The 115,343-nt window shown below is 31.2% G+C and carries 110 protein-coding genes, 19 tRNA genes, 3 rRNA genes, 1 pseudogene and 1 riboswitch (1 of these 134 cut by a window edge); of the genes and pseudogenes, 24 read left to right on the forward strand and 109 right to left on the reverse strand.

From position 1 onward, the window contains the following. Nucleotides 1-27: 27 nt before the first annotated feature. Nucleotides 28-1,338, forward strand: a complete 1,311-nt coding sequence (locus tag P8F83_RS14445) for a putative DNA modification/repair radical SAM protein (RefSeq protein WP_326511690.1) — start codon at nucleotides 28-30, stop codon at nucleotides 1,336-1,338. 11 nt (nucleotides 1,339-1,349) lie between these two features. Then, the gene (locus P8F83_RS14450; RefSeq protein WP_326511691.1) at nucleotides 1,350-2,093 is read left to right on the forward strand and encodes a TIGR03915 family putative DNA repair protein; all 744 of its coding nucleotides are present in this window, start codon (nucleotides 1,350-1,352) and stop codon (nucleotides 2,091-2,093) included. A gap of 18 nt (nucleotides 2,094-2,111) precedes the next feature. Here P8F83_RS14450 and P8F83_RS14455 read toward each other — a convergent pair whose 3' ends face one another. The 3 genes from P8F83_RS14455 to P8F83_RS14465 are packed head-to-tail and all read right to left on the reverse strand — an operon-like array spanning nucleotide 2,112 to nucleotide 4,912. After that, on the reverse strand, nucleotides 2,112-3,155 hold the full coding sequence (locus P8F83_RS14455; RefSeq protein WP_326511692.1) for a CotS family spore coat protein: 1,044 nt from the start codon (nucleotides 3,153-3,155) through the stop codon (nucleotides 2,112-2,114). A 12-nt stretch (nucleotides 3,156-3,167) separates the two neighbouring features. Further along, on the reverse strand, nucleotides 3,168-3,896 hold the full coding sequence (locus P8F83_RS14460) for a hypothetical protein (RefSeq protein WP_326511693.1): 729 nt from the start codon (nucleotides 3,894-3,896) through the stop codon (nucleotides 3,168-3,170). Beyond that, nucleotides 3,893-4,912, reverse strand: a complete 1,020-nt coding sequence (locus P8F83_RS14465; RefSeq protein WP_326511694.1) for a CotS family spore coat protein — start codon at nucleotides 4,910-4,912, stop codon at nucleotides 3,893-3,895. Before P8F83_RS14465 ends, P8F83_RS14460 begins: the two co-directional genes overlap by 4 nt. Before the next feature lie 122 nt (nucleotides 4,913-5,034). Between P8F83_RS14465 and P8F83_RS14470 the strand changes: the two genes are divergently transcribed. Next, entirely contained in the window at nucleotides 5,035-6,168 is a 1,134-nt protein-coding gene (locus P8F83_RS14470) for a glycosyltransferase family 4 protein (protein ID WP_326511695.1), read from the forward strand. Between the two features lie 51 nt (nucleotides 6,169-6,219). On the opposite strand, the gene P8F83_RS14475 is transcribed toward P8F83_RS14470, so the two are convergent. Next, nucleotides 6,220-7,326 (reverse strand): ABC transporter substrate-binding protein, encoded by a 1,107-nt coding sequence (locus P8F83_RS14475; RefSeq protein ID WP_326511696.1) that lies wholly within the window; start codon nucleotides 7,324-7,326, stop codon nucleotides 6,220-6,222. 165 nt (nucleotides 7,327-7,491) lie between these two features. On the opposite strand from P8F83_RS14475, the gene P8F83_RS14480 reads away from it, so the two are divergent. Beyond that, nucleotides 7,492-8,382, forward strand: coding sequence for a LysR family transcriptional regulator (locus P8F83_RS14480; protein ID WP_326511697.1), 891 nt, complete (start codon nucleotides 7,492-7,494; stop codon nucleotides 8,380-8,382). Nucleotides 8,383-8,397: 15 nt separating this feature from the next. Here P8F83_RS14480 and P8F83_RS14485 read toward each other — a convergent pair whose 3' ends face one another. The 4 genes from P8F83_RS14485 to P8F83_RS14500 form a co-directional block, all read right to left on the reverse strand. Then, nucleotides 8,398-9,363 carry a polyprenyl synthetase family protein gene (locus P8F83_RS14485; RefSeq protein WP_326511698.1) on the reverse strand — a complete coding sequence of 322 codons (966 nt, stop codon included), beginning with the start codon at nucleotides 9,361-9,363 and terminating at the stop codon, nucleotides 8,398-8,400. A 16-nt stretch (nucleotides 9,364-9,379) separates the two neighbouring features. Next, nucleotides 9,380-9,901 (reverse strand): Gx transporter family protein, encoded by a 522-nt coding sequence (locus P8F83_RS14490; RefSeq protein WP_326511699.1) that lies wholly within the window; start codon nucleotides 9,899-9,901, stop codon nucleotides 9,380-9,382. Between the two features lie 12 nt (nucleotides 9,902-9,913). Further along, nucleotides 9,914-10,297, reverse strand: a complete 384-nt coding sequence (locus P8F83_RS14495) for a NusG domain II-containing protein (RefSeq protein WP_326511700.1) — start codon at nucleotides 10,295-10,297, stop codon at nucleotides 9,914-9,916. Between the two features lie 107 nt (nucleotides 10,298-10,404). Next, nucleotides 10,405-12,288 carry an FAD-dependent oxidoreductase gene (locus tag P8F83_RS14500; RefSeq protein ID WP_326511701.1) on the reverse strand — a complete coding sequence of 628 codons (1,884 nt, stop codon included), beginning with the start codon at nucleotides 12,286-12,288 and terminating at the stop codon, nucleotides 10,405-10,407. Between the two features lie 358 nt (nucleotides 12,289-12,646). On the opposite strand from P8F83_RS14500, the gene P8F83_RS14505 reads away from it, so the two are divergent. Beyond that, nucleotides 12,647-13,111 (forward strand): FMN-binding protein, encoded by a 465-nt coding sequence (locus P8F83_RS14505; protein ID WP_326511702.1) that lies wholly within the window; start codon nucleotides 12,647-12,649, stop codon nucleotides 13,109-13,111. Nucleotides 13,112-13,162: 51 nt separating this feature from the next. Here P8F83_RS14505 and P8F83_RS14510 read toward each other — a convergent pair whose 3' ends face one another. Further along, nucleotides 13,163-14,035: a CsxC family protein gene (locus P8F83_RS14510; protein WP_326511703.1), complete on the reverse strand. Its 873-nt coding sequence runs from the start codon at nucleotides 14,033-14,035 to the stop codon at nucleotides 13,163-13,165. 183 nt (nucleotides 14,036-14,218) lie between these two features. On the opposite strand from P8F83_RS14510, the gene P8F83_RS14515 reads away from it, so the two are divergent. Together P8F83_RS14515 and P8F83_RS14520 are read left to right on the forward strand one after the other, a co-directional pair. Further along, the gene (locus P8F83_RS14515; RefSeq protein ID WP_073022547.1) at nucleotides 14,219-14,692 is read left to right on the forward strand and encodes a hypothetical protein; all 474 of its coding nucleotides are present in this window, start codon (nucleotides 14,219-14,221) and stop codon (nucleotides 14,690-14,692) included. 9 nt (nucleotides 14,693-14,701) lie between these two features. Then, the gene (locus P8F83_RS14520; protein WP_326511704.1) at nucleotides 14,702-15,799 is read left to right on the forward strand and encodes a glycosyltransferase; all 1,098 of its coding nucleotides are present in this window, start codon (nucleotides 14,702-14,704) and stop codon (nucleotides 15,797-15,799) included. Nucleotides 15,800-15,826: 27 nt separating this feature from the next. Here the strand turns inward: P8F83_RS14520 and P8F83_RS14525 are convergent, their stop codons facing one another. From P8F83_RS14525 to tsaD, 6 genes are all read right to left on the reverse strand, one after another. Beyond that, nucleotides 15,827-16,108, reverse strand: coding sequence for a DUF503 domain-containing protein (locus P8F83_RS14525; protein ID WP_326511705.1), 282 nt, complete (start codon nucleotides 16,106-16,108; stop codon nucleotides 15,827-15,829). A gap of 16 nt (nucleotides 16,109-16,124) precedes the next feature. Beyond that, nucleotides 16,125-16,736 carry a GNAT family N-acetyltransferase gene (locus tag P8F83_RS14530; RefSeq protein ID WP_326511706.1) on the reverse strand — a complete coding sequence of 204 codons (612 nt, stop codon included), beginning with the start codon at nucleotides 16,734-16,736 and terminating at the stop codon, nucleotides 16,125-16,127. Nucleotides 16,737-16,878: 142 nt separating this feature from the next. Next, nucleotides 16,879-17,778 carry an N-acetylglucosamine kinase gene (locus P8F83_RS14535; RefSeq protein ID WP_326511707.1) on the reverse strand — a complete coding sequence of 300 codons (900 nt, stop codon included), beginning with the start codon at nucleotides 17,776-17,778 and terminating at the stop codon, nucleotides 16,879-16,881. Between the two features lie 213 nt (nucleotides 17,779-17,991). Continuing rightward, nucleotides 17,992-19,185: a S1C family serine protease gene (locus tag P8F83_RS14540; protein WP_326511708.1), complete on the reverse strand. Its 1,194-nt coding sequence runs from the start codon at nucleotides 19,183-19,185 to the stop codon at nucleotides 17,992-17,994. Between the two features lie 243 nt (nucleotides 19,186-19,428). Then, the gene (locus tag P8F83_RS14545; protein ID WP_326511709.1) at nucleotides 19,429-20,439 is read right to left on the reverse strand and encodes an alpha/beta fold hydrolase; all 1,011 of its coding nucleotides are present in this window, start codon (nucleotides 20,437-20,439) and stop codon (nucleotides 19,429-19,431) included. A gap of 7 nt (nucleotides 20,440-20,446) precedes the next feature. After that, nucleotides 20,447-21,466 carry a tRNA (adenosine(37)-N6)-threonylcarbamoyltransferase complex transferase subunit TsaD gene (gene tsaD, locus P8F83_RS14550; RefSeq protein WP_315112251.1) on the reverse strand — a complete coding sequence of 340 codons (1,020 nt, stop codon included), beginning with the start codon at nucleotides 21,464-21,466 and terminating at the stop codon, nucleotides 20,447-20,449. Between the two features lie 105 nt (nucleotides 21,467-21,571). Here tsaD and P8F83_RS14555 point away from each other — a divergent pair, with 105 nt between their 5' ends. Both P8F83_RS14555 and P8F83_RS14560 read left to right on the forward strand, forming a co-directional pair. Beyond that, nucleotides 21,572-22,201 (forward strand): RusA family crossover junction endodeoxyribonuclease, encoded by a 630-nt coding sequence (locus P8F83_RS14555; RefSeq protein WP_326511710.1) that lies wholly within the window; start codon nucleotides 21,572-21,574, stop codon nucleotides 22,199-22,201. Between the two features lie 9 nt (nucleotides 22,202-22,210). Further along, complete coding sequence (locus P8F83_RS14560; RefSeq protein ID WP_326511711.1) at nucleotides 22,211-22,798, forward strand: GDSL-type esterase/lipase family protein; 588 nt, start codon at nucleotides 22,211-22,213, stop codon at nucleotides 22,796-22,798. Nucleotides 22,799-22,806: 8 nt separating this feature from the next. On the opposite strand, the gene P8F83_RS14565 is transcribed toward P8F83_RS14560, so the two are convergent. Then, nucleotides 22,807-23,787: an NAD(P)/FAD-dependent oxidoreductase gene (locus tag P8F83_RS14565; RefSeq protein WP_326511712.1), complete on the reverse strand. Its 981-nt coding sequence runs from the start codon at nucleotides 23,785-23,787 to the stop codon at nucleotides 22,807-22,809. 128 nt (nucleotides 23,788-23,915) lie between these two features. Here P8F83_RS14565 and P8F83_RS14570 point away from each other — a divergent pair, with 128 nt between their 5' ends. After that, nucleotides 23,916-24,023: a CPC_1213 family protein gene (locus P8F83_RS14570; RefSeq protein ID WP_021800426.1), complete on the forward strand. Its 108-nt coding sequence runs from the start codon at nucleotides 23,916-23,918 to the stop codon at nucleotides 24,021-24,023. A 33-nt stretch (nucleotides 24,024-24,056) separates the two neighbouring features. Here the strand turns inward: P8F83_RS14570 and P8F83_RS14575 are convergent, their stop codons facing one another. Together P8F83_RS14575 and P8F83_RS14580 are read right to left on the reverse strand one after the other, a co-directional pair. Further along, nucleotides 24,057-24,779, reverse strand: a complete 723-nt coding sequence (locus P8F83_RS14575) for a LytR/AlgR family response regulator transcription factor (protein WP_073022556.1) — start codon at nucleotides 24,777-24,779, stop codon at nucleotides 24,057-24,059. Between the two features lie 11 nt (nucleotides 24,780-24,790). Further along, a complete protein-coding gene (locus tag P8F83_RS14580) occupies nucleotides 24,791-25,384 on the reverse strand; it encodes a histidine kinase (RefSeq protein WP_326511713.1) in 594 nt (197 codons plus the stop codon). A 257-nt stretch (nucleotides 25,385-25,641) separates the two neighbouring features. Between P8F83_RS14580 and P8F83_RS14585 the strand changes: the two genes are divergently transcribed. Further along, nucleotides 25,642-27,513 carry an LTA synthase family protein gene (locus P8F83_RS14585; RefSeq protein WP_326511714.1) on the forward strand — a complete coding sequence of 624 codons (1,872 nt, stop codon included), beginning with the start codon at nucleotides 25,642-25,644 and terminating at the stop codon, nucleotides 27,511-27,513. Between the two features lie 39 nt (nucleotides 27,514-27,552). On the opposite strand, the gene P8F83_RS14590 is transcribed toward P8F83_RS14585, so the two are convergent. From P8F83_RS14590 to rph, 28 genes are all read right to left on the reverse strand, one after another. Next, nucleotides 27,553-29,034: a hypothetical protein gene (locus P8F83_RS14590; RefSeq protein ID WP_326511715.1), complete on the reverse strand. Its 1,482-nt coding sequence runs from the start codon at nucleotides 29,032-29,034 to the stop codon at nucleotides 27,553-27,555. 14 nt (nucleotides 29,035-29,048) lie between these two features. After that, a complete protein-coding gene (locus P8F83_RS14595; protein WP_326514850.1) occupies nucleotides 29,049-30,446 on the reverse strand; it encodes a sensor histidine kinase in 1,398 nt (465 codons plus the stop codon). A gap of 5 nt (nucleotides 30,447-30,451) precedes the next feature. Next, the gene (locus tag P8F83_RS14600) at nucleotides 30,452-31,132 is read right to left on the reverse strand and encodes a response regulator transcription factor (RefSeq protein ID WP_326511716.1); all 681 of its coding nucleotides are present in this window, start codon (nucleotides 31,130-31,132) and stop codon (nucleotides 30,452-30,454) included. Between the two features lie 239 nt (nucleotides 31,133-31,371). Next, nucleotides 31,372-31,446, reverse strand: a tRNA-Asn gene (locus tag P8F83_RS14605). A gap of 5 nt (nucleotides 31,447-31,451) precedes the next feature. Next, nucleotides 31,452-31,568 (reverse strand): 5S ribosomal RNA (rrf, locus tag P8F83_RS14610). A gap of 74 nt (nucleotides 31,569-31,642) precedes the next feature. Beyond that, nucleotides 31,643-34,546, reverse strand: a 23S ribosomal RNA gene (locus P8F83_RS14615). Between the two features lie 119 nt (nucleotides 34,547-34,665). Continuing rightward, nucleotides 34,666-34,742: transfer RNA gene (locus tag P8F83_RS14620), tRNA-Ile, on the reverse strand. Between the two features lie 6 nt (nucleotides 34,743-34,748). Continuing rightward, a tRNA-Ala gene (locus P8F83_RS14625) sits at nucleotides 34,749-34,824 on the reverse strand. Between the two features lie 137 nt (nucleotides 34,825-34,961). After that, nucleotides 34,962-36,482: ribosomal RNA gene (locus P8F83_RS14630) — 16S ribosomal RNA — on the reverse strand. Together the 16S, 23S and 5S rRNA genes with 3 tRNA genes alongside form the textbook arrangement of a ribosomal RNA operon. Before the next feature lie 1,021 nt (nucleotides 36,483-37,503). Further along, nucleotides 37,504-37,580 (reverse strand) — tRNA-Arg (locus P8F83_RS14635). Nucleotides 37,581-37,658: 78 nt separating this feature from the next. Further along, a tRNA-Gly gene (locus P8F83_RS14640) sits at nucleotides 37,659-37,732 on the reverse strand. A gap of 5 nt (nucleotides 37,733-37,737) precedes the next feature. After that, nucleotides 37,738-37,812, reverse strand: a tRNA-Gly gene (locus P8F83_RS14645). A 3-nt stretch (nucleotides 37,813-37,815) separates the two neighbouring features. Next, a tRNA-Leu gene (locus P8F83_RS14650) sits at nucleotides 37,816-37,899 on the reverse strand. A 20-nt stretch (nucleotides 37,900-37,919) separates the two neighbouring features. Beyond that, nucleotides 37,920-37,995, reverse strand: a tRNA-Lys gene (locus P8F83_RS14655). 2 nt (nucleotides 37,996-37,997) lie between these two features. Continuing rightward, nucleotides 37,998-38,072 (reverse strand) — tRNA-Gln (locus P8F83_RS14660). 3 nt (nucleotides 38,073-38,075) lie between these two features. After that, nucleotides 38,076-38,151 (reverse strand) — tRNA-His (locus P8F83_RS14665). 4 nt (nucleotides 38,152-38,155) lie between these two features. After that, nucleotides 38,156-38,232, reverse strand: a tRNA-Arg gene (locus P8F83_RS14670). 38 nt (nucleotides 38,233-38,270) lie between these two features. After that, nucleotides 38,271-38,344: transfer RNA gene (locus P8F83_RS14675), tRNA-Gly, on the reverse strand. A 16-nt stretch (nucleotides 38,345-38,360) separates the two neighbouring features. Then, nucleotides 38,361-38,436 (reverse strand) — tRNA-Pro (locus P8F83_RS14680). Nucleotides 38,437-38,440: 4 nt separating this feature from the next. Continuing rightward, nucleotides 38,441-38,517 (reverse strand) — tRNA-Arg (locus P8F83_RS14685). 38 nt (nucleotides 38,518-38,555) lie between these two features. After that, a tRNA-Gly gene (locus P8F83_RS14690) sits at nucleotides 38,556-38,629 on the reverse strand. A 16-nt stretch (nucleotides 38,630-38,645) separates the two neighbouring features. Next, nucleotides 38,646-38,721, reverse strand: a tRNA-Pro gene (locus P8F83_RS14695). Nucleotides 38,722-38,725: 4 nt separating this feature from the next. Next, nucleotides 38,726-38,802, reverse strand: a tRNA-Arg gene (locus P8F83_RS14700). Nucleotides 38,803-38,840: 38 nt separating this feature from the next. Further along, a tRNA-Gly gene (locus tag P8F83_RS14705) sits at nucleotides 38,841-38,914 on the reverse strand. A 14-nt stretch (nucleotides 38,915-38,928) separates the two neighbouring features. Next, nucleotides 38,929-39,004 (reverse strand) — tRNA-Pro (locus P8F83_RS14710). A 120-nt stretch (nucleotides 39,005-39,124) separates the two neighbouring features. Then, entirely contained in the window at nucleotides 39,125-39,604 is a 480-nt protein-coding gene (locus P8F83_RS14715; protein ID WP_315114266.1) for a metallophosphoesterase, read from the reverse strand. Next, on the reverse strand, nucleotides 39,604-40,230 hold the full coding sequence (locus tag P8F83_RS14720; RefSeq protein ID WP_326511717.1) for an XTP/dITP diphosphatase: 627 nt from the start codon (nucleotides 40,228-40,230) through the stop codon (nucleotides 39,604-39,606). The genes P8F83_RS14715 and P8F83_RS14720 overlap by 1 nt, the downstream gene beginning before the upstream one ends. 4 nt (nucleotides 40,231-40,234) lie before the next feature. Continuing rightward, nucleotides 40,235-40,984, reverse strand: coding sequence for a ribonuclease PH (gene rph / locus P8F83_RS14725; protein WP_315114264.1), 750 nt, complete (start codon nucleotides 40,982-40,984; stop codon nucleotides 40,235-40,237). A gap of 121 nt (nucleotides 40,985-41,105) precedes the next feature. Between rph and P8F83_RS14730 the strand changes: the two genes are divergently transcribed. Continuing rightward, nucleotides 41,106-42,500, forward strand: a complete 1,395-nt coding sequence (locus P8F83_RS14730; protein WP_326511718.1) for a hypothetical protein — start codon at nucleotides 41,106-41,108, stop codon at nucleotides 42,498-42,500. Between the two features lie 46 nt (nucleotides 42,501-42,546). On the opposite strand, the gene P8F83_RS14735 is transcribed toward P8F83_RS14730, so the two are convergent. Then, a complete protein-coding gene (locus P8F83_RS14735; protein WP_326511719.1) occupies nucleotides 42,547-44,055 on the reverse strand; it encodes an ABC transporter substrate-binding protein in 1,509 nt (502 codons plus the stop codon). A 121-nt stretch (nucleotides 44,056-44,176) separates the two neighbouring features. Between P8F83_RS14735 and P8F83_RS14740 the strand changes: the two genes are divergently transcribed. Both P8F83_RS14740 and P8F83_RS14745 read left to right on the forward strand, forming a co-directional pair. Beyond that, entirely contained in the window at nucleotides 44,177-45,199 is a 1,023-nt protein-coding gene (locus P8F83_RS14740; RefSeq protein ID WP_326511720.1) for an IS6 family transposase, read from the forward strand. 287 nt (nucleotides 45,200-45,486) lie between these two features. Next, nucleotides 45,487-45,714, forward strand: a complete 228-nt coding sequence (locus P8F83_RS14745) for a hypothetical protein (protein ID WP_021800414.1) — start codon at nucleotides 45,487-45,489, stop codon at nucleotides 45,712-45,714. A 63-nt stretch (nucleotides 45,715-45,777) separates the two neighbouring features. Here P8F83_RS14745 and P8F83_RS14750 read toward each other — a convergent pair whose 3' ends face one another. The 13 genes from P8F83_RS14750 to P8F83_RS14810 form a co-directional block, all read right to left on the reverse strand. Next, a complete protein-coding gene (locus P8F83_RS14750) occupies nucleotides 45,778-46,053 on the reverse strand; it encodes a hypothetical protein (protein ID WP_326511721.1) in 276 nt (91 codons plus the stop codon). Next, nucleotides 46,050-48,038 (reverse strand): NAD-dependent DNA ligase LigA, encoded by a 1,989-nt coding sequence (ligA, locus tag P8F83_RS14755; RefSeq protein ID WP_326511722.1) that lies wholly within the window; start codon nucleotides 48,036-48,038, stop codon nucleotides 46,050-46,052. Before ligA ends, P8F83_RS14750 begins: the two co-directional genes overlap by 4 nt. A gap of 28 nt (nucleotides 48,039-48,066) precedes the next feature. Further along, complete coding sequence (gene pcrA, locus P8F83_RS14760; protein ID WP_326511723.1) at nucleotides 48,067-50,349, reverse strand: DNA helicase PcrA; 2,283 nt, start codon at nucleotides 50,347-50,349, stop codon at nucleotides 48,067-48,069. Nucleotides 50,350-50,504: 155 nt separating this feature from the next. Further along, nucleotides 50,505-50,810: a YerC/YecD family TrpR-related protein gene (locus P8F83_RS14765; protein WP_021800410.1), complete on the reverse strand. Its 306-nt coding sequence runs from the start codon at nucleotides 50,808-50,810 to the stop codon at nucleotides 50,505-50,507. Between the two features lie 311 nt (nucleotides 50,811-51,121). Continuing rightward, nucleotides 51,122-51,841, reverse strand: a complete 720-nt coding sequence (locus tag P8F83_RS14770; protein ID WP_326511724.1) for a pseudouridine synthase — start codon at nucleotides 51,839-51,841, stop codon at nucleotides 51,122-51,124. A 242-nt stretch (nucleotides 51,842-52,083) separates the two neighbouring features. After that, the gene (locus tag P8F83_RS14775; protein WP_326511725.1) at nucleotides 52,084-52,419 is read right to left on the reverse strand and encodes a YnfA family protein; all 336 of its coding nucleotides are present in this window, start codon (nucleotides 52,417-52,419) and stop codon (nucleotides 52,084-52,086) included. A 54-nt stretch (nucleotides 52,420-52,473) separates the two neighbouring features. Further along, nucleotides 52,474-52,656, reverse strand: a complete 183-nt coding sequence (locus P8F83_RS14780; RefSeq protein WP_073022653.1) for a hypothetical protein — start codon at nucleotides 52,654-52,656, stop codon at nucleotides 52,474-52,476. Between the two features lie 227 nt (nucleotides 52,657-52,883). Then, entirely contained in the window at nucleotides 52,884-53,570 is a 687-nt protein-coding gene (locus tag P8F83_RS14785; protein WP_326511726.1) for a lytic transglycosylase domain-containing protein, read from the reverse strand. Between the two features lie 40 nt (nucleotides 53,571-53,610). Next, nucleotides 53,611-55,617 (reverse strand): triple tyrosine motif-containing protein, encoded by a 2,007-nt coding sequence (locus P8F83_RS14790; protein ID WP_326511727.1) that lies wholly within the window; start codon nucleotides 55,615-55,617, stop codon nucleotides 53,611-53,613. Between the two features lie 125 nt (nucleotides 55,618-55,742). Continuing rightward, complete coding sequence (locus P8F83_RS14795; protein WP_326511728.1) at nucleotides 55,743-56,912, reverse strand: CapA family protein; 1,170 nt, start codon at nucleotides 56,910-56,912, stop codon at nucleotides 55,743-55,745. Nucleotides 56,913-56,964: 52 nt separating this feature from the next. Then, nucleotides 56,965-57,414, reverse strand: a complete 450-nt coding sequence (locus tag P8F83_RS14800; RefSeq protein ID WP_326511729.1) for a YaiI/YqxD family protein — start codon at nucleotides 57,412-57,414, stop codon at nucleotides 56,965-56,967. A 2-nt stretch (nucleotides 57,415-57,416) separates the two neighbouring features. Next, a complete protein-coding gene (locus tag P8F83_RS14805; RefSeq protein WP_021800403.1) occupies nucleotides 57,417-58,769 on the reverse strand; it encodes a glucose-6-phosphate isomerase in 1,353 nt (450 codons plus the stop codon). 104 nt (nucleotides 58,770-58,873) lie between these two features. Next, the gene (locus P8F83_RS14810) at nucleotides 58,874-59,284 is read right to left on the reverse strand and encodes a bacteriohemerythrin (protein WP_181601484.1); all 411 of its coding nucleotides are present in this window, start codon (nucleotides 59,282-59,284) and stop codon (nucleotides 58,874-58,876) included. 518 nt (nucleotides 59,285-59,802) lie between these two features. Here P8F83_RS14810 and P8F83_RS14815 point away from each other — a divergent pair. Beyond that, complete coding sequence (locus tag P8F83_RS14815) at nucleotides 59,803-60,747, forward strand: fused DSP-PTPase phosphatase/NAD kinase-like protein (protein ID WP_326511730.1); 945 nt, start codon at nucleotides 59,803-59,805, stop codon at nucleotides 60,745-60,747. A 445-nt stretch (nucleotides 60,748-61,192) separates the two neighbouring features. On the opposite strand, the gene P8F83_RS14820 is transcribed toward P8F83_RS14815, so the two are convergent. The 21 genes from P8F83_RS14820 to P8F83_RS14920 all read right to left on the reverse strand — a co-directional run bounded on the left by P8F83_RS14820 (nucleotide 61,193) and on the right by P8F83_RS14920 (nucleotide 77,480). Next, nucleotides 61,193-62,227: a GH25 family lysozyme gene (locus P8F83_RS14820; RefSeq protein WP_326511731.1), complete on the reverse strand. Its 1,035-nt coding sequence runs from the start codon at nucleotides 62,225-62,227 to the stop codon at nucleotides 61,193-61,195. A 34-nt stretch (nucleotides 62,228-62,261) separates the two neighbouring features. Beyond that, entirely contained in the window at nucleotides 62,262-62,444 is a 183-nt protein-coding gene (locus tag P8F83_RS14825; RefSeq protein WP_021800399.1) for a hypothetical protein, read from the reverse strand. A gap of 20 nt (nucleotides 62,445-62,464) precedes the next feature. After that, a complete protein-coding gene (locus tag P8F83_RS14830; RefSeq protein ID WP_021800398.1) occupies nucleotides 62,465-62,668 on the reverse strand; it encodes a BhlA/UviB family holin-like peptide in 204 nt (67 codons plus the stop codon). A 163-nt stretch (nucleotides 62,669-62,831) separates the two neighbouring features. After that, complete coding sequence (locus P8F83_RS14835; protein WP_326511732.1) at nucleotides 62,832-63,143, reverse strand: hypothetical protein; 312 nt, start codon at nucleotides 63,141-63,143, stop codon at nucleotides 62,832-62,834. Between the two features lies 1 nt (nucleotide 63,144). Next, nucleotides 63,145-65,268, reverse strand: coding sequence for a hypothetical protein (locus P8F83_RS14840; protein WP_326511733.1), 2,124 nt, complete (start codon nucleotides 65,266-65,268; stop codon nucleotides 63,145-63,147). Nucleotides 65,269-65,280: 12 nt separating this feature from the next. Next, nucleotides 65,281-65,892 carry a YmfQ family protein gene (locus P8F83_RS14845; RefSeq protein WP_326511734.1) on the reverse strand — a complete coding sequence of 204 codons (612 nt, stop codon included), beginning with the start codon at nucleotides 65,890-65,892 and terminating at the stop codon, nucleotides 65,281-65,283. Nucleotides 65,893-65,895: 3 nt separating this feature from the next. After that, complete coding sequence (locus P8F83_RS14850) at nucleotides 65,896-67,500, reverse strand: hypothetical protein (protein ID WP_326511735.1); 1,605 nt, start codon at nucleotides 67,498-67,500, stop codon at nucleotides 65,896-65,898. Between the two features lies 1 nt (nucleotide 67,501). Further along, complete coding sequence (locus P8F83_RS14855; protein WP_326511736.1) at nucleotides 67,502-68,560, reverse strand: baseplate J/gp47 family protein; 1,059 nt, start codon at nucleotides 68,558-68,560, stop codon at nucleotides 67,502-67,504. Beyond that, on the reverse strand, nucleotides 68,550-68,993 hold the full coding sequence (locus P8F83_RS14860; protein WP_326511737.1) for a DUF2634 domain-containing protein: 444 nt from the start codon (nucleotides 68,991-68,993) through the stop codon (nucleotides 68,550-68,552). Before P8F83_RS14860 ends, P8F83_RS14855 begins: the two co-directional genes overlap by 11 nt. Before the next feature lies 1 nt (nucleotide 68,994). Further along, nucleotides 68,995-69,243 carry a hypothetical protein gene (locus P8F83_RS14865; RefSeq protein ID WP_326511738.1) on the reverse strand — a complete coding sequence of 83 codons (249 nt, stop codon included), beginning with the start codon at nucleotides 69,241-69,243 and terminating at the stop codon, nucleotides 68,995-68,997. Nucleotide 69,244: 1 nt separating this feature from the next. Next, complete coding sequence (locus P8F83_RS14870) at nucleotides 69,245-70,255, reverse strand: XkdQ/YqbQ family protein (RefSeq protein ID WP_326511739.1); 1,011 nt, start codon at nucleotides 70,253-70,255, stop codon at nucleotides 69,245-69,247. After that, nucleotides 70,252-70,857: a LysM peptidoglycan-binding domain-containing protein gene (locus tag P8F83_RS14875; RefSeq protein WP_326511740.1), complete on the reverse strand. Its 606-nt coding sequence runs from the start codon at nucleotides 70,855-70,857 to the stop codon at nucleotides 70,252-70,254. The genes P8F83_RS14870 and P8F83_RS14875 overlap by 4 nt, the downstream gene beginning before the upstream one ends. 14 nt (nucleotides 70,858-70,871) lie before the next feature. Next, nucleotides 70,872-73,202, reverse strand: coding sequence for a hypothetical protein (locus tag P8F83_RS14880; RefSeq protein ID WP_326511741.1), 2,331 nt, complete (start codon nucleotides 73,200-73,202; stop codon nucleotides 70,872-70,874). 12 nt (nucleotides 73,203-73,214) lie between these two features. Next, a complete protein-coding gene (locus P8F83_RS14885) occupies nucleotides 73,215-73,349 on the reverse strand; it encodes a hypothetical protein (RefSeq protein ID WP_278335155.1) in 135 nt (44 codons plus the stop codon). 38 nt (nucleotides 73,350-73,387) lie between these two features. Beyond that, complete coding sequence (locus P8F83_RS14890) at nucleotides 73,388-73,771, reverse strand: phage tail assembly chaperone (protein ID WP_021800386.1); 384 nt, start codon at nucleotides 73,769-73,771, stop codon at nucleotides 73,388-73,390. Between the two features lie 61 nt (nucleotides 73,772-73,832). Continuing rightward, nucleotides 73,833-74,276, reverse strand: a complete 444-nt coding sequence (locus P8F83_RS14895) for a phage tail tube protein (RefSeq protein ID WP_073022634.1) — start codon at nucleotides 74,274-74,276, stop codon at nucleotides 73,833-73,835. Between the two features lie 14 nt (nucleotides 74,277-74,290). Continuing rightward, nucleotides 74,291-75,346, reverse strand: coding sequence for a phage tail sheath C-terminal domain-containing protein (locus tag P8F83_RS14900; RefSeq protein WP_326511742.1), 1,056 nt, complete (start codon nucleotides 75,344-75,346; stop codon nucleotides 74,291-74,293). A gap of 4 nt (nucleotides 75,347-75,350) precedes the next feature. Further along, entirely contained in the window at nucleotides 75,351-75,827 is a 477-nt protein-coding gene (locus tag P8F83_RS14905) for a phage tail terminator family protein (RefSeq protein ID WP_326511743.1), read from the reverse strand. Beyond that, complete coding sequence (locus P8F83_RS14910; protein WP_326511744.1) at nucleotides 75,824-76,165, reverse strand: phage head closure protein; 342 nt, start codon at nucleotides 76,163-76,165, stop codon at nucleotides 75,824-75,826. The genes P8F83_RS14905 and P8F83_RS14910 overlap by 4 nt, the downstream gene beginning before the upstream one ends. 9 nt (nucleotides 76,166-76,174) lie before the next feature. After that, nucleotides 76,175-76,459: a head-tail connector protein gene (locus P8F83_RS14915; RefSeq protein ID WP_021800381.1), complete on the reverse strand. Its 285-nt coding sequence runs from the start codon at nucleotides 76,457-76,459 to the stop codon at nucleotides 76,175-76,177. Nucleotides 76,460-76,958: 499 nt separating this feature from the next. After that, a complete protein-coding gene (locus P8F83_RS14920) occupies nucleotides 76,959-77,480 on the reverse strand; it encodes a hypothetical protein (RefSeq protein WP_326511745.1) in 522 nt (173 codons plus the stop codon). 211 nt (nucleotides 77,481-77,691) lie between these two features. On the opposite strand from P8F83_RS14920, the gene P8F83_RS14925 reads away from it, so the two are divergent. The 3 genes from P8F83_RS14925 (at nucleotide 77,692) to P8F83_RS14935 (ending at nucleotide 79,048) form a co-directional block, all read left to right on the forward strand. Beyond that, complete coding sequence (locus tag P8F83_RS14925) at nucleotides 77,692-78,123, forward strand: helix-turn-helix domain-containing protein (RefSeq protein WP_243186691.1); 432 nt, start codon at nucleotides 77,692-77,694, stop codon at nucleotides 78,121-78,123. Nucleotides 78,124-78,138: 15 nt separating this feature from the next. After that, on the forward strand, nucleotides 78,139-78,576 hold the full coding sequence (locus P8F83_RS14930; protein WP_021800378.1) for an ImmA/IrrE family metallo-endopeptidase: 438 nt from the start codon (nucleotides 78,139-78,141) through the stop codon (nucleotides 78,574-78,576). A gap of 148 nt (nucleotides 78,577-78,724) precedes the next feature. After that, nucleotides 78,725-79,048, forward strand: coding sequence for a hypothetical protein (locus P8F83_RS14935; RefSeq protein ID WP_326511746.1), 324 nt, complete (start codon nucleotides 78,725-78,727; stop codon nucleotides 79,046-79,048). A gap of 131 nt (nucleotides 79,049-79,179) precedes the next feature. On the opposite strand, the gene P8F83_RS14940 is transcribed toward P8F83_RS14935, so the two are convergent. The 6 genes from P8F83_RS14940 to P8F83_RS14965 form a co-directional block, all read right to left on the reverse strand. Then, on the reverse strand, nucleotides 79,180-79,950 hold the full coding sequence (locus P8F83_RS14940) for an alpha/beta hydrolase (protein ID WP_326511747.1): 771 nt from the start codon (nucleotides 79,948-79,950) through the stop codon (nucleotides 79,180-79,182). A 139-nt stretch (nucleotides 79,951-80,089) separates the two neighbouring features. Further along, nucleotides 80,090-80,524 carry a hypothetical protein gene (locus P8F83_RS14945; protein WP_326511748.1) on the reverse strand — a complete coding sequence of 145 codons (435 nt, stop codon included), beginning with the start codon at nucleotides 80,522-80,524 and terminating at the stop codon, nucleotides 80,090-80,092. A gap of 442 nt (nucleotides 80,525-80,966) precedes the next feature. Beyond that, nucleotides 80,967-81,098, reverse strand: a complete 132-nt coding sequence (locus tag P8F83_RS14950) for a hypothetical protein (protein WP_326511749.1) — start codon at nucleotides 81,096-81,098, stop codon at nucleotides 80,967-80,969. A gap of 118 nt (nucleotides 81,099-81,216) precedes the next feature. Then, nucleotides 81,217-81,447 (reverse strand): type II toxin-antitoxin system MqsA family antitoxin, encoded by a 231-nt coding sequence (locus P8F83_RS14955; protein ID WP_238907544.1) that lies wholly within the window; start codon nucleotides 81,445-81,447, stop codon nucleotides 81,217-81,219. Then, the gene (locus P8F83_RS14960; RefSeq protein WP_238907546.1) at nucleotides 81,447-81,764 is read right to left on the reverse strand and encodes a DUF4258 domain-containing protein; all 318 of its coding nucleotides are present in this window, start codon (nucleotides 81,762-81,764) and stop codon (nucleotides 81,447-81,449) included. The genes P8F83_RS14955 and P8F83_RS14960 overlap by 1 nt, the downstream gene beginning before the upstream one ends. 177 nt (nucleotides 81,765-81,941) lie before the next feature. Next, complete coding sequence (locus P8F83_RS14965) at nucleotides 81,942-82,595, reverse strand: hypothetical protein (protein WP_326511750.1); 654 nt, start codon at nucleotides 82,593-82,595, stop codon at nucleotides 81,942-81,944. 304 nt (nucleotides 82,596-82,899) lie between these two features. On the opposite strand from P8F83_RS14965, the gene P8F83_RS14970 reads away from it, so the two are divergent. Further along, nucleotides 82,900-84,924, forward strand: a complete 2,025-nt coding sequence (locus tag P8F83_RS14970) for a GmrSD restriction endonuclease domain-containing protein (RefSeq protein ID WP_326511751.1) — start codon at nucleotides 82,900-82,902, stop codon at nucleotides 84,922-84,924. A 50-nt stretch (nucleotides 84,925-84,974) separates the two neighbouring features. Here the strand turns inward: P8F83_RS14970 and guaA are convergent, their stop codons facing one another. From guaA to groES, 13 genes are all read right to left on the reverse strand, one after another. After that, nucleotides 84,975-86,516 (reverse strand): glutamine-hydrolyzing GMP synthase, encoded by a 1,542-nt coding sequence (gene guaA / locus P8F83_RS14975; RefSeq protein ID WP_326511752.1) that lies wholly within the window; start codon nucleotides 86,514-86,516, stop codon nucleotides 84,975-84,977. Between the two features lie 21 nt (nucleotides 86,517-86,537). Further along, a complete protein-coding gene (guaB, locus tag P8F83_RS14980) occupies nucleotides 86,538-87,995 on the reverse strand; it encodes an IMP dehydrogenase (protein WP_326511753.1) in 1,458 nt (485 codons plus the stop codon). Nucleotides 87,996-88,158: 163 nt separating this feature from the next. Further along, nucleotides 88,159-88,256, reverse strand: a riboswitch (purine riboswitch). A 123-nt stretch (nucleotides 88,257-88,379) separates the two neighbouring features. Further along, entirely contained in the window at nucleotides 88,380-90,098 is a 1,719-nt protein-coding gene (locus tag P8F83_RS14985) for a pilus assembly PilX N-terminal domain-containing protein (protein WP_326511754.1), read from the reverse strand. Between the two features lie 18 nt (nucleotides 90,099-90,116). Further along, nucleotides 90,117-90,674, reverse strand: a complete 558-nt coding sequence (locus P8F83_RS14990) for a type II secretion system protein (RefSeq protein ID WP_326511755.1) — start codon at nucleotides 90,672-90,674, stop codon at nucleotides 90,117-90,119. Nucleotides 90,675-90,685: 11 nt separating this feature from the next. Then, on the reverse strand, nucleotides 90,686-91,210 hold the full coding sequence (locus P8F83_RS14995) for a type II secretion system protein (protein ID WP_326511756.1): 525 nt from the start codon (nucleotides 91,208-91,210) through the stop codon (nucleotides 90,686-90,688). Nucleotides 91,211-91,235: 25 nt separating this feature from the next. Then, nucleotides 91,236-91,886 (reverse strand): type IV pilus inner membrane component PilO, encoded by a 651-nt coding sequence (locus P8F83_RS15000; protein WP_326511757.1) that lies wholly within the window; start codon nucleotides 91,884-91,886, stop codon nucleotides 91,236-91,238. Continuing rightward, nucleotides 91,886-93,430 carry a pilus assembly protein PilM gene (gene pilM / locus P8F83_RS15005; protein ID WP_326511758.1) on the reverse strand — a complete coding sequence of 515 codons (1,545 nt, stop codon included), beginning with the start codon at nucleotides 93,428-93,430 and terminating at the stop codon, nucleotides 91,886-91,888. The genes P8F83_RS15000 and pilM overlap by 1 nt, the downstream gene beginning before the upstream one ends. A gap of 16 nt (nucleotides 93,431-93,446) precedes the next feature. Continuing rightward, entirely contained in the window at nucleotides 93,447-94,211 is a 765-nt protein-coding gene (locus tag P8F83_RS15010) for a prepilin peptidase (RefSeq protein ID WP_326511759.1), read from the reverse strand. 70 nt (nucleotides 94,212-94,281) lie between these two features. Beyond that, complete coding sequence (locus P8F83_RS15015; protein ID WP_326511760.1) at nucleotides 94,282-94,674, reverse strand: type II secretion system protein; 393 nt, start codon at nucleotides 94,672-94,674, stop codon at nucleotides 94,282-94,284. A gap of 31 nt (nucleotides 94,675-94,705) precedes the next feature. Continuing rightward, nucleotides 94,706-95,923, reverse strand: coding sequence for a type II secretion system F family protein (locus tag P8F83_RS15020; RefSeq protein WP_326511761.1), 1,218 nt, complete (start codon nucleotides 95,921-95,923; stop codon nucleotides 94,706-94,708). Nucleotides 95,924-95,940: 17 nt separating this feature from the next. Next, nucleotides 95,941-97,623, reverse strand: a complete 1,683-nt coding sequence (locus P8F83_RS15025; RefSeq protein ID WP_326511762.1) for a GspE/PulE family protein — start codon at nucleotides 97,621-97,623, stop codon at nucleotides 95,941-95,943. Between the two features lie 278 nt (nucleotides 97,624-97,901). Continuing rightward, nucleotides 97,902-99,527, reverse strand: coding sequence for a chaperonin GroEL (groL, locus tag P8F83_RS15030; protein WP_286904898.1), 1,626 nt, complete (start codon nucleotides 99,525-99,527; stop codon nucleotides 97,902-97,904). Nucleotides 99,528-99,543: 16 nt separating this feature from the next. After that, on the reverse strand, nucleotides 99,544-99,828 hold the full coding sequence (gene groES, locus P8F83_RS15035; protein WP_021800347.1) for a co-chaperone GroES: 285 nt from the start codon (nucleotides 99,826-99,828) through the stop codon (nucleotides 99,544-99,546). A 321-nt stretch (nucleotides 99,829-100,149) separates the two neighbouring features. Here groES and P8F83_RS15040 point away from each other — a divergent pair, with 321 nt between their 5' ends. Then, nucleotides 100,150-100,818, forward strand: coding sequence for a TIGR01906 family membrane protein (locus P8F83_RS15040; protein ID WP_326511763.1), 669 nt, complete (start codon nucleotides 100,150-100,152; stop codon nucleotides 100,816-100,818). A 51-nt stretch (nucleotides 100,819-100,869) separates the two neighbouring features. On the opposite strand, the gene msrB is transcribed toward P8F83_RS15040, so the two are convergent. The 4 genes from msrB to P8F83_RS15060 form a co-directional block, all read right to left on the reverse strand. Continuing rightward, a complete protein-coding gene (gene msrB, locus P8F83_RS15045) occupies nucleotides 100,870-101,316 on the reverse strand; it encodes a peptide-methionine (R)-S-oxide reductase MsrB (RefSeq protein ID WP_326511764.1) in 447 nt (148 codons plus the stop codon). After that, nucleotides 101,300-102,616: an O-antigen ligase family protein gene (locus tag P8F83_RS15050; protein ID WP_326511765.1), complete on the reverse strand. Its 1,317-nt coding sequence runs from the start codon at nucleotides 102,614-102,616 to the stop codon at nucleotides 101,300-101,302. Before P8F83_RS15050 ends, msrB begins: the two co-directional genes overlap by 17 nt. Before the next feature lie 11 nt (nucleotides 102,617-102,627). Next, the gene (locus tag P8F83_RS15055; protein WP_326511766.1) at nucleotides 102,628-103,326 is read right to left on the reverse strand and encodes a TVP38/TMEM64 family protein; all 699 of its coding nucleotides are present in this window, start codon (nucleotides 103,324-103,326) and stop codon (nucleotides 102,628-102,630) included. 125 nt (nucleotides 103,327-103,451) lie between these two features. Continuing rightward, nucleotides 103,452-104,942, reverse strand: a complete 1,491-nt coding sequence (locus P8F83_RS15060; protein WP_326511767.1) for a 4Fe-4S dicluster domain-containing protein — start codon at nucleotides 104,940-104,942, stop codon at nucleotides 103,452-103,454. Between the two features lie 255 nt (nucleotides 104,943-105,197). On the opposite strand from P8F83_RS15060, the gene P8F83_RS15065 reads away from it, so the two are divergent. Then, entirely contained in the window at nucleotides 105,198-105,491 is a 294-nt protein-coding gene (locus tag P8F83_RS15065) for an HNH endonuclease (protein WP_326511768.1), read from the forward strand. A gap of 64 nt (nucleotides 105,492-105,555) precedes the next feature. Here the strand turns inward: P8F83_RS15065 and P8F83_RS15070 are convergent, their stop codons facing one another. After that, nucleotides 105,556-106,455, reverse strand: coding sequence for a DNA-3-methyladenine glycosylase family protein (locus P8F83_RS15070; RefSeq protein WP_326511769.1), 900 nt, complete (start codon nucleotides 106,453-106,455; stop codon nucleotides 105,556-105,558). 235 nt (nucleotides 106,456-106,690) lie between these two features. Here P8F83_RS15070 and P8F83_RS15075 point away from each other — a divergent pair, with 235 nt between their 5' ends. Together P8F83_RS15075 and P8F83_RS15080 are read left to right on the forward strand one after the other, a co-directional pair. Continuing rightward, entirely contained in the window at nucleotides 106,691-107,737 is a 1,047-nt protein-coding gene (locus P8F83_RS15075; protein WP_326511770.1) for a bifunctional transcriptional activator/DNA repair enzyme AdaA, read from the forward strand. Nucleotides 107,738-108,175: 438 nt separating this feature from the next. Beyond that, nucleotides 108,176-109,374 (forward strand): annotated as a pseudogene (locus P8F83_RS15080) (IS3 family transposase). A 212-nt stretch (nucleotides 109,375-109,586) separates the two neighbouring features. Here P8F83_RS15080 and gltA read toward each other — a convergent pair. The 3 genes from gltA to P8F83_RS15095 form a co-directional block, all read right to left on the reverse strand. Continuing rightward, nucleotides 109,587-110,972 (reverse strand): NADPH-dependent glutamate synthase, encoded by a 1,386-nt coding sequence (gene gltA / locus P8F83_RS15085; RefSeq protein WP_326511771.1) that lies wholly within the window; start codon nucleotides 110,970-110,972, stop codon nucleotides 109,587-109,589. Continuing rightward, on the reverse strand, nucleotides 110,972-111,862 hold the full coding sequence (locus tag P8F83_RS15090) for a sulfide/dihydroorotate dehydrogenase-like FAD/NAD-binding protein (protein ID WP_326511772.1): 891 nt from the start codon (nucleotides 111,860-111,862) through the stop codon (nucleotides 110,972-110,974). Before P8F83_RS15090 ends, gltA begins: the two co-directional genes overlap by 1 nt. A gap of 171 nt (nucleotides 111,863-112,033) precedes the next feature. Then, nucleotides 112,034-113,200, reverse strand: a complete 1,167-nt coding sequence (locus P8F83_RS15095) for an iron-containing alcohol dehydrogenase (protein WP_315113451.1) — start codon at nucleotides 113,198-113,200, stop codon at nucleotides 112,034-112,036. A 201-nt stretch (nucleotides 113,201-113,401) separates the two neighbouring features. Between P8F83_RS15095 and ilvA the strand changes: the two genes are divergently transcribed. Then, complete coding sequence (gene ilvA, locus P8F83_RS15100; RefSeq protein WP_326511773.1) at nucleotides 113,402-114,601, forward strand: threonine ammonia-lyase; 1,200 nt, start codon at nucleotides 113,402-113,404, stop codon at nucleotides 114,599-114,601. 85 nt (nucleotides 114,602-114,686) lie between these two features. Here the strand turns inward: ilvA and P8F83_RS15105 are convergent, their stop codons facing one another. Next, a protein-coding gene (locus P8F83_RS15105; RefSeq protein WP_326511774.1) for a neutral/alkaline non-lysosomal ceramidase N-terminal domain-containing protein crosses the window boundary here: on the reverse strand, nucleotides 114,687-115,343 show its 3' portion. It continues 624 nt past the right edge of the window; 657 of the gene's 1,281 nt are visible here — the last part of the coding sequence; its start codon lies beyond the right edge, outside the window — the gene reads right to left on this strand; its stop codon occupies nucleotides 114,687-114,689.

Below are 115,343 nucleotides of genomic sequence, written 5' to 3' on the forward strand. Positions count from 1 at the left end.
TTAGCTTAATTTTTAGGAGTGATTTTTATGGATTTAATTAACAAACTTCGTATTTTATCTGATAGTGCTAAATATGATGTTTCATGTTCATCATCTGGATCTAGTAGGTCTAGTAAGAAAAATTATTTAGGAGATACCTCGAGTAGCGGAATTTGCCATAGCTTTACCCCTGATGGACGTTGTATATCCTTATTAAAAATCCTGTTAACTAATTATTGTGTCTATGATTGTGCTTATTGTCAAAATAGAATCTCTAATGACTGTGAAAGAGCAGCTTTTACTCCTGAAGAAATATGTGATTTAACTATTAATTTTTATAAAAGAAATTACATAGAGGGTTTATTTTTAAGTTCAGGAATTTTAAAAAGTCCTAATTATACAATGGAACTGCTATTAAAAACTTTAAAATTATTACGTCAAGTTCATAAGTTTAATGGTTATATACATGTTAAGGCTATTCCCGGCTGTGATGAAGTATTAATTAAAGAATTAGGCAAATATGCAGATAGAATGAGCGTTAATATAGAACTTCCATCAGCTTCTTCATTAAGGCTTTTAGCTCCTCAAAAATCAAAAATCGACATACTTTCTCCTATGAAAACAATAGCTAAAGAAATAAATGAATTTAATTATAATAAACGAGTTTTTTCTCATTCTCCCACCTTTGTCCCTGGCGGTCAAAGCACCCAATTAATAGTGGGAGCAACTAACGAACATGATAAGGATATTCTTACTTTAAGCGAAAATTTATATAAAAACTATAAATTGAAGAGGGTCTATTATTCAGCTTACATACCAATTGTAAAAAACAATAAACTTCTCCCTTCAATATCAGTACCTCCGCTAATTAGAGAGCACAGACTATATCAAAGTGATTGGTTACTCCGTTATTATGGTTTTACAGCCTCTGAGCTGCTTAACGAAAAAAATCCTAGTCTTAATTTAAAACTTGATCCAAAAAGTTTTTGGGCGCTAAATAACATTGATTTATTTCCTATAGAAGTTAATAAAGCCCCCTATGAAACTTTACTTAGAATTCCTGGTATAGGACTAAAATCAGCTAAAAGAATAGTGATTTCTAGAAGAGTTCACTCGTTATCCTATGAAGATTTAAAGAGCCTAGGAGTTGTACTAAAACGAGCACAATATTTTATATTATGTAAGGGTAAGTACTTAGGTGACACCTATTTTGACCCTCTTCTAATCGAAAATAAACTAATTGATAAAAAAATTAAAGTTTATAATAATTCAGAAGACTATACTCAACTAAGTTTTTTCTCTCAATTATCATTAAATAAACCAGAAGATAGAATTACCAGTATAAGTGGTAATCTATAGATAGGAGTTTTATGATTGTACTAATACATGACGGAAGTTTTAATGGTTTTTTAACTTGCATATATGAATGTTACTATTCATACAAAAATACTTCTTTAATATTTTCTAAACATTCATTTGAAGAAAATTTATTATACGAAAAAAAATATATAGCTACAGATAATGTAAAAGCAAATAAGGTATATACCTCTCTACTAAAAAATACTGGAGAAGAGGTTGTAGAGAATATTTACTATGCTTATTTATCCGATACCAAAGACTGTTTCTCATTAGCTTTTAAATATATAAAACTAGCTTTTAAATTAGGTTCTTTAATTGACCATCACATTTATGATAGTAGGGTTAAAAACATATTAGCTCTTAGAAATAAGGTTTTGAAGGAAACTCATATGTTTGAAGGCTTTGTTAGATTTTCTTTGATTAACGACCAAATGTTATATTCATCTATTGAACCTGATCACAATATTTTAGAATTATTAAGTTATCATTTTACCAAAAGGTTTTGTAATGAAAATTTTATAATACATGATATTAAAAGAGAATTAGCTTTAGTTTATAGTTCACTACAAAATGACTATGAAATCATCTCTATGTCAATAAATTATTATGATGCATTAAAAAATTATAAAGAAGATATAACACAATTGTGGAAGACTTATTATAACTCAACCACAATATCATCTAGACAAAACTTGAGGCTTCAAAGTAACAAAATGCCTAAACGTTATTGGAAACATCTTTTAGAAACAAAATAAAACCAGGTAATTCTGGTTTTATTTTGTAATCTTTTTTTCTTCATATATTTTCAGAAAATCTTTTCTATCTGGTTCATCTGCTAATTTATTTTGAAACTTTGATAAAAAGGATTCATAACTCCAATTCTTTTTCTTATTGTAGTAATTGTATACCAAATTATAATAATCATTTGGAAAAATCATTATTGCATATAACACTTCTAACTCATCCTTTTCTATCTTCCATACTGAATCATAGGCATTTATTATTTCTATACTTTTATCAAAATCATATCCATAATTTTTTATAGATTTCATCAAAAAATTACATATGTCATGAACTCTAATATCTACTAAAGAATATTCAAAATCTATAAAATAAGCTCTATCTTCTGACAGTATAATGTTATGATGTGCCAAATCATTATGACATAACACCGTCTTACTTTCATCTCTACATAAATTTTCATAATTTGACTTTTCTATTCTCTTTATCGATTCATTTATATTCTCTATTTGTTCATCTATACTCTCTAGCAGAAGATTATCGAAAGTATTCTTATATCCATATTTACCTACTCTTTGTTTTATATCGAGTAAATTTTCTTTAGCTTCATTAAATTTATTAGGAAACTTCCCTAAGTTACTTTTCAAAATTTCTAAGTTGCTGCCTTCAAGATACTTTAATATTCCTAGAGAAGATTTATGATATTGCGCTAAAGCTTTTGAGGCTATTACTACATCTAAAGGATTTGAACAACAGCATTCCCGTCCCTCAATCAATTCCATAACACAATATATACCATCTTTCCATCTTACATAATAATTTCCATCCCCAGCTTTAACAAAGGTTAATATATCTGAATAACCATCCTTAATATAATCTAAAGCTGAAGTTATAAATTTCATGTCTTCTGTATTTTCTATTTTCTTTAATATTTTTTTGCCTTTATCAGTAATCAAAATATATACACTTCGTAAAGGTATTAAATCCTCAACCTTTAAATCAAATAATTCAAATAAATCAGTGTCTAAATCATAATCACAAAGGTATTTTTCATCCGAATATCTAAGTTTGTTCATAAAATCACCCTTCTATAATAATGTAATACTATTATCAAATTCATAAGCCTTCATAAATTTATAATAGAAGGTTTCTTCGTTCCATTGTTTCTTCCCTTCTTTATATTTTTGCAGAGTTTTTAACGTCTCTAGCGGAAAAGAAATATAGCCATTTAAATATTTTTTAGAATTATCATCTAAACCTTCTTGAGTCAATATAAATTCTATAGCTTCATTATAGTTAATAATCTTTATCCTTCTTTTAATTTTCAATAAAAACTTTCCATAATCACTTTCTACAAAATTATAGGCTATCCCCTTTAGATCATATATAATAATCCCCTTATTATAATTTAAATTTTTATCATCGCAATAGCCTAATGTAATCTCTTTATTATCCATAGCTCTCCTAAATATAGACAAATAGTCTGATTTCTCTATTTGAGTCACAGCTAAATTAGATAAATTCAAAATATTTTCAACTTTTTCTTCAATTTTTCCCGGGAAATATCCGACTTCTAAATACCTGTTCACTCTTTTTTGAAGAACCTTAATTTGTTCATAATCTTCTCCAATCGTACTTTGGATAGACGGTATAAAATTGCTAGGATATTCTCTCAAGATTTTGTGAATTTTATTAATAAGATTTAGTTGAAAGTATACCTCGCCCTCATTAAGTTGTTTGGCTATTACTTTTTCTTTATTCTTTAAAACGGTAATTCCTCTGTTTTTCAAGTACTCTTCTATGGTCAAAAATTTCATATATTTTCTCCACCATTCTCTAATTGCTTTATATCTTCAACAAATTCCTCTCTTTCTTCACAATCTTCTAGATATTTTTCTAGTTTATTCAGAAAAAAGTCCTCTTCCCAAGGTTGTTGTTCCCAATAATACTGTATTCCTAACTGCCAGTATTGTTGAGGAAATTTTATAAAAGAAGATATAATTTTGCTATCACCTTTTTCTAAAGAATTAATACTCGAATAGCTAGCTAATATTTCTTTCACTTTATTTTTACTCCACTTTCCATTTTTCATAGATCTTATAATTAATGACGAGAGGTCGTGTAGGTTAGTATCTAGAATTGAGTAATCGAAATCAATAACATATAATTCCTCATCATATGCCCTAAGAACATTATGATGGGCATAGTCATGATGGCAAAAGCCCCTTTTAATAACTTCTTTATTCATCCTATTTATATAATTAGAACACTTTAAACCATCTATAGTTTTTTCTATTATTGTTAGCTGATTCTGCATAGTTTCTAGATATAGCTTATCAAAATCGCTTTTGTATGCTTTTTGGTAGATACGATTCCTGAAATCTAATATTTCTTTTCCTCTTACATTAAAATTTTCTATCCATTTAAACCAGTATATTCTTGGTTTCATATCTTGATCTATTGTGAAACCTTGGCTACATAAATGAAGTTCTGCAAGTTTTTTAGTTACCTCTAATAATTCATGAATATTATCGTAATTACTTTCGCGTGATGGTATCCATGGAGATAAATAACAGTACTTATTATCATACTCTATATAATCCATCCCCAATTTAGTCTTAAGTATAGGAGGAATGTTCTTAAAACCTTTTTTTTGAAGATGTAATATAGCAGATAAAATAAATTTAAAGTGAGAATAACTATAATTAATTGTTTTTAAGCAATATTCATTATCATCACCTTTTACAATATATATATTTTTTTTCTTAACGATATCCTTTACCTCTATATCGTATTTTTCTTTTAAAAAATCTTTTAGATTACTTAGTCCCATTAAGTTCCTCCTCTGATTAATCCTCATTTATTATATGAGAATAATTATTCATGTGTGAATTATTCACCATTGGAAAAATATATCATATTTATATATTATAAACATTGTACTGGGGGAGTAGTATGAAGATTTGCGTAGATGCTAGAGGGTTAAACTGGTATAAAGGAACTGGTATAGGCACCTATACTTATAATTTATTAGTAAATATGATCAACTTAAATAGAGAAGATTTTTACCATATATTTTGGTCTGGTGGAGACTACGATTCTTTTCATAATGATAAAACAAAAATATTAATGGCTTCTAAAAAACATCAAAGATTTTTTGAATCTTACTATATACCCTCATTTGTAAAAAAAGAGCTTATAGATATTTATCATATTCCTCAAAACGGAATTGGATTAGAAGAGAATATAGATTGCAAAAAAGTCGTTACTATTCATGATCTTATACCTTATATATTACCCGAAACTGTAGGTAAAGGTTATTTAAAAAAATTCTTAACAACAATGCCTAAAATAATGGATAACTCTCATGGTATATTAACAGTTTCAAATTACTCTAAAAAGGATATTTTAAGATTTTTTCCTGAAATTGATGAGGATGATGTTTTTGTTACTCCTCTAGCTGCTAATGAAAATTACAGACCTTTAAATAAGGATTTTTGCAAAAAACATGTTAAAGAGAAGTATGGTATAAATACTCCTTTTTTCTTATATTTAGGAGGATTTAGTTCAAGAAAAAATGTCAAAGGACTAATTTTAGCGTTTGAAAAAGCTTTTAGAAACTTTTCTAAAGAAAGAAGCCTATTGATTATTGGTTCATTGAGAGAAGAAGGTGAAAAATTAAAACAATTAGTTGAGGAAAAATCTTTACAAAAAAATATTGTATTTGGTGGTTTTTGTGAAAACTCTGATCTTCCTGTATTATATAATGCGTGTGAAGCTTTTGTTTATCCATCCCTTTATGAAGGGTTTGGACTTCCCCCACTAGAGGCAATGAGTTGTGCAACTCCTGTTATAACTTCAAATATAACATCAATCCCTGAAGTAGTAGGTGATAGTGGTTTATTGATAAATCCACTTGATATATTGGATATATCAAATGCCTTAGTCAAAATATCTGAAGATTCAAACCTTAGTGAAGATTTAAGTGTAAAAGGTCTTGAAAGAAGTAAATATTATTCTTGGGAGAATACAGCCAAAGAAACTCTAAAAGCTTACAATAAAATTAATGAAAAATACTTGTTTGAATAAAAAGATATCTCAAAATACTTTAAATAGTTATTTTGAGATATCTTTCTACTTCTACTTTCTAACATCTAATATATCATCTATTCTTTCATAATCTATTGTATCTGGAACTCTATTAACAATATTAGTCATTATGGATAACACTTTTTGATTATTAATTTCTTCAAACTCCTTATCTACAACTATATTATTATAAAAAGCTCTTGAACTTGGGAAAAATCCTTCATTATTTAAAGTATCCACACTAATAAGATTTTGATTTTCTATTAAGAATCTTAAAAATCTATTAGCAACCTCCTGCCTTTCATACTCACTCTTCAACGCAACAATATTATCTCCATCAAAGGAAACAGCTCTATTACCTCCGACTACAACAGCTGGAATCATTATTGCTTTTAAGGAGTTTTTTAAGTTATCATTAATAATATTTTTATAATTATTTTTATCAGCGATATAACCTAGCGGAGTTTCTTTCCCCATTAAATTATCATCTTTAATTATATTGGTTATTTCTTCCGCTTGATTTATATTACCACCTTGATAAATAATAATCTTTTCTATCTCCTCAATAGTAGTTAAATCATATGAAAATAAACTAATTTCATTGTTAGATTTGCTATCTATATCCTTATATAAATCTATTAATTCATTCCAACTTCTTATATCTTCTGATTTATATCCATATTGCTTAAATATATCTTCTCTAATAATTAAAAATTGAGGATTACTCTGTATTGGTATACCTAAGTAATGTTCACCTTTTTTCAACTCATTTAATCTCCATGAGTTAAAATTCTTACTGTAACTATCTATTATGTTATCTTGATAGCTTATATGTTCTAAAGAATCATCATTTATACTTCTCAATGTTTTAGAATCTAACATTATAAGATTTATTTCATTTTCAACATTTGATGCTTTATTTAAATACTCTATTATTTCGTCTTTATTCTGTTTGGTAACATTAATTTTACTCTTCTTATTTGCACTCATAAACGTTTCTGCTGAGTCTTTTAAGTAAACATAATTTTCTTCGTTAGTTACAATTTCAATACTCCCAACTAACTCCTTATTATTAATAATTTTAGACACTTTATACATAGATAAAACAAGTAGGGTAATCATAATTAATAGTATTATATTTTTCTTTAAATTTCTCATAAATAAACTCCTTAAAGCGAACCTACTATAAACTTATCACAAATATCTTAATATATCAAACCTGTCCATTTTCAATTGAAAATGATTATTCTTTTGCAATATGTAGAATTATATTTTATAATTATTAATGGATTTATATAGAAAATAAGGAGGGTAAAATGTATAATGCACATTGATAACTTAAAATATTTTTATGATATTGCAACCACTAAAAATATATCATTTGTAGCAAAAAAATCTCATATATCACAATCAGCATTGTCACAACAACTTATCAAGCTTGAAGATAAACTTGATACCAAACTTTTAGAAAGAAGTAATAAAGGAGTCAATTTAACTCCTGAAGGTGAAATAGCACTAAAATATACCAAAACAATCCTAACAAGCTATAGTAGAATGTTAGAAGAACTAAATGCTTATAAAAATAATAAAAAGACAGTAAATATCTATTCTCTTTCCTACGTAAAAAACTTTATTCTACCGAGTTTTATAGGAGACTTCAAAAAAAATTTCAAAAATTATAAAATAAATCTATCTTCTATAGAAACACCATTTAATGAGGAGTCCCTAAACTCAAGTTCATTCGACATAATAATTAGTAGTGAAAAGTTTCTAAGAGAAGATATAGTATGCCAAAAGCTTTTTGATGATGAATTTGTTGCCATAGCATCCCCTAAGTTTAATATTAAAGACGAGTATTCTATAGAAGAAATTCTTACTCTTCCTATAATAATAGTTAACAATAATACAAATATATCAAAATACGTTGAAGATAAACTATCTTCTTTTAACTCAAATAGTGATTCATTAAATGTTCTTTTTACTACTGACTCACCACTCACCGCTTTAAATTCATTGCTTGTTAATGAAGCCATATCTTTTGCTCCCAAAACAGTTGCACAATTATATAATAAAGATCATAATCTTAAAGAGGTGAAAATAAGCAACTTTACACTTTCTTATTCCATGTACCTATTGGTAAACAGATCATTTTACGTGGATGAAAAAATATTTATTGATACTCTCAAGAAAAAAATAAAAGGGTTCTTAAAATAAGAGCCCTTTTCTCATCTAATAATTTCTCATAAGTAATCCTTTAATAACTCCTATTAATATATCTTTGTACTCATTATCAGGCAACTTATTTATTCTCTTAAATGCTTTATTAGTATATTTTAGTGCTACTTCCTTTGCTTTTTCTACACCTTTATTTTCTTTAACCAATTTAATTATTTCATACACATCTTTGTCATCAAATGTTTCTTTTTTCATATACGGTTCTATTTTTTTCTTATCATTTCTAAATGCTATTATAAATGGCAAGGTAAATATACCTTGTTTTATATCATTCATAGCAGATTTTTTAATACTTTCATCAGTTCCTGTATAGTCTAAAATATCATCTATTATTTGAAAAGCCATTCCGATATTATGACCTATATTCCAAAACTCTCTACAAAGTTTTTCAGAACAATTACTTTCTGCAGCTCCTATATACATAGAAAGTGAAAATAATTCTGCTGTTTTTCCAGATATTCTAGATAAATAATTTTTAACTGATAAATTTTCACTAAATTTAGAATTAAGTTGCTCTATTTCTCCAAGACATATTCTAGACATAGCCTTAGAATCTATCTTTATACTTTGTAAAGATCCTTCTGATGCTAATAATCTAAAGCAAGCACAGAATAAATAATCTCCAATATAAACCGCGTAATCTTTACCGTATTTTGACTGGATGGTTTCAGTACCTCTTCTGACCTTTGCATCATCTATAATATCGTCATGAACTAAGGTAGCCATATGTAACATTTCTACTACAGATGCTAATGCTCTGACCTTTCCTTCATTACTTTCTCCCCATTTAGAGCTTATTATAACAAAAGCAGGTCTTAGCATTTTCCCACCTGATTCTATAAGTTCAATGATAGATTTTTCTATAAACTTATCTTTACATTTTGCATTTTTCTTCATGAGTTTTACTACTTCTTCTAACTCATTTTTAATATATATATTACTATCCCACATTTTATCCATATAATCGCCTCAACTTTTAAGATATTTTACCAAAATACGGAAGTTTAGACATGTGCTTTAAGGCATAGTTCGCGGTCAGTCCAATAAAAAATCCAGTAAGAATTCCTACTAAAGATAATACTGGTAAATATAGCATAACCCCTATATTCTTAACTATCCAAGACGCTATTAAAAGTTGCCCAACATTGTGAAAAACAGCACCAGCGCAACTTACCCCTATAATGCTTACTTTGTCTGCTCCAATTTTTTTTACTATTATCATTATTAAAAAACTTAGCAAGGCTCCAGAAAATGAATACATAAAAGAGGATAGGTTTCCTCCAAACATTGTTGCTAAAGCTAGCCTTAATATAATAATATAAAATACATCGCTTTTTTTATCTAATGTATACAATGCAATTACTGTTATTAAATTTGCTAATCCAAGTTTAGCTCCTGGAGTTGCAAAAGGAACCGGAATCATATTTTCAAATATATGTAATACTAATGCTTGAGCAACCAATAATGACATATATACTAGTTTGGTTGTTTTTCTCATATAAATTCACCTCTAATATGAAAGAATCACTCCATCATCTGAAGTATCTCCTTTAATTTCTACCATTAATCTATGAGGTAAGCATACTAATTGTTCTCCTACCTTACCTATGTATCCTGGTCTTATACATATTTTATCTGGGCAATCCGCCTCAATAATAGCAATCGTATCATCTTTAACTGAAACTACATTAATTCCCGATTCAGTTTTTATTTCTATTATTTCTTCCCCTTTGTGGGCTGATAAAGGTATATTTTTATAAACCTTTCCATTTACAGTAATTTGAGCATATTTACTATTGTAATCTTTATTCAAAACCACACCAAAAATTACCGCTGGAATAAAAGATAACACTACAAGTAGAATAATAATTACTATATCCCACTTTTTAATCATATCATTCTTCTCCAATCTCTAATCTTTTTCTTAAACTGTATAAATAATCATAAGGTAGAGTGAATTCACTCTACCTTATTAAGTTTACCATATTAATATAATTTAATTTATTTTTGTCCTTGTTTATATACTGGTACTTTTTTACCCAACCAGTAATTTCCTACCTTTTTTGTTATCCATGGCATAACATAGTAGTCTAAACCAAATGTTCTACCAGCTCCTTGCATTAAAGCAATCGCAGAGAATATATACCATAATATACTCCATTCACCCATAGCTGAGAATATAAAGTTAAAGCCCATGAATATTGATGCTGCTGAAGCTAAGAAAGTAAATAATCCTGCTAATAAGCATAAACCGATACCTAACTCTAGTAAAACAACCATTCTTTGGAACCATACTGCTACATCAGCATTTGGAATCATTATTTTCATAATAGCTTCATAAAATTTTGGCATATGTTCTAATATTGGAACCGGAAGAGCTTTTGCAGCATCAGTTGTTGCTTCAGATGCTCCAGAATTAGCCGCAGCTTGAACCCATTCAAATGGCATCTTAACATTTCCAGCTTTAATCCAAGAATCACTTGCTAAACCATTAGAGAACATATCAAAAAATCCTCTTATTCCCTTATCATCCCAAGTTCCTTCACCAACAAGTTTCTTAAGACCTTCTAGTAGCCAAATAACACCCACATATAATCTTAATGGAACAAGCCATAATCTATTACCTTTTGAAGCTAAATGTCCTCTCATTATGTTTCTCTTATCTTCAATTGAGAAGAATTCATGATTTAAATAATGATAACATGCATTTATTCCATTTACTCCCCATAAATAATATAAATTAACCATATGCTTCATAAATAAAGCAAGGAATCCAGATAATTTTATTCCCGCTAAGTTAGCAACTCCATATTTTCCTCCAATAGAAACCATAAATCCATGATAATTTGACTTAAATTTAGTCATTTCTTTATTTTCTATTGTTGCAACTATATTGCTAACAGCTGTATTGGCTGTTTGTTCTGCAGCTTCAACAATTTGAGGAGTTCCTTTTCCTGGTTCTTCTTCAAAATAAGTTAAATCACCGACAACAAATACATCTTTTTTACCTACGGCTTGCATGTATTCATTTGTTTGTAATCTTCCTGCTCTTGCAGTTTCTAATCCATATTCTTTAACTTCTGCATTAGCTTGTATACCACAAGTCCAAATTAAAGTATTAGTTTCTATTTCTGTACCGTCTTTTAGAACTATTTTATCTTCAGTAACTTCTACTATTGGGGAATTTTTAAGTACTTCTACCCCTTTTCTAATCATATAGCTTTCAGCTTTGTCAGCTTGTTGTCTATCTAACATATTAAGAATTGTTCCCATAGCTTCAACAACTAATAATCTAACTTCACTTTCATCTACATTGTACTCTTTAGCTAACTTTGTTTTCCATTCAATAAGTTCCCCAGCCATTTCTATTCCAGTGAAACCTGAACCTGCTACAGCAAAAGTTAACATCTTCTTTCTAGCTTTAGCATTTCTTTCTTTAGATGCTTTTTCAAACATCTTTTGAATATGTTCTCTTATTTCTAATGCATCTTCAAAAGACCACAAAGTAAATCCATTTTCTTTAACCCCTGGTACTCCAAAAAATGCTGGTTCTGAACCTGTACCTACTATTAAATAATCATATTCATAGCTACCGTGAGTTGTTTTTACAACTTTTTTATCAGTATCTACTTCTTCGATATAGTCAGTAACTAAATTAACTTTTGTTCTAGCAAAAATCTTAGTTAAATCTACTTGAACTGACTCCTTATGAACTCTTCCACCAGCTACTTCATGTAATTCAGTCATTAATGTGTGGAAGGTGTTCTTGTCGATTAATGTAATCTCAACATCATCGTTCTTTTTGTATTTCTTTGCTAATTTTTTAGCAGAATGAACTCCACCATAACCTGCTCCAAGAACAAGTATCTTTTTCTTATTAGACATTTTACCACCTCTTTAATTTATTCTTACATTTTTGTTTAGAAAACATACTTAAATACAAATCCATATTCATTTTATCCTTTTTTTTTCGCTATGTCTATAGATAAAGAGTGTCATTTTCTTATTTGGGTTAATAGTTTATCAATCCCGTTTTCTTTTTAACAACCTGCTTTTCAAGGTTTCTTAAACATTTTCACTATATAAAAATCATATAAGTTTTTTTAATATAACATAAGTAACTTTAATTATATTTCTTCTAAAAAGCGTGTATAATTAAAATTGTTGATGGAAATAATATCTTTCTTGTCAACTTTTTCACAATATTATAATATAAATTATATTTTTAAGGGGGATTCTCTCAATGAAAAAGAAAACTTTACTAAGCGTTATCGCTGCTGCTACTTTAGCTGTAACTGTATTTGCAGGTTGCGGAAAGAAAGAAGATACTGCTACTAAAATTAAAGATGGTACTTACAAAGCTGAAGCTTCTGCTTTTGACGATAAAGGATACAAGCCTTTTGTTGAAGTTGAATACAAAGATGGAAAAATAGCTTCTGCTAAATTCGATTATACAAACGAAAAAGATGGTACTTTAAAATCTGCTAATGCTGATTATAACAAAGCTATGGCTGCTAAATCTGGTACTTCTCCAGATAAATATACAGTTGAATTAGCTAAAGCTTTAGTAGAAAAACAAGATGTTGAGAAAGTTGATACAGTAACTGGTGCAACTCACTCAAGTGAAAACTTTAAAACATTAGTTAAAGCAGCTGTTGATAATGCTACTGCTGGAAAAACTGACACTGCAAAAGTTGAAATAAAATAATTATAATCAAAAAGACTTTAGAAATTCTAAAGTCTTTTTTTGTTAAAAATATTATTTATCTAGATAAACTAATTGTTCTTGGTATAATTCTATCTTTAAATAAGCTACCATTCTTTCTACTATCTTATGATGTTTTTTGAACTTAAACTCTTGAGTTTGACAAACATTTTCACATTTATCATCTTTTCCATGTTTCTTGCATTTTTCTTTTCCGTATTCTTCAAATTCATCATATTCTGCAAATTCATTGTAGTTATCATAACCGTAATCTTTTCCACCAACCTCTTCACTATCTATAGCTTGGTCTGCATCAAATATTCTAGCTTCTGCTAATCTACAGAATGGTTTTTCAATATAAATTATCTTATCAGCAAAATCCCATTCACATTTGGAATTACCCATTTCAAATCCACCACAAGAACAATCTATTGATTTATTGCATTTAGTGAAGTAGTTAATTTCTTTTCCATTTTCTCTACATTCTATTACTGGTTTTTGGATATAGTCGATTTCTGTAGCTGTACTAAATGGAACTTTTACTGTAGCGTGTTTTATTGCTCCAACCATAATTTGTCCGTTACAACCTGGTTTTCCAGCAACTGCATACTCTATATTTTTTTCTATATATCCAGTTAAAAATAGCTTTCCATATCCTTTATCAGGGTTTACAGGATCTACTTTACCACAATTAACCATAAGTTTGCATTGAGTTATATATACTTCTTTCTTTACCCTCTTTATTTCATATAAATCGTCACATAATTCTATACAAGATTGTAAATCGATTTGTACATCTCTAACTGATAATAAAACAGGAAGCCTAGTATAAGTTACTCTACATCTAGGGTTTATTGATGCATTAGTGCTTGAGCTTAAATTTACTTCTTCTGAGTATATTTTACTTGAACAGTATTTTTTAGACATTTGTTATTCCTCCTCTTGTCCATCGAGTTATCTTCTGTAATAATAGTATATTCTCTACTTCACATGTTGTTACACCTTTCGACAGTTTTGTGTTATTTATATTAAAATATATTTTTCTTCCTCAAATTAACATATAACACCTTTATTACATATAATAATTAAAAATGAATTATGGAGGTTTATATGGATACAGAAGAAATTCTACTTAATGGATTCTTAACTGAAGAAGAATTACAAAACATTTCTTTAAGACGTGGTTATTTAATGGAAGATAAAGATTATTTATTTCTATCTGACAAATCATATCCCTTAAAGAAATTAATAAGCATAGATTTATCCCTAAAAATTGTTTCATTTAAAAGTTTATTAACAGCAGACAGCAAGATAAATTATTTTGAGGGAGTAAAAGAATTTAAGATAGCTTATGCGGATGATAATGATGATGAAATTAATCTTACAAAAAAAGCCCCTTTTAATGGTAGCTTTATTACTCCACTTAGAGAATCATTAAAAAATGTTCAAGTTCATTTAATACATGGATACTTCTATGTAGCTGACACAAATATTATTGACTACTATATAAGCTACTTCTTAAAATATGGTGTTAAACCCAACTCTCAAACCTCTAGATACGATACTGATTCAGAATTTTATTAGGAGGTTTTTATGAAAATTCTATTTGATGGTTTTGGAATTACTCATCATGTAGGAAATTCCTTAGGATCCTACACTAATGAGATTATTTCATTAATCAATAACACCGAAGATGAAATAGATTTTAATGTACTTCTTTATAATATAGATAAGCCAACTTCCGATTTATCGTTTAAGAATGTAACTCCACTTTACCTTAATATAGATAGGAGTATATATCCTTCCCCTAATATAAATAATGTTATAAATAGATACGAAATAGATCTTTATCACGATCCTAATAATGGATTTCTTGCACCTGAAGAGCCTATAAATAACTATATAGTTTCTCTGAATACTTTATTACCGTATCTGGAGCCTACTCTTGTAGATGATAAGTTCAAAAGAAGTTTTTATAAGAGAGTTCCATACGCTTTAGAAATTTGTAAATATTTATTAGTCCCAACTAAAGCTTTTAAGGAAGATGTTTTAAGAACCTTTCCTAAAATGAAGGATAAAATAATATGCTCTTATCCAAAAGTAAACGAGATATTTTCTCCTAAAGATACATTAGAATCATCTAAGTTTATTTTAAATAATTATAATATTAATTCTCCATTTCTACTTTATGTTGGTGATATTTCAAAAAGAAAATCTATTGAGAAACTTATTTATATCTTAAAAAATCTAGCATCTACGCCTCTGAAGCTTGTTTTAATTGGAGATTATAAGAAAAAAAAATACGCCTATTACAGACATATTTTAGAACTAGCATCATCACTTTCTTTAGAAGATAAGATTATATTCTTAGGTAAAATACCTCAGCATAATTTACCTTACTTCTACTCTAATGCACTATGTACAATTGATTTTTCTATATATAACTCCTACCCACTATCATCAGTGGAGGCTGTGCACTGTAAATCTGTAGTTATAGTAAATGATACGCCTTCTAATAAAGAAATCTTAAAAAAATCTGCTTTCTTTATAGATTCAGCTAACTTAAATATAGCTGTAGATATGATTAAAACCTTATACTCTAGAAAAAATATAAAGGGAAAATTAACTGGAAACTTATCTGCTCCAGTTACTGGAGATTTAAAAGAACTATTTAACTTGTATGAAAAATAATAATAGGTGGATAAATTTATCCACCTATTATAATATTTCTATTAACACATCAATAACTTCACCCTCGGTATTATCATAAATAAAATTAATCACTTCATTTATAATTTCATTTGATTTATTTGTGCTATTACTTACACAACATAATCCTATAGTTAACTTTTTATGTTCATCCATACTTTCTATCTCAGCTACAGAAACATTAAACTTATTTTTTATTTTAGCCAATATACTTCTAGAAACCATACGTTTTTCTTTTAAACTATTAGCCCAAGATATTCTGATAACTATCTCAGCAGTACCTATAATCAATCTAAACACCTCTAAGTTATATTCTTTCTAATATTATTTCCCAATCTTCGTTAATTATAGACATCAATATTACATCATCATAAATTCCTTCAATTCTATTAAAATAATAATTCTTTCTTAAACCTTCTTCAATAAATCCTACATTCTTAGCAACCTTTAAAGAAGGAAGATTTTTATAATTTATATTTACCTCTAATTTATGAAGATTGATATAAGTAAAGCAAAAATATACAAACCATTTTAGTATATGCCTCATTATTCCTTTATTCGTATATTCTTCATTAAGAATATACCCTATCTCTCCCCTTGAATCTTGAGAGTCTATAGAAAATAATCCTATTAGGCCTATTACCTTATTACTATTTTTATCTATTACCACCCAATCTATTCGTTCTCGTTTATCATACTCTTCTAAAAGCTCTTCTATAAATACTCTAGCATACTTCTCATTTATACTACTAGGTGATCTATAAAATATAGGCTCTTTTCTATTTTTATAAATTTCTATAATATCTTTTCCATCCTTTTTGTCTGGTTTTCTTAAAATATATTCATCTAATTCTAATTCAACAAAGTCATTAAATATTTTTTCCAAGTAATTTAGTCTCATATAAGCAACTAATTCCATAGAAATTCTCCTAAATATTATTTATATAATATTTATACTTTTAAAATTACTTGTTATGAATACTTTTAAATAAAAAAGCTTCTCAAAACTATGAGAAACTTTTTTTAAAGTTTGAATCCTTCTATTTTTATTACCCAGTGTATTAAGACGAGAAATTTTTTAAATACATATAATAGGCTCCTTTAGCTGGTGATGTGTCCTCGTCTATAAAAGCATCTACTTTTATATTTTCTAATAAATATCTTTCAAATTCTTGCCTTACTATTTTAGATTTCTTTAAAACACCACCCACTATACCTATCTTGCATCTTTCAAAATTCAACTTATTGAATATTCTCTCAGTAGTTTGTGCAATAGCTTTTCCTTCATCTCTTAAAATTTTAATAGAAATATCATCCCCCATTTCACCTAACTTAGCCACAATAGGGGTTATAGATGCAATTTCATCCTTTGTCTTTGAGTATACAAACTCTATTATCTCATTAACCTCTTTTTTATTTAAAAATTTTAATATCTCAGTAGAAAGATCACTAAGTTCAAAACCATAATCATACTCGTATATCATGTTCTTTAAGGCCTCTATAGCAATTTTATATCCACTACCTTCGTCACCTAAAAGGTTGCCCCATCCTCCACATCTAGCTTCTTGTCCATTTTTTATTCCAAATGCTATTGAGCCAGTACCAGCTATGGTTAAAATTCCATCTTCGCCCCTTAATAAAGCTTTAAGAGCCAATTGACTATCATTCATTATTACTGCTGATATATTAAATTTTTTCTTTATAGCTTCATAAACTATCTTTGAATTATCCCCTGATTCTGATCCAGCTAGTCCTAGATATACGCCCTTTAGTCCTTCTAATCCTAACTTGTCTATCAATTCTTTTAAACCCGATAGAATATTATCTAAACCTTCTTCTTTACCATTTAAAAGATTACCGAAACCTCTTAATGCTCTATCCATAATCTCTCCATTTAAATCAAAGGCAACGATTTCAGTTTTAGTTCCACCACCATCTACTCCAATAACATAATTAACCATACAAACCTCCACATATAATAATTAATTCTAATAAGATACATTATAATTATGTACATTCTATAATCTAGTATATATGTGTATAACTTCATTCGCAAGGTCTCATTCTTACAATTTTAGTTCATACATTTAAAATCTCTTAATTTCATAAATTACATATTTTACAAGATCAAAAAAGGCACTAAATATCTACTGAGCTATTTAGTACCTTTTATCTTATGCTGACATTGTAATTTCTAGTGTAACTTCTTTTCCATCTCTATTAACAACTATTTTAACTTTATCCCCTTCATTTAGCTTATTCTTTTCTGACGAAAGTTCAGCTGAAGTTTTAATATTCTTTCCATTAAACCCCACTATAACATCTCCAGCTTTGATTCCTGCTTTTTCTGCTGGTGAATATTCTACTACACTTGCAACATATATACCTTCAACTAATTTATACTGTTTTGCTGCTGTACTATCTAAATCTCTTATACTTACTCCTAATGTTAAAGATTGTTTGCTTAATGCTCCTATTTTATCCTTTACTGAGTTTATAGGAATTGAAAATCCTATTCCTTCTACACCTGCTTCACTAATCTTAGCTGAATTAATTCCTATAACTTCTCCATTAGCATTTATTAAAGGTCCTCCACTATTACCTGGGTTTATTGCAGCATCTGTTTGAATATATACTGATGTGCTACCATCTTGATTTTGAAGACTTCTGCTGGCTGCACTTACTATACCTTTAGTAACTGTTCCAACAAACTCTTTACCTAATGGATTTCCAATAGCGATAACTTCTTGACCTGCTTGAAGTAAATCTGAATCTCCCAAAGTTGCTACCCCTGGCACCTCAACTTTTTCTACAAGCCTTATCATAGCTAAATCTGCATTAGCATCATAGTTTACTATTTTAGCTTTATACTCTTTTCCATTATTAAAGGTTACATTTACTTCCGTAGCACCTTGAACAACATGGTAATTAGTTAATATATCACCATCTTCATTTATTATAAATCCTGATCCCACCCCCTCTTGTGGTTGATTAAAGAATCCATTACTTACAGAACTTTTAGTTGAAACACTTACTACTGCTGGAGCAACTTTATTAACTACATCTGTTACGCTTAGTGAAGTTGTATTACTTGTGAAACTAGGAGTTGTGTATGAAATATTCTTCGTTTCACTTGTTCCCTTTAATGTTCCATTCTCAAGAGCTGTTTTAATAATATAATAGGTCGAAGGAATAGATATTGATAAAGTTAAGGCCATCGTAACTAAACCTACTAATAAATATTTGCCTATTCCATTGCCTTTTTCCTTTTTATTTTTTCCTTTTTTATTTTTCCCATCACCAATCATTACAAAATTAGGTGAATATATTTCTCCATTCTCAGAATCTCCATTTCTAAAATCACTCATGAAAAGAAACCTCCTTATAATCAATTATTTTAAGTATTATATCCATATTTAAAATATAAAATAATACTGTGTCATCTTAATGACAAATATAAAGTAATATTTTTTCACATATTTTAGCCATATTTAAAAACTACAACATTAATTTTAAATGACTGGACAATAGGTTGACCGGTCAACCTGTTGTCCAGTCATTTAATATAAAAAACTACCTTAGAATAATCTTTATATTCTAAGGTAGTTTCGTTATCTTTTTACTCTTCCTTTTTCAACTGCATACTTGATTGCCTCAACAACTTTATTTTTGTCTTCAACTGGTATCATCTGCCCATTTGATTCTGTAACTAACTGATTTATGTATCTTGAGGTTGATAAAGTTAAAAGACTTTTATCAAGTTCAACATTTTTATTTCTTGATATTATAGCCAAAGGAGAATTCTCAATCAATCCTTCTTTTTGAGAATTACTTTTCTTCTCCAATATGTTACTTGCTTCATTATGCATAGCACTAGGATATTTACTTCTTATTCTGTTTGATATGAATTCATTTTTTAATTCTGTTTGTCCTTCAGAAAATAAGTTTTCTGGAATCTCTAAAATTCCAAGCTTGTACTTAATATAAGTTAAACCAAAATAAGATTGAGTAGTTTCTAATTTACTATTCTTTTTTATTTTAATGTAATTAGATATGTATTCTTCATTATCTAAATTACTTTCCACTATAGGATCTATCAAAACCATAGAATTTACAAGATCACCATAGGTATTAGCGAAGTTGGTCATAATTAATGAACCATACCCGGCCCCTACTAAAACATACGGTCCCGATATGCCAGCCTTATTTAATAATAACCTTAAATCCTCAGCTTGTCTTTGCGGATCTAATCCCTCTCCACCATCACTAAACCCATATCCCGTTCTATTATATGTAAATACCCTAACACCTAAACTATCCGCTACTTCTCTAGTAATAGTATTCCATTCGTTTGAATCTACGCCTAAATCTCCATCAAATATTACTGTCATATCTCCAGAACCAATACTATTATAATAAACTCTGTTATCATTTATTCGAGTATATTTAGTTCTTGGTTTATATTTTTCATTATAAACCTTAGTCACTGCAAACTGAAACACTAACCCCATTAATAAAATAGTTATAAGACTGTATATCAGAAACTTCATTATAGCTGATATAGGAATTTTTTTTCTAATTCTTAATCTTTTTATACCATTTGAGTGCGGAATTAAATTCATAACTTCTCTATTTCTCCCCTAATTTTAAATTTGGTTTTGCATTTAAATCCATTGTGCTAACATTTCCAAGCTCCCATTGATAGTACGCAGCGCTTCCTATCATTGCTGCATTATCTGTACATAATTCTAGTGATGGAAATAATATTTTTATTCCCTTTTCATTACCCTTATTAATCAAGTTTTCTCGTAGTCCACTATTAGAAGCAACTCCACCTGCTATAGCTATCCTGTCTATTCCTCTTTTTTCACACGTTACCATAGCATTATCTGTTAACACTTCTACAACAGCTTTTTGAAAGGATGCAGCTACATCTGCAGCATTCACTTCTTCATTCAGCATAGACTTCTTATTTAGATAATTTAATACTGCTGACTTTAATCCTGAGAAAGAAAAATCTAAGGTGTCATCATGAAATCTAGCTCTTGGGAATGATATGCTATTAGGGTCCCCTTCCTTTGAAAGCTTATCTATCTTAGGGCCCCCTGGATAACCAAGTCCTATTGCTCTTGCCACTTTATCATAAGCTTCTCCAGCTGCATCATCCCTAGTTTCACCTATTATTTCATACTCACCATAATCTTTAACATATACTATAAAAGTGTGTCCTCCTGAAACAACTAAAGATACAAATGGAGGTTTTAAATCCTTATGTTCAATAAAGTTTGCACATATATGTCCTTCTATATGATTAACCCCTATTAATGGCAAGTCTAAGGAGTATGCAAGCCCTTTCGCATATTGAAGCCCTACAAGCAGCGCCCCTACTAGCCCAGGTCCATAGGTAACACCTATAGCATCTAAATCACTAAGCTTCATATTTGCTTTTTCTAATGCCTCTTCTACTACAGCATTTATAACTTCTATATGTTTTCTTGAAGCTACTTCTGGAACAACTCCACCAAATTTTTCATGTATTTCAATCTGAGATGATATAACATTAGATAAAACTTCTCTTCCATTTATAACAATTGCTGCTGAAGTTTCATCGCATGAACTCTCAATAGCTAAAATTACTTTTCTATCCATAAATATTACCCTCTTCTATCTTAAATCTTCAATTTGTATTATACTTTATAGTAGTTGCATTATCAATTTAAAGAATCTTACAATTTTATAACAAGGAGTAAACACATGAAAAAATCTTATGCGAAAGTTATAGTTGCCGGCTCTCCTATCTCAAAATCTAATTTTAAACTTTTCAATGAATCAGGAAGAGCTATCCTACCTTATAACTCTGGAAAATATCACGATAGATACGCTTTATATGAAGAGGAAATTTCATACTGTGCTAGACTTCAGAATCCAGGTATAGTAATTGATGAAGCTCTTATAGCTGTTCTTAAGGTCTATTATAAAAGTGAAAAAAGGCATCCAGATACAAATAATATTACTAAAAGTATATTTGATGGGATCGAGAAAAGCGGCTTAATTGTAAATGATGCTCAAATAAGAAAAATATATATTGAAGAATTTTATGATAAAGAAAACCCTAGATTTGAATTAGAGTTATTTGGAGAAAGTCAATATGAGATTAGTTATACAATAACTCCTAAAGAGATAGAGTCTGAAAAGATAACTTATTCACCTCCTCCAAACAGCAAACTAAAAAAACAAAAACCTGCATTAAAAAATATTATTGATACTCCTGACGCTAAAGGAAAATGTTCTATATGTAATAAAGTACTCATAGCCAATGATTATAAAAAAGCTGACGGTGGTAAAACTTTAATATGTACCAAATGCTTTAATAAATTATTTTAGAGGTGATTTATGGATATTGTTTTTATAGGAGATAGTCTTACTTTTGGATATGGAGTATCTAGAGAAAACTCATGGGTTAATTTATTAGTGAAAAACTATACTTTTACTTACCTTAACAAAGGGGTAAATGGTGATACAACTATAGGAATGTTGTCTAGGTTTTTTAATGATGTTGTTAATATAAAACCTAAATACTGTTTTATTCTTGGAGGTACTAATGATTTATTATCTGGTAAAAATATAACCTCGGTTTATGAAAACATCCTTTTAATGATTAAAGATTGTATAGAGAATAGAATAATACCCATAATACTATCCCCTCCTTATATATCAGAAAAGGAAGCAACCTCAAGATGGAGTTCCTACCCAGACTATTCAGAAATAAATGAAAACTTATTAACTCTAAACAATAAGCTGAATTTTTATTTCCAAAAGGAAAATCTTCTCTTCGTGGATTTATTTAATACTACAAATACAGCATTTCTTAATAATGAGGATATATACATAGATGGAATTCATTTTAATAATTCAGGTCATAATTTAATTTATACAACTGTAAATCAAACTTTTAGAAATATAGCTAAAAAGTCTAATTAGTAGACCTTTTAGCTATAGATACTTGTATATTCCCTTATATACTTCTCAGCAGCTTCTCCTGCTATATACCCTGTTTCTATTGACCTTTTTACTAAAGACTTTGTATTAATAAGTGTTCCACAAACAAATACTCCCTTTTGTGATGTCATAAGATCCTCATTAATTAATGGAGTAAGAGAGTCCTCTTCAATCTTTATTCTAGCCTTTTTTAATAAATCAATTTCTGATCTCCAAGCCACTGAAAGAACTAATCCATCACAATCTATTTCTGAATATTCATTAGTTTCCTTATTTAATATTTTTACCTTACTAACTCTCTCTTTTCCCATAACTTCTTTTATTACTGAATTATATAAGATAGGTATATTGAAATCTTTTGGAATCTCTTTATTTTTACTTTGAGTAGCTTTAATTTCTGAAGAACTTTCTATTATTGCTTTAACATCAGCTCCTTCAACTACTAAGCTTCGTGCCACTATCATAGATATATCAGAAGAATCCATAATAACAACCTCTTTACCTGGCAAATATCCTTGAAGGTTAATTAATCTATGCACAGTTCCTAAAGTATATATTCCTGTATAATTTTTAGTTGCAATATGAATTTTTCCAGTATATTTTTCTCTTGATCCTGTTGCAAAAATTACACTTTTAGCTTTAATAAAGCAGATACCTTCTTTTGGATTCATGTATGTTATAATTCCTTCACTATTAAAATCTATAACAATAGTTGAAAGTTTATATTCAATATTAAATTCATCTAATTTACTTATAAAGAAATGTATAAGTTCTGGTCCAGTTACTTCTTTTCCAAGTACGTCTTTTCCAAAACCATTGTGAATGCATGGAACTAAGGCTCCTCCTAAGTCCTCTTCTCTTTCAATTATTAATATATCTTTAACGCCTTTTTCTTTTGCTCTTATTGCTGCTGCCATTCCAGAGGGACCTCCTCCAATGACAATCAAATCATAGCTGGCTGCCATACACATAAAGTCCTTTCATTTAAATATTAATTATATTTGTTTAATTTAATTTTATCATAGAATATTTATTTTAAAATAACTTTTGAATAAATTGCTTTTTAAAAATAAAAGCTATAGGTATAGGAGGTGATAAAATGGCTAAAAAAGTTAAGATAAAACATGATCCTAAAGCAGAAAGTGCTAGAGCAACTTTTGGCGAACCTAAAGCTAAGGAACATAATCCTAAAGATTTTAAAATATAAAATAACAAAAGAAGCAGATCATTGATCTGCTCCTTAAATCTTAAATATATTTTTTATTGTCTTACCATAATTTCGACTTACAGGTATCTCTTCCCTAGTACCTCTTAGTTTCAATATATATGTACCATTAACCCAAGATATTATATTTTCTATTAAGTCTAAATTAACTAAATACTTTCTATGACATTTAATAAAATTAAACTCTTTCAATCTATCTTCAACATTATTTAAAGTTTCATCAGATATAAAACTATCTTTATCTGTTACGATATTTACATGTCCTTCATTTGCAACACAATATATAATTTTATCAACATCTACTAAACTCAATTTATCTGAATTTTTTACAGGAATTTTTTTAACATTCTTAATACTTACAGTATTATTTTTTTTATCTAATTTTTCACTTAATCTATCTAATGTAGTTTTTATTCTATCTATAGAAAATGGTTTTAAAACATAGTCTTTTGCATTTATTTCAAATGCTTTTAAGGCAAATGCATCATGAGCTGTTATAAAGACAATCTCAATGTTTTTATTAAGTTTTTTTATTTCCTCAGCTACCATAAACCCATTCATCTCTGGCATTGACACGTCTAGAAAAACTGCATCTAAATCTAATTCTTTAATTTCCTCTATAGCCTGTTCAGGACTTGTGTATTTCCCAACTATCTTAAGTCCACTTTCAGTTGAAAGTAAATACTCTAATTCTTTTAATGCAATAATCTCATCATCAACTAAAGCAACATTAAGCATACTCCATCTCCTTATAAAACATTATTTATAGGTATCTTCAAGCTTAGCTCAGTTTTATCCCCATCTTTTGAAATTCCATCTAGCTTGTACCCAAACTTTTCCCCATATGTATTTTTATATTCGTCTATATATTTTGCTATATCCCCATCATGTATTAAAATAATAATTAAATCCTTTTTATCAACTTTTGATTCTACTGTGATTTTCCCCCCCACTTTAGACTTGAGCAGACCCTCTTTTAAAGCAATATATGTTATTTCTATCAAAAAACCTTTTTTTATCAAAAAGTCATCTTCTAAACTCTTAATCTCGTAATCTATTTTTTCTCCAAATCTTGATTCTTGTATTTTTAAATATCCCTTAAGAACCTTAAACTCATTGGATAGTTTTGTGTCATTCTCAGATTGAGAAAGGTAATATCTAAGATAATCACCTAATGCAAGTAATAATTCTCTTGCTTTGTTTCCATCTGTCCTACAATAATACATAATTGTACTTATAGCGTTAAATAAAAAATGTGTATCTAAGTTATTCGATTTGTTAACTTTTATAGAATTTTTACTAACAACCTCACTCTCAAAATCATTTAGAATTTTTACAAACATTGGTACACAAATAGAAATAAAAATTAGCCAATATTGAGGAAATACCTTGATTAGAATGATTTGCAATATTATCAATGTAATTATGATTAATTTCTTTTTTCCCATAATATATATATCGTTTAAAAATAAATTTACTTAATATATAATATGATATGAAAAATTTACAAAATCTTGTCCTTTAGCCACATTCTTGTCAATTGATTTATACCTACTATTCCTATATAATCTTAGTGGTGATATCTTTTAGGAGGTTATTTATGAATATTAAAGAATTACAAACTAACCCAGTAAAGATTATAGAAAAGAATTTAAACAAAAACCTCATCATAAGATGTATTTTTTATTTTCTTATTTTATTTTCTATAATATTTAAAGGTGTATTTTTTCAAGGCTTTATAGAAAACAAAAACGTGTATAGCTTTGATTTTTTTGCAGGATATAGTTCGGCTATATATTTCTTTAAATACTATGCCGCATTTGCAGGTATTTTTTTAAGTTTTGGATTATTATTTAGAGGCAAAGGTAAGTGGATTTACCTGCTAGTAATAGATTTATTACTAACTCTTTTATTTATCTTAGACTTATGGTATTTTAGAGGCTTTATGACAGTACCATCAATTCTAGTAGCAACTCAAACTGCTAATTTAGATAATATGTCAGGCTCTATTTTATCTATGACGAGTCCAATGGATATAATTTTTATTTTGGACATACTATTATTATCTCTATATATATTTATATTTAGGAAAAGCTTTAAAAACATAAAATCAAATATAAAAGGTTTTGCTGTATCCTTTTTATTATCAATAATTTACATAGCCTATGTTCCTTTTAATATAAATGTATTAGGAAATACTGATGTTAAAAATTCATATCTTTTTTCAAATTATGATTCAACTGATACCGCTAGATATTTTTCATCTATAGGTTATCATTTATTTGATTTATATAATGTATATAAAGACTTAAAACCTTATGAACTTACAGCTGGAGAACAACAAGATATTACAAATTTCTATGATAAGAAAAATGAAAATCTTCCCGATAATGAATATAAAGGTTTATTCAAAGATAAAAATCTTCTAATAATTCAAGTTGAATCACTAGAAAATTTCGTTATTGGACAAACTGTCAATGGACAAGAAATAACACCTAATTTAAATAAACTTTTAAATAATTCAATTTACTTTCCTAAAGTTTATGAGCAAGTAAATGAAGGTACAAGTTCTGATTCTGACTTAATGGTTAATACATCTATGCTTCCATTAAGAAAAGGAAGTACTTTTTTTAGGTATCCAGTAAGAAACTATAATTCTTTACCTAAATTATTAGGCGAACTTGGTTATGAGTCTACTGCTATTCATCCCGACAGAGGCAGCTTCTGGAATTATGCTCAAGGGCTTAAAGGAATAGGATTTGATAACTTTATAGACTACTACTCTTTTAATCCAGATGAAGTAATTGGATTAGGTCTAAGCGATGAAACTTACTTCAAACAAGTGGTTCCAATGATCGAAAAAATGAAACAACCATTCTATACTTTTACTGTAACATTAACAAATCATGGTCCTTTTGACTTGCCAGATAAATATAAAGAATTGAACTTAACTGGTGAACTAAAAGATTCAATACTTGGAAACTCATTTCAAACTGCTCATTACACAGATAAGCAAATAGGAATATTCCTAGAAGAACTAGATAAGAAAGGTTTGCTTAATAACACTGTAGTTGCTATAGAAGGTGATCATACTGGGGTTCATAAATACTATAATGATAAGGTTGAAGAACTTAAAAATCCTGAGTCTTGGTGGCTAGATAAAGAGGATTCTTCTGTTCCACTAATAATTTATCAGAAAAATTTACAAAACAGCCTTAAGTCTGATATAGCTGGAGGACAAATAGATATAATGCCTACCTTAGCCTATTTAATGGGTGTTGATGAGAATAAATATATTAATACCGCTTTAGGTAGAAATTTATTAAAAACAAATAAATCATTTGCGGTAATGACTAATAGAAGTGTAAGAGGTACTTTAACTGAAGAAGAAAAAGAATTCTATATTAATAGTTTAGAATTATCCGATAAAATGATTAAAAGTGATTACTTTGAAAATTACTATAATAAATAACAAATTAAAGGAGCCCTAATTGGGCTCCTTTAATTTATATTAATTATCGACTTCTTTAGCATCTTGTTTAAATACTTTTTCCCAACTATCTGCTATATATCCACTCGTCCATTCGGCCATAATAACCGATTCATTTTTATCTTTTTTTATCCTTTTAATAGGATCTCCTTTTAGCTCTGAATTTTCTATTTCATATACTAATATATAATCGTCCAATACAACTATAGCAACCTTACCATTAGGCGATGTATATATATCCTTGATTAATGGATTTTGCGCCTTAAGTATATTCCATCTAACATAAAGATTATCATAAATAATTAATTTTTTTGTATTTATCATATTTACATCAAATTTTAAATCTGCTAATGCATTGTTTTCTAATCTAGTTCTTCCTTCTAAAACCCATCTACCATTTTTTCTTACTACACCTATATTGGTTGGGTCTAGCTTAACATCAACTTTTAAGTTTGGAGAATAATTTTCTAAATTATCTAGAGCTACTTCACTTGAGTTCTTTAGGGCTTCATATCCTTCAGTTCCTGACAAAACATCAATTGCTACTCCATTTGGAGTATGTATCGTATCTACCGGTATTATCTTATATCTACTATTTTTGTCATTATAATTATCAGTAAACTCTTCTATAGATATATAGTTATTGCTAATGAAGTTTAAGTTAACGTATTTACTTTCATTTTCAACTTCTAAAGTATCCTCTGAACTTATACTTTTATTATTTATATTATAGGTATCAAAATATTCTGTTACGACTCCATTTCTATTTATCTTTTTAGGAACAAGCTCCCAAAAGCCTTTTAATCTTGGATATAATATGTTTTTTCTTTCGTAAACAGGTTTTGCTATTCCATTGTCTACTCCTATCCATAAAGTTCTATACGTTTCTTCCCCTACTCCATCTTCTGTCAATTCCCTATTACTTTTAAGTCCTATATATACACATTCAACTATATCATTATAATCTCTTTTGGCATTTCCATCTTTCTGTGTATCACTTGCTATGTTAGTTGGAAAATTTGATACATCACTAGATATCTTCGTAATAGTATATATAATATCATTATGAATTATCAATAATTTATTTTCTTCTAACCTTAGTATCTCCCCAATTAAAGTATTATTATTAAGTGGGCTTATTAAATCAACTTCATGATTTTCAATAGAAAATCTTTTATAACTAATATTATATTCTGCTAAAAGATACTCTTTAAGATTTACTACTCTTAATTTATATTTTACTGTATCATATAAATTATTATTAATCATCATTCTATTTTCATCCAAATATATATATTCAGTCTTTGAGTCTAATGTTCGCCCCTCTTTATAGTTATACTTCTCATTTATCTTCCATGTACCCTTAAAGCTTACAGCAGTTGATTGAGGAGGAGTAAGCTTTCTAAAATCTTGCCCTGAAGGCATAAATTTTGAGAAAGTAAAAACTGATGCTATCATAATTAGAATCACCAATATTAATAAAAGCTTAAAACTTCTTCTCATATTTCCTCCTTAGATTAATCTCTAAATGCAGTAGGTAGCTTTATAATTACTTCTGTTCCTATATTTTCTTGGCTAAATATCTCAAGACTTCCCCCATGGAGTGTAACTATTTCATCACATATAGATAAACCAATACCATTTTGAGATCTTGAATTTTTACCCTTTACAAATTTTTCTTTAATTCTTGGTAAAATTTCTGGATCTATCCCACATCCATCATCTTTAATAGCTATTTTTATATAGTTTTCTTCATATTGAATTATATCTAAAGAAATACTTCCTCCATAATCAGTGAAATTAAAAGCATTGTCCAATATATTTATAAATACTTGTTTCATTCTATCAGAGTCCGCCCAAATTTTAGGTAAGTTTTCTTGTACACTTATCTTGAAATCAACATTTTCTCTATTTGCTCTCGGTGTCAGATATATTCCAATATAATCGACTATATTCTTTAAATCTATTAACTCTTTTTTCATTGCTATTTTTCCAGATACAAGTCTTGAAAAATCAAGCAGCTCTTCCACCATATTAGATAGTCTTTCTGTCTCATTTTCTATTATATTAAAACCAGTCTTTAGTATTTGCTCATCTCTATAATCACTATTTAATGTTATTACCCATCCTTTAATAGCAGTTAATGGAGTTCTTAATTCATGAGATACAGAAGATATAAAATCATTTTTTAACTTCTCTCTTTTTGATAATTCCTCTGCCATATAATTTAAGGTTGAAGACAATTTACCTATTTCATCATTTGATTCATTTATGCTTCTTATTTCTAAATTTCCTGATGCCATAGTTTCAGCTACTGTTGTTAATTCTTTAATTGGATTAATTATACCTCTCGCAAATACAAGACTTATTATAACTCCAATAAACAATACTATAATCGATACTATCAAGAAAAATATAGCTATAACATTTATAGACTTATTAACATCACTTAAAGATATTATATATCTAAGTACACCATTTATCTCTCCCGATGATTGTAGTGGATAAGATATAGCCATTATCTTCTCTTTATTATAACCAGTTCCAATCCATCTCTCATATTCTCCTTTTAATGCTTTATTTACATCAGGAGTATCTATTATGTCACCCTCTTTTACTCCAAGTGAGTCCATAAGTAATTTTCCATTATTATTTAAAATCTGTACTTGAATATTGCTTTCATTCCAAAACATATCTATATTATCATAGATGTTTTCTTCTAGTGATAGATATGAAAAGTTCTTATTATAAAAATCCGCTGATATATTTAACTGACTCTTTAAAGTTTGCTCTATACTTGAATAGTAGTAAGTTCTAATATAACTTATCATAAGAATATTTAATATACCTACAGTAAACAAAATTATTAAAATAAAATATTTAACCATTTTTGTTTTAATACTTTTATTCACCATTTTACCTATGCTTTCCATCTATATCCCGTTCCCCATACAGTTTCTATATATTTTGGCTCTGAAGGATTATCTTCCACCTTTGATCTTAATCTTCTTATGTTTACATCCACTATCTTTGAATCTCCGAAAAAGTTATAATCCCATACTATATTTAATAGTTCATCTCTCGAAAATGCCTTGCCTGGATTCTCCATAAATATCTTTAGCATCATATATTCCTTAGGCGTTAAATCTATTTCCACTTGATTCTTATATACTTTCTGTGAATATAAATCTATTACAAATTCTCCACTTGTAATGCTTTCATTTTTTTCTTCATCCTTACCTATTCTTCTTAATAAAGACTTTACTCTTAATGTTAATTCGATTGGGTTAAATGGTTTTACAACATAATCATCTGCTCCATATTCAAGTCCCATTATCTTGTCCATATCCTGTCCCTTTGCCGTCAACATTATTATCCCCATACTAGAAAATTCTTTTCTCAATACTTCACAAACCTTAAATCCATCTATCCCAGGAAGCATTAAATCTAAAATTGCTACATCAGGCTTTTCTATTAATGCCTTCTTTACTCCATCTTCGCCATTGTTTGCTTCTATAACCTCAAAATTATTACGTTTAAAATTTATAGTTAAAAAACCTCTAATACTATCTTCATCTTCAACCACAAGTATTTTATACATGTAAACACCTCTTTATAATTATAAAATAAATTAGAGAAGTCTTAATTGCTTCTCTTTAAATTATACCATATATATGAAATTCTAATCCTACTAATTGATTATTCAAATCCTAGATACTATATATATATTACTACTTTTCTCTTTACATATAGTAACAAATATATAAATTTATATTACAAAAGAATTAAAGATTTATATAATAAAAAACACTAGGAAAAATCCTAGTGTAATAATCAAATTGGCTCCGCGAAGAGGGCTCGAACCTCCAACCTATCGGTTAACAGCCGAGTGCTCCACCATTGAGCTATCGCGGAACAAAATTTGGCGACTTCCTACTCTCCCACACAGTCTCCCATGCAGTACCATCGGCGTAATAAAGCTTAACGATCCTGTTCGGAATGGGAAGGGGTGTTACCTTTATGCCATTATCACCAAATATATTATGAAAGAATTTTGTTCTTTCAAAATTGCACGTAAGTTCATTTAATAATATATATTCCAGTTAACTTATTGGTCAAGCCCTCGATCTATTAGTATGAGTCAGCTAAATATGTTACCACACTTACACCTCTCACCTATCAACCTTGTGTTCTTCAAGGGATCTTACTAGATTACTCTATGGGAAATCTTATCTTGAGGTGGGCTTCACGCTTAGATGCCTTCAGCGTTTATCCCTTCCCGACTTAGCTACCCAGCTATGCTCCTGGCGGAACAACTGGTACACCAGAGGTCAGTCCATCCCGGTCCTCTCGTACTAAGGACAGCTCCTCTCAAATTTCCTACGCCCGCGACGGATAGGGACCGAACTGTCTCACGACGTTCTGAACCCAGCTCGCGTGCCGCTTTAATGGGCGAACAGCCCAACCCTTGGGACCTACTTCAGCCCCAGGATGCGACGAGCCGACATCGAGGTGCCAAACCTCCCCGTCGATGTGGACTCTTGGGGGAGATCAGCCTGTTATCCCCGAGGTAGCTTTTATCCGTTGAGCGATGGCCCTCCCACGAGGTACCACCGGATCACTAAGTCCGACTTTCGTCCCTGCTCCACTTGTAGGTGTCGCAGTCAGGCTCCCTTCTGCCTTTGCACTCTTCGAAGGATTTCCGACCCTTCTGAGGGAACCTTTGAGCGCCTCCGTTACTTTTTCGGAGGCGACCGCCCCAGTCAAACTGCCCATCTAACAATGTCCTGTCACCAGTTTCATGGTGTCCAGTTAGAATTCCAGTACTATCAGGGTGGTATCCCAAGGTTGACTCCACTAAAGCTGACGCCCTAGTTTCCCAGTCTCCCACCTATCCTGTACAGACAATACCGAAACTCAATGCTAAACTACAGTAAAGCTCTACGGGGTCTTTCCGTCCAATCGCGGGTAGCAAGCATCTTCACTTGCACTACAACTTCGCCGGATTTGCAGTTGAGACAGTGCCCAAATCATTACGCCATTCGTGCGGGTCGGAACTTACCCGACAAGGAATTTCGCTACCTTAGGACCGTTATAGTTACGGCCGCCGTTTACTGGGGCTTAAGTTCACACCTTCGCTTGCGCTAAGTGTTCCCCTTAACCTTCCAGCACCGGGCAGGCGTCAGCCCCTATACATCAGCTTTCGCTTTAGCAGAGACCTGTGTTTTTGCTAAACAGTTGCTTGGGCCTATTCTCTGCGACCTACTCTCGTAGGCACCCCTTCTCCCGAAGTTACGGGGTCAATTTGCCGAGTTCCTTAACTGCAATTCTTCCGCCGGCCTTAGGATTCTCTCCTCACCTACCTGTGTCGGTTTGCGGTACGGGCACTACTTTTCTCCCTAGACGCTTTTCTTGGCAGCGTGGAATCATGTACTTCATCCATAAATGGACTTCCCCATCACACCTCAGAATTGTTAAAACGGATTTTCCTGTCTTAACTCCCTAAGTGCTTAGACTAGCATCCAATAGCTAGCACACACTATCCTCCTGCGTCACGCCATCGGTAATAACGATGGTAGTGGTATAGGAATATCAACCTATTGTCCATCACCTACGCCTTTCGGCCTCGGCTTAGGTCCCGACTAACCCTCAGCGGACGAGCCTTCCTGAGGAAACCTTAGGTTTTCGGCCTGTGAGATTCTCACTCACATCTCGCTACTAATGCCAACATTCTCACTCGTAAACAGTCCACCGCTCCTTTCGGTACGACTTCTGCCCGTTTACGACGCTCCTCTACCGCTTACATTACTGTAAGCCCGTAGCTTCGGTGGTAAGTTTGAGCCCCGAACATCTTCGGCGCAGGATCTCTCGACTAGTGAGCTATTACGCACTCTTTTAATGAGTGGCTGCTTCTAAGCCAACATCCTAGTTGTCTTCGAAATCCCACATCCTTTTCCACTTAACTTACACTTTGGGACCTTAGCTGACGATCTGGGCTGTTTCCCTTTTGACTACGGATCTTATCATTCGCAGTCTGACTGCCGAACTAATAGTATATGGCATTCGGAGTTTGATAAGGTTCGGTAAGCGATATGCCCCCTAGCCCATTCAGTGCTCTACCTCCATTACTCATATTCGACGCTAGCCCTAAAGCTATTTCGAGGAGAACCAGCTATCTCCGAGTTCGATTGGAATTTCTCCGCTATCCACAGCTCATCCCATGGTTTTTCAACACCAACGTGGTTCGGTCCTCCACGAGATTTTACTCTCGCTTCAACCTGGCCATGGATAGGTCACCCGGTTTCGGGTCCACGACATGCAACTTTGTGCCCTATTAAGACTCGGTTTCCCTTCGGCTCCGTACCTTAAGTACTTAACCTCGCTACATATCGTGACTCGTTGGCTCGTTCTACAAAAAGCACGTCATCACACATATAAAGTGCTATGACCGGTTGTGGGCATACGGTTTCAGGTTCTATTTCACTCCCCTCCCGGGGTTCTTTTCACCTTTCCCTCACGGTACTTCTTCACTATCGGTCATCGGGTAGTATTTAGCCTTGGGAGGTGGTCCTCCCTGCTTCCCACAAGGTTTCACGTGTCTCGTGGTACTCTGGATCAGAACTTACTATTTCGCGTTTTCATCTACAGGACTATTACCTTATGCGGTGGAACTTTCCAGTTCTCTTCGATTAACGTAATTTAGCTTTTATGTTCTGTCCGCAACCCCAGAAATAAATTTCTGGTTTGGGCTCTTTCCCTTTCGCTCGCCGCTACTTAGGAAATCGATTTTTCTTTCTCTTCCTTCAGGTACTTAGATGTTTCAGTTCCCTGAGTTTACCCTCCATAAGCTATGTATTCACTTATGGATACATGGGGTTTCCCATGTGAGTTTCCTCATTCGGACATCTCTGGATCACAGGCTATTTGCGCCTACCCAGAGCTTTTCGCAGCTTATCGCGTCCTTCTTCGGCTCCCGATGCCAAGGCATTCACCATACGCCCTTTATATCTTGACCTATGTCATTCTATAAAAGAATTTGATTAATTAATTGCCAACTGGCTTTATTATATATTACTTTACTTACTTATGTGCAATTTTCAAAGAACAACAAAAACACTAAATTTAGTATTTTTGTGGTGGGCTTAAATGGACTCGAACCATCGACCTCACGCTTATCAGGCGTGCGCTCTAACCAGCTGAGCTATAAGCCCATATAGTGGTGGAGATAAAGAGATTCGAACTCTTGACCCCCTGCGTGCAAGGCAGGTGCTCTCCCAACTGAGCTATACCCCCATATATGTTATATATAATTTTTTGAGAGAAGATCTCTCAAAATTAAACAGAGGAAAACGTAAATCTTCGTCAATTATATTGACTGAATTTTATACTTAAATTCTACTAAGTTGTAGTTTTAAGTAATTTCTCCATAGAAAGGAGGTGATCCAGCCGCAGGTTCTCCTACGGCTACCTTGTTACGACTTCACCCCAATCGCTGACCCTACCTTCGGCCGCGCCCTCCTAAAAGGTTAGGCTACGGACTTCGGGTATTGCCAACTCTCATGGTGTGACGGGCGGTGTGTACAAGGCCCGGGAACGTATTCACCGCGACATTCTGATTCGCGATTACTAGCAACTCCAGCTTCATGCAGGCGAGTTTCAGCCTGCAATCCGAACTGAGACGAGTTTTATAAGTTTTGCTCCACCTCGCGGCTTTGCGTCTCTTTGTACTCGCCATTGTAGCACGTGTGTAGCCCTAGACATAAGGGGCATGATGATTTGACGTCATCCCCACCTTCCTCCGCGTTAACCACGGCAGTCTTGCTAGAGTGCTCAACTAAATGGTAGCAACTAACAATAAGGGTTGCGCTCGTTGCGGGACTTAACCCAACATCTCACGACACGAGCTGACGACAACCATGCACCACCTGTCTTCCTGTCCTCCCCGAAGGGAGAACTTCCTCGATTAAGAGTAATTCAGGAGATGTCAAGTCTAGGTAAGGTTCTTCGCGTTGCTTCGAATTAAACCACATGCTCCGCTGCTTGTGCGGGCCCCCGTCAATTCCTTTGAGTTTTAATCTTGCGACCGTACTCCCCAGGCGGGGTACTTATTGTGTTAACGGCGGCACAGGGGGAGTCGATACCCCCTACACCTAGTACCCATCGTTTACGGCGTGGACTACCAGGGTATCTAATCCTGTTTGCTCCCCACGCTTTCGAGCCTCAGCGTCAGTTATTGTCCAGAAAGTCGCCTTCGCCACTGGTGTTCTTCCTAATCTCTACGCATTTCACCGCTACACTAGGAATTCCACTTTCCTCTCCAACACTCTAGACACCCAGTTTGGAATGCAGCACCCAAGTTAAGCCCAGGTATTTCACATCCCACTTAAGTATCCGCCTACGCTCCCTTTACGCCCAGTAAATCCGGACAACGCTTGCCACCTACGTATTACCGCGGCTGCTGGCACGTAGTTAGCCGTGGCTTCCTCCTCAGGTACCGTCATTATCGTCCCTGAAGACAGAGCTTTACAACCCGAAGGCCTTCATCACTCACGCGGCGTTGCTGCATCAGGGTTTCCCCCATTGTGCAATATTCCCCACTGCTGCCTCCCGTAGGAGTCTGGGCCGTGTCTCAGTCCCAATGTGGCCGATCACCCTCTCAGGTCGGCTACGCATCGTCGCCTTGGTGAGCCGTTACCTCACCAACTAGCTAATGCGCCGCGGGCCCATCTGATAGCGGATTACTCCTTTGGTCATTTGAAGATGCCTTCATTTGACTTTATGCGGTATTAATCTCCCTTTCGGGAGGCTATCCCCCTCTATCAGGCAGGTTGCCCACGTGTTACTCACCCGTCCGCCGCTAGGAAATTACCGAAGCAATTTCCTCGCTCGACTTGCATGTGTTAAGCACGCCGCCAGCGTTCGTCCTGAGCCAGGATCAAACTCTCAATTTAAGTGACGCTTAAATAATTAAGTGCACAAATTTTAGTTTAATCTTACTCTAAGAATTACGTTGACTTTAAGTAGTTGCTTCAAGTTTTACACTTGTTACAATTACTTACTCACAACTTTCGTTGTGTAAGTTTTATTCAAAACTTCTTAAGTTTCCTCTGTTTAATTTTCAAAGTTCTTCTTTTTATGTCACCTTTTGGCGACTATTTTATGTTATCAAAAACTTTAATTTTTGTCAACATTTTTTTATTTGTTTTTGTTGCTTGTTTTTTTCTCTTCAAGCGACGTGTTTTATAGTATCATCTATAATTAATATATTCAAATATATTAATTACCAAATTGGATAGTTTAAACTTATCTTTCTTTCCATTGCTACAATATTCTACATATTACTTATATAGATACACATGGTTCAGTTTATATTATATTCTTAATATCATATTAATATACATCTATCCTTTCACTGCTTTCCTGTAGGAGTTTCTTCCCAAATTCCTTAGATTTCTTTATATTTAAATAAAAAAAGGATTAGATTGACGCCAAGAACCGAGTCTACCGATTAGAAGTGCACTACTGCCTTGTAGGAGCTTCTTCCCAAGTTCCATTAGATTTCTTTTTTCTTATTTCTCACTTTCTTGAATTCTTCTATTCTTGAATTCTTCTATAAAAATACAGACGGCTCCTACCGAGCCGCTGTATTTTTATAGAGGGTTAGTTTTACCTATCACTTACTTTGTTAACTATAAGAAATAAAATAGTTAAGATATCAAAGCAAGCTAAGTGCACAAATTAAAATTACCTTCCTCTTATTTAATTACTAAATGAATGTATTTAAAACTTAAATTTGAAATTTAATTGCTCCTAGATAGCTTTAAAAGCAGGAAGAAAGAATGATGCAGCAGAGAAATCAAATAAATTATGCTCTTAAGCACTTACTAATGTGGGAACTATGCGGTAAATTTTTAAAAATCATAAAAAACTAATCTATTAAAACCTTGCTAATCAGCATTATTAATTGGATTTTGGTGCACCTAGAGGGATTCGAACCCCCTACCTCTAGATTCGGTGTCTAGCACTCTATCCTATTGAGCTATAGGTGCATTTATTTTGTATTATACTATATATTAGCATGTATTTATACGTAAAAAAATCAAGTAGATAATCTACTTGATTTTTTATGGAGCGGGTAGTGGGAATCGAACCCACCTTACTAGCTTGGAAGGCTAGAGTATTACCAATATACGATACCCGCATACTTGGAGCGGAAGACGGGACTCGAACCCGCGACTTTCACCTTGGCAAGGTGACACTCTACCATTGAGTCACTTCCGCAATTGGTGCAGATGAAGGGAGTCGAACCCCCACGCCGTAGGCGCTAGATCCTAAGTCTAGTGCGTCTGCCAATTCCGCCACATCTGCATGTTTATTTTTTTGTTTTTTGGTGGCTCACCGGGGAATCGAACCCCGGACACCATGATTAAAAGTCATGTGCTCTACCGACTGAGCTAGTGAACCATTGGCTGGGATGGCAGGATTCGAACCTACGAATACCGCAGTCAAAGTGCGGTGCCTTACCGCTTGGCGACATCCCATTATGGGGTGAACGATGGGATTCGAACCCACGACAACCAGTGCCACAAACTGGCGCTCTACCAACTGAACTACGTCCACCACATGGTGCGTTTTAAGGGATTCGAACCCCTGGCCCACGCCTTAGAAGGGCGTTGCTCTATCCAGCTGAGCTAAAAACGCATATTTTATTATGTTACATAAAAACTTTTAGGTTTTTATGGAGCGGGTAGTGGGAATCGAACCCACCTTACTAGCTTGGAAGGCTAGAGTATTACCAATATACGATACCCGCACATATTAAATTTAAATGGTCGGGGTGACAGGGATTGAACCTGCGACCTCATGGTCCCAAACCACGCGCGCTCCCATCTGCGCTACACCCCGGTTATGGTGCGTTTTAAGGGATTCGAACCCCTGGCCCACGCCTTAGAAGGGCGTTGCTCTATCCAGCTGAGCTAAAAACGCATATTTTATTATGTTACATAAAAACTTTTAGGTTTTTATGGAGCGGGTAGTGGGAATCGAACCCACCTTACTAGCTTGGAAGGCTAGAGTATTACCAATATACGATACCCGCACATATTAAATTTAAATGGTCGGGGTGACAGGGATTGAACCTGCGACCTCATGGTCCCAAACCACGCGCGCTCCCATCTGCGCTACACCCCGGTTATGGTGCGTTTTAAGGGATTCGAACCCCTGGCCCACGCCTTAGAAGGGCGTTGCTCTATCCAGCTGAGCTAAAAACGCATATTTTATTATGTTACATAAAAACTTTTAGGTTTTTATGGAGCGGGTAGTGGGAATCGAACCCACCTTACTAGCTTGGAAGGCTAGAGTATTACCAATATACGATACCCGCATATTAAATTTAAATGGTCGGGGTGACAGGGATTGAACCTGCGACCTCATGGTCCCAAACCACGCGCGCTCCCATCTGCGCTACACCCCGCAATGTCGCTACCATCTCGCGGCGACAATGATTATTCTACACGATATATTTTAATACGTCAATACCCTTTTTAATTTTTTTTATTACTTTCTAAAACATGCATTAAGTCTAGCTCTCTATTCACACTCTAATCTCATATAAATAAGCACTTACCGGCTTATCTTTATTAACCTCTAAAAAGGCTATTGTCCTTGCATTAAGCCTTGGCAGAGAGGGACTTCCAGGATTAACAAACAGTACTCCATCTTGCTCTACAATTAAAGGTATATGACTATGTCCAAATAGTGCAACATCCACTTTTTTCTCAAGTGCTGAATAATATAATGTGTTAATTCCAGACTTAACATTATATCTATCGCCATGAGTAATTAATATTTTTTTACCCTCTATATCTATCAACAATTCTTTTGGAATTGAATTCTCAAAATCACAATTTCCTTTTACTCCATAAACTGTTCCTGTAAATTTTGTTTTTAATTCATCTAAGTCACTTATATTATCTCCTAAATGAATTAAGATATCAGCTTTAGTTATTACATTAGCTACTTTTTTTATATATTCACTAACTCCATGGGTATCTGAAACTACTGCAACTAACATTATTCCTCCTGTTTATCTAATAGTTCTTCTATTTCATTCTTAAGTTTATTTAAAGCATTAGCTCTGTGACTAATAGAATTTTTTTCTTCTGAAGAAAGTTCTCCAAAAGTTTTGTTTAACGGCTCATAAAAGAATAATGGATCGTACCCAAATCCACCTTCTCCTTCCTCCCTTTCAGTAATAAATCCCTCAACTGTACCTTCTATTACTTTTTCAACATTATTGCTATCAATTAGTCCTATTGCACATCTAAAGTTTGCTTTTCTATCACTTTTTGGTATCCCTTGAAGCTTTAAAAGAAGCTTATTATTATTACCTTTATCGTCACCATGTACACCAGAATAACGTGCAGAAAAAATACCTGGTTCTCCTCCTAAATAAGGAACCTCTAACCCTGAATCATCTGCCATTATAATAAAGTTTTTATAATTATTTTTCTTCAAAATATCTGCTATTCCTCTAGCTTTAATCAATGAATTTTCTGCAAAACTACTTCCGGTTTCCTCTATATCAACATCTATGTTTAAATCAGATAAACTCATTATATCTATTTTAAGTTCTTTTAATATTTCTCTTATTTCTTTAACTTTATTTTTATTATTTGTTGCTAAAATTAACTTCCTCATATCTCTATTTTCTCTCTCCTGTCCCTATCCAAAGAGCATCCATCTTTAAAACTTCTTTTTGGGCCAAAATCATTTGTTTAGCACCTTTCTCAGCTAAAGATAAAAGATCATTTAATTCATTTCTACTAAAAGGAGCCTCTTCTCCAGTTCCTTGAACTTCCACAAACTCGCCCTCATCAGTCATAACAACATTCATATCAACTTTTGCATTCGAATCCTCTTCATAACATAGGTCAATTACTTTTTGTTCATCAACTATACCTATACTTACAGCTGTAACAAAATTTCTTATAGGATAAACCTGAAAATTTCTTTCCCTATGAAGCTTGTTAACAGCATCAACTAAGGCTATAAATGCTCCAGTAATTGATGTAGTTCTTGTTCCACCATCTGCTTGGATTACATCACAATCTATCCATATGGTTTTTTCTCCTAATGCCTTTAAATCAACAACTGAACGTAACGCTCTTCCTATAAGTCTTTGTATCTCCATTGTTCTTCCATCAATCTTAAGCTTAGCTATATCCCTAGGCTTTCTTACATGGGTAGATCTAGGCAACATATTATACTCTGCTGTAATCCATCCTTCACCTGAACCTTTTAAAAATGGAGGAACTTTATCCTCAATAGACGCTGTACATATAACCTTAGTTTCTCCAACTTCTATTAGTACAGATCCCTCTGCAAACTTAGTATATTTTCTTGTAATTTTAACTGGTCTTATTTGTTCATTTTTTCTTCCATCAATTCTCATGCAATCACCTTCCCGTATTATTTTACTACTTTTAATATATAAATGTATTATTATTATGCAACATTTTGTTAATATTTTCATATTATTTATATAAGGATTAATTTAAGAGGTGGAATTTTATTTGAGATATATAGGACCTTTTTTCAGAATGAATAGTATTTCTGCTGAAGAAATAAAACATCAACTTTTCTTTTTTTCAAAAGAATCATTAAAAAACATTGTACTAAATTCAAAGTGTGGAATAGTTCACTACACAAAATCAAACAAAAAACATTCATCCAATTCTGATAATAACATATTTGATAAGTATTCACCACTTCTATGTATTTATAAAAAAGGGAATCCTAAGATTGTTTCAAAAAGTAATTTATCTTGGGATGAAAATACATTTAAGAAAGAGATAAACGTAATATCAAATGCTCTTATGACCTTAAGTATACTAGAGTTATCTGATTACTACTCATTTTTTAAAGATGTTGACAAACAACTATATGAATTATCAGAAGTTTATAAAAAGTTAGCTAAATATCAACTTGATTTTTATTCTACATCATTAAGAAGTCCAGAAGGATTTTTTGTAGACAAAAAAATATCGTCTTCAAATGACAGTACCTTTATTGATAAAAAAAATAAATTTAAATTTTCAGATCAAGCATTTATGATGTGTGCTTATTATAACTATTCTAATTTAGCGCCTTCTGATGATGATGCTGCCGTTTATAAAAGTTTTGCTTTAGATATACTAAAGATGTTATCTGATTTTAAAGAAGAAATTTATTCGCTATCAAGTCAAGAATGCAATAAGCTTTGTTTAGCTCTAAATATCTTTTACGACTATTCTAAAGAAGAAAAAAGTAAAGAACTTATTCTAGACTTAATGGATTTAATTAAAGAAAAACATACTTTTAACGAGTTATCCAATGAAGATATAGAGCTTACAACCTTAGAAAATATAAACTTCTATTTAACTTATAAAAATACTGGTTATTTAGACTTTAAAGAAGATTTTATGTCCTTTTCTAAAAAACATTTAGAGCTTTTTGATAGTGATAAATCTATTTTTAATAAAAACTCAGACAAAAAAGAAATAAAATACTCTTCAACAGAATTATTAAATTATATGTTTAGTTCATTAATTTATTTTGTTGATGAAGATGCCGATAGTAGCTATGAAAACAATATATCATCTTTATACAAAAGAATTTTATTAAATGGTCAACTTACTACCTCTTGGCCTGATGTTCCCGATATAGATTCAGCTGAGCGATATAGGAATGCCTCCTTAAGATCTGAAGATATGTTTAATGAACAATTATTTAAAATCTCTAATATATCCGATTCTTCAGAGCTATGTCCTGTTTTCAGAAAAGAAATTACTTATTCTAAAAAGAAAGAAACTATAACCCCTTCAAAAGATACATTTTATGCTCAAAGAAACATGATGATCTATTTTTTAGCTATATATTTATTTAAAAAAGACATCATACAAAAAACATTTGATATATCTGAAGTTTAAACATCAAAGGTGAAAGCACCCCCAAAAAAGGAGGCTTTCACCTTTATTATTCTGTGCTTCTACTTACATCTTCTCCAATAACCATACTGCTTAAAATTATATTCCCATAGAAATCCTTATTTAATTCTTTTATATCGTTCTTTTTTACAATTATAGAATCTTTATTATATAGTGGAATACAATAGTTTTCTTTAACCATATATTTAACTATATTCTCCTTACTCTCTTTACCCTCAAATTCTTTCATCTTCTTATCTAAACTCTCATCTTTATATATTCTACTTAAAACATCATTATATATCTTGTTATAGTCTCCAATATTATCAGTACTGCCTATATAAACTGAAAATTTTCCATTCTTTATTTCCTGCTCTAATTCGTCTGAACTAAGAAGTCTATAATATATTATTAAATTATCTTTTTTACCTTGCTCAGAGATAAACTTTAAAACCTCTTTGTTGTATTCGGTATTTAAAGAAACTATATTGATACTTTTTAGTTCCATCAAAGAGCTTGCAGGTTCTATTCTACTTACAGAACTGCCATTTTCACCTTTATTACTAGAAAAATCATTAATTAAGTTAGATGGAATAATATTTTTAAATTCTTCTGCAGACATTATTCCCTTAACATACTCTGCAAAATCTTTTCTAAGCTTGCTATTATTAAATACATTATCCTCTTTACTATTATAACTAATAAACGTATTACTATAAGAAGGACTTTGAGATACTTCATTTCTACTAATTAAGTTAGGTAAATAACTTAATGGTGGGTCTTTCATTACATTTATCTTATTTGTTTCATAACTAGCAAGAGCAGACTCATTATCATTATAGGAAATTATATTAATTTTATCTTCTCCATTTTCTTTGTCATAATATTTAGGGTTTTTCTCAAGTACTAATTTCCCTGATTCTTCTATACTACTTATTTTGTATTGCCCTGAATATACAATGTTTTTATAATAGTCTTTATAGGAACTAAGTTTTGTAAAATCTTTTTTAATTTTAAATTTATTTTTTGTTAGTGTATCTATAAACTTATCATCTTTATAATTTAATCTAATTTTAAAAAGTTCACCATCTGAACTTATAGCTACTAATTTCTCAAAATTCTCTTTTTTGTTAAAATAATCAGTTACACCATATATAGACTTTAATTCTTCTAAATCATCTATGCTTTTAGCATTATTAATAAATTCTTTAAAAAAAGTTACAAAATCTTTTGATGTTATCTTTTCTCCATTACTCCAATAGATATCTCTTCTTATTTTAAAAGTGTATTCAAGCTTATTTTCACTTACTGTATAACTCTCACTTAATTGAGGTTTAATATTACCTTCACTATCCTTATATATTAATCCATCAAATAAAGCTGACAAAAGCTCATCATTAATTCCAACACTACTTTCTAGTAAACTTGTAGGTAAATTGTATACTCCATAATTAAGTTCATCACTTGGGGAGTAAACATTTGTCGTATCTATTTTTTTGCAACTCATTAACACTAAGGACAACATTAAAACAATAACTAATGTTAATTTTCTCTTCATATTTTACTCTCCTTTTTAAACATTCCGTTCTGTTAAGTTATATGAACATTGCTCTTCTCAATCCTAGGAAATACAATAAGTTTGACTAGAACTAAATGTCCCCCTTGAAAGGAGAAGCGCAATGAACAAAACAAAAGTAAAATGTCCTCGTTGTAACTCTGACCAACTATATAAGTTTGGTTTAGATAAGCAGGCTAATCAAAAATATCAATGTAAAAAGTGTAAGCGACAATTCGCACCTGACTCCGTCAGAAAGCGGGTAACATCTAAATATCCAAGATGTCCAAAGTGTGGTAAAGCAACTTTCTTGCATCACATCTATAAACACTATAATCGCTATAAATGTGGTAATAAGAAGTGCAATCATATCATTGTTCATCACCATAACCTAAATATAGATGATGCCTCCAGTGAAAACCTAACCGGTTCCCTTTCTATGAAAGGTATGCGTTTTCCACTCCATACTATTCTGACTGCATTAACTTTATATTTTTTAAACAACTCATCAACAAGAACTATTTCACAGTTCCTTTTCGTAACTTCAAATATAAAGGTTTCTCATGTCACAATAGCTAGTTGGACTCAAAAGTTTGCACCTTTTTTCAAACAAAAAGCTGATAAGTTTAAAGAGCAGCTAGATCTCCAATCTGACGATTGGCATGCTGACGAAACAGTGGTCTTTATAAATGGTGAACGCTATTATTTATGGTTAGCTATTGACTCTGAAACGAGATTTATTTTAGCTTTTCATCTAACCAAATCACGTAGTGAGGATTCAGCATTTACACTAGTAAACCAAGCTAAACAATTTGGAATGCCATCAAACTTTATAACTGATAGACTACCTTCATATAACCAAGCTGTAGCGAAGCTATTGGGCGAAAACAAGCATGTGCCTGTTGCTCCTATGTCTAGCGACATATCAAACAATTTAATTGAGTCTTTTAACAAAACATTTAAAGCTTGGTATAAAGCTAAAAAAGGGTTTAACTCTTTTGAGAAAGCAAATAACTTAATATACTTATTTGTCTTTCACTATAATTTCATTAGGCCTCATGGTTCATTAAATAATCTCACACCTGCTGAAGTTGCAGGCTTCGCTAGCAATAGCATTGATCGTAAATCTTGGTTTGTCGCTGCTTAATCTCAACTTAATATCTTTGATTAACCTGCAAAAATCTAACTTTTTGTAGGCTTATTTGCCATACAAAAATTTATTCAAACTTATATAATTTTCAAAGAACGAGTAATTCTACGAAATGTTAAGCTATTTTTTCATAACAACCTAACAGAATCAAACATTCTTCTTAATTATTGACAAAATAAAGTAATTTAAACTGCGATTTTAAATATTAATTACATTATTCTAGGTTATATAGGAAGATATTTCGTGTTATAATATTAATATGTTTTTTAGTGGAGGTATTAATAATGAAAATACTGTTAGAGATCTTAGGCATATTATCTATGCTTACTATAATGTTTGTTGCAATCTGGGGTTTTATTGTTGCAAAACAAACTTACGCACAAATGAAATATCAAAATTATCTATTGGAAAAATTGACTCAAAATATTTATATGTTAGTTCAAAATAATGTATCTATTTCATGTAATGGTTCTAAAAAAACTAATGAAATCCATGATGATTCTAATTTATAAAGTTTAAATATACATAAAATAAGGGATATATCTAGATTTTAGATATATCCCTCTTTAAATAAATTACTTTACTAAATTGCTTAAAAAAAAGATTGATGCTACTGATAATATAAAACATATAAAGGTATATAGATATTTTCTTAGTCCAGTATTATTCATCCAAAACTTAAATCCCCAAGCTATCATGGTTACTGTAATAGAAACTTGTAGTGGATAATATCCTGTAAAAATTTCATTGATATATATATATCTATAAGAAGTTAAAAAAGTTGCAATAATAACTACTATAGATACAACTGCTGCTGTAAGACTGATTGCATTTACAGCTTTCTTAATCATATCATATCCTCAAACTCTTTCTCAGATAATATTGTTACTCCTAATTCTTGAGCCTTTGTAAGTTTAGATCCTGCCTCTTCTCCAGCTATCACATAATCCGTTTTCTTACTTACACTTCCAGATACCTTTGCCCCTAATGACTCAAGTTTATCTTTAATAGAAGTTCTTGAGTAATTCTCTAGTGTTCCAGTAACTACAACAGTTTTTCCCTCAAAAATATTTTCTGATACCTCAATTTGCTCATACCTAGGTTTTACTCCTAGACTCAATAAATCATTTATAGTATTTATTACTTGCTCCTCTTTAAAGAAACCTACTATACATTCTGCAACTATTCCTCCAATATCAGGTACCTCAAGTAACTCTTCCAGATTTGCCTTTATTATATTATCTAAAGTTTTAAATCTCTTCACTAAATCCTTTGAGGTTTTAACACCTACATTAGGTATTCCAAGCGCATATATAAATGCATAAAGCTCACAATCCTTACTCTTTTCTACTGCATTTAAAAGGTTAGTAGCCTTCTTTTCTTTAAACTTCTCTAGCGATAATAAATCTTCTTTATTTAATCTATATAAATCTGATATAGACTTAATATCTAACTTTTCAAATAATTGTTCAGCTGTTTTCTCTGAAAAACCTTCTATATTCATTGCTTCTCTAGATGCAAAATGAACTATGGTTTTTACAAGCTGAGGTTTACAAGAAAGAGTGTTTTCACAAAAATAATGTGCACCATTTAAAACAACATTCCCATCACAATAAGGACATTTAGTAGGTGGAGTTATTTCTTGAGTATTTTCTAAAGAGCTCTCAACTACTCCCATAATCTCTGGAATAACATCATTACTCCTTCTTACAAATACTTCTGCTCCTATTTTTACACCCTTTTTATTAACATCATCCATATTATTTAATGTTGCTCTTTTAACTGTTACACCAGCTAACTCAACAGGTTCTAATATTGCAGTAGGAGAAACTCTTCCACTTCTTCCAACATTCCATTCTACATCTAATAACTTTGTAGTTGCTTCTTGTGCTTCAAACTTATATGCTATAGCCCATTTAGGAAATTTTATAGTATATCCTAAAAGTTCTCTAGTTCTCATATCATTAATTGCAATTACTGCACCATCTATATCATAATTTAACTCAAATCTTATGGATTTAATATATTCTATTTCTTTATTTATTTCCTCTAAAGTTGTGCAACGTTTCATATAAGAATCTATAGGAAATCCCTTATCTTTTATAAAAGTTAACATCTCTTCATATGTAGTGAACTGAGTTCCTTCATTGTATCCAATATCATAAAAGAAGGCAGATAGATTTCTCTTAGCAGTTTCTTTAACATTTAAATTTCTTAAAGCTCCAGCAGCTCCATTTCTTAAATTCTTAAGAGGTACAGCAGCACTGCTATTATAGTTATCGAAAGCTTCCTTGGTCATTATAGCTTCCCCATGAATCTCAAACACGTTATGGTTATCTATTTTTAGTGGAATAGTTTTTATAGTTTTTGCTTGTGCAGTTACATCCTCACCTATAGATCCTGTACCACGAGTTGCAGCTACCTGAAGAATCCCATCATTATTATAAGTTAAGTTAAGAGTTAACCCATCAAACTTTTTAGTAATTATATAACTTATCTCTGGAAGCTTATCAGAATTATTTTTATTGTATTCATTAATAAACTTTACATTTCTATTATGCCAATCTTGTAATTCTGTAGAAACTTGAGCCTTATCTAAACTCCACAGTCTTCCTTTGTGGACATATTTATTAAACTCAGGAAGAACTACATCTCCTACTCTTTGTGTAGGGGAATAAGGAAGGATTACCCCTTCCTGTTTCTCTAGCTCAACTAATTCATAATACTTCTCGTCGTAATCTTTATCTGCAATGGAGGGATTACCTAATACATAATACTCGTAGGCATATTTATTTAAATCCGTTGCTAATTGCTCCATTCTTTCCTTGTTATCCATATTAATGACCTCCTGATATTTACCTAACTTATAACAATTCTAAAGAAGCCATGCTAAGTAATAGTGTCTTTATTCCTTGTGAATCAAATGCAATAGTAATCTTAACATCATCATCTACTTCAATAGCTTTAACTATGGTACCTATACCAAACTTAGGATGTTTAACTTTTCTTCCTAAAGTAGCTTCCCCCATAGTCAGCATCTTTTCTGAGTCTTCATTTAGAATATTATTTAACTTCTTAGTCGCTTCTGCAGAGCTAATAAATTTATTACCTTTTGAAGCATTATTGCCATAAGAATTCCTTAGAGTATGTGGATTACCTCCACTTATATTGTAATTAGCATATGCAGACTTACCTCCTGCAAGTGTCCCTGAGTGTTTAGTAACATTAACATACTCTCTTAATTCTGTAGGTATTTCTGCTATAAAATCTGATTGTGGATAAGCAACAGTTCTACCAAAAACTCGTCTAACCTCTGCCGACGTCATATATAGGAATTCTCTTGCTCTAGTAATTCCAACATAACAAAGTCTTCTAGACTCCTCCATCTCGCTTTCAGAATTAAAAGATGATGCCCCTGGGAATAACCCATTCTCCATACCAACCATAAATACTACTGGAAACTCTAAACCTTTAGCTGAATGAAGAGTCATTAAGGTCACAGAATCTGCCTCTTGATCAAAATTATCTACATCTTGAACTAAAGCCACCTTTTCAAGGAAGGCTGCTAAGGAATTATCCTCCTCATTTTTCTCAAAATCCACCGCTGCTGAAACTAATTCCTCTAGATTTTCAACTCTGCTTAAGTCCTCTGGATTATTTGATTCCTTAAGCTCTTTTAAATATCCAGTATTTTTTAAAATATCTTCAATTAAATTAGATATAGGCATACTTTCACTATACTCAATAAGCTCTTCCATTAATGCAGTAAATTTGTTTATAACCGTTACATTTCTAGGAGTTAAGCTTGAGATATTTTCTGCTTCAATTAATGAATCAAATAAACTCATTTCATTGTCAGCTGCAAATTGTAATACCTTATCTACAGTTGCATCCCCTATACTTCTTTTCGGAACATTAATTATTCTTCTAAGATTTACAGAATCGGTTGGATTATTAATAACCTTTAAATAAGCTAAAATGTCCTTAATTTCTTTTCTATCATAGAACTTAAGTCCACCAATTAATCTATAAGGAATACCTCTTTTTATAAAAGTATCTTCAAATATACGCGATTGTGCATTAGTTCTATAAAGCACTGCAAAATCTCTATATTTTCTATCATCTTTTCTACCATTTTCAATAGTTGTGGCAGCAAAATTACTTTCATCCATATCTGAAAAAGCTCTATATATTTTTATTTTTTCTCCTTTTTCAGCTTCTGTTCTTAGAATCTTGCTTTTTCTCTCACTATTATTTTTTATAACAAAATTAGCCGCTTCTAATATATTACCCATACTTCTGTAGTTTTGCTCAAGCTTAACAGTTTTACACCCTGGATAATCTTTTTCAAAATCTAATATATTTCTTATATCCGCACCACGCCAAGCATAGATGCATTGATCATCATCCCCAACAACGCAGATATTCTTAAACTTCTTTGCAAGAAGTTTGATAAACTCATATTGAGCTTTATTAGTATCTTGATATTCGTCTACCATTATATATCTGAATTTTCTTTGATAAAATTCTAAAACTTCTGGTTCTTTTCTAAATAATTCAACTGTTTTAAAAATTAAATCATCAAAGTCTAAGGCATTGTTTTGCTTTAATTTCTTTTGATATAATTCGTAAACTTGAGCTATTTTTTCTTCTCTATAATTCCCTTGACTCTCTAAGGTTACAGAGGATGGATTTTTTAAGTCATCCTTAGCTTTACCTATTTTAGATAAGACTTCACGATCTTCTATATCTTTATCATTTATGTTAAGTTCTTTCATACATTGCTTAACTAAAGACTTTTGGTCGTAGGAATCATAAATAGTAAAATCCTTTTTATACCCTAACTTTTCTATTTCTCTCCTTAAAATCCTTACACAAGATGAATGGAAGGTAGATATCCACATATTTTCTGCTTCATCCCCAATTAAAGCTTTAACTCTTTCCTTCATTTCTCCAGCTGCTTTATTGGTAAATGTTATAGCTAAAATATTATATGGTGCTATCCCTTTATCTTCTATCATATAGGCAATTCTATGAGTTAAAACTCTAGTTTTTCCTGAACCTGCTCCTGCTAATATAAGAACCTGCCCCTCTATAGTGGTAGCTGCTTCATATTGCTCTTTATTTAATAACTTTTTCAGATCCATTTTAACCTCCTTGAATACTAAATAAGAAAGTATGTTCTTTCTTATGTAATTAGAAAGAGGAATATATCCATATTCCTCTTTATATTATAAACTATATTTCATTATATCATAATTGAAACTATAAATTTAACATATTAATAAAAATTTCCCATGATTTAATCTTCATTCCAATCTATTCTGCTAATAACTCTATTATATCCATCGCTTCCATAATTGATACACTTATTAACTCTGCTAATGGTTGCGGTACTGGCCCCTGTAAGTTTTGCAACCTCAGTGTAAGTTTTACCATCCTTAAGCATCCTTGCAACTTGAATCCTTTGATCAATTGCTTTAATCTCATTTATTGTACATATATCTTCAAAGAATCTATAACAATCTTCTTTATCTTTTAAACTTAAAATGGCTTCCATTAGATAATCCATTTCTTTGCTTTTTAAATTTGACTTATAAGTATCCATAAAATACACTCCTTTAGTCGCACATTCGTCTTTATCTCTTATTATATTTTAATAAAGTAAAGTAGTAAAGTAAAAGATAAAAACAAAAACGCAACCCTTGGGGCTAGGTTGCGTTTTAGCAATAAGCAATAAATAAAAAGGGGGCTATTTATTCCTTTTATTTATCCTTGCAAAAATATTATATGTTAACTTGTACTTAATTGCAAGGAATTTCTGAAAAAAATATTGTATCTTCTTGTCTACATGAATGATTTTACCTCATTTCTTGTAAACGTTCGATAGGTATAGTATCGTTATCTAAAATAGTACTTTTAATCTTCTCCTCTTAATACTTTTAATTCCTCTTCAGTTAACTCTCTATATCCACCTTCTTCTAAAGATTCATCTAAAGGTAACCCTCCAAAGGATATTCTTCTTAAATAAACCACCTTTTTCCCAACACTTTCAAACATTCTTTTAACTTGATGGAACTTCCCTTCTTGCAAAGTTACATGTACCCTTGCCCCCTCAGTATCTGATTCAATAATCTCCAACTTTGCAGGCATACATTTATAACCATCATCTAGCACTATCCCTTTTTCAAAAGCCTTTATATCCTCTTCATTAACACCTTTATCAATTTCTGCATAATAAACTTTATCAACATGATGTTTAGGCGATATTAATTTATGATTTAACTCTCCATCATTCGTTAAAAGCAGTAAGCCTACAGTATCCTTATCTAATCTACCTACAGGAAAAGGCTCAAATATCGCATCTTCTGCATATAATAAGTCCACAACTGTTTCATCATACTTATCGTGAGTAGCTGAAATCACCCCATCAGGCTTATTCATCATTAAGTATATGTATTTTTTATATACAATCTCTTCACCATTCACTTTTATTACACTTGCTTCAGGATCCACTTGCATTCCATTATCTTTTGCAAGTTTTCCGTCAATTTCTACTAATCCTTTTTTTACAATTGACTTTATTTCTTTCCTACTTCCATAACCTAAATTAGAAAGTATTTTATCTAATCTTTCCATTAAGAAACCTCCTAGTTAAACTTATATAAAATTATATACTAATTTTCAAATTTAACCTAATTGTCCTTTGTTATTAGGCAATTGTCAACCAAATATAATATTTTTATAACTATATTTCTATATTATAATTTACTTATCTTTGTTAAAACTCGCAGGAATAGTTAACTAATCTTAGATTCTAACTGTAGTAAATCCAAATTTGTTCCGTGGTGTAAAGAATTTAATTACGTGGTGTAAAGAACTTAATTACGAGGTGCGTAAATTATTATAAGAGCTCCAACTAAAGCTATTGCTCCTCCAATCAAATCAAATTTATCTGGAACTACCTTATCAACCTTCCATCCCCATAATATAGATAAAACAATAAATATTCCTCCATATGTTGCATACACTCTTCCAAAATTAGAGTTTGGAGGCTGTAATGTTGGTATAACTCCATACAAAATTAATACTATGGCTCCAGCTGCTCCATATAAAAAACTTCTCCCCTCACGAAGCCATAACCATACAAGGTAACCCCCGCCAATCTCAAATACACCTGCCACTATAAAATAGAATATTGATTTTATAAATTCCAAGCTAGCTCCCTCATTTCTGTAATTTAATATCTAATATTCTATCATTTATCCTTTCTAAAATCCGCCTTTTTCTTTGATATGTTCATAATAATGTCTTATAGCTTCATCAATTAATATATTATATCTAATATTTATGTTAGGATGAATTAATTTCAATTCTATTATCATTTCTGCTGTGGATCTTCTGATATTAAAGGTCTTTTTAACATCAAATGGTTCATTTTCATTTTTATTCATGTTCTCAACCTCTCTTTCTTTAACTCTAATACTATATGGTTTTAAAGCTAAGATGATGAATAAAAATTGTACCTAATTATCTAAGTATCACCGTACTCCCATAACTACGGTGATGCTCAGGTAATTAAATACTTAGATAATCAAGTAATTAGTTGTTTAGATAATCATCTAATTATCCGTGCAATAAAAAATGGCTAGTACAATAATTTGCACTAGCCTAATAGCCTTTAAGATATTCCATTTTTATAATAATTCGTTACTTTTACTACATAATTTCTTGTTTCTGATGGCATTTTATATAAATCACTTGGTGAGGTTACTCCTCTTTTTGCCATAGTACCTTCCCCTGCATTATATCCCATCAACGCCATATCTAAATTTCCATATCTATCTATAAGTTTTTTAAGCATTTGAGTACCAACATTTATGTTACCTTCAATATCATATGGATTTGATAGTCCATATGCCTCTGAATTAAATGGCATAAGCTGCATAAGTCCTTGAGCTCCAGCACTTGAAACTACCTTAGGATTAAAATCAGATTCTTGTTTTATCACTGCCCTAATTAAGTTTTCATCTACACCGTACTTTTGAGAAGCACTTTTTACTGCTGCTTCTATCCTAAGCCTTGTAGAATCAGTTCCCTTATAGGATGAATCTATCCCCTGGCTTAAATATGATTTTAAATTTAATGAATTCAAATCATTTAGTGAACTATCGCTTCCACCTATGGATTCTCCAAGTGGATTATTCAGTAAACTGCTAAGTATATTATTACTATCACTATTACTATCCATACTTTGTAATAAACTTTGAAGTATTATATCAAAGGACTGACTATTTCCCATTGATTGCTTTAGTATGGATGACATCATGGTCATAGCTAACATTTGTTCAGTATTCTCTATTTTCATATGCATCTCTCCATATTTTTTATAGTTATTTATCGTCTAGTTATTCTGAAACTTTAAATTCAATGATGTCATAATCCTCATAGGCATTTTTTTTATAATAACTTTTTGTTAAAACTAATATCTTAAATTTACCTGCTACGAAAGGTCTAAAGCTATAATATGACTTTTTGCTATAGCCTTGAGTTCTAACCCAATTCCCTCTTTCCATTATATAAAACTCATAACATACATCTTTTCCACCCTTACATTCAACATTAAAATTAATTTCATCTTGTAACTTGAAGTTAATGTTATTAGAAATTATCTTTGTTCCTGTAATTGGTGCAGAGTCGTTTATATATATGTGGAACTCTTTTTTAGTGTCATATTCACCTTGGCATTTTATGTTTTTGGCATAAAGTTCAAAGGTATATTTCCCAGGAATTTTAGGTGTCAATTTTAACTTTTTATTTTTAATAAAACCTGTCTCTTCAACTACATGTCCATTTATTTTTGTGATGTAATTAATGAGTGTTGATTGACTATTTTGAACTATTGCCTCGAGCTCAACATCATCTCCAACCATGTAGAACTCCTTTGATGGCAACAAAATATAATCTATCTTACCAGGTATATAAGTTATTATATCAAAGTACACTACACTATGACAATCATATTCCTTAGGAGAATATTTATCCTTTACACGTATTTCCATTTCATACTCTCCAGATTCCTCTGGAGTAAAGTTAACCCAATTTGCTGTTCCATAATTTACTTTTTCTATTTCTTTTTTATTTTTAAAAACTGTAAAGGAATATTTTAGTGATGATCCACCTTCAGCTAACACCTTTATGTTTATAGGTACTCCAACTAAATAATTGCTATCTTTGTCCATAACCACATCGGTAATTTTAATTGTTCTTGCACTTTTTCTATCTATAAAATATTCCATAGCTACAGTGTCTTCATAGTCACCCTCAAAGCTTGCATCTTTTACATAAAGGGTTATTTTATATTCTCCCTCTGATTTACTCTTCCATAAATATGTTGAGTTCTTTATAAAACCAGAGTCTTCCCCATAGGTTCCATCTATCTTAAACCTATATAATAAATTTTTTCCACCCTCTACAAAAGCTCTTAATAAAATTGCTGCTCCATTTACTTGAGGTGAAGCTAAATCTGTTGTGAAGCTTTTTATTAGTATAGGTTTATAGGCTTTTATTGTATAAACCATTAAGGCTCTGTCATCAAATTCCTTATTTGAATATATATCTTTTGCTAAACAAAGAAGTTTGTATTCGCCTGGTTCTTGCTCTGAAAAGCTCACTATTGTTTTGGAGGAATAATCTTGAATACATAAAGCTTTTCCCTCTTCATTGATTTTTACAAACTTATAAAGCATTGTGGAGGTTTCTTCCCCCTTAGATTCTACCTGAAAATTTAACTCTTCCCCACATAATAAGTCTTGAGTTAAGCATCTAAAGTTTGATATTTCAACTTTTGCTCTTGGATTTACCTTGTATTTTACTGAATAAAAATCATCAAAGTTATTTTCTGATGCTGGCTCCTTAGCCTCTATTAATATCTCTTGATTTCCTTCTTCACTAGCAGTAAAAATTAAGCTATTTTCTGGAGAATAATCTTTTATAAGTTCCCAACCTCTTTGTCCACTTTTCCAGAATCTAAATAATACAGGTCTTTTAGAACTTTCTATTTCTATACTTATTTTTTCTCCCACCTGTAACTCGTGAGAATTAACAAATACATTTTTAATTATTTTTTCTTCTTCTTCCCCAACTAAAATTTCACCCTTACATAAATAATCAAAGGGTTTTGAGCTATCTTTCTTTTTGCCTTGAACCATGAAAATATAGCTGCCGTTTTCTGTGGGAATCCATTTATATACTGATTCAGATGAAAATTCTCTTAAGGTTGTCCATATTCCGAAATTACCTAAAATGAACTTGTATTCTAGATTTTCATCCGTATTGTTTTCAACTTGTATTTCTACTTCTTCTTCTTTACTAATAGGATTTTCTCTATTAAACTTTAACAAAATCTCATCCATTCTCATTCGCTCCTCAAATATATTTACCCAAGAGTATTATACCATTATTTGCTACAAAATGAATTGTTTAAAAGAGAGTTTTTAACGAAGAAAAACTCTCTTTTATGACATATTATTGTTAAATTTTATTGTATCTGAAAAAATTCGTCTTTTATCTCTCCATTAAGTGTTGGAGATAATTCATTTAAAAATTTTAATAAGTTTGTTTTATTTTGATCCTTCATAGGAGTTGGTCTATAATCATTTTTGTTATTTACTGAGGATACTGAACAAGGTATCACTTTAAAACTTGTTTGCTCTAATTTTCCATTTGTGAAATTAAGTTTTGCTTGTAATATGAAAGTTCTCTTATCTGTAGGATTATTATTTCCTCCAAAACAGAAGTTACCAAAACTATATACTATAAGTTTTCCCTTATAGTTTTCTAAGGTTTGAACTACATGTGGATGTGATCCTAATACTAAATCCGCTCCACTATCTATAGCATATCTTCCTATATTAACTTGAACATCATAGGGTTTATATTGTCCTTCTATCCCCCAATGAAAATATGGAATTACTACTTGGCAGCCACTATTTTTAAGCTCAGCTATATCTGCTTTTATCTTATCTCTTAGCTCTTTAGTGTCACTCCAAGCTTGATAACCTAAAAATCCAAACTTTATTCCCTTTATCTCTTTAACTATTTTATATCCTTCTCCAGCTATGTCTACATTTGCGCCTTTTAGCACTTCTATTGTGTCATTAAAGCCTTGCTGTCCATAGTCGTATATGTGATTGTTAGCTACAGTGACACCTTCTATACTTCCAGAAGTTAATATATTTACGTAATCCTTAGGCCCTTTAAAATGATAATAAGGAGGTGCTCCTTTATCCTTTTTAGCCGTTGCATCAGTAAAGGTGGTTTCAAGATTTACAAAAGTATAATCATCCTTAGAAAATATATCATATACGTTTTGATAGAAATAAGCGTAGTTTTTCCCAGTAGTATTAAACACAGCAGGCAAGGTTTCTCCTGAAAATTTTGTATCTGTTCCTAAAGTTGAGTCTCCAGCTGCAGATATTATAACTTCTTCTTTCACATCTTGCTTTACTGGTTCAACTGGTTTTTCATTTTGAGTTGTATCTTCTTCAGGTGTCTTATCTTGATTTTTAGAAATGTTTTTTTCAAGAATGTTTTTAGATATTACAAATGCAGTTGGAATTATAATTAATAGTAATCCTATTATAAGAACTACTGATAATATTCTCTTTCTCTTTTTTCTTCTTCTCTTTTTTATGTTTTCTCTTCTCAAATCACAATACTCCTTTTCAAAAAAAGCTATGTAGATTGTTTTACTACACAGCTTATATTTTAGTCTGGACCATATTTTGAACTATATTTCTTAGAGTCTTATATAAATTATCATCATCTTCTTTGGTTCTCTTTTTATGGTTTGTGGTTTTTCCCCCACCTCTTCTAACTTTTGCTGATATATGCCTTTCCATAAGTAGTCTATCTATATTGTCTTTATTATATACCATTCCTTTAGGATTTACAGGTATGGCTTCCTTAGCTAATATCATAGATGCCAATCCATAATCTCCAGTAACTACAACATCACCTTTTTTAGTCACATTAGCTAAAAATATATCCACAGATTGAAATCCACTATCTAGATATTTAACCTCTCCATACTCTAAAGTTATACTATGATGAATATCACAATATAAGAACAAGGGAATTTGAAATTCCCTTGCAACCTTCTCTATGATTTTTCTTCCTGGACAGCCATCGCCGTCAATCAGAATTCTCATAATTATTGTAATCTTTTTTCAAGTTCAGCTTTTAAATCTTCGAATCCTGGTTTTCCTAATAATGCAAACATGTTTTTCTTGTATGCTTCAACACCTGGTTGGTCAAATGGATTTACTCCTAAAATATATCCACTTAATCCACAAGCTTTTTCAAAGAAGTATATTAATTGTCCAAGGTAGTATGGAGTTAATTCTGGAACATTAACTATAACGTTAGGTACTCCACCGTCATTATGAGCTAAAACAGTTCCTTGGAAAGCTTTTTTATTAACAAAATCCATAGTTTCTCCTGCTATGAAGTTTAATCCATCAACATTTTCCTTAGATTCTTCTATAGTTACATTCTTTTTAGCAGTTTCAACATTTACTATAGTTTCAAATACATTTCTTAAACCATCTTGAATGTATTGTCCCATAGAGTGAAGATCTGTAGAGAAGTTAACAGCTGCTGGGAATATACCCTTACCATCTTTTCCTTCTGATTCTCCATAAAGTTGTTTCCACCATTCACCAAAGTATTGTAGAGCTGGCTCATAGTTTACTAATATTTCAGTAACCTTACCTTTGTTGTATAATGCATTTCTTACAACTGCATATTTGTAACAGTCATTTTCTTCTACATTATCACTTGAATATGCATCTCTTGCATCAGCTGCACCTTGCATTAATTCATCTATATTTATTCCACTAGCTGCTATTGGAAGTAAACCAACTGCTGTTAATACAGAGAATCTTCCTCCAACATCATCAGGAATAACGAAAGTTTCATAACCTTCTTCATCAGCTAAAGATTTTAATGCACCTCTTTTTCCGTCAGTAGTTGCAAATATTCTCTTTTTAGCTTCTTCTTTTCCGTATTTCTTTTCCATGTAGTCTTTAAATATTCTAAATGCTATAGCAGGCTCAGTAGTAGTTCCTGATTTAGATATAACATTTACGCTTATATCTAATCCTTCAATAGCTTCTAATAAGTCAGCTAAATAAGTTGAACTTATGCTGTTTCCTATAAAAAATACTTGTGGAGCTTTTCTCTTATCTTTGCTTAAAACATTGAAGAAAGAGTGATTTATAGCTTCGATAGCTGCTCTTGCTCCTAAATAAGATCCACCGATTCCTATAACTATTAAAGCATCAGAATGTCCTTTTATTCTTTCTGCTGCATCTTTAATTCTATTAAATTCATCTTTATCATAATTAACTGGAAGATCAATCCACCCTAAAAAGTCATTGCCTGCACCTGTTTTTTCGTGTAAATCCTTGTGTGCTGCTTTAACTATGCTGCTTAAGTTAGTTATTTCTTCGTCTCTTAAAAATGGTTTAGCTTTTGTAATGTCTAGAGTTAATCCTTTTTTCATTTCCTTACCTCCGTGAATATATTTAATGTTCCATCCGTAATTATAACATAATGAAACCATTGTTAGCTTTCTGCTCTATGTATTTTATCCTTTAGTTATTTAGATTATGATAAACTTTTTTTGATTTCAGCAGTCATACCCAAATCAGTTTTTAATATATGATTTTGTATCCACTCTAAAACAAAATTAAGAATATCTAATAATGCCTTATCCTGATTATGATCCATATCTTTAAGGTTCATCTTATCAAGATCACTAATTAAATCATCATGTTGAATTTTATGAGAAAAGAATTTTTTATACTTACTCTCCATCATAAATTTTTCTTCTTCACCAAAATGATATTTAGTGTATTCCTTTAGTTCTTCTATTACTTCAACTATCTTGTCGTATTTATCTAGTACTAGGTCATTTTTGTATATATCATAGGCTTTGTGTGCTATTTCAAATAGCATCTTATGTTGTTCATCAATAAATTGTATCCCTGTAACATACTCATCTTTCCATTGAAACATTTAATAGCCTCCTTTACTAATATACTCCCTATGGTAGATTATACTATTATTAAATTAAATATAAAAGAGCCTATATGTAAATTTTCATTTTTAGAAAAACTCTATGGTAATAATCACTTTAATGGATTTGATGCAGTCACTTTGTGACGTGCTACAGCAATAATGTGCACATCTTCATAGTAGACGTTGTTTTTAACGTCAATCTATTCTTTTCTTAAATGATTTGATGAAGCAAAAACCGCTTCTACAGTAATAATGTGTATACATTTTTTATTGTTTGTCCATACTTCTAATAATACAGTTATTAGAAGTTAAAAGGATTTGATGAGGTGATTATTAATGAAATTTAGAAAAGAATTAATTCGACTTGATTTAGTTAGAGACATGGTTATTTATTTTATTTTGGTTATAGTAGCACTAATATTGATTTTTAATATAGATCACATAGGTCGTGGTTAATAGTAATTTTTTGTATTTAGGGAATACTATCCTATAGAACTATTTGAGAGGTGATTTAATTGAAAAAAAGTACTGCCATCTTTTTTGCATTTATCTTGGTTTTTATTTCACTATCTTCTACTACTCTGTCTTTAGATACAGCTGCAGCTATTGCATCTGATGAAGTTCAGCTAGCACTAGATTCTTTAAATGAATCTACCCCACGAAATTTCCGTAAAACTTCTACACCTATTTATTTAACAAAAAATGAAAAATTCTCTTTGAAGGGATTAGATAAATTAAATATTTCAGGAAGTCAGCAATTTTCCGAAAAAAATCTTCCTATTTTATTAGCGGAAATAGGTACATCAAAACCAATTGCTATTGTAGACCTACGTCAAGAATCTCATGGTTTTATAAATGGCCTTCCTGTTAGCTGGAAGAACATAAACAATGATGTTAATAAAGGATTAACTAGAGATGAGGTAATAGAAAAAGAAACCAATCAATTAAGTTCCATACCATTAAATACTCCTGTTACAGTTTATAGAGCCCCTAATAATAGCATGATTCCAACTGAAGTTTTTAATGAAGATGCTTTAGTTACTTCAAAAAACTTGTCCTACATAAGAATTCCTGTAACAGATTTAGGGCTACCAACTGACGATATGGTTGATTATTTTATAGAGGCATTTAAAAACCTTCCTAAAGATTCCTGGGTTCATTTCCACTGTAAAGCTGGTGTAGGAAGAACAACAACCTTTATGATTATGTATGATATGCTTATTAATTATAATGAAGTTTCTGCTACAGATATTATGGATCGTCAGCTAAAACTTGCAAACTTCGATGAAGTTACTATTAGAGAATTCTATACCCCTGAGAGATATAAATTCCTACTTAACTTCTATAACTACTGTAAAGAAAATGGTAGAGGATTTAAGATGAGTTGGAGTACGTGGAGTAAGGAATATGATGGGTTTATTAGTTTAAAGAATGAAGAAAAATATTTAAAAGTTTCTTAAGAAGAATCACGCTTCCCTTTAATAACTTAATTGGCTACTTTTAATAATTCTCCTACTAAAATAAATTGAGACATTACGCACTTCTAACCTGTAGAGGTCTCTTTTCAGGCCTCATTAAATTCCTTTTAACTTCTGCCCTGTAGAGGAGCTTCTTCTCAAGCTCCATTAGATTCCTTTTAATTTCAACATAATACAATATAATTACTATATTATGATATAGCGTTATTACGACATTACGACATTCAATAAGTAGTCTACTTTTCTGCCCTTTTATTATTCATTCTTCTACAAAAAAGATTTTATTTTAAATTTAATTCCGAACTTGTAACAAAATTCCCCTTATATGAATATCTTAAACTGTGAGAGAGTTAACTAGGCAATAATTCTTGTCACCTCCTTTCCAATGAAACTTGCTCCTGTATCCTAGATGCAGGAGCTTTATACTTTATAATATTTTTATATAATCTGCACTAACAAAACCACCATGATCCCCATAGTAAATACTCCACCAATTACCTAACTTGACATCAAGTCTTACTTTTTCGCCATTTTGAAGTTGTCCTATTATTTTATAATTTGTACCTGCTCCACCTCTGACATTAAGTACTGATGCTGTTACCTCACCGTAAGTTCCACTTTTTTGAGGAATTGCCTCTACTATTTGAGAACATTCTAAGCTTACATACTCTGAGGATACCCATCCGCCATGATTTCCAAAGTATATATTATACCAACTTCCAACCTTGGGCCCTAACCTAATTCTAGAACCATTTTTTAATTGCCCTATAACACTATAATCAATACCTGCTCCATCTCTAACATTAAGTACCGATGCCGTTACTATTCCATATCTATTTTCGACTTGTTGAGTTTTCGTATCTTCCTTAGGCGTTTCTATATTTCTATTTATAAATATGCCCTCTGTAAAATTATTAAGATCCACATTACCATTGATTCCATATACGCTTCCGCTAGAAGTATACTGATGTCCCACTACATTATAAAACCCTGTTTCCATTGGAGAATTCACTCCATAATGGGCTATCCAAGCCTTATATGCTTTGATTCTACCATCTAAATTATCTCTCCCAAAATATCCTCCAGTATAAATAATACAATCTAATCCTGATAATTCTTTAAACTTAGCTAAAAACTCTAAACATCTATCAGTTATCTGATATGCAGTCCTATTTTGTGAGTTAGTTTCTATGTCTAGTACTGGAATTATTTCAAATTGCTTACCTTTAATCGCATTATAAAAAAATGTAGCTTGCTCTGAAGGTGAAGTTTTTTCACTCATAAAATGATAAAAGCCTACTGGAAAACCTGCTGCCTTAGCTCCTTGATAATGAGATTCTAGTTTTGGATCTAAGTATGTGGTTCCCTCGGTAGCCTTCATTATTACTACTTGAACTGAACTTTTCAAGGCATTAAAATCTATACTTGGCTGATGATTTGATATATCTATTCCTTTTAACATTTACATTCCCCCCTTTTAATTTCTGACATAAAAGCTATCCATTTTTAGATGATTGCCTCGCCGTAGATTGTCCAAAATAAAATGCAATAACCAGGCTAAACACTGTGAGAAATTCTTGTGAACTAACTTTCTGCTTAATACTTAAAATACAAAACACCATTGTTAGTAATAAAGCTATTATCTTCTTCACTTGTAATAAACCTTTTATTTCTTTCATTTGTAAACCTCCTTTTTAAATTATTTTAAAATTATTTCTTTAATATCATCTATATCTTCTTTTATTTCTTCAATAGTTCCTAGTGAACTAGCAAGCTTATCTATTGTTTGTTGATACTTGCTTTCTCTTTCCTTTGAATCTTTTCTTGTATCCATTAGAAGCCAAACAAATAAAACACAGAATATGCCTTGGGTTATTATATATTTAACTATTTCACTCTCCATCACTTCACTCCTTATATAAAAATTTAATTGTATTAATAATTAAGGAAGGTAAGTTTCTATAAAAATAGTCTTAACCTTCCTTATTTGGGTAATAAAAAAAGAGCTTACTTGTGCTCTTTGCTGTTATTTATTTAGTTCTTGTTGATATATAACTAATAATGAATTACACATCAAATGAATCTTTAAAAAACTCACTATTATCTTTTGCAAATTTATACATCTGTAATAGTGGATTTGATCCATTTTCATCTAAATTTTGTGAAGAGAAGTATTCGTCAAACTTATCTGCCAAACATCTAACTTTTTTAATTTCTACTGGTGAATAGTTTCCACTATCACTTAATTCTTTTGTCACCCATCCCCCAAATGTTATATCAACACTTTTATAGATGGTTCTTAGACTATAATCAGTTATCTTCCAATATTGAGTTTTTACCCCTGCTCCATTAGTATAATTATTTAATTGTAGTGCCATATTATATATTCCCTCCTAATTTCCTAACTTCCTCTTCTAATATTTCAACTTTTTTTATAGTTTCCTTTAATGCTCCTAAAATCATTGTAGTATAAGAGTACACATCAATCATTTTTTCATTTTCATGGCTTATAATTTCTATAGGTGCTTCATCTACCATTATTCCCATGAAATACTCTTTTTTATTTTTTTCTTCTGCTTCTTTTAATTGCTGTTTTTTATCTTCCTTTGTCTCTTCAGATGAAGATTCTGAAATATACTGATAAAGGTATGGTTTTATATCTTTAACGGTATTATAGGCATAATCAGTTTTTATTTCATTTATATTATACTTCTTATCTCTATCTGAAGCTTGTTCAAATCTGAAGGATCTAACAGAATACCAACAAGTTCCCCACTCACCACACGTGTAAACATTATCACCACCAGGTCTTATATCTCTTACATAAGAATAACCATTAGTAACAAGACTTGCCCCCTGTACTTCTAAAATATCATCACTCGTTAGAACAAGTCTAGCATCATAATCTATTGAACTATCATTACTAAAATCTATATATGGCATACCTCCATTTGCTCTAAGTTCTATATTTCTAGTTTCTGTCCATGGTGAATATATTCCCCCATTTGCATATACTTGGCCAGTTAAACTTCCACCACTCAGCGGTAAATAACTATGTGTATGTGATGTTGATGATTTCCCATCCAATGCTGACTGTAATCCATCAACATTTGAAATAATGTGATTATGACTATCATCAGCTACAGTAACTATTATGTTAGCATTAGCTGAACCATCAAAAGAGACTGAACCAGTAGCATCACCACTTAAAGAAACAGTTCTTGCATTTGCTAGCCTAGTTGCTGTAGCCGCATTTCCGGTTACACTACCTGGAAAACTTGAAGGAATTCCTGTTACCTCATTCCAAGCAACTTGTCCCCATGACGCGCTATTTGCTGTTGACCCTGCTTTTAACACCTTACCATTATTTGTTGTCCCTGTAGCTGGAACATGTACATTTCCATCGCCTGTAGGATGGGTATAACTATACGTGTTATTTAAAGTTAATGCCTTTCCACTGGCAGTTATACTTATATTATTTCCTTCCTTTAACTGTATTGTATCAGTGGCGTTTGAAGCTGTTGCAGTTCCTATAGCAGTTCCAGATGAAGTTACTGCCTGTATACTTTGTACTGCATTTTGATTTGTTTGTGCTCCTGAAGTTATTCCATTTAATTTTGTTTTATCTGCTGCACTCATAAATCCTGAAGTTGTTGTAGTTACATCTGCGTGTACGCTTCCACCTTGCCCTTCATGTGATATTGGTAAAGCGCCTACATCTGTAGAAGTTAAAGCTCCCCACTCTAAACTTCCTGATGTTGCTCCAGCTTTTAGTACTTTTCCATTATTACTTGTTCCAGTTGCTGGTACATGTAAATTTCCATCGCTTGTTGGATGAGTATAACTATAAGTGTTATTTAGTGTTAATGTTTTACCACTCACAGCTATGTCTATATTACTTCCTTCTTTTAATTGAATTGTATCAGTAGCACTTGCTGCTGTTGCAGTTCCTATAGCAGTTCCTGATGAAGTTACTGCCTGTATACTTTGTACCGCATTTTGATTTGTTTGTGCTCCAGCAGCTATTCCATTTAACTTTGTCTTATCTGCTGCACTCATAAATCCTGACACTGTTGTTGTTACATCTGCGTGTACAGTTCCCCCTTGTCCTTCATGTGATGTTGGTAAAGCTCCCACATCTGTAGAGGTCAATGTTCCCCATGCTAAACTACCAGCAGTCGCCCCAGCTTTTAGTACTTTACCACTATTGCTTGTTCCCGTCACTGGTACATGTAAATTTCCATCTCCAGTAGGATGGGAGTAGTTATTGGCATTAGTTGCAACTCCATTTAACTTTGTCTTGTCCGCTGCGCTCATAAACCCAGAAGTAGTGGTTGTTACATCAGCATGAACACTTCCACCTTTTCCTTCATGAGCTACTACTTTATCATTTGCTTTTTTAATTTCTGTATCTACGCTCCCAAAGTTATCTGAAATATCATCTATATTTACTATGTCTGTTCCTTCTGGTTGCTTAAATCCATAATTAGTTGTAGTTTTCAAATATTCTTCCTCCTATTCATAAACTTTTAATTCGTTCCAAGTTTTATTACTTAGATTGCTCCAAGCTTTTGACTTTATATCATTCCAAACTGTATAAGTGTACTTTATGTCGTAATCCAAGTGTGCAGGCTTAATTGTATTTATCATTTCTATAAAGGCTGCCATATTTTTAGGAATACCTTTTACGCCAACAAATCTAACTGTAAAAGAATAGCTTTCAGTGTGTTCGATTATATCAACCTGTCCTCCACTAAAAGCTTCTGCTGTTTCTTTTATCATCTTTTTAGTTACAGTTCCACTTCCTCTAAGTCTGGCTTTTATTATTTCTCTTCTTTCTTCATAAGATTTATTTATATCAGTTGATACTCCTATTTGCTCTTCCCATAGGTTTAGTCCCCAGGTTGCAGTGTCTATAAAACATTGAGCTATTATATCCTTTATACCTAAATTAAGTTTAGATATTTCATAACCTGAAACGTTGTCCCATTCTTTAAATTCTAAAACTCCTCTTAGAAAGTGAGGCAAATATCCTAACAGTCTAGGTTTATTGGAGTTAATTTCATCCTCTGTTAGGGTAGTTTCTTTTCCATAATTAAATAATCCATAAACATTATCACCATACAAAAACTACACCCCCTTTAAATCATTCCAGGTTACTACACCTTTTCTAATATACACCGTATCTAAATCTGCTTTTATAGCAAATCTAGTGTCTGCTTCACTCTCTGTATAATATCTATCATCATGATTTGCAGGATGAGTATATACAGTTTTTTCAGTGCCATTTATTTTTATATTTCCATTAGTAGAACTGCTCTCAACCTTGGTTGCACCTGTGGTTATTCCATCTATTTTAGTCTTATATACTGAGGTAAAGTCATTAGAGGACAATACTTTTCCTGTTTCTTTATCAACTTTATTACTTACAGTATTCCATAGAATTCTTTCATCATCAGTTATGTGCTTTACTACATCTGAAATATGACTATAAGCACTGTTCCATGTATCAATAAGTGTTTGAGTTATTGCATCTATTATAGATTTATTGGAATGAGTGTGCTTTTTAGTGTTTGCATCATTACAGTTAGCTTTCTCTGTGTCTGTAGCAAATCTATGAGTTGAATCTTCTACAATTACTGTTGCTGCATGAGTGCTTGGGTGTATATAGTTATTTGCACTTGCTGCGATTCCTGATAACTTACTTTTTTCAGTTGTTGTGTAATCCTCAGTACTAAGTTGCTTCCCTTCAACCTTATCCACTTTGTTAACTATAGTATTCCACATAGTTCTTTCATCATCAGTTATGTGTTTTACTATGTCTGAAATATGACTATAAGCACTGTTCCATGTATCCATAAGTGTTTGAGTTATTGCATCTATTATAGATTTGTTAGAATGAGTGTGCTTTTTACTATTGGAATCATTCCAGTTAGCTTTTTCTGTGTCTGTAGTAAATCTATGAGTTGAATCTTCTACAATTACCGTTGGTGCATGAGTGCTTGGGTGTACATAGTTATTTGCACTTGCTGCTATTCCTGCTAGCTTACTTTTTTCAACTGTTGTATAGTCTTCTGTTGAAAGCTGTTTTCCTGATACTTTATCTACCTTATTAGATAAAGCACTAGTCATTGTACCTGCAAAGTTAGCATCATTTCCAAGGGCATCAGCTAATTCTTTTAAAGTATCTAAAGCTGCTGGTGCAGCTCCTACAACATTTTGAATTCTTTGATCTGTTTCAGTTTTGGTGTAGGCAGAAGTCTTATCCATTTTCTTAGCCAATTCTGTATCAACATAGGTTTTACTTGCTTTTCCATTCTCTAAGGAAGTTGCCCTATTTTTTAAATTAAGAACTTCGTTATCATTTGAAGTCTTGTATCTATCAATCTCTGTTTGTGTATTTACTATGCTTTCTTGAAGGATATTTATATCCTCTGCCTCAACTGTATCTCCTTGAGTTTCATAGGTTATATACACCTTTTGACTGTTTGAAAATACCTTTATAGACTTTTTCCAAGGAGTATTACTTGGGGTTGATAGGATAAAGTTTTCTATTTTATCTCCTGTCAACTTGCTTCCCGTATAAACTCTTAAGCTTGAATTACTTATATTGTCATGTTTAAGCTCCCCTTCATACACTCCATTTACAGGTTTTACCTCTTCCTCAATTACATAGGTGTTGTTGTCCAATTTATTTAACTTTTCTACAAAGCTATCAATCTTCTCTGGATACATACTACACCCCCAGTTCCAAGGCTCCAACAATAGGAATTTCTTCTTCTTGTAACCCTACATTAATCGTTAAATTATTTACCTTTAATTCTGAGTAATCCAAAACCCCTGGTGTTGATAATATAATATTACCTATCTTTGCATAGCTTATATAGCTTGAAGAAAACGCTATTTCTTTGAAATGATCCTCTAACAAGTAATAAAACCTTGATTGAATCTGAGAAATTGTATAATTATTTGATAAAACTACCTTTGCAGTTATATTTATTTGCTTTTCTGAAGCTCCTATAACTGTTACAGCGGCTCCTATTGGTCTATTGATTTCAATGTTGTCTTTTACTTCATTAAGCAAAGTCTCATTAGGTTTATGCTTATTTGAATCAACAACCACCACCTTTACTGAGCCTGCTCCATTCCATAAAGGAAATACCTTTGCATCACCTATTCCCGCTATTTCTGTTGCCCATAATTTATAGTGATTAGCATTGCCAGAAGTCCCTGGAGTTCTTTGTCTAAGCAATAATCTGTTAAGTAACTCCTCATCACTTTCTACCTCTGTTCCTCCTGATATCCCCTCTTCATTTATAACTGAGGTTATACCTAAAATTTGTATAGGAAGTTCTTTAATAAGATTACTTTGAACATTGTATTTTGTTCCTATATATAGTGCTTCTACCCCTACTGAAGCTTCCTTATTAGTTATGCTTATTTCTTCTAATGTTTTATATTGAAGAGTCCCTTCTGTTTGTACTATTGTTCCTTTAGATATTAAGGCACCTTCACTTCCATAAAACTTAACTTTTCCACTTGCCTTATTTCCCTCTTTTCTATATATTGCATACTCTGCTGCCCTTTTTTCAAGTTCCTCTGAATAACCATTTTCAGCTGCAGTAGTTGCAAATACTCTTTTCAAAACTTCATCTAACTGAAGTTTGCTTTGCGCTATTTCTTCTGCTATAGGTGAAATTGAGTCATAAAGAAAAGTACCTTCTGATTTATTTAAATCATTAGATACTTTCTCCAGCATTCTGCTTTTTATAATCTCACTATCCTCAAGATACAACTATATCCACCTCCCCATAAATAGTGTTTATTGTAAAGCCAACCTCCACCCTATCCCCATCTATATTTATATTTAAATCTTCTATAGATAAGATATAAGGGTTTATTAATAAGCACTCTTCAATATATCTTTTAGCCTCACTTTCGATAGCTGCCTTACTAAGACTTGTTCCTACTAAACCTTCAAGTTCATGTCCATAATTCCACGTATAGGCTTGATATCTAAAACGTGGAGTCTTTAAGTTTTTATATACCCATATTTTAAGAGCCTCATTGCCTTCCATAACTATATTTCTTCCATCTATAGTTACAAATTTATTTTCTATAAAATCATAGGCATACTCTCTAAACATAGGCAGTTCTTTATTTATATTGCTAATTGAATCTGCTACCACATCATCAATATTTATTGTGTTACTTGGAAATATACTCATATTACACCACCTTACAAAGTATAATAAATTTTTGTCTGTCATCTGTAGATAATACTGCAACACTATCGCCAGTGCTTAACTTACTTACCCAATGCTCATTAATCAGTAAATTTCTTTTATTAACCTGAAGCTCTCCAACTTTAAGGACATTTGATGAAAGCATAGTTCCTATTTTGATGCTAGGAGGGTTATAACTTGCTCCTTGCACTCTCATTAAATCTATTATTTCACTATAAGGATTTTTCATCATTTTATTCCTCTCTTGAATCCATTTCGTTTTTGTAACTTAAATTAAGAGTCATTGTATATTTGTTAGTTCCTACATCCCATGTGTGTGAGTCACCATCAATATATAAAATCCCCTTCTTTAAATTATCTATATAAAATATCTCAGTAGCTACAGCATAACCAGTTCTGCAGCTCCAATTGCCTAAAGCCTCTACAGTAAGTTCATTATCCACTCCATGAAGCATGTTTTTAGCTACAGTTATAGGATTTTTATCCTCTTCTTTTTGATAAACCTTTTGAACTACCCCATAATATTCAAACAAGCTACTATCCTCAACCTTATCAATATAGCTGCCTTCATCTCCATATATCTTAACTACATTTACCATATTCTCCATGCTATCTTTATAACTAGTATTTATGATATTACCTTCATTTGTCTCAGATTTAAAGCTGTCTCTAGTTACAAGAAGATAATCAGACAAAACAGTTCCCTTCTTCATTACAGATACCTCGGTACCTTCACATATAGGCATATATTGATATCCATTAACTTTTGAGGCTTGAGTGTAAAGCTCCATAATTGCATCATAAGCTGTTGCATCTTGAATAAGCCTATCAACTCTTACTCCTGTAGCTTCTATATTTTTATAGGGTATTCCTAAATCAGATATTATCTTTTTTACTCCATCTTCAACTAATATATTTTGAAAGTTGTAGGTAACTGAACTTTTAAGAAGATATATTAAATAGTCATAAGCTGTTATAGTTAATTGCTTACTTGAATTAATTTCTCGCTCCCATACTATACCTCTAAATATCTCTTTCCCGTCTAAAACTATCCATATCTTAGCTCCAGAATTTAGTGGAACATTGTCATGATTTTTATCAAAAATACTATGAAGCAAAGTTATCTCTGCCTTTCTAGCAGCTTCTCCTTTGCTTCCACTAATTGAAATATCCTGTACAAGTTCAGTTATATTACTTTTAAAATAACTGCTAGAGTCCTTATATAAACAATGTATCTCAATCATAACTGAAACACCTGCCCTGGATAAATGAGATTGGGATTTTTAATATTATTTCTACTAGCTATTTCTGGATACCTAGCTCCATTTCCATAGTATTTTTTAGCTATACCCCAAAGAGTATCTCCGGATTTTACAGTATAGGTAATAGAAGTAGGTTTAGGGGCCTCTCTTGGGGGTGCTGGTGGAGTAATAGTAACACTGACTTTAGGAACTGTAACCTTTTTATATTCCTTAAAAGATATGTTAAAAATCACATCTTCAGTTTCATCATTTTTACCGTAGGTAAATTCCTCTATATAGAAAACATTATTGATATTAGTTTCTGTAATTAAAACTCTTACCTGACCATTTTTTCTGAACTTATCTATCAAAGCTATGGCATCATAAGGTTTAGGTATATTTTCATACTGACAATAAGTATATCTTCTCTTCGGAAAATAGCTACTTAAAGAAATAGTTTTAAGCTTGGATTTTCCTAATAGATTAACTTCCCCTACACTCTCAACATTTATAGTTTCATTCATGTTACCAATACCAACTTCAAAACTTTGTGGAGGTACAGGTAACTGTAATTTTTCATTATCTTGTATTAACCAAAATTCCATATACTCTCCTCCTTTTAAGCTTTATTAAAGCTTGTTTTTTGAAGTTGTTTAACAAGTTTATCAGCTATTCTATCTATATCAGCTTCTTCTCTAACAACTATTTGATCTGCAAGCTTTGTAAAAACTACGCTTCCACCTGTGGAATAGTTGGTGTTTGAATTAAAAGGATTTTGTCTTGCTGGAATAACTGCCTCGCCTTTATGGAGTTCTGCTATATATCCATCAAAAGGAACTCGGTTAATTCCTTTTGCAAGAACACCATCTACATTTCTTCTTCCAGCCATTAACCCATTACCTTTGGGAATACTTACATCTATCTTTGTTCCTCCACTACTTGAACTACTAGATGTGCTACTATCACTGCTAGATGAACCACCACCTATCCACTCAAGTAATTTTCCAAATTTACCAGCAACCCAACCTAGTCCCTCACTAAGTGCTTGGAATACAGGCTGAACAACTTCCCATACACTTGTCACAATGTTTTGAATAAAAGGGAAAGCTATTTTAAAACCTTCATAAATCAGTCTTGCTCCATTAATTAAGATAGACAAAAGAGGTTCAATTAGTGGTTGTACCGCTGTAAATACATTGGCTATTACATTCCATCCCGTTTCAAGTATTTGTTGTAAAGATGGCATTTGTTGTCCTATCCAGCCAAATTTATCTCCTATAAAATTCATTGCACCTCCTATAAACCCTTGTATCTGCGGCATCTTTCCTTGAATAAATGTTGCAAATTCTCCTATTTTTCCAAAAACAAAAGTTATACCAGCGCCTATTTTATTAGAGAAATTCGCAAAGCCTGGACTGTCTAATATTTTTACAATTCCAGAAAGTACAGGTTTCATTTTTTCAAGCATACTTAAACCTATATCTTGTCCTTTATTTTTTACTTTTTCTTTAATAGTAGAAAATAGTCCTGCTCCACTTTGACCCATTTTCGCTGCTCCTCCACCAAATTGAGGTTTAAGTTTTTGATCCATAACTCCTTTAAGCCCTAAATTCTTAGCATCATCTTCTGATACATTCATATTAAAACTTTTTAGTTTCGAAGTACCCCCATCACGTAATTCTTCTAATGCTTCCATAGCTTCAGCAGCAGTTTTTCCTGGATTTAATGCCGCCATATCCTGTGCCATTTTAACTAAATTCATTGCCTCACCAGTGTCTCCACCAGCAATTCCCAATGCCTTGGTACCTGCCTGTACAACATCCTTACTTTCAAATCCATTAGAAGCTCCATTGTCTCTTAACTCTTTCATGTAGCTATTTGTCATGCTGGATACTTCTAAATCACTTTTACCTTTGTTGCTCGCACCAATAACTTGTTTCATTGATATCTGCTGTTGCTCTAATTCAGCTCCGCTTTTAACCATAGCAATGCCTACTTTTCCAACAATATTATCTTTAAGCTGCATTACTGGACTGAAAACTTTTTTCCCTAGTTCACTAAGAGAATTCTTAATAGATTTAACTTTTTCAGTAACAAGCTCCTTAACTGCTATAGCCGCAACAAAAGGTTTTTTTACTACAGATGCCAATGCTTTTACTCCTGATAATGCTGATGCCGTTTTTGCTACAGCACTTACTGTCATGGCCTTAGGCTTTGCAGTTATTGACTTAATTTTTTGACTTGCCATATCTTTTAATGCTAATGTCATATAATATGGTTTATTCTCTTTAACAGCTGTTATTGCTTTTTTCCCTAGGGATTTAATCTTCTCTTTCCCACTGACTTCTGTATTTTTAACTGATGGCTTTGAATTCTTATTTTTGAGAGAAGATATAAATTTTGTTATTTCTTGTTTTGATTTATTAACACTATCATCTCTAAAAGCTAATTTAATCTCGTTTCTACGTTCATCTCTTTGCTGTTTTTCTAACTTCATTTTAGCTTTTAATTCTATCTTTTCTTGCTTTAACTTATCAAGTTCCTTTTTAGCATCTCTAATACTGGATAAAAACGGAGAATTATCAACTTTAAAAGGAAACTTTTCATTGAATGCCTGTTTTAACTCTTTCTTCTTCTCATCAATCTCTTCTCTAGTTTTACTTTTAGGTTTAGGAGCCTCTTCTTCCTTCTTGTTTATATGCACATTTACTTCAACGCTTGTAGATTGTATATTATTAACCTGATTTTTAACTTCATTTATAGAGCTCATAAAACTTGAAGTATCTAATTTAATAGAAATACTACCACTAAACGCACTTTCTAAATCTTTTTTTGTTTCCTTAATACTTTTCTTAAAATCATCTTGCTGCTTTTGAAGCTTTGTCCACACTGAAGCTGTCATGTCTTTTAAGGTAACTATTGCTCCTATTTCATAACTAATCCCTGCCAAATTACCACCTCCTTAAAGGATAAATTGTGCTCTTGCTTTTATTTCTTCAACCTTTTCATCAAAAGCTAGGCTCATGCTGCTTTCATAAAAAAGTTTCTCAGAAAGAGATAAATTTAAAAGGTAATCTAGAGTATAACCTTTCTGCACATAATAGTGTAAAAAGTATAAATCTAAATCACCTTTTATTAGTTTTTTATTTCTTCAACACTATCTCCATAGCCAGCGAATTTAGTTATTTCTTTGGAAATAGAGCTTATTTCTCCAACCTCGAATATTGCATCTACTATTTCATATCCATTTACTCCATAAGCTTCTTGAAGTTCTTTGTCCTTTAGATTTGGCTCTAGTACACATTCATAAACTAGATATAAATCCCCATCTTCATCCTTCATATCCATTGCTTCTAAAATAAGCTGTCTATCTGGTTTTCCTATTACAATATTTCCATCTAGTGATTTAACTCTTAACTCTTTAGTTTCTTCTTTCCTTTTCTTTAATCTTTCAGCATTTGCTATTAGATCCTTTATATTTAATTTCTTACTTGCCATAGAATTGTTTTTTGTACTCATTTAAAATCCTCCAATAATGTAATATTTGTAGATGTCCCTTTAGAGACATCTACTTAAATTTTTATATAACTTGTATAGTATCCATAAAGCTTGCATCGCTTGGAGTAAATCCAAACTTATACTCTTCTTCACCTTTTTTAGATTTTTCAAAAGTTAAAAGAGTAAGTTCACTAAACCATACGTTACCTATTGAAACTCTCTCGCTTTGTTTTCCTACAGTATCAGGATCTTGGATTTTTCCTACTAAAGTACTTCTAGGATCTTCTCCCTTTTTCCATGCCTCTAAAAGCTTTTTCTTTCCTCTAGTATAGACCTTTTTAACCTTCATAGTTCCTTCACCCTTAAGACCTACAAGTTTACTATCCTCATCCATTCCTATACTAACTTCTTCTCTTTTTGCAGTAACCTTAGCCTCAAAGCTATCTAATTCTAGGATTAATTCTCCATCCCACCATACTTGTCCCCAACTACCGTTAATTTGATTTCCACCTCTGATTTTTGCCATTTCAATTCCTCCTCTTACATATTAATATCAAAGTATAAGTCTTCCATAGCATCAACGAATTTGACACTAGATGTTACAAACACCTTGCTTCCAGTATTGTATTCTTTAACTTGTTGATCATTTAGATTAGTTACATCAACTTGCTTTTCAATCAAGTATTTCTTTTGTGCTGAAACATTTATATCAGCCTTGTTTTCTGAATTAGAATCTAAAATATTATCTCCTTCTAATTCCTTAAAATATGAGTTTATTGCAGCTAAAAATAAGCTTTTATTATCATAGTCATTAATAACTTGACCTACATAAGAATCCTCAAAAGTTTCTCTAATATCATCATTAACTAAGTCCATAGCCTCAACTATTTTGATCTTTTTAAAGTCTTCATTCTTATCATCAGTTAAAGTTACTAAGCTATTAACACCTCTTGCTATTTTAATTTTTTCTCCATCACTTATTAAGATAAGCTTGCCTTCATCTACAGCATCATTAGGATTTTCATTTTCTTCAATAGCTTCAACTTCACTTAATACAAGATAAGTAGCACTTCTGCTTAATGATAATCCTGCCAATATTCCTGCAATTCTTGGGCAATACTCAGCTATAGAATATACCTTACTTCCAACCTTCACTTTATCAGTTGAAAAGTTTATAACGCCTTCATAGTCAGCTGCTACATTAGGTAAAACTGCTTTAAAAGTTTTCTTATCATTTTTTCTGCAATTTCTTATCCATGAAACTACTACCTCAGCTTGTCCTTCTATTATTTTAGGAATAGTTAGGTAGTTAAATCTTTTACTTTTTAATCTTTGTAATACCTCAGTATAGTCAGTAACTTGTCCAACTCTCTCTACTATAACTTTATTAGGAGAACCCTTAAAAATCATTGATATATAATCATAATTCTCCGCAGTATAGTCTTCCTTATTAACCTCTTCTAATCCCTTATAAGCTGCACTCTCAATTTGTTTAGTGGAATCCTGTATTACTAAAGCTACTATTCCTCTCCCACTTCTTTCAATAACATTACTTGCCTTGCTGTTAAAATTTATTATTACTTCTGGTAATCCCATATTATTAAACCTCGCTTTCTAATTCTTTTGGGGTTTCTATATTTTCTTCACTATACCCTGACCCCTTATTTATTATGCTTTCGGGTATATATACATCTTCAATCTCGATGAACTCACAGGTATCACTGAAATCTAAATCAAACTTAAACTGAAGGATATTATCAATCAGCGAATATCTTTTTTCTGATATAGTTAAAACCCTGTCCTCAATCTCTAGGTTATTTGTAAATATAGAGTTTAACTTATCAATCATTTTTACATTATCTACATTAGAATCTACATCTGAAAAATAGATAATATTAATTGTTACTTTTTTCTCTAAATAATCATTAAAATCTTTCTCTGATGTGCTATTTAACTGCGTAAAAAAAGCAGGTTTCTTAAACCTACTGATTATTTCATCAGATATTCTATTAACTTCTGGAAGATTAACTTTTAGAAGATTATTTATAGCTTTTAATATATTTTCATAACTAATCAAGCTCTAAAATCCTCCTCTCCTTGGAACTTACAAAGTAGACACAGCTCTTTATTTTGCTCCCCAATATTAATTATAGAATCAATATTAAGTATTTTATCTAGGTATTTAACCCTCATATGTGTAGTTATTCCTGGTCTATATCTAATAACTATTACATAATCTACATGAAGCTCTTCTTTACCTATCTCTTCGAACTTTTTTACTTCACTTCCGAGATATCTAACCAATGCCCAAGGCTCTTTTACACTTTTCCATTCTCTTATCATTTGAAAAAGCTCATTTTCAACTTCTGTATATTGTTGAATCTCTATTTTTCTATTTAATTTATTAGCCTCCATAAACTTCTCCTATATCAAATTAATGTTGTATTTACTTAATATAGATTTAATCACAACATTAATATTTGATTTTTGTGTAGTAACTTGTCTATTATCATATACCTCATTGCATAAAGCCAACAGCACAAGGGTTAAGTCCTTTTTCTCATCTATTTGCTCATATGAAAGCTCTGTACAATTTTTTATATACTCTTTCATAGCTTCTAAGATAATCTCTAATATACTGTCCTCATAATCAAAATCAATCCTAGCATATGCTTTAACATCCTGTAACGTCACTTCACTAAATTTCAAGCAATGTTCACCTCCTTTAATACACCTATCATTAATACACTTATCTCCGCATTTCCCTCACCCCCTTTCAAGAGAATAATAAAAGGACATAAGCAATTTTCATACTCCGTCCCTCTACTGTTATTATTTAATTAACTATACAGCTTCTTCACAATATCATATTAATTCTTTTAAAATACTATTAAAACTCCAACTTTTTACCACCATATAACCACACATGATTATATTATTAGTAGTTAAGTCTTATAAGTAACTGTTAAATACAATTACTTCATACTACCATATTAACATCTTTAAATTACTACTAAAACTCCAACTTTTTACTATCATCTAACCAAGCCTAATCAATAAAAAAGACAAGATCAGTTCAAAACCACCTTGTCCATTTTAACCTATCATAAGAGCTAAGCTCCCTTCTAGTTATTATGTTTTAAATACATTTCTTCATACTATCATTTTAGCTCGTCTTAATTACTATTAAAACTCCAACTTTTTACCACTACATCACCATATCCAGCTTCAATCCATCAACTCCAAATAGCAACACACTTAATTGGTTTATCATTTCATTTATCCAACGCCTTGGCGTATTTATTCCGCAGTTGAAGTAGTCTTGTATATCTGTATAACTTGCTTCATCTATATAAAACATTTCTAGTGCCTTATATTGCTCTGAAGTTCCTGCTAACTTTTGTCTTTTCTTTAGCTCTTTCAGTGCTATATCTATATGAGCTATCATAACTAAAGTTTTAGCTTTGCTCTGTTTAATTGATAATATATACACTTCATCTTCACTTAAAGTGTTATAATCTCCATTATCTAAAGCAAACTTTAAACTATCTATTCCCTTCTCAGAATGTTTTTTTAAATCATTATAACTCTTCATTAATAAGCGTGTATTGTGAAATACCTTTCCCTTTTTCTCTTCTCTCTCTTTAGCTTTATATTCTTTAATAGCTTGTTTTGCTCCTAGTTCAGCAGCTCTTTGTATTAATTCCTCATAATTTATTACTTGTTCCATAATCTATCTCCTTTATTTATAATCTTATTATGTTAAGAGCACTCTTACTTTATATAACAATATTATCACTTAAAGTGATATAATCCTAATCACTAATAGTACTATTTTTAATTACTTTTAGTGATTAAATGTATTTTATCTCTATTTTTCATAATATTTCTTAAAAATACTCTTGCTTTTATCACATATAGTGTTATTATGTATACAAGAGGTGATTAAATTGTTAGGTGATAAAATTAAAGCCTTAAGGCAAAAAAAGAAATTAACCCAAAAAGAATTGGCTGATGATTTAAAGATATCTCAGTCTACAATAGGAATGATTGAAAGAAATGATCGTGGAGCAAGTAAAGAACTATTAATAAAGTTAGCGAGCTATTTTGGAATTACAGTTGATTACCTTTTATCTGACGAAAAGGATATTAACTATACCTCTGAATTAAACAATAAGGATCAAAAAGATATAAGCAAAGCTCTAAGTCAAACCTTAGAACAACTACAAAGTGATCAGTCTGGATTAATGTTCGATGGTGAACCTATTGATGAAGAAACTAAAGAACTACTTAGAATCAGTTTAGAAAACTCCATGAGATTAGCTAAGCAAATAGCTAAAAATAAATTTACTCCCAATAAATATAAGAAATAAATGGGGTGTGGGATATTGAGAGATAATATAGATAATAAGATAGAGAAATTAGTAAAAAAATATAAAACTAATAATCCTTTTGAGATAGCTAAAGGAGAAAACATAATTATTATAAAAGAGCCATTAGGCTTAATAAATGGGTATTATAACAAGTTTGTTAGACAAAAAATGATACATGTAAATGAAGATTTATCATATTCAAAACAACTATTTACCTGTGGTCATGAATTAGGGCACGCAATCTTTCACCCTAATGCAAATACTTCTTTTCTAATTAATAACACCTTCTACTCTGTTAATAAATTAGAAAAACAAGCTAATTATTTTGCTGCAAGGTTATTAATTCCTTCAGATATACTAACCGTATACTCTGGCTATACCCTTGAGCAAATAGCTTGTTGTGAAAGTATTCCTCTTCCTTTACTAAAAGTTAGATTTAATATAGAAGATTAAAAGAATTGATGCAGGCGCATCTATATATTTTTGTTTTTAAAAGAACATATGTTTGCAGATGTAGTTATACTTTTCTTCTTTTGGGATAATATGTGTCGGAATAATATTTTCTCCTTTGCAAATTCTACTACTGAAAGGAGTGAATATAATGAAAAAAATATTTGTCTTAACATTAGTATTCATTTGTATATTATTTAATTCTTTTAGTATTAAAACTCTAGCCATTCCTCAAGGGAACTTGATAAAAGAAGGGATTTATGATACAGCTAATTTAGCTCTGGATTTAGATAAGATTTATGAAATTCAAAACACTTCTAAAACGGAAATGGCTTTTGTAATACTTTTTGATGATCATGATGAGATGATACAATTTATCAAGTTAATGCCTGATTCATCTAAACAAAGATTGCTACCTATGAAAGCTCATTATAGACTTATTATACTGGGAACGACTGAAGTATTTATATCTTAAACTAGATTCAATTTTTTTCTGATTTAGCCTGTATAACTATGTATTTTTACTCTTAAAATAACTAATGTTTGTAATGATAGCAAAAAGCCACAAGCAAAGACTAATTCTTTGTTTGTGGCTATAAATTTTTATTAATTTTTAATAAATTTAACAGTATCTTCTATTATAGTCTTCTGCTGCTCCATACGACTTAACCCAGCTTCATTATCACCTTTTTGTAAATTTCCCTCACCATAAACAGCCATCTGAGTATGGTTTCCTCCAGGTATTTCTGTATATGTTGCACTAGCTGGTAAAAAATCTTTCCCTGCTTCAATTTTTTCTGGTGTAGCTAGTCCATCATTACTTCCTGATAAGCTAAGTACTTTTAAATCAGTATTTGCCAAAGAGTATTTCTTTGTTGTATAACTTGCATATAAAATGATTCCTTCAAAATTATCTGGATTATCAGAAGCCACCATACTTGCAGCAACTCCACCTAGCGAAAATCCGCCTATATACCACTTATCTATTTCAGGATAACGATCAATAACATCAAGTGCTCTATCTTTACCGAAAAAAGCCAAATTGAAAGGCATCTTCTGTATCACTACCTTAATTCCACTCTCTGCAATTTTCTCTGCTGCATAAGCAAAACTTTTAGGATCTACTTGTCCACCAGGATAATAAATATAACCTATGTTTGTTTTTTCATTCACAGGACTAAATACAATAGTATTTCCAACCTCTTCTACAATCACATCCTTTTTAGATGCCATTGCAGCAACTGCCTCTTCATCTGCTGGAAGAGAAAATGTTAAATATCTTACAATCCCTATGACAAAGGCTAATAAAATAACAGCTACAACTAATAAAACTTTTTTCTTCCTTGAACAAGATTTTTTACTTGTTTTCTCAGACATGGTTTCTCCTCATTTCCTGTAGTTTTATTTATTCCATATGCCTTTATTATATCATTTTGTTCGATTGCACACAATTTAAACCATAAGTTTCTTTCCTCTCATAAAGGTCTTAAGAGTATTCTAATGAGGGTTATATAAATTAATATGCTTGTCTTCCCCCTTCTTCCTTTATATATTTATAATAATGCTCAACAGCATTTTCTACTATTACTCCAAACTTTACGTTAGCATTAGGATGAACAGCTCTAAGTTCATTTATCATTCTAATTGTATTAGCACTAACCCAAAAATTCTTTTTAACCTTACTATTTTTCATATTAGGAATTAATTCATAGGCAAGGTCATTTTTACTCTCACTTTTCCCATCTACCTTTACTTGATTTTCGCCTTCTTGTTTTTCTTCATTTATATTCTCTACTACTGCTGAATCTCCTAACTTATCTCTTACTAAATCTGCCACATCATAATTCTTTACAAATTTTGCATCCTTATCTTCCTCGAAACCAACAACAGCTTCAAGTTTCTCTTCCTCTTCTTCCTTTAATAATTCTTCCTTATTAATCTTCTCTCCCATACATTAACCTCTTTATTCTCACTTTACTTTATTATATTATCCTAACATTAAAAGAATTCTTCAATTCTTCAATTCTTCAATTCTTCAATTCTTCAATTCTTCAATTCTTCAATTCTTCAATTCTTCAATTCTTCAATTCTTCAATTCTTCAATTCTTCAATTCTTCAATTCTTCAATTCTTCAATTCTTCAATTCTTCAATTCTTCAATTCTTCAATTCTTCAATAGGCATTTTCTCTTTTCCGCAATTTTTTTGCAATGTCTTTTTTAATCAATTTACTAAATAATTAGATTGATACTGAGAAATTTATCTAAGAAGTGGAGATTATTAAATTCTGAAATAAGAAAAGAAGCTCTATGGCTTCTTCATAATTATTTTTATTCTTTTAAGTTATCTAAAGCTTCTTCTGAAGATATAAAATTAAATACATCTCAAAAGAGATTCAAATAAATACTGCTATTGATACTAATATTGCGGCCCTTAAGTCTCCCAAAACTATTAATATACCTTCTATTACAAGCATTACTACTACGGAAAATACCATTGCATTTTCTGCTGCTTTTCCACGAATCACTGAATCACTTTATTTCTTTCATCACAACTATATTGATCACTGTTAGCAAAAAAAGAAGAAGCTCAATGTCTTCTCCTAATTATCTGTGTTATTGAGTTGTTTCAATTCAATATTTTACTTATGCAGCTGCATCAGGATAATTTATTATCAGTACCTCTGCATTACTATTTAATACTTCATCAATCAATCTTTCCAAAATTAAAGCTATTTTATTTTCAACATAATATTCTCCGCATTGAGTACAGATATTAGCAGGCACATTTTTAATAATTATTATATGTCCATTTATATCCACAATATGGTTAACTAATCCTTCTATTAAAGTACCTTTACACATAGCACAATCCATTATAATCGCCTCCTATACCTTAAATCTTTACTCCATTGAGATTTATCTGGATAATATGCTGTTATCATCCATAAATAATTTTGCCCTATTGAGCAAACAACATGCATTCCTGTTTCTTTGTCTTTAAAACCTAATATTAGTGCACTTGGAAATGGATAGTCATTTTTATAAAATTCTATTATCTCTCCACACATTATGCAATCCAAGACTTCTCTGATTTTTATTCCTCTTTGTTTCATTCTAATAAGAATATGATTTCTCCATTGAATTTTATCTTCTTCAACCAATATCCTTACATCATCTATATTGAATTCCATTTTTCACCTATGTTTTTCTAGTTATTTATCTATATTATATACCAAACCACATTTTAATTAAACATGATAAAATTTTCTTTTTATTAGTTTTACTTACAAATCTTTTAATTAAGTAAATTAGTCAAAAAAAGAAGAAGCTCAATGTCTTCTCCTAATTATCCATATCATCTATAGTTTTTAAAGCATAAACATTGCACACATAAGTGGAAGTGCTTTTCTGTAGTCTTTACCTACTACAAGATAAGCTGCTCCATAGAGGAAACCTGCAAAGGCTGATAGTAATCCAACTTTGATACTTCCTTTTGATACAATGTGCATAAGTCCCCATGTTAAAGCAAGCACAATTCCTCCATAAGGAACCTTATCGTTTTTAAACCACTTTTCACAAGCTTTCTGACCAAATATTACGATTAAAGAAATTAGGAAAGCTTCAAAAAGATAATAGATATACTGAAAAGTAAATTTCAAAGCTCCCAATCTTTGAAATTCTAAAAGAGGTTTAAATCCTTCCCAACTAATATAAAAATAAAGGATGGAAATAGCCAAACATACTACAATACCTATGTACTGCCAAGGCTTCAAGTTGCTTTTATTTTCCCATAAATCAAAATCATATTTTTTCTTTGCTAGATTAATTAAAAATAATCCTACCAGTATCCATATAACACAAGTAACTATCCAATGAATTATGTTTTGTGTTATAGTGTATGTCCCCATTTTCATTCCAAATAGAGGTTCAATAAGCCATACCAAAACAAGTTCCATTCCTATTCCTGCAAAGGCATATAGGGCTAAGTTTAGATAATCCATACCTGTAACTTTCTTTTCCATTAATTCTAAGTCCCCCTTATTAAATTACAATTATTCACTTTAATTATATCATTATCCAATTATATTTAGCACCATATTTCTCTAATTGTAGATGTTGCTTTTTTAGGTAGTTTATACATGATACTTTCAGTATACTTCTACAAACAAATTTGTTAGTTTGGAATAAAATCTAAATCAGATTATTTTCTTTATTTTTACATTTTTATAATTTACTCGACTGGTCTCACATGGTATAATTTGTATATTATTAACGTTTTATATAATAAATTTCTATTAATTAAAATCATGTATTGGAGGGTTTTAAATGAACACATTAACCAATTTCGACACTGAATCAATCATTGGAATTATAGATATGATTGATTCACGCAACATTGCTTTACCAGAATTTCAGCGCGATTTTGTTTGGGATATTTCTAGAACCTATGATTTATTTGATTCTTTTGTTAAGAACGTATTCGTAGGTTCTATTATTTATGGTATACCCTCTTTTTCCTTAACTGTTCGTGAGATTGATGATCGTCCAAGATCAGGAATAGGAAGTAGACGTAAACTAAAAAATGTTTTTTTATCACAAAATGAAATTAAAACTAAAGTCCAAGTAAATAATTTTAAACTTGTTTTAGATGGTCAGCAGAGAATAACTTCTATTTATAGAGCTCTTAAGGGGATTGATGATGTATGGATAATAATGAAGAATAATGATGAATTAGATGAAAGTCTTCAAGATATCGCATTTAAATCTATACCTTTGGAATCTTCTGTTTTCTCAATAGAAGGATATGAAGATATGGAACACCTTTCAATAAATTTATCAACAGTATATAAGAAAATCAATGATTCTTTGCTTCAAGATGATATTGAAGAGTATTTCAAACAATTAAATATTTCAAAAAACTTAGATAATGATTCTTACAAAAATTTATTTAAAACATATCTGCAATCTATTCAAAAAATTGAAGATTTATTTAAAAGTCAAAAACTAGTAGCTTACTTTCTTCTCGATATGTCAGCTGATAAATTTGCATTATTTTTTGAACGTAGCAATAGTCTTGGGATAAGCTTAACTTTTGTAGATATTCTAGTAGCCAAGCTAATTAATGGATTTAATTTAAGAAAAAAAATTGAAGAATTCGAAACTCAAAATCCTAATTTTGAATTAAATAGAGAACTAGTAGCTAGAACAGTTGCATTTTTAGTTGGAAAAAAAGTTGATAAAAAATATATTTTAAGTCAATTAAAATCAGAGCACTTTAATACATATTGGGATGAAATAACTAATCTATATAAGTCATCAATCGAATATCTATACAATAATAATTTTATTTTAAATTATAAGTGGATTCCATATCCAAATACAATAATTCCTATTATGATGTTTTTAAGAAATTTACCAAATAAAAGTTTTTCCCAAATGAATCAAAATCAAAAAAACTTTTTAGAATATTGGTATTGGAGTTCTGTTTTATCCCAACGATATGTAGCTGCAACAAACGAAATAATTATTCTTGACTCATCTGTACTGTCTGATATCGCAAAAGGTAATAAAATTACAGATAAACTATACATGAGAAAATTAAAAACAATTATAAGCAATTACGAAGATATCATTTCATACAATAAAAAAGGAAGTGCTATTTATGTTGCCTTATTAAATTTCATCAATTACAATGCTAGTGGATTACTTGATTGGAATAATTGTAGTAACATTTCTTTTACAGATAAAATTGACGACCATCATATTTTTCCACGAGAATATTTAAATTCTACACTAGATGAAGAGTCTGATAGAAATCTTATTAATAGTATAGCAAACAGAACGCTTATCCCTAAAATTACCAATATCAAAATTGGTAAGAAAGCACCTCATATATACATGGAAGAACTTCTAAATATTAACCCTGACTTTAAAAGAGTTTTAGAAAATCATATGATTCCCTCAGACATATTGTCAGGTTTATATGAAAACTTTTATGATACATTTATTGAAGAACGTGCGAAGCTAATTTTTAATAAAATATACGAAAAAATTATTTCTAAAAAAGAATCTTTAGAGAGATTATTTGTAACTGATGTAAAAAAATCATCAAGCTACTCTGGAACTATACCAATTTGGGGACTTTACAAAAAGAAAAGAGCCGAAGCCGTTTATAATATTGATACTCAAGAGGTTCTATATAATGGAAATAAATATTCTATATCAACTTCAGCTGATAAGGCTAAAATTGATTTAGGTGCTCCCGATTCAGTCTCAACAAACGGGTGGAAATGGTGGAAATATACAGATTCTTCTGGTGAAACACAAGGTATTGAAGATTATAGGTACTAATTCATAAAAAGAAGCTCTGAAATCCTACTTGATCTCAGAGCCTTTTTCTATTATTCGAATTCAATAGTAGCCGGTGGTTTTCCTGTGCAATCATAGAATACACGGTTAACGCCTTTTACTTCGTTTATTATTCTTGTAGTTACTTTTCCTAGTAGTTCCCATGGAAGATCAGCTGATTCTGCTGTCATGAAGTCACTAGTTGTTACTGCACGTAGTGCAATAGCATAGTCATAGGTTCTTTCGTCTCCCATAACTCCAACAGAGCGCATGTTAGTTAAAGCTGCGAAGTATTGGTTTATTGATTTGTCTACTCCTGCTTTTACGATTTCTTCTCTGTATATATAATCTGCTTCTTGAACTATTCTTACTTTCTCAGCAGTTACTTCTCCTATTATACGGATACCAAGTCCTGGTCCTGGGAAAGGTTGTCTGTATACTAGTTTTTCAGGAATGTTTAGTTCTAGTCCTGCTTTACGTACTTCATCTTTAAATAATGCTCTTAGTGGTTCGATTATTTCTTTAAAGTCAACATAGTCAGGAAGTCCTCCAACGTTGTGGTGAGATTTTATAACAGCTGAATCTCCAAGACCACTTTCTATAACGTCTGGATATATTGTACCTTGAACTAGGTAATCAACAGTTCCTATCTTTTTAGCTTCTTCTTCAAATACTCTTATGAATTCTTCGCCAATGATTTTTCTCTTTTGCTCTGGTTCTTCTACTCCTTTTAATTTTTCGTAGAATCTTTCTTGAGCATTTACACGGATAAAGTTTAAGTCATATTGTCCTTCTGGCCCAAATATTGCTTCAACTTCATCTCCTTCATCTTTACGAAGTAAACCATGGTCAACGAATACGCAAGTTAGTTGTTTTCCTACTGCTTTTGATAATAAAACTGCTGCAACAGATGAATCAACTCCACCTGATAAAGCACATAATACTTTACCATCTCCAACTTTTTCACGGATTTCTGTTATTGTTCTTTCAACAAAGGAATCCATTGTCCAATCTCCAGAACAGTTACAAACATTGTATACGAAGTTTGATAACATTTTAGTTCCTTCTTGTGTATGCATAACTTCTGGGTGGAATTGAACTGCATATAGATTTTTTTCTTCATTCTCCATAGCAGCTACTGGACAAACTGGAGTGTTTCCTACTATTTTGAAGTTTTCTGGAGCATTTTCTATGTAGTCAGTGTGGCTCATCCAACAGATTGTTGATGGTGATACCCCTTCAAATAGCTTAGATTCAACATTAACACTAACTTCTGTCTTTCCATATTCACTTACTGGAGCAGTTGCAACTTTTCCTCCAAGAACATGTGCCATAAGTTGTGATCCATAACATATGCCAAGAACAGGAATTCCTAATTCAAATATAGCTTTATCGCATAAAGGAGAATCTTCACCATATACACTGTTAGGTCCACCAGTGAAAATAATTCCCTTTGGATTCATTTCTCTTATTTCATCTACACTTAATTTGTATGGATGAACTTCACAATATACATTACATTCTCTAACTCTTCTTGCTATTAATTGATTATATTGACCACCAAAATCAAGTACTAAAACTAACTCTTTATTCATTATTTCTCCTCCAAGGTTTACTTATTGACTAACGCTGTAGTTAGGTGCTTCTTTTGTTATATTAACATCATGTGGATGACTTTCTTTAAGTCCTGCTGAAGTTTGAACAACAAATGTTGCTGTTTCATATAATTTATCAAGAGTGCTTGCTCCTAAGTATCCCATACCAGATCTTATTCCACCTATAAGTTGATAAATAGTTTCTGATAAATATCCTTTATAAGCAACTCTTCCTTCAACACCTTCTGGAACTAGTTTCTTATTTCCTTCTTGGAAATATCTATCCTTTGATCCTTTATTCATAGCTGCTAAAGATCCCATACCTCTATATACTTTATAATTTCTGCCTTGATATATTTCAATTTCTCCTGGTGCTTCATCACAACCAGCAAGTAAAGATCCCATCATAGCTGCTGATGCTCCTGCTGCTAATGCTTTAACTATATCTCCTGAGTACTTTATTCCTCCATCTGCAATTACAGGCACTCCATACTTTCTACCTTCTTCTGCACAATCCATAACTGCTGTTAACTGAGGAACTCCTACCCCTGCAACAACTCTAGTTGTACATATAGATCCAGGTCCTATTCCTACCTTAACACAATCTGCTCCAGCTTCTATTAAATCTCTAGTAGCTTCTGCTGTAGCAACATTTCCTGCTATTATTTGAAGTTCTGGATACTTAGTCTTTATAGTTCTTACTGCCTCAAGAACTCCAAAAGAATGACCATGAGCTGTATCAATAGTTATTACATCAACATTAGCTTTAACTAGTGCTGCAACTCTTTCTTCCATATCTCCAGTTACTCCTACAGCTGCACCACAAAGAAGTCTTCCTGCAGAATCCTTAGCTGCATTAGGGAATGCTTTTACTTTTTCTATATCTTTAATTGTAATAAGTCCTTTTAAATATCCTTCACTATCTACTAAAGGAAGCTTTTCAATCTTATGCTTTTTAAGTATTTCTTTAGCTTCTTCTAAAGTAGTGCCTTCTGATGCAGTTATAAGATTTTCCTTAGTCATAACCTCATCTATTTTTCTTCCAAAATTTGTTTCAAATACTACATCTCTATTTGTAATTATTCCTATAAGTTTTCCATCTGCTGAAGTTATAGGAACACCTGATATTCTATATTGAGCCATTAAATCTAGAGCCTCTTGTACACTGTGATTAGCTGATAAGAATATAGGATCTGTTATAACACCATTTTCTTGTCTCTTTACTCTGTCAACTTCTCTAGCTTGTTCCTCTATAGTCATGTTCTTGTGTATGATTCCTATGCCGCCTTCTCTTGCAATAGCTATAGCCATTTTTGATTCAGTTACTGTGTCCATACCAGCACTTATTAGTGGTAAATTAAGTTTTATTTTTTTAGTAAGACTTGTAGCTAAAGTTACTTCCTTTGGTAATATTTCAGACTTGTTTGGTACTAAAAGAACATCATCAAATGTGTACGCTGTTTTAAGTATTCTTGCCATGAAAGACTCCTCCTCAAAATTTAAATTTAAAAAATAACCCAATGCTTTTCTTGCATTTTTCATTTCCTTTGCAAGTTATCTTGCATTTTTGAAATAAAAAAAGCATATTAACTCAAGTGAAGTTAATATGCTCAAAATAAGCCCTTCGATGGACTCTATAATAAATACACATTAATTCACTCATAGTCAGAAATTTAAGGTTTCTGGTAGATACTCCTAGCCATATCCTAGGTATATACGAGTAATCTGTTTTGAAATTATACTTATTATAGAATATAGTTATTAGCTTGTCAATAAAGAATGATTTCTTGCAAGGGTGAATTTTATGCATTTTTTCTTGCAATATAAAATTATATTTACTTGTTTTTTTGATGTAATCTTTTTCTAGCTACTAGAATAATCTAAACTATTATTATCAATCTGAAATTCATAAGTATCTTTTGTAGTAGTTCCTTTTATTATTAATTGTTCTTGAGCTTTCTTAAACTTATTATTAAATGCATTTATTTTTTCTTCAGTAGTACCATCCATTGCTATAAAATTGATGTCATTTGAAGTATTGAAAGATATATTCTCGCAAATAGTTAGACTAGCTGTAAAATTAACATTATTTGATGTATAAGCATTAATAATATTAGAAACTATAATTGAGTTATTGAAGGTTCTACTACTACTTCCTTGTATATCAAGCTTATTGAGAAACAATATTGTATTATCAAAGTTAACATCATTTCCGGTAGTTATTAGGAATTGATTAGCCTCAATTGTTGAACCTCCAAACATATTATCACAACTCCCTGATAAATTTATAATTCCTGATTTTATATTTGAATTTGTAAATTTAGTACCATTTGTTACAGATAGAGTTAAATTGTTCACAGTAATTTCTGAGTTTTCAAATGTTCTGCTTTCAGAACCCTTAATTTCAAAATTTTCTGCCTGAACATTAACCAAATTAAAAGAAACTGCATTGCGCGCATCTATTGTAAAATTCTTAGCCTTTACATAAGTGCCATTTTTAAATACTCTTTCATTACTCCCATATATATTTACAGTTTCTGAAAATATTTTCGTATTATCAAAGCTTCTAATATTGCTATCATTTGTCTCGATTTTCTTTGTTATTATTTGAGAATTTCTAAAATTTATCTGACCACTATCTTTTAAGTAAACAGCATTAGCAACTATTTTTGAGTTATTTATCGTCTTATTTTGGTATCCATTAATTAATATTTCATCAGCATATATTTCAGCGTTATCTAAATTAATAGCTCCAAGATAATCAGCATTTAATGTCACCTTTTTTAGTGAAACTATTTTTATGTTTTTTGTATTAATATCAATATAATCTTTAATGTTTTGGCTATTTATTGTGATATCAGAGTTTATAGTTGCTTTTGGGGTAACTAGTAGTTCAGGAATATATTGGAATGGTGTTAATGAATTTTGTTTAAATTCAAAATCCATTGCAGTTTCCTTTCCAATTTCAGTTACATCTATCTTCCCTCCCCTATTATTATCCTTTTTATACAATTTATAAACCTTGGAATCATTTTTATAATTCAAAACTTTTTCCAAATTAAATCTTGGAGGTACCGAATTTAATATTGGAGTTAATGTTGCATTACCCTCCTTATAGAAAATCTTATCACTTGAAGGAATAATTAGTGCTACTGGTGAATTTAATTTTATGGTCCCATCCCCAACAGGCGTAGAAATTTTTTTCTCATCTATTTTAATAGATACCGCTCTTTTTTTACCTAACTTTGATGTTGCTTCACTTATTATTTCATACCCACTGGAAATCTTGCTTATCATTACACTAACTTCATTATTATTAATATTAGACTTATCAGCTAGTAATATGTTTGTATTTAATTCTATCAAATCGGGATTGTTTTTTTTATCGTTAACGTATGCTAACCCATATTGTAATCCAGACTCAGCAGAATAAAGTAAGTCCTCTGACTTCTTTTCACTTGCATTGGCTTTAGCAGTTCTTGAGATAGTTGTTAAAGTTACACTAGATAAAATCATGGCTATAGCTAACACCATCAATACTATTATTAAGGAAGCACCTTTTTTCTTATTTGATTTTTTCATCTATCTCAATCCCCCCTTTTATTTTCTTCTAGTTATAATTGTTTCGTATAAAATATCACTATCATGCTTTATTGATATTGTATAAGATCTTGCATCTTGTAGATCAATCTCTACTTGGTTGCCCTGAGTTATTAAAAACTTACCGAATGTTGATATCTTATTAGTTTCATATTTACCATCTTTCTCAACGCCTACTTTATATTTATTTATTTCAATAGTATTTTTACTTTTTTCTTGAGTATAAATATAATTGTAGGTTTCTTCACTTCCACCTTCATTTTTTTTTAGAAATTGGGTATAAAGCAAGAGTTCCACAGTACTATCAAATGAATATTTTTCTTTCTTTAAGTATTCAGAGTCTTCACTTTCTGCCTTAATAGAATTTGCCATCATTATATCTTCTCCAATTACAGACAAAATACTTCTAGCACTATCAACATCTACACTTTCTTTTTCTGCCGCACTAAAAACTTTATGCGTTTTCCCAAAAAGAGTAAATACTAAAGCTCCAGTTATACCTATAATAGCTATAACAGCTATCATTTCTACTAGGGTGAACCCTTTTTTCTTTTTCATACCTACTCCCCCTAGTTTTTTATATAGTTTATATATATTTTTCTATTTATTTTACTTGTATTAATATTATTTAAATTCCATGAATTTATATCAATTTTATAAGTACTTACTTCATCTTCTTTAACTTCACTAACTTCTATTTTTATAGCATATTTTTTCCCATCATCTGATATGTTTTCAAAATCAGAAGTTATATCCTTAAAACTTCCATATGTGGCTTTACTAAACAATTTATTCACTAAATTATTTAGGTCATCTACATCATCAAACGTAATCTTATATTGATTCCCTGACATATCAACCAAAATATTATTATCTTTATCAGCATCAGGCATTGATAAAATATTATCTACTTTCTTACTATTTACTAATTCCACAAAAGCCTTAGACACACTATTTGAATCTAAATCCTTTTCGTTTCTTACATTTGTTTTAATTGCCAGTAGCATCAATGAAGCTATTACTGAAAAAATAAGTACTAGCATTGCCATTGATGCAATCATCTCTATTAGAGTAAATCCTTTTTTCTTTTTCATCTAAATCACCTCAATCTTAGTGATTTTAATTAAACATATTGTCTTTTCCATAACTTCCACTATTAAAATCATAATTTTCTTCCATGTCCCCTGGCGCATAGTAGAACGTTAAATTTATAGTTGAACTTTCTTTTGTTGACGTAATGGAATTAATTTCACATATTCTTGATCCATTTTCTAAATCATTAACTAGATTTAATATGTTTGAAAAGTCACCTCTTAATGAAAGTGTAACCTTCTGTGTACTTAATCCCCCTTTGTTGGAGGTTGAAGGAATACTAGCATCTTTAGAAGTATCTCCCTGTTGATACACTTGTCCTTTCTCCATTGCTATACTTTGGAGTGTAACTGTGTTTTTATTTGCCAAGTCATTTAAGTCCTTAGAAAGTTCTGGATATTTATCAATCTTAGGTAATGCTCTGGCAGATTCATTATATTTATCTTTTAATTCATTATACTCTTTTTCTTTAATAATTATTTTATTTTCTATATTTTCATAGTTTAATGTTTTATTTCTTAAAGCTTCAACTTCTGTTTCTAGAGGGGCAAGTTTATCCATGGTTGGAATTATTAAATAATTATAATAAACAAAAAAGACTGACATTATAGCTACTATTAATAATAGTATTTTTTCTTTATGACTTAATTTATTTAAACCTAAATCTATCTTTTTCATTAGCTTTGCCCTCCTTGAACAAGGATTTCTAAAGTAAAGCTACTTGATGCTTCCCCTTTAGTTATGCTTGCAATGTGAGAATCTTTAAATCTTGCATCTTCTCTAACATTTGCCCAAAACTCAGATATTTTATCATAATTACTACTAGCACCACTTATAGATATATTACTGCCTGTAATAGAAAAGCTGCTTACTGTAACTTCTCCAGGTATAAGCTTTTGAATATCACGAATTAAGTCATCTGTCTTTTTATCTTTTTGCTCATTTAAAACTTTTACCTTTTCTATATGACTGTTGTATAAACTTATATCATTTTCAAGTGTGTTTAATTTATCAACATTCTCCTGATTGCTGTTAATCTTATTTATTAACTTATCTTTTGAGGAATTCAAATACATTTCTTTTCCTTTTAAATATCCGATTCCACCTAAAAATACTACTAATACAAAAATTATTGAAGCTATATAAACAGCTTTTTTCTTTCCTCTTAAATCATTTAATTTTAAGTTATAAGGTAGTAGATTAAGCTCTTTTCCACTATTATTTAGCATTAATCCATAGGAGTAAAAATAATCATTTAAAGTTATACTTCTTGGAACTTTAACATTATATCTTAAGGTTTTAAAATCATCTATTTCTACTATTTCTGTATTAAAAATCTTTGAGAATTCTTCTTTAACCCCTTTTACTTTTGCTCCACTTCCTATTAGATATATTCTGTCTAAGTTCTTTTTTACTTTTCCAACAGAATAAAACTGAATTATAGAATTAAAATAGGAGCTTATTGTGTTTATTATTCTTCTTACACTTGTGCTTTCTTCGTTAATATCTTCTTCAGTTAAATCTATTTTATATAAATACTCATTATAAGCTTCTATGCTTTCTATCTGATCTAAATTATTCCCTAATATTCCCATGTTCTGATACTTTTCTATTTCAAGCTTTCCAGAACTAGCTATATGAAAAGATGCTGTATCACTATTTAGTGTTATTAAACCAATAACATCTTCTTTATCCTTAAATACCCTGGAACTCTTTAGCATCCTTGCACCTATTGTTGCATAAGTATCTAAAGCTACTAACTCTAATTTTAATCTTTCTGCAATCTCAACATAGGCATCTATTTTATTCATTTCTACGGCTGCTATTATTACATCTGCATTTTTAGCTTTACCTTCGCCTAACTCCTGTAGAATCTCATAGTCATAATAATATTCGTCTACTCTATCATTAAGATATTGTCTAAGTTCCCAAGATACAGCTTCTCTCATAGGCTCTTCTCCTAAAAGGGGAAGTATGGTGTGCCTAGTTATTACATCCTGCCCTTTTACTGTAAAGGAGACATCTTTTACTCTTATTTTTTCTTTAACTAAATAATCTTTAATTACGTTAGATAATAGCTCTGTATTTTCTATTCTATCTTGCAAATATGAACCTTTAGGTGTTTCTAGTATAGTCGCCTTTTTTATCTTTGTTTTAGTTCCAACAACTATAGCTATTCTGTCTCTAGAAATATCAATGGATATTTTGTCTTTTTCAAACATGCTTTCACCTCAAACCTTAAATAAACATTTTTAAGTACCAGTTTAATATTTCATTTCCATACATCAAGGTTATATATCCTGCTAAAGCTATATAAGGACCAAATGCCATATAATGTCCTCCTATAGACTTATACTTGATTATTAAAAGTAGGCTTCCTACTATTCCTCCTAATACTATAGATATAAATAACATCAATAATGCATTAGGCCATCCTAAAAAGAGTCCTATTATAAATACTAATTCCACATCTCCCCACCCCATAGCTTTAGTTGTTATAGCTATTAAGGCAAGAATTCCAGCTGATATTACAGCTCCCAATATATAATTAAATGGTGATACTCCACCTAAATATTTTTCAATCCCAATATACAAAACGCCAAGCACAACTCCAACATAAATAGTGTTGTCATAGATATCCTGAGTTTTATAATCAATTACTCCAATAACTAAAATCAATGATATAAATAAACATATCAATATAAACTTAACACCAAACCCAAACTTAAATAATAAACTTAAATATAAAAGTCCATTTACTAACTCAACTAATGGGTACTGAATAGAAATCTTCTCTCCACAATATCTACACTTTCCTTTTAAAAACAAAAAACTAAATACTGGAAATAAATCCTTCCATCCTAATTTATTATTACAATTACTGCAATGAGATGGAGGATATGCTATTGATTCCCCTTTAGGTATTCTATAAATACATACGTTTAAAAAACTTCCTATAATAATTCCATATAAAAAAACAAAAATACTTATAACTGTATTCATTTTACTTCTCCATTTTTATGGTATGGTAATACCTCCCGAGGTGGGAGGTATTAAATAAAACCATGTTTTGCTACATTGTAGCTTTTCCATTAGTTATGGTGAATGTAGCTCCATCATTAACTATTTGCTTACACTGAGCTATTGTTAAATCTGTAACCATAGCTGTATCCTTTTCAAAGTTAGTTTTTTCAGTTGCATCTGTAATAATTGCAGTTCCTGCAGTAGTTAATGATTTTACTGTCGCTGTATCAGCTACTCCAATATCCTTTTTAGCATTATTTGCTTCAACTTCCATAACCGCAGTTCTAGCTTGAGCTATAACCTTAGTATTTTTAGCTTCTCCAATATATTTAGAAACTCTTGGCACCAACACAGCTGCTAATATTCCTATAATCGCTATAACAGCTATAAGTTCGATTAGTGTAAAACCTTTTTTCTTTTTGTTTATTTTTTTCATCATCATTAAAATCCCTCCGTATTATATAATTTATTTGTTAATGTTGAATGTTGTTGATTCCCTCCATCATACTTGTTAATGGCAGAATCATTGATAGTACTATAATTAAAACAATTGCTGATAGTATTACTATCATCATTGGTTCTATAGATGAAACTAACTTGCTAGTGGCGTTTTCCACCTCCCCATCATAGAACTTGGAGGTTCTTTCTAAAACCTCTTCCAAGGTTCCAGTTTCTTCTCCTAAGTTTATCATCTGAGTAAGCATAAGAGGAAAAAGTTGCATATCCTCTAGGGTCTTCCCTATGGCATTTCCCTTTTTGATATCCTCTTTTGCAAGGTTTAATTTATTTTTTATATGAAGATTTCCTACAACCTTAGCTGATATTTCTAATGACTGGATTACCCCAAGTCCTGAAGATATCAATATAGATAAAGTTTTAGCAAATCTTGCTGACACTATTTGTTTGTTTATTTCTCCAAAAACAGGTATCTTTAATCTATTAAAGTCCCTTTTTTCTATATAGGCTTCATCTCTATCTAACATGAATTTTTTAATTATATATATGGCTCCTACTACTAGTAGCACTAATATCCAACTTCTAGTTAAGAATTTAGATAGGCCCATAACAATTTTAGTTAAGGTTGGTATATCTCCACCTATATCTACTAAGTTCTCTACAAAACTTGGAACAACGAATATAAGTAAAAATGCAACTATAAGGATAGCAAAAGCTCCTACAAATTTAGGATAACTTAAAGCACTTTTAACTTTTTGCTCCTGTTTATAGAGACTATCATAATATTCTGCTAAGTCTTCTATGATTTTATCTAATTTTCCTGAAGCTTCTCCAGCTTCAATTAAGTTAATCATCATTTCTGGTATGTCTTTTTCATACTTTAGACAATCTGATAAGCTTCTTCCTCTTTGTATCTGCTCTTTAGACCTTATTAGAACCTCTCTCATTTTCTTATTACTTGATTGCTCTATACATATTTCTAAACATCTTATAATAGGGGTTCCAGAACCTAATACAAAGGCAAATTGTCTACAAAATATTGATAAATCCTTTGTGGTTATCTTATTAAAAAGTTCTATATTTAAGGCACTTCTATCTACAAATTCTTCAACAGATATGGGATAATATTCTCTTCCTCTTAAGCTTTGAATAACATCCTCCCTGCTTATAGCCTCCATAGAACCTTTTATCTTATTTCCTTGTAAGTTTCTAGCCTCATAATTATAAATAGCCATTTACATCACCTTTATTTCTATTCCTTTAAGAAGGTAACTCTAAGAAGTTCCTCGACTGTGGTAATCTTATTTAAAACATGCTCTGTACAAGCCATTTTAAGAGTTTTCATTCCATTTTTTATAGCTATATCTCTAAGTTCATCTGTATTTTTTTTATTATTAACAGCTTCTCTTAACTCTCTTTTAATTTCCATGATTTCATATATACCTATTCTTCCTTTATAACCTATGTTTTGGCATAAAGGGCATCCTTTTGCTCGTACAAGAGAAAGCTTTTCGTTTTTATTAATTTCCAACATCTCTTTTTCATATTCGCTTGCCTCATATTCTTCAAAACAATGCGGACAAACTTTTCTAACTAGTCTTTGAGCTATTATTCCTGTTATAGATGTGGATATTAGGTATGGTTCTATGTTCATGTCCTCTAATCTAGCTATAGTTGATGGAGCATCGTTAGTATGAATTGTGCTTAATACTATATGACCTGTTATTGCTGCTCTTATAGCTATTTCAGCCGTTTCATTATCTCTTATCTCTCCTACCATCACTATATCAGGATCTTGTCTTAATATACTTCTAAGACCCGAAGCAAAGGTTAAGCCTGCTTTTGTATTTACATTAACCTGACTTATTCCTTCCATTACATATTCCACTGGATCTTCAACTGTTATTATGTTTTTATCTAAAGTATTTAACTCATTTAATAAAGTGTAAAGTGTTGTGGATTTACCACTACCAGTTGGACCTGTTGCTAGTATTATTCCATATGGTTTATCCATAATACTTGACAATAATTTCATATTGTAACTCGAAAGGCCAAGCTCTTCTTTTTTTACTAGGAATGAACTTCTTGATAATATTCTTATAACTACCTTTTCCCCATGAATGGTTGGTAGCACAGATACTCTTAAATCCACTTCCTTATTATCTATCTTAGTTATTATTCTTCCATCCTGAGGAACTCTTTTTTCTGCTATATTAAGATTAGCTACTATTTTTATTCTTGTTATAAGAGAGCCTTGAGTTTCTTTAGGTATATCAAGAACCTTTTGAAGATTTCCATCTACTCTACATCTTACTCTAACCCCATTTTCTAAGGGTTCTATATGAATATCAGAAGCTTTCATTCTAACTGCATTTTCAATTATGGTATCCACAAGCTTTACAGCTGGAGCATCTTTAACCTCATCAAAATCTACATTAACTTCTTCCTTTTTTTCTCTCGCTTCTCTGTCAGCTAAATTTTTAGCTGTTCTTTCTGCTACTTGTCTTGAATAGTATCTTTTTATAGCCTCATTAATTGACTCTGAAGAATCCATAACTAATTCGGTATCTAAACCTGTAGCTATCTTAACATCTTCTATCGCTAATATATTAAATGGATCGCTAGTTACTAAGGTGATTTTATTTCCTCTTATTTTTATAGGAATAATTGTGTGCTTTTTCGCTAAAGCCTCTGAAATCCTATAAACTGCATTTTCTTCAATAGGTGTAAAATCAAGATGTATTCTTGGTATAGCCATTTGCATTTCTAATATAGTAAGAATATCATCCTCTGTTACTAGCCTTTTTTCTACTAATATCTGTCCTAATCTCTTGCCAGTAGTTGCCTGAAGTTTCAGCGCCATTGCTAAATCTGCTTCATTAAGTTTTCCGCTATCTATAAGCAAATCTCCAAGCCTTTTTTTCTTTTCGCTCATTTAATCACCTACATATCTTATTACGATAATTTCATTATACAGTATATGTAAAACATTCAAAAGAAATATTTAGTGACTTTACCAAAAAAAATATGGTATTTTTCTTCTTAATTCGACAATTTTCTTATTATTTCTTTTTTTATATTTTTAACGAATAATCTCACTCAACAACCCATTAAAGCTATCAATAATTATTGTACCCATAATAAAATATTTAGTTGCATTAATTTTAAACATAAAAAAAGAGACAGCTTTCGCTATCTCTTAATATCTCTATCTTAGTACATTCCGTCCATTCCCATTCCTGGTGCACCTGGCATTGGAGGATTTTTTTCTGGAATATCAACTACTGCTGCTTCTGTAGTTAAGAATGTTGATGCTACAGATGCTGCATTTTGAAGAGCACTTCTAGTAACCTTAGTTGGATCAACTATTCCATCTTTTATCATGTTTACGTATTGTTTAGATAAAACGTTGTATCCTACTCCAGCTTCACTGTTTTTAACTTTTTCTATTATAACAGAACCTTCAAGTCCAGCGTTTACAGCTATTTGTCTCATTGGTTCCTCTAAAGCTCTTACTATTATATTTATACCTACTTGTTCATCAGCTTCTTCTGAAGTTAAAGTAGCTACTTTATTTATTACATTAACATAAGCAGTTCCACCGCCTGGTACTATACCTTCTTCAACAGCTGCTTTAGTTGCTGCAAGAGCATCTTCTATTCTTAATTTTCTTTCTTTTAATTCTGCTTCTGAAGCTGCACCAACTTTAACTACAGCTACTCCACCAGCTAATTTAGCTAATCTTTCTTGAAGCTTTTCTTTGTCGAAATCTGAAGTAGTTTCTTCTATTTGAAGTTTTATTTGAGCTACTCTTGATTTGATTTCTTCTTTGCTTCCTCTTCCATTAACTATAACAGTATTTTCTTTTGTTACTTTAATGCTTTCTGCTTGACCTAACATGTCTAAAGTAGTTTCTTTCAAATCTCTTCCAAGTTCGTCAGAAATAACTTCTCCACCAGTTAGGATAGCTATATCTTGAAGCATGTCTTTTCTTCTATCTCCAAATCCAGGAGCTTTAACAGCTACACATGTAAATGTTCCTCTTAGTTTGTTTAAAACTAGAGTTGTCATAGCTTCTCCCTCTATGTCTTCAGCTATTATTAATAGCTTTCTTCCAGCTTGAACGATTTGCTCTAATATAGGAAGTATATCTTGTATGTTTGAGATCTTTTTATCTGTAATTAATATATATGGATTATCAAGATTAGCTTCCATCTTATCTGTATCTGTTACCATGTAAGCTGAAACATATCCTCTATCAAATTGCATACCTTCAACTACATCTAATTCAGTTCCCATGGATTTAGATTCTTCAACAGTTATAACACCTTCGTTTCCAACCTTCTCCATAGCATCTGCTATTAATTGTCCTATAGTTTCATCAGCAGCTGAAACAGCAGCAACTCTTGCTATATCTTCTCTACCATTAACAGGTTTAGAGATTAATTGAATTTGTTCAACAGCTTTATCTACAGCTACTTTAATTCCATTTCTTATTTGCATTGGATTAGCACCAGCTGTAACATTTTTAAGTCCTTCTCTTATTATAGCTTGAGCTAAAAGTGTAGCAGTTGTTGTTCCATCTCCAGCTACATCATTAGTTTTAGTTGCAACTTCTTTAACTAATTGAGCTCCCATGTTTTCATAAGCATCTTCAAGTTCTATTTCTCTAGCTATTGTAACACCATCGTTTGTTATTAAAGGTGTTCCGAATTTTTTATCTAAAACTACGTTTCTTCCTTTTGGTCCTAATGTAACTTTTACTGTATCAGCTAGCTTATCAACACCAGCTTGCATAGCTCTTCTTGCTTCTTCACCAAATACAATTGTCTTAGCCATTTATACATCCCTCCTATTATTCAACTACTGCTAAAATATCATCTTGTTTTAATATTGTGTACTCTTCTCCATCAAGCTTAACTTCTGTGCCTGCATATTTAGAGTAAAGTACCTTATCTCCAATTTTAACTTCCATAGGAATTCTGCTACCATCAACAACTGCTCCAGGTCCTATTGCAACTACCTCAGCTTCTTGTGGTCTTTCCTTAGCAGCTCCAGTTAAAAGAATACCGCTTTTAGTTGTTTCTTCTGCTTCTAATCTTTTGATTACTACTCTGTCTCCAAGTGGTTTAATACTCATTTACAACCCCTCCTTAAATTTATAAAAATAATACTCTGCAAATTGTTAGCACTCATTTAAGTAGAGTGCTAATACTAATATTATAATAAATAATAAGCCTCATAAATTCAAATTAATTTATTCATTTTAAATCCCATTAAATCCTTATCTTCTTTAATTATCTTCCATTAATTAAGTTTCTCTTTAAAATGCTATTTTTTTCTATATATTTCTTCTTCATAACTATTTTAAAAAATTATGATACAATATCTTAAAAGCTTATTATAATTATTTACATGGGAAAACCATTTATTATTATTGACTAAAAGGAGAAACTTATTAATGAAAAAACTAAATTTTTCTACTATTTATAAGATATTTACAGAAATATGCCTATACTTTGTCTATTTTATCTTTTCTCTTACAGCAGCTTTTAAAATATCGATTAACTTTACACCTTTTTACGGGTTTTTAATCGATATATTCAAAGTTACAGAAATAATTAAAATCAGTAAAGAAAATATCTATTCTGATTTCACTAAGCTTATGGAGTATCTAAGAAGCTTCACTCCTATGAGATTCCCCCTAGAGTACTTTAAATATTCTCCGTCTGGTGAATTTCATTTTATGGAGGTTAGACTTCTATTTTTAAAAATGGACATCTTGTTTTGGATTTCTGTAGTTCTTTTATTAATAATTCTCTTTATAAATAGAAAAACTTTAAAATCTATTTTTAATAACTATAAAAAATTCCTTATTTGTGCCTCAGGGCTATTGATAGCTTTCTCTATACCTGTAGTTTCTAACTTTAGCTGGGCTTTTGAGAAGTTTCATAAAATAGTTTTTAGCAATGATGATTGGCTTTTTGATCCTAAAACAGATCCAATAATCAATGCTTTACCAGAAGGTGTTTTTTTCAGCTACCTAATAAGTATATTACTAATCTTCCTAATTATATTATTAATTCCTATAATTATTAAAAAGATTTTTCCTAAACTTAATAATAGATAAATATAAAATAGCTGTGGACTAATTTTTTTAGCACCACAGCCTTTTTAATTACTATTCTATAAATTTTAAATACTCTTCGTAACCTTCTTCTTTCATTTTTTCTTTAGGAATAAACTTTAAAGAGGCTGAGTTAATACAATATCTGAGTCCACCCTTTTCTTCTGGTCCATCGTTAAATACATGACCCAAATGCGAATCCCCTTCTTTACTTCTAACTTCTACTCTATGCATACCGTGAGTAAAATCTGCTTTTTCTTTTATTGTCTCTTTCTCTATAGGTTTTGAAAAAGCTGGCCATCCACAACCTGAATTATATTTATCAGTAGAAGAAAATAAAGGTTCTCCTGTAACAATATCTACATAAATTCCTTCCTTAAATAAATCATCATATTCATTACTAAAAGGTCTTTCAGTAGCATTTTCCTGAGTAACTGCATACTGTATATCTGTTAATTTTCTTTTTAACTCTTCCTTTGAAGGTTTAACATACTTCTTCATACTGCCCCTCCTTAGATTCAATATAATTTTCTGCTTTTTCTAGCACTTTAGAATTTTGAGCTAATCCTAGCCCCATCCAAAATAACGGTGCAACATTTATAACACTTATATTAAAAAAGCTTTGAATTAAATATCCAATAAAAGTTATGCTTATTATAAAGTTTATCTTACTTTTCCACATATTTTTTATATTATTCTTAAGGGATAAAAATATAAACACTAAATATGCAATCAAGGCTGGTATCCCCATGGTAGCTGCTATTTGAAGAAATTCATTATGTGCCTTATCTATTATAGCTCCATAAGCATCTATATAATCTTGTCCATCTTCTGGGAAATACTTTTCAATACTATATCTAAAGGTGTCAGTCCCACTTCCAATCAAAGGATTCTTTTCTATAGCTTTTAACGCAACCTTCCATATATACACTCTAGCTGATCCTAATGCTTCATTTGTTATCTTTCCATTTTTAAGAAGATCTCCACTAGCAGATTTAGTATCATATATTAATTGGTCACTACGACTGCTTATTTTTTCTCCAGAGGTATAATCTAATATACCGAAAATGCTAATAAAAGCAATCATAAGTATAAGAGCTCTAGTTAAATACTTTTTATTAAAGTTAATTATTATATAAACTGCCCCTAATAATGAATAAGCTATAAAGGCTATCCACCCGCTCCTTGTTAATGTGCATAGTAATGAAGCAAATAAAACCGCAGCTACCCCTATATACACTTTTTTACCCTTCAATATATATAAGACTATAGTGCAAGGTAAAAATAAGCTTATATAAGCTGATAAGAAATTTCTATGCCCTTGAGTCCCTATAGAATTAAAAAGCATTCTAGCATGATAACTATCCTTAGGTATAGGATCTATGTTATAAAATTGAAAGATAGAATATATTGAGATAATTACTGCTGGTACTAAAACAGCTAGGATTACTTTTTTATTTATCTCTAAATAATTTTTCCCACAGTAATAAGTTAATCCATAAAATAATAGCATTATCACCCCTTCATACCTAATCTCCGTACCAAATATTGATACCATAGGTTTAATTGAAAAGATGGTGCTTAATAAGGCTATTCCTAAATATATAATCAACACTCTATCATTTTTATCTAAGCTTATGTTTTTTCTATCTCTTAATAAAATAAATATTAAAAGAAAATACATAATATATAGAAATATAGTTTTAGGTAAATAATAGCTGTCATCAGAGAATGGATGCATTATTAGAGGCATAGCTCCAGCTATTATAGCTAATATTAATGTTATTTCTTTTTTGAACATATAATCCCGCCTTAATCGTCAATTGAGGAAATTATCTTTTTCCCTGTTATTATACTTATCACAATAACTATTACACTTATAATAGCTATTATAGCAAGTAATTTCCAATTATCAAAGGATAACTTATATCCAAAAAAACTTGATACAAAAAGAGCCGGTATTCTAGCTATGGATGAATATATTATAAAATCTTTATACCTTATCTCTGAAACACCGCAAATATATCCCAATATGTCTTTAGGTATTCCTGGAATTAAATATGTAAAAAAAACTATTTTCTTAAGTTTTTTATCCTTCATAGGATGTTCTTTAAACTTTTCAAGCTTATGTATTATCCAAGTGTCTTTTTCTGACACAATTTTACTTACAAATGGTTTACCTAATTTTCTTGATATAAAAAAGACAACAGATGTTCCTAAACAAATCCCCAAAAAAGACAATAAAAATCCTCTTATAGGACCAAATATAAACCCCGCACTTATCTGCATTATATCTCCTGGTATAAAGAATATAACAATCTGAACTATCTGCAGTGCAATATAGATTATAAAGCAATAGTTTCCATATCCTAATATAATCCCTTTAATACTTTCAATATCTTTAAATACCAAAACTATTTTAGAATAATATTGAACCATCAGCACAATAGCAGCAATAATTAGTGGAATTAAAAGCAATTTAATTTTTTGTTTTTTAATAAATTCTTTCATATATATCATCCCTTAAACGCTTATTTAGATAATTATATAAATAAATAATCTATAAAGAAAGAGCCTGTTGGTTACAAGCTCCTTAATTATTTCTTAATTATTATTCTATCCAAATATTTGTGATTTTATCTCTCTAAATTAATATTATGAAATTCTTCTATCTTTTCATTAGATAATACTGTTTTTTTGCTTCCTTGAGTATTTAATTTATTAAATACAGTTTTAGCTCTCATTGGAGCTACCATTCTAGCTGCTCCATTTATACAGCCACCTTCACACATCATTCCTTCTATGAAGTTACCATCTAATCTTCCTACTTTTGCTAGAGTCATAGCTTTTTTAATTTCAGCTTCTCCACTAACCTTTACAGGTTTAAATTCTATTTCTATTCCTTTTTCTGAAACAAAGTTTTCAATAGCTGAAGTTAATCCACCATGTATTCCAAAACCTCTACCAAATATAGATGCATCCTCTACAACCTCAGCTTCGCAATTAGCTGGATCTACATCAAAGGCTTCTAAAAGTGCAAATAACTCTTCAAAGGTTAAAACATAATCAACTGCATCAGCTACAGATTCTCTTACTGCTTCACTCTTCTTAGCTGTACAAGGTCCTATAAATACCACCTTAGCTTCTGGATCTTTTTCCTTTATATATCTTCCTGTTGCAACCATTGGAGAAACTGTTCCAGATATTCTTTCAACTTGATCTGGGAATTTCTTTTCTATATAACTTAAGAATCCTGGACAACAGGAGTTAGTCATATATTTATCTCCATTTTCCATTCTTTCAACAAATTCATTAGATTCATGAACAGTAACAGCATCAGCTCCACATGCAGCTTCAACCATATCCTCAAAACCTAATTTCTTTATAGCATTTTTGATTTGTCCATAAGAAACCTTCATTCCAAATTGACCTGATATTGCTGGTGCTACAACCGCATACATCTTTCTTCCTTTAGATAATCTTTTAGCAACTGGTGCAATTAAACTCTTGTCTGAAATAGCCCCAAATGGACACGCAGATACACAAGCTCCACAGTTAATACAATCTTCTTCTTTTATCATAGCTCTTCTATCTTCAGTGTTAACCGCTAAGGCTCCTGTTGGGCATGATACCTTACATGGTCTCATAACTTCTGAAATAGCATTATAAGGACACGCTGACTTACATCTTCCACACTCTTTACAAGTTTCTTGATTTATATAAGCTCGTCCTCCTACCATAGAAATAGAATTAACTGCACAAGATTCTAAACATCTATGTGCCAAACAATTTCTACATTGATCAGTTACTGTATATCTATTAATTGGGCATCTATCACAAGCCGCCTCTATAACATAAATTATCTGTTCATTTGGTCGTATGTCTATTAATTCACAATTTATTTTATCTCCATCTGCTAAATATCCTGCTGCAAGCTTTGCTCTTTCAGCAACTATAGCTCTTTCCTTATATACACAACATCTGTATCTGGGCGTTTCATCTGTTATTATTTCATAAGGTATTTTTTCTAATTCTTCTTGATTTAGCCTATTTTCCTTAGCTAAAATTGCAACATTTTTTAATACTTCATGTTTCAATTTATTAAGTTGGGTTTCAAACTGGAACATTCTAACACTCTCCCATTTTTTAATATTACTTTATAATTATACCACATTTTATGTTAAAATAATAACAAACTTCGACTTATAGAAACTTTCTTAATGTGCCAAAATTACCTAAAGTTTATTATATTTTTACTACAGTTAATCCTTTTCATTTTCTATATTATTATCAAATTAAAGTTTTTAAGTAAAAGTTTACACTTCTAAGTTTTATTTATTGTGAAATAATATAGAATATAAACTTATTTTATTGGAGGTTTTATGAACACTTTTATTTGCGCATTATGTGAAAGAGAAGTTTCAGAACTAACAGAACATCATTTAATTCCTAGAGAAGAAGGTGGAAGACATCTTGGAACTATAATGATATGCAAACCCTGCCATGCTCAGATTCATGCTTTATATTCTAATAAAGAACTAGCACTACACCTATATAAACTATCATTACTTAAAGAAGATGAAAAAATTAAACGTTACTTAAAATTTATAAAAAAACATCCTGGTGACAGCCATATAAATATAAAGAAATCAAGAAATGTACGTAAAAAGAGATAAAAGAAAAGAGAGTACTCGACCCTCTTTCCGATGTATTACATATACATGTATTACAAATTTTGTATTACAATTTAATATTATTTTCTCTTGCATAATAGAATAGATACTGTTGAGCAAACCCAGAAAGTTCTTTAAATTTATCTCTCGCAAATATTCTTATTTTAGGTAATGACACATCTGGTGCTAAATAAAAATGTTGCATAGCTCTTTTTACCCATACATCAACTGGGAAAGATGAGTATTTTCTCATAGAAAAAAGCATTATACAATCTGCAACTTTTGCTCCAACCCCTTGAAACTTTTGAAGTTCAACATGACACTCATCATCACTTAAACTCTTTATTCTATCTAAACTAAATTCACTATCATTTCCCGCTTCAATAGCCACATTAACCTTTTCTACAGTATCAACTATGTATTTACTTCTAAAGGAAGCTCCAGTATCTCTAATTTCATCTAAGCTTGCTTTTCTAAGCTCATTAGGAGTAGGAAATGCGTAATAAGTATTCCCTTTATACTCTAATTCTTTTCCCCATCTTTCAGATATCTTTTTAATAGTTTTCATTATTACTGGAATAGAGTTTCTCGCAGATATTATAAAGCTCACTACCAATTCAAATTGATCTTGATTTAATAATCTTATTCCATATCCATATTCAACAGCTTTATTTAAAAGTTCATCCTTAGATAACTCTTCCTTTATGCTGCCGTAGTCTCTTTCTAAATCAAAATAATCTATCCATATGTTCTCAAAATCTTCTTTGTTAGTATTATGAATTATTATAGTATCCTCTTTTTGCTCAAGCTCAATTACTTTGCCATAAACAACTCCGATGTAAGTGTTATCTTTAGTCTTTTCCCATCTAAAACATTGGCCACATTCAAAGGTCTGTTTTATATTAAAGTTTCTGCATTCTTTTAAAATTACTTTATCATCTAAAAACTCTACATTTTTAAAATCCATTCCTCAAACCTTACCTCTCTTAATTCTATATATATTTAAAATTCTACCTATTTCTTTATTCTTGCATGAAATCACATTAAGTATTCTACAATTTATTATATCATATTATAGCATATTTTGGCTTTTTTAATAAGTACAAAAATACTTGTTAATTTTTCGAAAGATATTTTTATAATTATTCTTTATAATAAAATTATGCACAAATTGTAATAATAAATAGAATGGGGAGAAACATATGATTACTTTAGAGGATAAAAAGAAAGAATTTTATAAGGCCTTGTTAGATAAAAACCCTGAGTATGATGGGACTTTTTTTGCTGGTATTAAAACAACAGGAATATTCTGTCATGCAACATGTACAGCTAGAAAACCAAAGTTCGAGAACTGCGAATTTTATTTAACTGCGGAAGAAGCATTATTATCTGGATTTCGTCCATGTAAAATATGTAATCCACTCTCCTATCCAAATGACATCCCTGAAGAAGTAACACTATTAGTTAAGGAAGTTGAAAAAAATCCTGAAAAGAAATGGAAGGAATCAGATTTCCATGAACTTGGAATTCATTCTGCTACAGCAAGAAGAAAATTTAAGGATGTTTACGGTATGACTTTTGTTCAATATGCTCGTTCTAGGAGAATGGGGTTGGCCTTTAAGCAAATATTAGCTGGAGATAAAGTGATAGATCAGCAATTGTCACTAGGATATGAATCCTCAAGTGGCTTTAACGATGCCTTTACAAAGATTATGGGAAACCCTCCAAAGAAAACTAAGGCTACGCTTATAAATGCAAATATAATCTCAACACCTATTGGACGAATGATAAGTTTATCTGATGCAAATTATCTATATTTACTAGAGTTTATGGATAGAAGAGGCTTAGAGAAGGAAATTGAGAAATTGCGCAATAAACACAATGCTAGAATAATACCCGGACAAACTGAAGTTAACAGTAATCTTGAAGAACAGTTGAAATTATACTTCCAAAAGAAACTACAAACTTTTTCAATCCCCTTATTTAAAGATGGATCACCATTTCAAAAACAAGTGTGGGAAATCCTTGAGACAATACCCTCTGGTACAACCTGCACCTATCAAGACATTGCTAATAAATTAGGAAACAAAAACTTCGTCAGAGCAGTAGGTAATGCAAATGGTGCAAATCAATTAGCTATTATCATCCCTTGCCATAGAGTAATAAAAACTAATGGCAATTTAGGAGGTTACGCTGGTGGAGTTGAAAGAAAAAAATACCTATTAGAGCTAGAAAAGTATTCCTTTTAAGAGTATTTTTCGACTCATTTTACGCTATACTTATATACTATTAAATTTGCTCTTGAAAGGATACTAATTTAATGAAATTCCTTTTAGTCTCAACATAATACAATATAATTACTATATTATGATATAGCGTTATTACGACATTAGGACATTGCTACATTACGCACCTATGCCCTGTAGGAGCTCTCCTCAGCTCCATTAAATTCCGTTTGGTCTCAACATAATAAATTGCGACATTACGATATTGCGATATTAGGACATTAAGGCATTGTGATATTACGACATTAAGACATTAGGATATTAGGATATTAGGATATTGCTACATTACGACATTCAACCATTCAACCATTCAACCATTCAACCATTCAACTGGTGCTAGTATAGTTTTATGGACACATTTTAATAATTATTTATAATTAAAGTTAAGAGAGGTGTGTCCAAGTGAGAAGAAAGACTTATACAGAAGATTTTAAGAAAATGGTAGTGGAAGTTTATAATACTGGAAAACCAATTAAAGATATATGTGAAGAATATGGCGTATCAAAAGCTACTCTAAATAACTGGACTAATAGTGCTCAAGTTAAGCAGAAAATATCCCAAAAGCCTGTTATAGCTAAAAAGAGTAAAGCCACTGAAGAGAAGAACAAAGAAAACTCTAAAGAGGTCGCAAAATTAAAGAAAGAAAATGAACGAATTAAAATGGAACTTGAAATATTACACCAAAGGCGGGCTTTAGCCAAAAAAGCTATCGCCATATTCTCAAAGGATCAAGAGCTGTAATTAAATTTATTGATGATAATCATGGAATTTATCCAGTAAGGCTTATGTGTAAATTGCTGAATATGCCTAAGAGTACTTACTACCAATCTTATCACCATACTCCGTCCCAGAGGGAATCGGAAAACAGAGTATTGAAAGAAAAAATACTTAAAATTTATAACGAAAATAAATGTAGATATGGTGCTCCTAAAATACAAAAGTCTCTTGAACAATCTGGTTCTTATATAAGTATTAAGCGAGTTCAAAGATTAATGAAAGAGTTAAATATTCGTTCTATAGTAGTTAAAAAATTTAGACCAGTAAAGTCTAGTAAGAAAGTGTTAGAACGGGTAAATTTACTAAAACAGGACTTTAAAACTACTAAACTAAATGAGAAATGGGTAGGGGATATAACTTACATTCATACATTAAAGGACGGATGGTGCTACTTAGCTTCTATTATGGACTTGTATACGAGAAAGATAGTTGGCTACTCATTTTCAAAGACTATGGATTCTTCTGTAGTAATAGCTGCTTTAGATAATGCATATAAAATCCAAAAGCCAACTGAATCGCTTATTTTTCACTCTGATCTTGGAGTTCAATACACAAGTACAGAGTTTATTAATAGACTAAAAAAATATAGAATGAAAGCCTCAAATAGTAGAAAAGCATGTCCTTATGATAATGCCTGCATAGAGTCTTTTCATTCCATTTTAAAGAAAGAACAAGTTAACAATGTTCAATATTATGATTATGAAAGTGCAAAATTAGATTTATTTATTTTTATTGAATCCTGGTATAACCGTAAAAGAATTCATGGTTCTATCGGTTATATCACTCCGCAAATGAAAGAAGATCTTTTTAGGATGATAATTTAAGAATTAAAATGTGTCCAAAATATTGACCTAGGTCCACAACCATAGGGTAGTCTACTTTTTCTGCCTACCCTTTATTCAATATTTCATAAAAAAGTTGATTTATTTTAATTTTTATTAGCAAAAACTTTAATTGCTGAATATTTTATATATTATGGGTAGTATCTAAAAAGACTGTAAAACCAACCTTTTAAGTTAGCTCTACAGTCTTATCTTTATCTTTTACTTAAATATTCATGGATTCCATTAGCAGCTCTTTTTCCTGCTCCCATTGCTAGGATTACTGTTGCAGCTCCCGTTACTGCGTCTCCGCCTGCGTATACTCCGTCTTTTGTTGTTTTTCCTGTTTCTTCTTCAACTACTAGACATCTTCTTTTATTTATTTCTAGTCCTTTTGTTGTTGAAGATATTAGTGGGTTTGGCGATGTTCCTAGAGACATTATTACTGTGTCTAGTGGCATTATGAATTCTGAACCTTCTACTTCTACTGGTTTTCTTCTGCCTGAGGCATCAGGTTCCCCTAGCTCCATTCTTATGCACTTCATCCCTGTAACCCAGCCTTTTTCGTCTTGTTGTATTTCTACTGGGTTTGTTAGAAGGTCAAAGATTATTCCTTCTTCTTTTGCATGGTGTACTTCTTCTACTCTTGCTGGAAGCTCTGCTTCGCTTCTTCTATATACTATATGAACTTCTGCTCCTAGTCTTAAAGCTGTTCTTGCTGCATCCATTGCAACATTTCCACCGCCAACTACTGCTACTCTATCTCCAACTCTTATAGGAGTGTCGTAACCTTCTTTGAAGGCTTTCATTAGATTGCTTCTTGTTAGGAATTCATTTGCAGATAGTACTCCGTTTGCATTTTCTCCTGGTATTCCCATGAACTTTGGAAGTCCTGCTCCGGAGCCTACGAATACTGCTTCAAATCCTTCTTCTTCGAATAGCTGATCTATTGTTATTGTTCTTCCTACGATAACGTTAGTTTCTATTTCTACTCCAAGTTTCTTTACATTTTCTATTTCTGTTTTTACTACTGTTTCCTTTGGTAGTCTAAACTCTGGTATTCCGTATACTAATACTCCACCTGGTTCATGTAATGCTTCAAATATCTTAACTTCATAACCTAGTCTTGCTAAATCTCCCGCACAGGTTAATCCTGCTGGACCTGCCCCTACTACTGCTACTTTTTTGCCGTTTGGTTCAGCTTTTTTAGAGATATCTACATTGTTTTCTCTAGTCCAGTCAGCTACGAATCTTTCAAGCTTTCCTATAGCTACAGCTTCACCTTTTACGCCTAGTACACATTGTCCCTCACATTGGCTTTCTTGAGGACATACTCTTCCGCATACTGCTGGAAGTGAGGATGCTTCTGCTATTACTTCTGCTGCTGCTTTTATGTCTCCATCTTTCACCTTTTGTATAAAGGCTGGTATGTTAATAGATACTGGACATTTATCTACACATCTAGGTTTTTTACAGTTTAAACATCTTGAGGCTTCTAGGTTAGCTTCTTCATCTGTGTAACCTAAACATACTTCTTCGAAGTTTTTTGCTCTTACCTCAGGTGCTTGTTCAGCTATAGGTATTCTTTTCATTCTATCCATTATTCTTCACCTCCGCAGCCACAGTTTTTGGCATGGTGGGTATCCCCTTCGACTTTTTTAAGTTCCACTCTTCCTTCTTGAGTCTTGTACATAGCTTGTCTTCTCATTGCTTCATCAAAGTTTACTAGGTGTCCATCAAATTCTGGACCATCTACACAGGCGAACTTAACTTCGTTTCCCACAGTTACTCTGCAAGCTCCACACATTCCTGTTCCATCTACCATGATTGGGTTTAAACTTACTATTGTATTTATATCTAACTCTTTAGTTAGTAAACATACGAACTTCATCATTATCATAGGTCCTATTGCTACTACTAAGTCATATTCTTTTCCTTGATTTTGTACTAAATCTTTAAGTACTTCTGTTACTAATCCTTTATGTCCATAGGAACCGTCATCTGTTGCTATATATAGGTTTCCTGCTACTTCTCTCATTTCTTCTTCTAATATTAATATGTCTTTACTTTTTGCCCCTACTATAACATCAACATTAATTCCTTTTGAGTTTAGCCACTTAACTTGTGGATATACTGGTGCTGTTCCAACTCCACCTGCTATAAACACTATTTTCTTTTTCTTTAACTCCTCTAAATCTTCATGTACCATTTCTGAAGGTACTCCAAGTGGGCCTACAAAGTCATGGAAGTAATCTCCTTCATTGTAAGTAGCCATTTTTTGTGTTGATCCACCTAAGGTTTGGAACACTATTGTTACTGTTCCAGCTTCAGCGTCATAATCACATATGGTTAATGGAATTCTTTCACCTTTTTCATCCATCTTAACTATGATAAATTGTCCTGGACTTGATGATTTTGCTACTCTTGGTGCTTCTATATCCATTAGATAGATATTTTCGTTTAGTTGTCTTTTTTTAACTATCTTGTACACACATATCCCCCCAGATTATCTATTAATAAAACTTTTGCCATGATAATATATTAACATATTTTTCGTTATTCTTTAATTAATTTATTAATGTTTTTCTTATTTTAGTATCAATCATTAAATTATATAGAGAAATTAGCTTAAGAGAATCTATTCCCCTAAGCTAATTAATTATTAGAAATCTACTTTAGTTCCGTAGTAAGCACATTCATACACTTTTTGCATTTGTTCTTTATCTATTGTTCTTGGATTAGATCCAGTACAAGCATCAGCTACAGCTCTTTCAGCCATAAGTGCTGCTTTTTCTTTAAATAAATTTTCATCAATTCCATACTCTTGTAATGAAAGTGGAATATCCATTTTTCTATTTAATTCTCTAATTGATTCTGTTAAAGAATCTACTAATTCTTCATCAGTTTCACCCTTTAAGCCTGCACATTTAGCTATATGAGCATATCTATCCATACATGCCTTTTTATTAAAATCTATAACATATGGAAGGTATATTGCATTAGCGCAACCGTGAGGTATATGGAATACTGCTCCTGATTTATGGGCCATAGAATGAGTTATTCCAAGTAGTGCATTTGTAAATGCCATTCCTGCTAAACATTGAGCATAATGCATTTGTTCTCTCGAAGACTTATCCTCATTATAAGAATCAAATAGGTGTTCATAAACCATTTGTATAGCTTTTATTGCTAAAGGATCTGAGAAAGGTGAATTTAAAGTTGCTACATATGCTTCTATAGCATGAGTTAAAGCATCCATTCCTGTATGAGCTGTTAACTTTTTAGGCATAGTTTCAGCAAGGTCTGGATCAACTATAGCAACATCTGGTGTTATATTATAATCCGCTAATGGGTATTTTATTTCTGTCTTATAGTCTGTTATTACAGAGAAAGCAGTTACTTCTGTAGCTGTTCCTGAAGTGGAAGGTATTGCTAAAAATCTAGCTTTATTTCTTAGTTCTGGAATAGTGAAAGGATCTTTTATATCATCAAAAGTTTTTTCTGGATGTTCGTAGAATACCCACATAGCTTTGGCAGCATCAATTGGTGAGCCACCACCCATAGCTATAATCCAATCTGGTTCAAATTCTCTCATTAATTCTGCACCTTTGAATACTGTTTCTACTGATGGATCTGGTTCAATTCCTTCGATAAGTTTAGTTTCTATTCCTGCCTCTTCTAAGTAGCTTATAGCCTTGTCTAAGAATCCAAACTTCTTCATGGATCCTCCACCTACAGCTATAATTGCTTTTTTACCTTTTAGAGTCTTTAAATACTCCATTGAGCCTGATCCGAAATACAAATCTCTTGGCAAAGTAAATCTGTTCATATACATCCTCCTCAAAATAAATTCCCTCATTTTATCCTACATTTACCACAATATATATTATATACCTCTGTGATAATCTTAACAATATGTCTTATAATATTTAATAAATTGTTGAAATAATATACTCTTAATTATGTAATAAATTCTTCCTTATATGTGCTATAATATTCTACAGTAACTTATTCATAAGGGGGCAGAACAATGTATTTGGACAAAATAAAAGAGGCTAGAAATACAATAAAGGATGTAGTTATAAAGACTCCCATAATGTATAGCGATATTTTTTCTAAAGAAACAAATAACAAGGTTTATATGAAGTGCGAAAATCTTCAATTAACTGGAGCCTATAAATTAAGAGGAGCTTTAAACAAACTTCGTTCATTAACTGAAGAGCAAAAATCTAAGGGAGTTGTATGCTCATCTGCAGGTAATCATGCTCAAGGTGTGGCTTATGCTGCAACACTTGAAGGTGTTAAGTCAAAAATAGTTATGCCTAAAACTACTCCACTTATAAAAATTCAATCTACTAAAAACTTTGGTGGAGAGGTAGTTCTTCATGGAAACGTGTATGACGATGCCTACGCTGAAGCTAGAAGAATTGAGGAAGAAGACGGATTATATTTTCTTCACCCTTTTAACGACATAGATGTAATACTAGGACAAGGAACCCTTGCTTTAGAAATTCTTGAAGAGATAGACGATATAGATGTAATAGTTTGTCCAATAGGCGGAGGGGGACTCATTAGTGGTATTGCCTTAGCTGCAAAAGAATTAAAACCTTCTATTAAAGTAATAGGTGTTCAGGCAGAGGGAGCTAATGCTATGGAACTATCCTTTAAAAAAGGTTCTTTAATAAGCCTCGATACGGTTAGCACAATAGCAGATGGTATAGCTGTTAGGGTGCCTGGTGATTTAACCTATGAATTTATAAAAACCTATGTTGACGATATAGTAACAGTATCTGATGCAGATATAGCAGAAAGCTTCATTCTTCTTACAGAAAAACATAAACTTTTGGCTGAGGCTTCTGGTGTAGCTTCATTAGCTGCTTTAAAGAAATTAAATCTAGAAAATAAAAAGATTGTTTCTATTATAAGTGGTGGAAACATAGATATGGTTACTATCTCAGCACTTATTAATTCTGGTCTAGTATCTAGAGGAAGACTTTTCTGTTTTTCAGTTGAACTTCCTGATACTCCTGGACAACTATTAGAAATTTCAAGAATATTAACTTCAGTTAGAGCTAATGTAATCCAGCTTGAACATAATCAATTTAAGGCTATAGACAGACTTAAAAATGTACTTCTAGAAGTTACAGTTGAAACCAATGGCCACTCACATATAGAAACAATTAAAAACGAGTTATCTAAAAATGGATATGTAATAAATCATGTTTATTAGATAAAAGAGAGCAGTCACTTTTAAAGCTGCTCTCTTTTATATATCCATGTATTTAATTATTTTATTCTACTTTAAGAAACCATTGCTAAATTTCCTTTATCATCTCTATTACATCATAAACTAATTTCTCACCCTCACCCTTATCAAGGGGTGAAAGCATAACTTCAAAACATCCTTTTTCATAAGCCTCTTCATCTGGAATATATCCTATATAACCGTTACTATAAGTTACTATAATAACCTTTTTATCAGAAAATTCATTTTTAATCTTATCACCTAATGATGAAAATAATTCCCCGGGAATATAAACCATGTAAACATCATTAGCTTTTATGAAACTCACTTTTAAATCTATTGTTTTGATATCTTCAAAACTTCCTAATAAGTCTAGATTTCTTCTTGCTCCTTCTAGTTCAAAATAGTAAGGTTTTATACTATTTTTATCTAAGCCTTTGTCTAAAGCTTCCTTTATTTTTACTTCTATCTGAGACATTTTAGCTCTTATACTTTCCTCAGTGCCGATTTTTTTAACTTTTAATGAAATAGTTTTTGATCTAATTGTTATTTTAGACAATTCTAGCTCTTCATTAGTATCCGTAATTAGATTCAGGACTTCTTTGCCTAAAGTCCCTCCAATTCTCTTAACTTCATTAAAAGAGGATTCTTTTTTAGTAAATCTAGTGCTTATGTTTCCACAAGCCCCATTATAAAACATAGCTACAGCCACTCCACTATCTTCTAA

It is taken from the genome of Clostridium intestinale (assembly GCF_035905475.1).
GTDB classification, from domain to species: domain Bacteria; phylum Bacillota; class Clostridia; order Clostridiales; family Clostridiaceae; genus Clostridium_T; species Clostridium_T intestinale.

Coding starts and splice junctions, on each gene's coding strand:
- P8F83_RS14520 (WP_326511704.1), top strand. CDS start 14,702: ATGAAAATTCTATTTGATGGTTTTGGAATTACTCATCATGTAGGAAAT.
- P8F83_RS15040 (WP_326511763.1), top strand. CDS start 100,150: ATGAAAAAACTAAATTTTTCTACTATTTATAAGATATTTACAGAAATA.
- P8F83_RS14960 (WP_238907546.1), bottom strand. CDS start 81,764: ATGGAATTCAATATAGATGATGTAAGGATATTGGTTGAAGAAGATAAA.
- P8F83_RS15095 (WP_315113451.1), bottom strand. CDS start 113,200: ATGAACAGATTTACTTTGCCAAGAGATTTGTATTTCGGATCAGGCTCA.
- P8F83_RS14935 (WP_326511746.1), top strand. CDS start 78,725: ATGAAAAAAATATTTGTCTTAACATTAGTATTCATTTGTATATTATTT.
- P8F83_RS14490 (WP_326511699.1), bottom strand. CDS start 9,901: ATGAGAAAAACAACCAAACTAGTATATATGTCATTATTGGTTGCTCAA.
- P8F83_RS14445 (WP_326511690.1), top strand. CDS start 28: ATGGATTTAATTAACAAACTTCGTATTTTATCTGATAGTGCTAAATAT.
- P8F83_RS14555 (WP_326511710.1), top strand. CDS start 21,572: ATGAAAAAATCTTATGCGAAAGTTATAGTTGCCGGCTCTCCTATCTCA.
- P8F83_RS15050 (WP_326511765.1), bottom strand. CDS start 102,616: ATGTTCAAAAAAGAAATAACATTAATATTAGCTATAATAGCTGGAGCT.
- P8F83_RS15055 (WP_326511766.1), bottom strand. CDS start 103,326: ATGAAAGAATTTATTAAAAAACAAAAAATTAAATTGCTTTTAATTCCA.
- P8F83_RS14485 (WP_326511698.1), bottom strand. CDS start 9,363: ATGGATAAAATGTGGGATAGTAATATATATATTAAAAATGAGTTAGAA.
- P8F83_RS14515 (WP_073022547.1), top strand. CDS start 14,219: ATGGATACAGAAGAAATTCTACTTAATGGATTCTTAACTGAAGAAGAA.
- P8F83_RS14870 (WP_326511739.1), bottom strand. CDS start 70,255: ATGATTGAGATACATTGTTTATATAAGGACTCTAGCAGTTATTTTAAA.
- P8F83_RS14575 (WP_073022556.1), bottom strand. CDS start 24,779: ATGCTTAATGTTGCTTTAGTTGATGATGAGATTATTGCATTAAAAGAA.
- P8F83_RS14545 (WP_326511709.1), bottom strand. CDS start 20,439: ATGAATTTAATTCCGCACTCAAATGGTATAAAAAGATTAAGAATTAGA.
- guaA (WP_326511752.1), bottom strand. CDS start 86,516: ATGAATAAAGAGTTAGTTTTAGTACTTGATTTTGGTGGTCAATATAAT.
- P8F83_RS14790 (WP_326511727.1), bottom strand. CDS start 55,617: ATGGATGAGATTTTGTTAAAGTTTAATAGAGAAAATCCTATTAGTAAA.
- P8F83_RS14835 (WP_326511732.1), bottom strand. CDS start 63,143: ATGGCACTACAATTAAATAATTATACTAATGGAGCAGGGGTAAAAACT.
- P8F83_RS14565 (WP_326511712.1), bottom strand. CDS start 23,787: ATGTGTATGGCAGCCAGCTATGATTTGATTGTCATTGGAGGAGGTCCC.
- P8F83_RS14860 (WP_326511737.1), bottom strand. CDS start 68,993: ATGAGTATATTTCCAAGTAACACAATAAATATTGATGATGTGGTAGCA.
- rph (WP_315114264.1), bottom strand. CDS start 40,984: ATGAGAATTGATGGAAGAAAAAATGAACAAATAAGACCAGTTAAAATT.
- P8F83_RS14585 (WP_326511714.1), top strand. CDS start 25,642: ATGAATATTAAAGAATTACAAACTAACCCAGTAAAGATTATAGAAAAG.
- P8F83_RS15075 (WP_326511770.1), top strand. CDS start 106,691: ATGATTACTTTAGAGGATAAAAAGAAAGAATTTTATAAGGCCTTGTTA.
- P8F83_RS15060 (WP_326511767.1), bottom strand. CDS start 104,942: ATGTTCCAGTTTGAAACCCAACTTAATAAATTGAAACATGAAGTATTA.
- P8F83_RS14505 (WP_326511702.1), top strand. CDS start 12,647: ATGAAAAAGAAAACTTTACTAAGCGTTATCGCTGCTGCTACTTTAGCT.
- P8F83_RS14600 (WP_326511716.1), bottom strand. CDS start 31,132: ATGTATAAAATACTTGTGGTTGAAGATGAAGATAGTATTAGAGGTTTT.
- P8F83_RS14895 (WP_073022634.1), bottom strand. CDS start 74,276: ATGGCAAAAATCAGAGGTGGAAATCAAATTAACGGTAGTTGGGGACAA.
- pcrA (WP_326511723.1), bottom strand. CDS start 50,349: ATGGATCTGAAAAAGTTATTAAATAAAGAGCAATATGAAGCAGCTACC.
- ligA (WP_326511722.1), bottom strand. CDS start 48,038: ATGGATAACAAGGAAAGAATGGAGCAATTAGCAACGGATTTAAATAAA.
- P8F83_RS14580 (WP_326511713.1), bottom strand. CDS start 25,384: ATGTTTGTAAAAATTCTAAATGATTTTGAGAGTGAGGTTGTTAGTAAA.
- P8F83_RS15025 (WP_326511762.1), bottom strand. CDS start 97,623: ATGAGCGAAAAGAAAAAAAGGCTTGGAGATTTGCTTATAGATAGCGGA.
- P8F83_RS14965 (WP_326511750.1), bottom strand. CDS start 82,595: ATGGAAAAGAAAGTTACAGGTATGGATTATCTAAACTTAGCCCTATAT.
- P8F83_RS14940 (WP_326511747.1), bottom strand. CDS start 79,950: ATGTCTGAGAAAACAAGTAAAAAATCTTGTTCAAGGAAGAAAAAAGTT.
- P8F83_RS14970 (WP_326511751.1), top strand. CDS start 82,900: ATGAACACATTAACCAATTTCGACACTGAATCAATCATTGGAATTATA.
- P8F83_RS15070 (WP_326511769.1), bottom strand. CDS start 106,455: ATGGATTTTAAAAATGTAGAGTTTTTAGATGATAAAGTAATTTTAAAA.
- P8F83_RS14470 (WP_326511695.1), top strand. CDS start 5,035: ATGAAGATTTGCGTAGATGCTAGAGGGTTAAACTGGTATAAAGGAACT.
- guaB (WP_326511753.1), bottom strand. CDS start 87,995: ATGGCAAGAATACTTAAAACAGCGTACACATTTGATGATGTTCTTTTA.
- P8F83_RS14995 (WP_326511756.1), bottom strand. CDS start 91,210: ATGAAAAAGAAAAAAGGATTTACTCTAATAGAGATGATTGCATCAATG.
- P8F83_RS14570 (WP_021800426.1), top strand. CDS start 23,916: ATGGCTAAAAAAGTTAAGATAAAACATGATCCTAAAGCAGAAAGTGCT.
- msrB (WP_326511764.1), bottom strand. CDS start 101,316: ATGAAGAAGTATGTTAAACCTTCAAAGGAAGAGTTAAAAAGAAAATTA.
- P8F83_RS14595 (WP_326514850.1), bottom strand. CDS start 30,446: ATGGTGAATAAAAGTATTAAAACAAAAATGGTTAAATATTTTATTTTA.
- groL (WP_286904898.1), bottom strand. CDS start 99,527: ATGGCTAAGACAATTGTATTTGGTGAAGAAGCAAGAAGAGCTATGCAA.
- P8F83_RS14735 (WP_326511719.1), bottom strand. CDS start 44,055: ATGAAGAGAAAATTAACATTAGTTATTGTTTTAATGTTGTCCTTAGTG.
- P8F83_RS14910 (WP_326511744.1), bottom strand. CDS start 76,165: ATGGAGGCTAATAAATTAAATAGAAAAATAGAGATTCAACAATATACA.
- P8F83_RS14890 (WP_021800386.1), bottom strand. CDS start 73,771: ATGAGTACAAAAAACAATTCTATGGCAAGTAAGAAATTAAATATAAAG.
- P8F83_RS14475 (WP_326511696.1), bottom strand. CDS start 7,326: ATGAGAAATTTAAAGAAAAATATAATACTATTAATTATGATTACCCTA.
- P8F83_RS14770 (WP_326511724.1), bottom strand. CDS start 51,841: ATGGAAAGATTAGATAAAATACTTTCTAATTTAGGTTATGGAAGTAGG.
- P8F83_RS14785 (WP_326511726.1), bottom strand. CDS start 53,570: ATGAAAATAGAGAATACTGAACAAATGTTAGCTATGACCATGATGTCA.
- P8F83_RS14460 (WP_326511693.1), bottom strand. CDS start 3,896: ATGAAATTTTTGACCATAGAAGAGTACTTGAAAAACAGAGGAATTACC.
- P8F83_RS14945 (WP_326511748.1), bottom strand. CDS start 80,524: ATGGGAGAGAAGATTAATAAGGAAGAATTATTAAAGGAAGAAGAGGAA.
- P8F83_RS15010 (WP_326511759.1), bottom strand. CDS start 94,211: ATGAATACAGTTATAAGTATTTTTGTTTTTTTATATGGAATTATTATA.
- P8F83_RS14810 (WP_181601484.1), bottom strand. CDS start 59,284: ATGTTTCAATGGAAAGATGAGTATGTTACAGGGATACAATTTATTGAT.
- P8F83_RS14500 (WP_326511701.1), bottom strand. CDS start 12,288: ATGTCTAATAAGAAAAAGATACTTGTTCTTGGAGCAGGTTATGGTGGA.
- P8F83_RS14825 (WP_021800399.1), bottom strand. CDS start 62,444: ATGAAAGAAATAAAAGGTTTATTACAAGTGAAGAAGATAATAGCTTTA.
- P8F83_RS15065 (WP_326511768.1), top strand. CDS start 105,198: ATGAACACTTTTATTTGCGCATTATGTGAAAGAGAAGTTTCAGAACTA.
- P8F83_RS14480 (WP_326511697.1), top strand. CDS start 7,492: ATGCACATTGATAACTTAAAATATTTTTATGATATTGCAACCACTAAA.
- tsaD (WP_315112251.1), bottom strand. CDS start 21,466: ATGGATAGAAAAGTAATTTTAGCTATTGAGAGTTCATGCGATGAAACT.
- P8F83_RS14530 (WP_326511706.1), bottom strand. CDS start 16,736: ATGGAATTAGTTGCTTATATGAGACTAAATTACTTGGAAAAAATATTT.
- P8F83_RS14990 (WP_326511755.1), bottom strand. CDS start 90,674: ATGAAAAAGAAAAAAGGGTTCACCCTAGTAGAAATGATAGCTGTTATA.
- P8F83_RS14560 (WP_326511711.1), top strand. CDS start 22,211: ATGGATATTGTTTTTATAGGAGATAGTCTTACTTTTGGATATGGAGTA.
- P8F83_RS14955 (WP_238907544.1), bottom strand. CDS start 81,447: ATGGATTGTGCTATGTGTAAAGGTACTTTAATAGAAGGATTAGTTAAC.
- P8F83_RS14985 (WP_326511754.1), bottom strand. CDS start 90,098: ATGAAAAAATCAAATAAGAAAAAAGGTGCTTCCTTAATAATAGTATTG.
- P8F83_RS14590 (WP_326511715.1), bottom strand. CDS start 29,034: ATGAGAAGAAGTTTTAAGCTTTTATTAATATTGGTGATTCTAATTATG.
- P8F83_RS14865 (WP_326511738.1), bottom strand. CDS start 69,243: ATGATGAAAAATCCTTATAGTGAAATAATAGATTTAATGAGAGTGCAA.
- P8F83_RS14535 (WP_326511707.1), bottom strand. CDS start 17,778: ATGGTTAATTATGTTATTGGAGTAGATGGTGGTGGAACTAAAACTGAA.
- P8F83_RS14800 (WP_326511729.1), bottom strand. CDS start 57,414: ATGAGAATTCTGATTGACGGCGATGGCTGTCCAGGAAGAAAAATCATA.
- groES (WP_021800347.1), bottom strand. CDS start 99,828: ATGAGTATTAAACCACTTGGAGACAGAGTAGTAATCAAAAGATTAGAA.
- P8F83_RS14450 (WP_326511691.1), top strand. CDS start 1,350: ATGATTGTACTAATACATGACGGAAGTTTTAATGGTTTTTTAACTTGC.
- P8F83_RS14540 (WP_326511708.1), bottom strand. CDS start 19,185: ATGAGTGATTTTAGAAATGGAGATTCTGAGAATGGAGAAATATATTCA.
- P8F83_RS14780 (WP_073022653.1), bottom strand. CDS start 52,656: ATGAATAAAAATGAAAATGAACCATTTGATGTTAAAAAGACCTTTAAT.
- P8F83_RS14830 (WP_021800398.1), bottom strand. CDS start 62,668: ATGGAGAGTGAAATAGTTAAATATATAATAACCCAAGGCATATTCTGT.
- P8F83_RS14900 (WP_326511742.1), bottom strand. CDS start 75,346: ATGGGATTACCAGAAGTAATAATAAATTTTAACAGCAAGGCAAGTAAT.
- P8F83_RS14455 (WP_326511692.1), bottom strand. CDS start 3,155: ATGAACAAACTTAGATATTCGGATGAAAAATACCTTTGTGATTATGAT.
- P8F83_RS14495 (WP_326511700.1), bottom strand. CDS start 10,297: ATGATTAAAAAGTGGGATATAGTAATTATTATTCTACTTGTAGTGTTA.
- P8F83_RS14510 (WP_326511703.1), bottom strand. CDS start 14,035: ATGTCTAAAAAATACTGTTCAAGTAAAATATACTCAGAAGAAGTAAAT.
- P8F83_RS14875 (WP_326511740.1), bottom strand. CDS start 70,857: ATGGAATTTTGGTTAATACAAGATAATGAAAAATTACAGTTACCTGTA.
- P8F83_RS14750 (WP_326511721.1), bottom strand. CDS start 46,053: ATGATTAAGAAAGCTGTAAATGCAATCAGTCTTACAGCAGCAGTTGTA.
- P8F83_RS14820 (WP_326511731.1), bottom strand. CDS start 62,227: ATGTTAAAAGGAATAGATATATCAAATCATCAGCCAAGTATAGATTTT.
- P8F83_RS14920 (WP_326511745.1), bottom strand. CDS start 77,480: ATGGAACAAGTAATAAATTATGAGGAATTAATACAAAGAGCTGCTGAA.
- P8F83_RS14465 (WP_326511694.1), bottom strand. CDS start 4,912: ATGGGACTAAGTAATCTAAAAGATTTTTTAAAAGAAAAATACGATATA.
- P8F83_RS14850 (WP_326511735.1), bottom strand. CDS start 67,500: ATGTATCCAGAGAAGATTGATAGCTTTGTAGAAAAGTTAAATAAATTG.
- ilvA (WP_326511773.1), top strand. CDS start 113,402: ATGTATTTGGACAAAATAAAAGAGGCTAGAAATACAATAAAGGATGTA.
- P8F83_RS14805 (WP_021800403.1), bottom strand. CDS start 58,769: ATGAAAAAAGGATTAACTCTAGACATTACAAAAGCTAAACCATTTTTA.
- P8F83_RS14765 (WP_021800410.1), bottom strand. CDS start 50,810: ATGGATACTTATAAGTCAAATTTAAAAAGCAAAGAAATGGATTATCTA.
- P8F83_RS14715 (WP_315114266.1), bottom strand. CDS start 39,604: ATGTTAGTTGCAGTAGTTTCAGATACCCATGGAGTTAGTGAATATATA.
- P8F83_RS14740 (WP_326511720.1), top strand. CDS start 44,177: ATGAACAAAACAAAAGTAAAATGTCCTCGTTGTAACTCTGACCAACTA.
- P8F83_RS14745 (WP_021800414.1), top strand. CDS start 45,487: ATGAAAATACTGTTAGAGATCTTAGGCATATTATCTATGCTTACTATA.
- P8F83_RS15020 (WP_326511761.1), bottom strand. CDS start 95,923: ATGGCTATTTATAATTATGAGGCTAGAAACTTACAAGGAAATAAGATA.
- P8F83_RS15015 (WP_326511760.1), bottom strand. CDS start 94,674: ATGATGATGAAAAAAATAAACAAAAAGAAAAAAGGTTTTACACTAATC.
- pilM (WP_326511758.1), bottom strand. CDS start 93,430: ATGTTTGAAAAAGACAAAATATCCATTGATATTTCTAGAGACAGAATA.
- gltA (WP_326511771.1), bottom strand. CDS start 110,972: ATGGATAGAATGAAAAGAATACCTATAGCTGAACAAGCACCTGAGGTA.
- P8F83_RS15000 (WP_326511757.1), bottom strand. CDS start 91,886: ATGAAAAAGATAGATTTAGGTTTAAATAAATTAAGTCATAAAGAAAAA.
- P8F83_RS14720 (WP_326511717.1), bottom strand. CDS start 40,230: ATGAGGAAGTTAATTTTAGCAACAAATAATAAAAATAAAGTTAAAGAA.